We start from the raw sequence: 114,905 nt of genomic DNA on the forward strand, positions 1-114,905 counted from the left end.
CCGGGATGGTGCGAGGCGGACGACGGCTCGTCGGCGTGACCGGGATGGTGCGAGGCGGACGACGGCTCGTCGGCGTGACCGGGATGGTGCGAGGCGGACGACGGCTCGTCGGCGTGACCGGGATGGTGCGAGGCGGGCGACGGCTCGTCGGCGTGGCTGAGTTGGGCGCCCTGAAACGGGCGGATCGGGGTACTCGCGAGCGCACCGGACGGTCGGGGCGCCAGGGCGCCGGCCGATCGCAGGAACCGATACGGATGGGTGGTGATCTCCGTGACGAGCACGCAGCCGCACTACGCCGGACGCGACCACAGCGTGAACCGCTCCGGTCAGGAGCCGGTGAGTGAGCTGGTGCAGCGGGCCTCGCAGCAGTTGACGGAGTTGGTGCGCGGCGAACTGAGGCTGGCGCAGGCCGAGATGAAGGAGAAGGGCAAGCGCTACGGCAAGGGCGGCGGGCTGTTCGGCGGCGCCGGAGTCGTGGGCCTGCTCACTCTGCAGGCCCTGGTGGCCACGGTCATCGCGGCCCTGGCGGTGCCGCTGCCGGTGTGGGCTGCCGCCCTGATCGTCACCGCGGCGCTGGGCGTCATCGCCGCGGTCCTGGCCGTGACCGGGAAGAAGCAGGTCGGCCGGGCCGCGCCGCCCACGCCCGAGCAGACGATCGAGAACGTGAAGGCCGACCTGGCCGAGATCAAGGAGAGTGCGCACCGATGAGCAAGCCGACTCACGAGGAGCGGACCGCCACGGGCACGGAGGAACTGCGCGTACAGCTCGAGCACAGCCGGGAGGAGCTGGGGCAGACGGTGGGGGCGCTGGTGGCCAAAACCGACGTCAAGGCGCGCGCCCAGGAGAAGGCGGCAGAGGTGAAGGAACAGGCCGCGGCCAAGGCGGCCGAGGTGAAGGAACAGGCCGCGGCCAAGGCGGCCGAGGTGAAGGAACAGGCCGCGGCCAAGGCCATCGAGCTGAAGGCCAAGGCCGCCGGCGTCGCGCATCAGGTGCAGGACAAGCTGCCCGACACGGTCAGGGACAAGGCCGCCCTGGCTGTCGGCGAGGCCCGCGCGCAGGCGTCACGGGCCGGGCGGGTGTGGGAGGAGAAGGCGCCCGAGCCGTTGCGGCAGAAGGCGGCCCAGGGGGCTCGGGCGGCACGGGACAAGCGCACCGTGCTGCTGGTGGCCGCCGCCGGCGCCGTGACGCTGTGGCTGGCCCGACGCCGCACAAGCCGTGGCGGGGGCGCCCGCTCGTGATCGTCCGCGGTCGGCCCACGGGGGAGCCGGGTCGCTCAGGCCCTGTCGTCACCGGTGGGACGGGGATGCGTCGCGCGCCGGGTGGCGGTCGGGGCCGGGCGGCAGGAACACGACCCCGCGCCCCGAAGCCGCGCCCGGCGCGGTTCCCGGCTGCGGCTGCCCTCGGCTTCCCCGGCTGTCCAGGTCACCCGCCCAGGGGCAGCATGGAGATACCGGAAGCCTGATTCAGGCGTGGAGCGATGGCGGTACAGGGCGCCATACCGCGCCGGCAGGCGGAGGGAGGTCCCGATGTCAGCCGAACCCTTCCAGGTGGACGGCGACGAGTCCGGCCCCGGGCGCCCCCGGCGGACCGGCCTGCTGGACGTGCTCAGCGTCGCCGCGGTGGTGCTGGACGAGGATGGGCGCATTGTGTTCTGGAGCCCGCAGGCCCAGGAATTGTTCGGCTACACCCCGAAGGAGGCGCTCGGGCAGTTCGCGGCGCGGCTGCTGGTCCACCCGGAGCACTTCCAGACCGTGCTGAGTCTCTTCACCGAGGTCATGCAGACCGGCCGGAGCTGGGCCGGTGCCTTCCCCATCCGGCACAAGGACGGCGACACCCGGCTGATGGAGTTCCGCAACATGCGGTTGTGGAACGACCGCGGGGAGATCTACGCCCTGGGGATCGCCGCCGACCACACCATCCTCCAGCGTCTGGAGACCGACCTGGCGCTGTGCGAGCGGCTGGTCAACCAGTCCCCCATCGGCCTCGCCCTCATGGACCCCGACCTGTGCTACCTCCTGGTGAACCCCGCCCTGGAGCGCATCGACGGCATCCCCGCCGAGGAGCACATCGGCCGGCACCTGCGGGACACCGTGCCCTTCGCCGACGTCGACACCATCGAGTCCGCCCTGCACCAGGTGCTGGCCACCGGCACCCCGCTCCTGGACCAGTACCACGTGGGCCGTACCCCCGCCGACCCCGACCACGACCATGCCTGGTCCCTCTCCTTCTACCGCCTCGAGGACCCCGGCGGACGCGTGCTCGGCGCCGCCACCTCGGTCGTCGACGTCACCGAGCGGCACCGCGCGGCCACCGAGGCGGACCGGGCCCGGCGGCGCCTCGCCCTCATCGCCGACGCCTCCGCCCGCGTGGGCAACACCCTGGAGGTGGAGCAGACCGCCCGCGAGCTGGCCGAGGTCGCCGCGCCCGAGCTGGCCGACGTGGTCGCCGTGGACGTCCTGGACTCCGCCCTCGCCTTCCGCCGTACCGGCAAACTGGACAGCGGCCCGGAGCTGTTCCGCGCCCTGGCCCTCAAGGCGGCCCATCCCACCGTGGCCCTGCGCGCAGCCGACTCCCCCGGCGACCTCGCCGCCTACGACGGCGACCGGCTGGTCACCCTGTGCGTGCACACCGGTCGGCCGGTCCTGGTGCGCCACGTGGGCGAGCACGATCTGCAGCGCATCGCCCGCGACCCCGAGGGCACCACGCTGCTGGCGCGCGCCGGGGTCCACTCCTACCTCGCGGTGCCGCTGATCGCGCGCGGCGAGGTGCTCGGCGCCCTCGACCTCAAGCGCACCCGCAACCCGCTGCCGTTCGACGAGGACGACGTCATCCTGGCCACCGAGCTGGCCGGCCGGGCCGCCGTGGCCATCGACAACGCCCGCTGGTACCAGAGCGTCCGCAACACCGCCCTCACCCTGCAGCGCAGTCTGCTGCCCGACCACGCCCCGCACCACACCGGCCTGGACCTCGCCACCCGCTACCAGCCCGCCCAGACCACCAGCGAGGTCGGCGGCGACTGGTACGACGTCATCCCGCTGACCGGCGACAAGACCGCGCTGGTCGTCGGCGACGTCATGGGCAACGGCATCGACGCCGCCGCCACCATGGGCCGGCTGCGCACCGCGACCTGCGCCTACGCGGACCTCGACCTCGCCCCCGAGGTGGTGCTCCAGCACCTCGACAAGATCACCTGCGATCTGGAGCACTACATCGTCACCTGCCTGTACGCGGTGTACGACCCCCACCGGAAGCTGTGCAGCATCGCCAACGCGGGACACCTGCCGCCCGCGCTGGCCCGCGCCGGCCGTGCACCGGCCCTGCTGGACCTGCCCAGCGGGGCCCCGCTCGGCGTCGGCGGCATCCCCTTCGAGACCGCCACCACCGACCTGGGCCCCGGAGACCTGCTGGTCCTGTACACGGACGGCCTGGTCGAGACCCGCCACCACTCCATCGACGACCGCCTGAACATGCTGCTCGCCCTCCTCGACCAGCCCCAGCGGTCCCTGGAGGAGACCTGCGACGTCCTGCTGCACGGCCTGCGCCACCCCGACGACCACGACGACGTCGCCCTCCTCGTCGCCCGCGCCCAGTAGGGGCACCGCGGATCGGCCGAACGGTCGAGGGGGCCCGCTCACGCTCACCCCCTCGGGAACGCCGACCTCATGGCCGAGGCGGCCGCCCGGGGCCGCGGGCGAGGGTGGAGCCACTTCCTCCCCGCAGCCCTCAGGAGGCGGACTGAGACAGAGGCGGACTGAGACATGGGAAAGGGGCCCCGGCCGACACGGCCCCTTCCACGGTCGCGTCACGGTCGCCGGGGCTCCCGCACGACCGCCACCTCGCCCGGCTCGACCGTCACCGAGCCGGGCGCCGGCTTGCCCGTCAGCAGCTCCACCGCGTCCTCGGCGACGGTCACCCGCGCGCCGCGGCCCGTATGGTCGATGACGAACAGGTAGTCCGCGGACGGACCCCGCCGCCGGACGACCTCCACGCCCTCCGGGGCGATCCGCACCGGCTCCACGCCCGCCTCGCTGCGGATACGGGCCAGCAGGGAGTCGAGGGTGTGCGGGTCGGGCCGGGTCGCCAGGTACCAGGCGGTGCCCTCGCCGTGGGCGTGGCGCGTCACCGCGGGCACACCCTTCAAGGGGCCCTCCTCGTACGACGACACGGCCTCGGCACCCTCCAGGCGCAGCCGCTCCGACCACAGGGTCGCCGTCCCGCCGGCGCTCAGCGGCACCGACTCGTCCGGCAGCAGCGGGAACAGCTCGTCCGACCTGACGCCCAGCGCCTCACGGAAGGCCCCGGGGTAACCGCCCAGCCGGACATGGCAGTTCTCGTCCACCGCCCCGCTGTGGAAGCCCACCGCGAGGGTTCCGCCGCGCTCCGCGAACCCGGTGAGGTTCGCCGCGCCCGCGTCGTCGACCAGGTAGAGGCTGGGCGCCAGGACCAGGCGGTACGGCGACAGGTCCGCGTCGGGACGGACGAAGTCGACGGCGACGCCCGCGCGCCACATCGGCTCGTACCAGGCGCGGACCAGCTCCTCGAAGCGGACTTCGGCGCTGGGCTGGGAGGGGAGTTCCAGGGCCCAGCGGGCGTTGTAGTCCCAGACGATCGCGACCTCGGCGGTGCCGGTGCTGCCGCGCACCTCCGCGAGTGCCTTCAGGTCGGCGCCGAGGCGGACCACGTCCTGCCAGATCCGAGTGTCCGTGCCCGCGTGCGGCAGCATCGCCGAGTGCCACTGCTCGGCGCCCGCCTTCGAGGCCCGCCACTGGAAGTAGGCGAGGCCGTCGGCGCCGTGGGCGACGTGCGCGAGGGCGTTGCGGCGCAGCTCGCCAGGGCCCTTGGCGCGGTTGACGGGCTGCCAGTTCACGGCTCCCGTGGAGTGCTCCATCAGGAACCAGGGCCCGCCCGCCATCGAGCGCATCAGGTCACCGCTCATCGCGATGTCGATGTGCGACTCCGGGTCCGTCGAGCGGGGGTAGTGATCGTTCGAGACGACGTCCAGCTCCGGGGCCCAGCGCCAGTAGTCCAGCGCCTCGAAGCTGAAGTTCACCATGAAGTTGCTGGTGGCCGGGATCGAGGGGGCCGACGCGCGCAGCACGTCCCGCTCCGCCGTGTACAGCCCCAGCAGCTCGCCGGAGCAGAAGCGGCGCCAGTCCAGCCGGTGGGTCGGGTTGGGGACGGCGCCCGTCGCGCGCGGGGGCAGGATCTCGTCCCAGTCGTAGTACCACTGGCTCCAGAAGGCGGTGCCCCAGGCGTGGTTGAGCGCCGCCAGGTCGTCGCCGTACTTGGCGCGCAGCCAGCCCCTGAAGGACGCCGCGCTCGTGTCGCAGTAGCACTCGGCGTTGTGGCAGCCGTATTCGTTGTGGACGTGCCACATCGCGACGGCCGGGTGGTCGGCGTACCGCTCGGCCAGCTTGCCCGCGATGCGCAGAGCCGCCTCCCGGTAGGCGGGGCTGGACGGGCAGAAGGTCTGCCGGCTGCCGTAGGACAGGGTGCGGCCGTCGCGGTCGACGGGCAGCGCTTCGGGGTGAGCCCGGAAGAACCAGGCCGGCGGGGCCGCGGTGGGCGTGGCGAGGTCGGCGGCGATGCCGTTCTCGTGCAGCAGATCGAGGATCCGGTCCATGCGCGAGAAGTCGTACACGCCCTCGACGGGCTCCAGCAGCGCCCAGGAGAAGATGCCGACGCTGACCATCGTGACCCCGGCCTCGCGCATCAGGCGCATGTCCTCGGCCCAGACCTCCTCGGGCCACTGCTCGGGGTTGTAGTCGCCGCCGTAGGCGATGCCGGGTACGGACAAGGTGCGCTTCATCGGGCGCCTCCCGTGAGGAGACGGCGGGTCGTGGCCACGCCCCACGCGTCCAGGGACAGCAGACGGTCGCTGGAGGCCATCAGGCCCCCGGTGGTCTCGACATGGGCGGCCCAGCGTTCGCGGGTCTCCACGGCCGGGCGCGCCATCAGGCAGTCGGGGTCGTTGATCCAGAGGCGGCCGTGCTGCCACTGGCGCGCCCGGCCGGTGAACTCGGCGGCGTCCTGCCCGGGCTGGCTGAAGTCGTCCGCCTCAGGGCGGCGGTGCGGGGCCGTGTCGGGGCTGACCCGCATCGCGTCGAACAGGCCGATGGACGGCAGGATCGGCGCGCCGCAGCCCAGCAGGTACGCGTCCGGGCCGATGGCGTCGCGGATCAGGGCGATGCCCGCCCGGTAGGCCGTCAGCGGGTCGGCACCGGAGTGCCGTACGCCGTCCAGGGCGCCCGCGTAGAGGAAGTCGACCTTGAAGTAGTCGTAGCCCTCGCTGCGCAGGGTGGTGAAGACGTGCGTCAGGTACGCCGCCGCATCCGGGTGGGTGGTGTCCAGGGTGTACAGGTCGTGGCCCCAGTTGTGGCCCGCGTGCACGGGCGCACCCTCGGCGTCCCGGACCAGCCAGTCGGGGTGGGCCGTGGCCGGCTCGCGGTCCGGGGCGACCAGGAACGGCGCCGTCCAGAGGCCGGCCCTGCGTCCCCGCGCCCGGATCGTGTCGGCGATGCCGGCACGGGAGCGGAAGCGGCCGGAGAGGGTGAGCCAGTCACCGAGGGCGCTCTGGTGGCCGTCGTCGATCTGGACCACGTCGACGGGCAGGTCCAGGGTGTCCATCGCCCGCAGGTTCTCGTGGATGTCGTCCTCGGTGACCTCGGTGAAGTACTCGGCCGCGGTGGACAGGTCGGTCAGGCCGAGTTCGGCCAGCTCGTCGGCGTCCCCGCCCAGCGCCAGCGCGCGGTTGGCGGCCGTGAGGCTGCTGACCTCGTGGCCGAACTCGTCGTGGTCGGTGGCGGTGATGGAGCCGCCGGGTGTGGCGGACCAGGAGCACCACACGGTCGGCGCGGGGCGCGGCGGCGCCACGCCGAGACCGTCGGCCCACTCGGCGAGGACGGACCGGATGTCCGGGCCGGTCAGCTCACGGACCGGCCCGTCCGCGCTCACCTCGGCCCGGTCGCCGTGCACCTCCAGCCGGATGGAGGGCACGGTGCGGTACGGGTCGGTCGCCGCCCACAACCTGGCCGGCGTGCCGTCGCCCGGGTCGAGCGCCAGCAGCCCCTCGCCCTGGAAGGCGCCTGCGGGGACGGTGCGGCCGGGGCGGTAGCAGACGGTCGCCCAGTTGTCGTTCGCCGGGCGGTGCGGCTTCTCACCGAGGGCGTAGGCGCCGCTCGGGCTCCAGGACTGCCAGCCCTCCTCGTGGACCCGCGCACGGGCGACGTCCACGGGGACGGAGGCGAGCGGCGTGAAGGGGTGGTGCACAGCGCGTCTCTTCTCGGAAAAAGGGTCGGTCAGCCCTTGTTGGCGCCCAGGGTCAGGCCGCTGACGAACTGGCGCTGGAGCACGAAGTACACGATCAGCGTGGGGATCGCGGTGAGCAGGGCGCCGGCGGCGACCAGGTTGGGGTCGGTGAAGTACTGCCCGGACAGGTTGTTCAGCGCCGAGGTGATCGGCATGTTGTCGCCGGTGGAGATCAGCACGATGGCCCAGAAGAAGTCGTTGTAGATCCAGATGGACAGCAACGTCGCCAGGGCCGCCATCGCGGGCTTGCACAGCGGCAGCACGATCTGCCGGTACATCCGCCACACCGACGCGCCGTCGACCAGCGCGGCCTCGGTCAGCTCGTGCGGCAGCATCCGCATGTAGTTGCTCAGCACGAAGGCGCAGAAGCCGGACTGGAACGCCACGTGGATGAGGACCAGACCCAGCGCGGAGTCGTACAGCTTGCCGCTGACCGTGATGCCGGGCAGGTCGATCAGCAGGTACATGCGGTACAGCGGGGTGATGATGACCTGCTGCGGCAGCAGGTTGCCCGCCGTGAAGACCAGCAGCAGGAAGATGTTGAACCGGAAGTCGAAGCGGCTGACGTAGAACGCGACCATCGACGACAGCAGCAGCGTCAGCAGCACGGCCGGGACCGCGATGATCAGCGTGTTGCCGAAGTAGTGCATCATGTCGGACTGCTCGAACGCGTTCGTGAAGTTGTCGAGGCTGAGCTTGTCCGGCCAGGAGACGTAGCCCTTGGCGCTGGTTTCCGAGTACGGCCGCAGGGCCGCGAACACCGCCCACAGCAGCGGGGCGAGCCAGGCCAGCGCGGTGACGACGAGGAACACGTGCAGCAGGACCCTCGCCGGGCGAAGGGGGGTGCGCTGCTTGGCAGCGAGCGCGACGGTGGGGGTGCTCATGCGCGCCGCTCCTTCCGGAAGGTCGCGATCAGGTACGGGATGATGACCGCGAGGGAGATGACCAGCAGGACGACGGCGATCGCGGAGCCGTATCCGATCCGGCTGGACTCACCGATGATGTTGTTGGTGATCAGGATCGACAGCAGCTCGGTGCCCTGAGCGCCCTTGTTGAAGACGAACACCAGGTCGAAGGCGCGCAGGGCCTCGATGATGGTGACGACCAGGACGACGGTGTTGGTGGGCCGCAGCGTCGGGAATATGACGTTCTTGAACGTCTGCCACTCGTTCGCGCCGTCCAGCGCGGATGCCTCCCGCAGGGACGGGTCGACACCCTTCAGACCGGCCAGGTACAGGATCATCATGTAGCCGGTGTGCCGCCAGGACGCGGCGACCAGGACGGCCCACAGGTTGAGGTGCGGGTTGCCGATCCAGTCGATGTAGTGGCCGGGCTTGTTGGCCCCGATGAGGCTGTTGATCAGGCCGGTGTCGGGGTTGTAGACGAGCTGCCAGACGAACCCGGTGACCGCCAGCGACACCACGACCGGCAGGAAGAACGCGGTCTGGTAGATGCGGGTGAAGCGGATCTTCTTGTCCAGCTGCACGGCCAGGAAGAGCCCGAACGGGGTCGGGATCAGGATGAGCACGACGAACCAGATGATGTTGTGCTCGACGGCCGGCCAGAACTGCGGGTTGTCGGTGAACAGTTGCTTGAAGTTCTGCAGCCCGACCCACTTGATCGAGTCGAACCCGATGCCGTCCCAGGTGGTGAAGGCCAGCGCGACGGAGGCGAGGGCCGTGACCCACACCAGCGCGACGTGCAGGATCGTGGGAACGCCCGCCATCAGACCCAGGGTGACGCGGTCGCGGCGGGTGAGCAGGCGGTTGTGCCCCTGCGGGGCGCGCTTGGTCTTCTTCTGGGCGTGCGCGCCGCCCGGAGGCGGCACTTCGGCCGCCTCCGGGTTCTGGATGCCGGTTTCGATGCTCATGAGGACGCGAAGATCGTATTCTTCTGGCGCTCGATGGACGACAGGATGCTGTCCACGCCCTTGGGGTTACGGACGAAGTTCTGCAGCGCGGGCTGCATCACCGTGGAGGTGAAGTCCGGGCGGCTGTCGCGGTCCATGAACTGCGTCAGGTTCTTGGCGCCCGAGATCATCGTGTACGCCTTCTTCTGCAGCGCCGTGTACGAGGAGGTGTCGGCCTTGCTGGAGGCGGCCACCACGCTCGGGTCGGACTTGAGGTAGATCGCCTCGGCCTCCGGGGTGCCCAGGTACTCGAGCAGCTTCACGGCGCCCGCGTGGTTCTTCGGGCTCTTGCTGAGCATGAACCCGTCGGTCGGCGCCTCGACGGTCTCCTGGCCGTACGCGGAGTTGATCTCCGGGAAGGCGAAGAAGTCGAGGTCGTCCACGTCGGCCTTGTTGGTGAACTGCTGTGCCACGAAGGACCCCAGCAGGTACATGCCCGCCTTCTTCGACACCAGCGTCTGCGCGGCGTCCTGCCAGGTGCGGCCCACGGCGCCGTCCTGGTGGTAGGGCAGCAGCTCGGTCCAGTGGTCGAAGACGGCCTTCACCTTCGCGTCGGTCCACGACTCCTTGCCCGCCATCAGGGACTTGTGGAAGTCGTAGCCGTTGAGGCGGAAGTTGATCTGGTCGAAGGTGCCCATCGCGGGCCAGGCGTCCTTGTCACCGAAGGCGATCGGGACCAGGTTGTCCTTCTTCATCTGCTTGCACAGGACCACGAGTTCGTCCCACGTGGTGGGGACCTGGTAGCCGTGCTGCTGGAAGACGCTCTTGCGGTAGAAGATCGCCCACGGGTACGTGTACAGCGGCACGAAGTAGTACTTGCCGTCCGCGCCCTTGCTGAGCTGCTTCATCGCGTCGGGGAAGTTCCCGCCGATGGTCTGCCACACGTCGTCGATCGGCGAGGCGAGACCCTTGGCCGCGAAGAACTGCATGCGGTAGCCGGCGAACCAGGTGAACACGTCGTCCGGCGTGCCCTGCAGGTAGGAGTTGATCTGCTCCTGGAACGTGTTGTGGTCCTTGGTGTTCACCGCGACCTTGATGCCGTCCTTCTTCTGGAAGGCCGCGTAGATGTCGGCGAACGCCTTCTTCGGCACCGCGTCCGAGGAGTTGGAGCCCAGGGTGACGGTCTTCGAGTCACCACCCGAGCCACTGCTGCCGGCGCAGGCGCTCAGCAGCGGAACGGCCGCGCTCAGCGCCGCGGCGCCGCCTATCCCCCGCAGCAGGGTGCGGCGGCTCGGACCGGGAAGGGACAGACCGGAGGGTGAGTGATGCATTGACGGCTCCTGGGGGCAGTGGGTCCCGGCTGGCTCCGATCGAGGCGGGTCAGAAACGATCAGAATCCAACTCGACCAAACATCGTGGGCGTCATAAGACGCGAATGTCCGCTCACACGTCAAGAGCCGCCGGGGGCCGTTTTTGAAACGTGACCGACACGTCCTTGATCGGTAGCGCTTACACGGGGCCACCTCAAGGACGGCTTCTGGCAAAGAAAGTAAACAGGTTCAGACAGCACCTATGGGCGGGCCGCAGCGGAGCCGGTGGTTCCGCTAGCCGATCCGCACCGTCGTCGAGACCGTGACCTGGTCGATGTCGCTCGTGCGGACCGTCGCCCTCATCGTCCACCGGCCCGGCAGCGGGAGGTTGAGGGTGTCGGTGGCCCAGTAGCCGCCCCGGTCGGTGAGCCTGGCGTCGAGCGGGCCGACGTCGCGGCCCTCGAGCGTGAAGGTGAGCCGTAGTTCGGGGACCGTCGCGATGCCGCCGTCGGGCCCGAAGATCAGCGCCTGGACGCCGTTCTCACCCACGCGGCCGGGCGTCAGCTCGATCTGCACCTTGCCGTGCCCGCCAGGGGTGCCCACGTCGAAGGGGATCACCGTGGCGGAGCCGAGGGGCTGTTCGGCGGCGGCTGTCGACGCCGCCGCCCCCTCGGCCGCCCGGCCCGGCTGGGTCCCGGTGAGCAGGGTGGTGAGCGCGAGGACGACGAGCCCGAGGGAGATCTCGGCGAGCACGGAGCGGCGCAGAGCCCGGAGATGGGGCGCGGGAGCGCCGTCTCCCGGCGCGGGACCCGTCGGTGCGTCCTGAGGGTCCGTGTCCGTCCGTACGTCCAAGGCGCCCCGTACGCCCCGTACATGCGAGGCGCCCTGTACGCGCGCGGGATCCCGTACGTGCGCGGCGTCGGCATCCTGTACGTGCGCGGCGTCGGCACCCCGTACGTGTGCGGCGTCGGCACCCCGTACGTGCGCGGCGTAGGCGTCCTCCGAGGCGGCGCCCACCGTCTCCCGCACCCGCCCGGGCGGCGCCGGAACCTCCGCCGCCGCCGGAACCGCGAGCCGTGCCGTGAAGCGGCGGGAGCAGGCCGCCGCCGGGAGCAGCAGGGCGACCCCGGCCAGCTTGGCGACGAGCAGCCTGCCGTACGGCGTCGAGGTGAGCGCGTCGAGGGAGCCGAGGCCCCGCCAGGACTGGTAGGCACCGGTGGCGGCCAGGACGGCGACCGCGGCGAACGCCAGCCGCGAGAAGCGGGCGACCGCGGGGGCGGGCAGTTCCCCGGGCGTCCGTTGCACCACCGTCACCAGGGCCGCGAGCCCGCCCAGCCACACCGCCATCGCCAGCAGGTGCAGCACGGCCGAGGTCATCGCGAGCGGCACCTGGATCCCGGCGGACGCGTGCTCCGCCACCGCCCAGGTCAGGGCCAGCGCGAGCGACAGAAGGCTCACGATCGCGAACCGGAGCCGGCCGGAACCCGCCGGGCCACGCCCGTCGGCTCGTGCGCGCAGCACCCCGGCCCGCGCCGCGACCGGTGCCGCCACCGCCAGCAGCGCCACCCGCACGAGCAGCGCGAGGCCGGGGCGGCTCGTCGCCGTCTCCCGCAGCACCGTGAGGTCGAAGGCCGCCGCCGGGCCGCTGCCGCGCTCGTACGGCCCCCGGAGCGGCAGCAGGGCGAGCGTGGCCGCGAGCAGCGTCCACCAACCGCCAACGAGCAGGCCGCGCGGCGCCGCCACGCCGGTGACCATGGCGAACGCGGTGGCGCCGAGCAGCAGCGCGAGACCGCCGTAGGCGATGTAGCGGGCCGTGTTGTACAGCGCCGTGGAGGCGGCGTCCTGGGCCTCGTCGTCCGGCAGGGCGGCCGTGGTGGCCGAGCGCCGGCCGACGGAGAAGGTGAGCGCGCCGGACACCGGGTGGCTGTCGGCCGACACCACCCGCCAGGCCACGATGTACGTGCCCTGCTTCAGGTCCGGCAGCGTGACCCGTGCCGTGTCCGAGCGGCCGTCCGCGTGTTCCTGTTCGTCGGTGTGAACCCGGCGGTTCTCCGGATCGAACACCCGGATGGAGTTGTCCAGCAGGCCGACCGACTCGGTGAAGGTCAGGGTGACCGCCTTCGGTGCCGTCTTCAGCACACTGCCGTCCACCGGGTCGGCGCCCTTCAGCGCGGCGTGCGCGGAGGCCGAACCGGCCCCCGCGAGGAGCAGCAGGGGGGCGACGAGCAGGACCAGGGCGAGGTGCCGCAGCCGCCTCCCACGCCGGTCCGCGCCCCGACTCCCTCCGTCCACACGTCCTCCGTCCACGTCACGTCTCCCGTATCCGCCGGTTCCGGGTCTCGGTTACGTACGGACGCGGCGCGCCCTGTTCTCATCGGCGGGCGGTGCAATCCCGGCCGCCGAAGGCCGAGTCGCCCATCATCTCCGGGAGCAGTGTCACCAGGTGGGCCGGGCCGACACTCCGCCGTCCACCACCAGGTCGTGGCCCGTGATCCAGGAGGCGAGGGGCGAGGCCAGGAACACACAGGCGTCCCCGATGTCCTCCGGGCGCCCCAACCGGCCGGAGGGCGCCGCCCGTTGCCGGCGGCGCACCCCTTCCGGCCAGTCCTCCGCGAGGCCCGGACGGTCGACGAGGCCGGGGGAGACGGTGTTGACGCGGATGCCGAGCGGCCCGTACTCGAGGGCCGCCGAGCGCGCGTACATCACGACGGCCGCCTTGGAGGCGCAGTAGTGGACGTGCAACGGGGCCGGATGCGTGGCCTCGACGGAGGCGATGTGGGTGACGGTGCCGCCGCCCGCGCCGCGCATCACCTCCACGGCCGCCTGCGTGCACGCGAACACGCCCGTGTGGTTGGCGTCGACCACGGCCCGCCACTCGCCGGCCGTCATCCCGGCCGGCTCCTGCACCGGCTGCACCCCCGCGTTGTTGACCAGCGCCGTCAGCCGCCCGCCGCCCCACTCGGCGGCCTCGGCCACCAGGCGCCGGCACTCCTCCTCGACGGTCAGGTCCGCCCGGAGCACGACCGCCCGGCCCCCCCGCGTCCCGGATGCGGGCGGCCACCTCGCGCGCCGCCCCGACCGACGTACGGCAGTGGACGGCGACCGCGGCGCCCTCCTCGGCGAACCGCAGCGCGATCCCGCACCCGATGCCGCCGCCCGCCCCCGTCACCAGGGCCACCTGCCCTTCCAGCAGCCCGCTCACAGCCGGCACAGCTCCGCGATCCGGGCCGCCTCGGCCGGGTAGCGCGCGGTGAGTTCGGCCGCGTCGCCGTGCTCGTACGCCTCGTCCGTGAAGCCAGGCGCCATCGTGCACCCGAAGAGCGTCCACGACCCGCCCGCGGCGACCCGGCCGCCCATCCAGGTGCCCGCCTCCACGGTGAACTGCACGTGCTGGCCGCCGAGGACGTCCGGTCCGAGTACGGCCGTGCGGGCGCCGCCGTCCGGGGCGAGGAGCAGCAGTTCCAGCGGATCGCCGAGGTAGTAGTGCCAGACCTCGTCGGCCGGGAGGCGGTGCAGGGCCGAGTAGCCGTCGGGGGCGGCGGTCAGCAGGGCCACGATGGCGGTGCCCTCCGGCCGCCCGTCCGCCCGGGCCGGTCCCGTCCAGGTCCTGCGGAACAGCCCGCCCTCACGCGGGATGGGCTCCAGTCCGTAGTGGGCGATGAGATCGTCAGGGGTCACGGCAGCAGGCTAGGGTCCGGTACCTCACCGGCGTCGGCGCCCCGGCTGCGGTCCGCGCGCCGCCGGGCGACCATCGGGTCATGGACGTCACCCTTCACCTCGCCCAGGATCCCGAGGCCGACGGGCTCCTCGGGCGCAGTCCGCTCGCCGCGCTGATCGGAATGCTGCTGGACCAGCAGGTCCCGATGGAGTGGGCGTTCAAGGGACCGTGGACCATCGCGCGACGACTCGGCACCGACGACCTCGACGCGCACGACATCGCGGCCCGGGACCCGGAGGCCTTCGCGGAACTGCTGTCGCGCAAGCCCGCGGTGCACCGTTACCCAGGGTCGATGGCGCGGCGCATCCAGCAGCTGTGCCAGTACCTCGTCGAGCACTACGACGGGGACCCCGAGGCCCTGTGGGCCGACGCCGGCAGCGGGCGGGAACTGCTCGGGCGGCTCCAGGACCTGCCCGGCTTCGGCAAGCAGAAGGCGCAGATCTTCCTCGCGCTGCTCGGCAAGCAACTCGGCGTACGGCCCGAGGGGTGGCGGGAGGCCGCGGGCCCCTACGGAGAGGCCACGTCGTTCCGGTCCGTGGCCGACATCACCGGGCCCGAGTCCCTGGCGAAGGTCCGGGCGCACAAGCAGGAGATGAAGGCGGCGGCGAAGGCCGCGAAGGGCAATCGGTAGCAATCGGCAGGCGTCAGTCGGTTGGACCGTCCGGGGTGGCGGGGCGTCCGCACCGGTTCCCAGCATGGGTCATGACCGACGCACCGACCGGGCCCCCTGGTGGCCCGGAATACGACGACCGTCACGTCCACGCCGCGCGCGGCACGCACGCGACCAGACCGGCGTGGGACCTGCAGGAGCCGCCGTTCGAGGGGCCGTTGCACGTCCTCGCCCGCACCGCCTGGCAGGTCGTGCTGCTCACCGGCATCGCGTCGCTGATCCTCGGCGTCCTGGTCCTCCTCTGGCCGGGCCCGTCCCTGCTCGCTGCCGGGGTGCTCTTCGGCGTGTACCTGCTCGTCAGCGGTGTGTTCCAACTGGCCTCCGCCTTCGGGACGCACAAGACCACCTCGCTGCGCGTCCTGGCCTTCATCAGCGGCGCCCTGTCGATCCTGCTGGGCCTGTTCTGCTTCCGCAGCCGCCTGGAGTCGATCCTGCTGCTCGCACTGTGGATCGGGATCGGCTGGCTGATCCGCGGAATCACCCAGACCATGGCCGCCGCCCACGATCCGGCGGTGCCCGCGCGCGGCTGGCAGATCTTCCTCGGCGTCGTGACCTTCGTCGCCGGGATCGTGCTGATCGTCTCGCCGTTCCGGTCGATCGCCGTGCTGACCCTGGTCACCGGGTGGTGGCTGGTGGTGGTCGGCATCGTGGAGATCGTCACGGCGGTCCGGATCCGGGGCGGTACGCGGCGGATCCCGCGCACCGTGTGAAGATCGCATGGTGATCTCATGATGATCACATGGAGAACGTCAATCACACGCCCGGCTGGTACACCGTGCGAGCGGTTCTCGGGGCCGACACGATGAAGGACGTGCGTCCGACGGGGAGATGACCCCATGTGAGCCACGCACCGCACCCCCCACGCACCGCTCGACGGTATGCCTGGTTCAGGGTGCTCGTGGTGCTCGCCGGCCTCCTCGTGGCCGGCGCGTACACCGAGGCGGTGGAGGCCGACTCGGTCCCCGCGTCCGCGGTCCAGGCGTGCGACGCGGACTACGACGTCCTCGCGCCCGCGCCGCGGACCGCGACCCTCCAGGGGCCCCGCACCGTCACACCACTGCGACCGGGGCCGCAGGCCGCCCCCGCGCCGTCCGGCCCGGACGACCTGCCTCCTGTCCCCGTCCGGACGTCGCGCTCGGCCGCACTGCACGCCCTGCGCACCGTGGTCCTGCGCTGCTGACCGGTCCGGCCCACCCGGAACCGTCACACCATCGGCAACGCGAGGAACCCTTACATGCTCATCGACCCCTACGCGGTCCTGCACGCCCTGGTGCGTGCCGAGGCCCTGCGCAGCACGAACCCGAAACAGGAACCCGAGCCGGAGCCCGACGCGGTGGACCCGTCCACCCCGGCGATCCCGCCGGAGCGGGACCGCGAGCGGCGACCGTGGACACGTCCGCATCCGTGACCCATGACAGCGGCCGCCCCCGGCGGGGCGGCCGCGCCACTTCCCGCACACATACCGAACCCTCTCCCTTTTTGCCCCGTTTACCGCATCTTTTCCGAGGGCGCACTCCGTCGCCATGGCTGCGCCCGGAACGTGTCGACCGGTAGGCTTTCCGTGTGATCTTCAAGCGCATCGGAAACGGCCGGCCGTACCCCGACCACGGCCGGGAGAGCACCCGGCAGTGGGCGGACGTCGCGCCGCGCCCGGTCCGCCTCGATCAGCTGGTGACGACCAAGCAGCAGCTCGACCTGGAGACCCTGCTCGCCGAGGACTCGACGTTCTACGGCGACCTCTTCGCGCACGTCGTGAAGTGGCAGGGCGACCTGTACCTGGAGGACGGTCTGCACCGCGCGGTCCGCGCGGCTCTGCAGCAGCGCCAGGTGCTGCACGCACGGGTGCTCGAACTCGACTGATTCACCCGCGAGGCAGTCCCTGGGCGCCCGGTCCGCTTCCGCCGTTCGCGGGCCGTACGGGCGCCCTTTGACCCTTTCGGGTTGGACTCCGGGCGTCTGATGATCATCTAGTAGGCATTGCTGCCCGGGCGCACTACGCTGCGCCCATGAGCATGCTGACTCCCCCCGGCATGGGTGGCCAATACCGGATCACGGGGGGCAAGTACCCGCGGATGCGCCCGCCCCGGCGCCGCGGCAGGCTCGTGGTCGCCATCGTCGCCTCCGTGGCCGCCATCGGGCTGATCGGCTGGGGAACCCTGCAGCTCATCGACGTCTTCACCGGCGGCAGTGGCAGAACGTCGGCGTCCGGCCCCAAGGCGGGCTGTGCCGGCAAGGTGAGCGCGTCGCCCGCCGCCGCCCACGCCCTGCCCGAGCCGGGCCGGATCACGGTCAACGTCCTCAACGCCACGGAGCGCAGCGGCCTCGCCAAGGAGACCGCGGACGAGCTGAAGAAGCGCGGCTTCCACATCGGCACCGTGGGCAACGCGACGCAGCAGTACGACAAGAAGGTCAAGGGCGTCGGGATACTGCTCGGCCCGAAGGCCTCCCTGCACAGCGCGCTGCCGGTTCTCGCCACCCAGCTCGCGGGCGCCGCCCAGCGCACGGACGCCCGCACGGACGCGTCCGTCGACCTGGTCCTGGGCGACGACTTCAAGTCCCTGACGGCCAAGCCGGACGCGGACAAGGCCCTGGCGGCCCTGACGAACCCGACGCCGACGGCGTCGCCGGGCAGCACCGGCAAGAGGAGCTGCTGAGGTTCCTCCGGCACCGGCCACTGTCCCCGGTCCCACTCCGGTCCCCGGTCCCGTGCGGTGCGGCCGTGCTGCCTCGCACGGAGACCGCACGGCCGTCCGGGGCTGTCTCGCCCCTACGTCCCCTACTCGGCCGCCCCGTACAGCCGGTCCCCGGCGTCGCCGAGGCCCGGAACGATGTAGCCGTGCTCGTTCAGACGCTCGTCGACCGCGGCCGTCACCACCGTGACCGGCGTGCCCGCCAGTTCGCGTTCCATGATCTCGACGCCCTCCGGAGCGGCCAGCAGGACCACGGCCGTCACATCGTCCGCGCCGCGCTTGATCAGCTCCTGGATCGCCGCGACGAGCGTGCCACCGGTCGCGAGCATCGGGTCCAGCACGTACACCTGCCGCCCCGAGAGGTCCTCCGGCATGCGCGTCGCGTACGTGGAGGCCTGGAGGGTCTCCTCGTTGCGGATCATGCCCAGGAAGCCCACCTCGGCGGTCGGCAGCAGCCGCACCATGCCGTCCAGCATGCCGAGCCCGGCTCGCAGGATCGGCACCACCAGCGGGCGCGGACGGGACAGTTTGACGCCGGTGGTCGTGGCGACCGGCGTCTCGATCTCGATCGCCTCGGTGCGCACGTCCCGCGTCGCCTCGTAGGCGAGCAGAGTGACGAGTTCGTCGGCCAGCCGACGGAAGGTCGCGGAGTCGGTGCGCCGGTCGCGCAACGTGGTGAGCTTGTGGGCGACCAGGGGGTGGTCGACGACATGGAGACGCATGCCCCCACAGTAACCGGGCCACCGCGTCCGTCCGGACCTGGCATCGAACCCCCCATCAGAGGGAAAGTGGGAGGAACGGAACAGGGGTGGTGTGACGATGCCGGACCAGGAGTCCCCCAAGGAGCCGGAGGCACAGGAGTCGGACGCCGAGCGCAGGCGGCGCCGCGCCAGGTTCCTGCGTGAACTGGCGGAGGCACGCGAGCTGCGCGCCCGCGTCCAGCCCCGCCGTGCCAAGGCCGCACGGCTCCGTCACGCCATGCGTATGCGCACCTTCCGCTGGTGAGCGACGCGGCCGTCGCGGGAGTGGCCGTGCGGCCAGACGGGCAAAGGCCGCGTACGATCCGCAGGTGGCGGCAACGAGTGCGCTGGTGAGTGGACCGCTCTGCTCGGGTGCTCGCGATCAAAACAGCCAGACACAGGGAGCCGAAGACGTCCCCTGAACGCCTTGTTTCTGCCACGATTCCGAGTGGGTGGGGCTCGGAGCCCAGCTCTCTCCGCCCAGAACCTCCGCCGGGGGGACCCCCAACCGGCACGCCTATGACCAGTGGGAGAGTCACGGTGTACTTCGCCGCACTGCTCGCGCGCACCGAAGACGGGTGGGAAGCGAGCGACACAGAGCTCGACGATGTGGAGACGCTGTCCGACCTGGCCGACCTGGCCCGGGAAGCCTCGGCCGAGGACGACACGGTGCTCGTCCTGATCGAGCAGGAGGACGCGTGGTTCGGCGTCGTCCGCGTGGACGGCGAGGACGACCCTCGTATCTACGTCTCGGACGCCGCTGCCGCAGCCCGCAGTTCGTACGGCGAGATCCTGCTCACCGACGAACTGCTCGGAAGGGAGCCCGGCGACGACGGCCCGGACCTGGACTCCCTCGACCTCGACGGCACGGAGGACGGCGAGCCCGAGGACGCCGACGACGAGGACGCGCCCGGCACGGACGCCGCCGTGCCGCACGGCCCCGTGGGAGACAGCGAGATCCTCGACGACCTCGGCGTCTCCGAGAAGGAGCTGCGCGCCCTGGACGCCGAGGACGCGCTCAACGCGATCGCCGAGGCCCTGGGTGCCTCGGAGGTCCTGGAGACCGTCCGCTAGGTGTGCGGGTGACCGAGGACCGGGCGCCGGCCCCCGACCCGGTGCGCGACCGGTGGCGGGCCGCGATGCGTCTTGCCCTGGACGAGGCGGCGCGGGCCGTCGAGGGCGGTGACGTGCCCGTCGGTGCCGTCGTGCTGTCCCGGGACGGCTCGGTGCTGGCCACCGGTCACAACGAGCGCGAGGCGACGGGCGATCCGTCGGCCCACGCGGAGATCGTCGCGCTCCGCCGGGCCGCGGCGGCGCTCGGCGAGTGGCGGCTGCCCGGCTGCACGCTCGTCGTCACCCTGGAGCCCTGCACCATGTGTGCCGGCGCGGTGCAGCAGTCCCGGGTGGAGCGGCTGGTCTACGGTGCGCGCGACGAGAAGGCGGGCGCGGTCGGGTCGCTGTGGGACCTGGTGCGCGACCGGCGCCTGAACCACCGCCCGGAGGTGATCGCCGGCGTGCTCGCGGACGACTGCGCACGGCTGCTGACGGACTTCTTCCGGGTCCGCTGAACCCCGCCCCGAGCGATCCCCGGAACGGATTTCAGACCACGGCCCACCTTGGGGTAAGGTCTCCCTCGGTAGCGTGTCCGAGCGGCCGAAGGAGCTCGCCTCGAAAGCGAGTGTGGCGCAAGTCACCGAGGGTTCAAATCCCTCCGCTACCGCTGGAGAAGGGCCCCGCCTGTCAGTGGGGCCCTTCGTCGTGTGCGCCGGACGTGCGCAAGGAGTCCCGCACGCGCCGGATCCGCGCAGGGGACCGGACGTATCCGCGCGGCGCGAAGCCCCGGCGTGCCGCTCAGTGCGCCGGGGCTTCGGCTCCGCCCCCTGGAGCGGGGCGGCGGCCTCGGGGGAACAGGACGCCGTCCCCTCCGCTGAGGACACGGGCGTCGGGGCCGCCTCGCAGCTCGGGACCTCGCGGTGCGGGTCCCAGCCGGGTCCGGTCACCCGGTCCGGTCCTCCCTGCCCTCCGGGCCCCTGCCGGTCCGATGGGCTCCTCTCCATCCTCCGGCTTCACGCCGTCCCGGCAACCCGGCCGAACGGCCCCTTGCCCCGGGCCATTGGTCCCGAAGTCCCCGTACGGAAGGAACGGGTGAGGACGTGGTGCATACGTGATCTTTTGTGAAGCCCCGAACACCTGGCCGGGTTACACTCACCCGCGGCGAACCGGCCCCTCGGGGCGGAAGAGACGGGGGAGGCCACGGTGGCGGTACCGGGAAAGAAGATCGCGTTCTACGTGCTCGTGGTCTTCGTGCTCTATGTGATCATCACCGATCCGGCCAAGGCCGCCGACTACGTGCAGATAGGGTTCGAAGGCATCTCGAGCGCCGCCAAGGCCATCGGCCACTTCATGACCTGGATCGCCGACGGCGCAAAGTAAGCTCCCCCGAGGCCCCGCACGAACCGCCGGCCGCCGCCGTTGCCGTACCCCTGGGAGCATCCGTGATCCGCCACCTGGTCCTCTTCAAGCTCAACGAGGGCGTCCAGCGCGACGACCCGCGCGTCGTGGAGGGCGTCCGCGCCTTCGAGGCCCTCGGCGGCCTGATCGACGAGCTCCGCTTCTGGGAGCTGGGCTGGAACATCAGCGACCGCCCCGTCGCCCATGACTTCGCGATCAACTCGGCGGTGGACGACGCGGACGCCCTCAAGCGGTACCTGGAACACCCGGCGCACCAGGCGGGCGTCGCCCTGTGGCGCGAGTTCGCCACTTGGGTGATCGCCGACTACGAAATCTGAGCGACACCGCCCACCGATTCCGGGCGACACAACCGACGGAGCCCTCCACCGGAACAGTGGAGGGCTTTCCTGCGTCTTGTGCCCCAATCTCTGTCCCGGCCCCTCCCCCAACACGGAGTTATGCGGTGCTTGCACACAGTGTCCATTTCTTGTGATGCTATGACCGCTTTTGACGGTGAGTTGACAGATGTGTTGACGGATGAAGAGGTGGCGTTGACCGTGTCGGCCAGTACTGCGCCGCCCCAGGAGGACGAGGCCCCGTCCTCCGACCGGCATCAGGCATCCGCCACGGACTCCGCCCGCCCCGACGCGACCGAACCGGCCCCCGACACCGCCCCCGACCGCCCCCAGGAAGCCGCCAGACGCCGCGGCGCCGACACCCGGGCCCTCACCCAGATGCTCTTCGCCCAGCTCAAGGAGCTTCAGCCGGGCACCCCGGAGCACCACCGCGTGCGCGGCGCGCTCATCGAGGCGAACCTCCCCCTCGTCCGCTACGCCGCCGCCCGCTTCCGCTCCCGCAACGAGCCCATGGAGGACGTCGTCCAGGTCGGCACCATCGGCCTGATCAACGCCATCGACCGCTTCGACCCCGACCGCGGCGTGCAGTTCCCGACCTTCGCGATGCCCACCGTCGTCGGCGAGATCAAGCGCTACTTCCGCGACAACGTCCGCACCGTCCACGTCCCGCGCCGGCTGCACGAGCTGTGGGTGCAGGTCAACAGCGCCACCGAGGACCTGACGACGACGTACGGACGCTCGCCCACCACCGCCGAGATCGCCGAGCGGCTGCGCATCTCCGAGGACGAGGTGTTGTCCTGCATCGAGGCGGGCCGTTCGTACCACGCGACCTCCCTCGAGGCCGCCCAGGAGGGCGACGGACTCCCCGGCCTGCTCGACCGGCTCGGCTACGAGGACCCCGCCCTCGACGGCGTCGAGCACCGCGACCTCGTACGGCACCTGCTCGTCCAGCTGCCCGAGCGCGAGCAGCGGATCCTGCTGCTGCGCTACTACAGCAACCTCACCCAGTCCCAGATCAGCGCCGAACTGGGTGTCTCCCAGATGCATGTGTCAAGGCTCCTGGCGCGGAGCTTCGCCCGTCTGAGATCCGCAAACAGGATCGACGCATAACTCACGCGAGCGAATCACCCGCAAGCGCCCTTCCCGACGACTCTGCGCTGAAAAACCCTCAGAACCCTTCCAACCAGGGCGCATTCGCGTTTTACATATCGACATGTCACTACAGCGTGTTGCCGACATGTGACATTCTTCCGGGAGCGCGTTTGCCGCGGCCTCGCGACCGGTATTTCAGGGGAGGCTGCGTTCCTTACGACGGGAGCGTCCGCCGCTACCGTCCCGCGACCCAAAGGGGGTGGCATGTCCGCAGACCAGGGCAGCTCGAAGGTGCTCACGCTCATGCAGAGCGACTCCGCGCCCGACGTGCTCCAGGACCTTCAGGCCCCTCAGGACCTCCCGGGTGCCGAGACCCTTCCCGCCCAGGACCTCCCGGGCGCCGAGGCTCTTCCGGCCCCCGAGGCCCCGGACCTTCCGTCCACGGAGGGCATCGACACCCGCACCCTGTCCCGCTCCCTGTTCCTGCGGCTCGCCGCACTCGACGAGAACAGCCCGGAGCGTGCCTACGTCCGGGACACGCTCATCGAGCTCAACCTCCCGCTCGTCCGGTACGCGGCGGCCCGCTTCCGTAGCCGCAACGAACCGATGGAGGACATCGTCCAGGTCGGCACGATCGGCCTGATCAAGGCGATCGACCGCTTCGACTGCGAGCGGGGCGTGGAGTTCCCGACCTTCGCGATGCCGACGGTCGTGGGCGAGATCAAGCGGTTCTTCCGGGACACGTCCTGGTCGGTGCGGGTGCCGCGCCGCCTCCAGGAGCTGCGCCTGGCCCTCACCAAGGCCAGCGACGAGCTGTCGCAGAAGCTGGACCGCTCCCCGACGGTCACCGAACTGGCCTCCGCGCTGGGCGTGTCCGAGGAGGACGTGGTCGACGGCCTCGCGGTCGGCAACGCCTACACGGCGTCCTCGCTGGACTCCCCGACCCCCGAGGACGACGGCGGCGAGGGCTCGCTCGCGGACCGGCTCGGATACGAGGACTCGGCCCTGGAGGGCGTGGAGTACCGCGAGTCCCTCAAGCCGCTGCTGGCCAAGCTGCCGCCCCGCGAGCGGCGGATCATCATGCTCCGTTTCTTCGCGAACATGACGCAGTCGCAGATCGGCGAGGAGGTCGGCATCTCCCAGATGCACGTCTCCCGCCTCCTGACCCGCACGCTGGCACAGCTGCGGGACGGCCTGATCTCGGACTGAGCCACCGCGCGGGCGGCCCCCCAGTGGGGCAACGGCCCGTGCCGTCGGCAGCCCGGTCCTCATCGGTGGGTGCGCGATGTCGCGCACCGCTCTCCGGCCTGGCCGGCCTGCGCCGCAGCGACTCGTCGACGGCACAGGCCGACCGGTACCCGCTTGAGACGGCGGCCCGCTTCCGGAGCGGGTCGTCGGTACGGTGCGCAACATGCGTCCGCCCCGCTGGTTCAACGGGGCCTCGGCCGCAGTGGCCGGCGGCCGCGCCGCGAGCCCCCGACCAACGGGGCGAACCGCACCAGGTGGACGGGGCCGGCCCGCCTGCCACACCGAGCCTTCCGAATTGACGGCCCGTCAGTCACACTGGCGCGATGCTTCCAGCGACGTGGTTGCGGAGCCGTCAGGGGCTCGTGGTCGGGGCATCGGCGGTCGTCGTCTGCCTGGGCGGGATTCTGGCCGCGTGCACCGGCGGCGCGGACGGTGAGGCATACGTGGCGGTCGGCCCCGCGGGCGGCGGACCTCCGGCGTCCGGTACGGCGGTGGCGCCGACCGGAGACGTGACACTGGTCCACCTCGACGGACCGTCCGGGGCCAGGACCTCCGGGGCCAAGACCTCCGGGACCAGGACTCCAGGTATCCCGGACTCCCGCACGAGCGCCTCAACGACGGCCGGTGACGGCCCGGCCTCCAGCCCAACAGCCGTTGCGTGAAACGGCCGGTACGGCCACCGAGACCGGCACCGGTACCAAGTCGCCCGCGCCCGGCCCGGTTTCACCCTCCCCGACGCCGACCACCCCTCGCCCCACGCCGAGTGGCCCCGCAGTGCTCACCGCTAGTCGACCCGAGCGGCAGCCCACCGACCACCGCTGGTGCGAGAACGTGACCGTTCTCTTCCGCAACACCGGTGGCGCCCCGGTGCGTTCGGGCACGGTGACCCTCGGAACCCACATCATCGGGGCGCTCGGGACCGACTGGGCGACGATCGGGTCCACGGAGGCGCTGCCCGCACCTATCGCCTCCGGAGCGTCGGTGAAGGGGACCTGGACGGTGTGCGTCGACGCCTTGGGGGTCCCCCCCGCGCGAGCGAAGTCGAGCGTGGGGGAGGGTACCGCTCGGTATGCACATCGAGACGCGGGACGTCTCCGTCCGGTGGCCGTAAGCGGAGGTGCGGGAGCCGGCCTACTTCAGCGCCAGCCAGGCCACCGCGGCGACGATCACGACGGCCACGACGACGCCGACGATCAGGCCGATGCGGGGGCCGGCCGGAGCGGCCGCCTGCTGCCGGCCCTGAGGGGCCGCCTCGTCGACGAACGCGCGGAACATCTGCGTGCTGCCGGCGGGGTCGTAGTTGCCCTGGGGGCCCTGGGTGTTAGCCATGGCCCGGACCCTAGCGAATACGTGGGGGACTGCCCAAGTGAGGGTTCTGTGAGTGGCTCCGTCCGGGGGCCTGCCGCGAGGCCGTTCACAGCGATGCCACAGACGGGCACCCCATGCCACCTGCACATTTACTTTCGCCAATGCTTGCCTTTGCCAAGTCTTTAGCTCCCGGACCCCCGCTTCATTTGCCTGCAGCAACCAATCTCCTTATGGTTGCTCTAGGCAACGATAAGAAGGAGGTGCCATGGCCGAGCGAGCGCAGTACGAAGAGCTGGCGCGTCAGCTCAGCGCCTTCGGCGCCGTGAAGCGAGACCTCGGGCGCTGCCTGCCGCCCGACTGCCCCGGCGGTTCCGCCGCCGTGCTGACACTGCTCGGCCGCCACGGCGACATGCGCATGAGCAAGCTCGCGGAGCTGCTCGCCGTCGACATGTCGGTCACCAGCCGCCACGTCGCGCACGTCGCGGACCGGGGCTGGATCGAGCGCTGCCCGGACCCCGCCGACAAGCGCTCCCGCATCCTGCGTCTGACGGCGCCCGGCCGGGTCCAGCTCGACGAGCTGTCCCGGCGCACCGCCGCGCTGCTCGCCGACCGGCTGAGCGACTGGTCGGACGACGACGTCGGCCGCCTCATCCAGCTCATGGCACGGCTCAGGGAGAGCTTCGGCGACTGCCGTTCCACTCCGCGGCTCGCGCAGGCCGCACCCGCGACGGAATCCGTTGCCCACCAGACCACCCGTACACCCGCAAGCACGTAAGTAAAGGAAGCCCATGGCAACGACCACACCAGCCGGTGTGCGGGCTCACGCCAAGCACGGGGGAGGCTCCCCGGACGGCGCTCCGATGACGCACCGGCAGATCATGGAGGCCCTCTCCGGCCTTCTGCTCGGCATGTTCGTGGCGATCCTGTCGTCCACGATCGTCACCAACGCGCTGCCGCACATCATCGGCGACCTCGGCGGCGGCCAGTCCGCCTACACCTGGGTCGTCACCGCCTCGCTGCTGGCGATGACCGCGACCACCCCGCTGTGGGGCAAGCTCGCGGACCTGTACAGCAAGAAGGCGCTCGTCCAGATAGCCCTGATCGTCTACGTCCTGGGCTCGATGGCGGCCGGTCTGTCTCAGAACCCGGGCATGCTGATCGCCTGCCGTGTCGTGCAGGGCATCGGCGTCGGCGGTCTGTCCGCGCTGGCGCAGATCGTCATGGCCGCGATGATCTCCCCGCGTGAGCGCGGGCGTTACTCCGGCTACCTGGGCGCCACGTTCGCCATCGCCACCGTCGGCGGCCCGCTGCTCGGCGGTGTCATCACCGACACCTCGTGGCTGGGCTGGCGCTGGTGCTTCTACGTCGGCGTGCCCTTCGCGGTGATCGCGCTGATCGTGCTGCAGAAGACCCTGCACCTGCCCGTGGTCAAGCGGGAGGCCAAGGTCGACTGGGGCGGCGCGTTCTTCATCGCCGCCGCGGTCTCGCTGCTGCTGGTCTGGGTGACCTTCGCCGGTGACAAGTACGACTGGCTGTCCTGGCAGACGTACACCATGGTCGGCGGTTCCATCGTCCTCGGTGCGCTGTTCGTGCTGATCGAGACCAAGGCGAGCGAGCCGATCATCCCGCTGCGGCTGTTCCGCAACCGCACCATCACGCTGGCGTCGCTCGCCTCGCTCTTCGTGGGTGTCGCGATGTTCACCGGCACGGTGTTCTTCAGCCAGTACTTCCAGCTGGCCCGCGACAAGTCCCCGACGATGTCGGGTGTCCTGACGATCCCGATGATCGGTGGCCTGTTCGTCTCCTCCACCGTCTCCGGCCAGTTCATCACCCGCACAGGACGCTGGAAGGCGTGGCTGGTCAGCGGTGGTGTGCTGGTGACGGCCGGCCTGGGCCTGCTCGGCACCATCCGGTACGACACGGCCTACTGGAAGATGTCGATCTTCATGGCCCTGATGGGTCTCGGCATCGGCATGATGATGCAGAACCTGGTGCTGTGCACCCAGAACCAGGTGGCGCCGCGGGACCTGGGTTCGGCCAGCTCCACGGTCACCTTCTTCCGTTCCCTCGGCGGTGCGGTCGGCGTCTCCGCGCTCGGCGCGGTGCTCTCCCGCCGGATCACCCACTACATCTCCGACGGCATCAGCGCCCTGAGCCCCAAGTATCAGGCCGCCCTGGCCGGCTCGAGCTCGACCGACAGCATCCCGGACATGGGCAAGCTGCCGGCCCCGCTGCGCACGCTGCTGGAGAGCGCCTACGGCCACGGCATCGCCGACGTCTTCCTGATCGCCGGCTGCCTGGCGGCCGTCGCCTTCCTGATCACCCTGTTCATCAAGGAGGTCCCGTTGAAGACCAAGGGCGCGCTGGCGCAGGCCGCTGCCGACTCGGCGCCGCAGGAGGCCCCCGCGGCGACCACCCCGGCCGAGGCCTCCGCGCCGGCCGCGGCTGCCGCGCCGGCCGAGGAGAGGGTCCCGAGCTGGGCGGTGGCGAGCACCGAGACCACCGGCGAGGGCACGGGCACCCAGCGCCTCGCGGCCGTCGCCACGATCGCCCGGCCGGAGGCGGCCGGTGACGGCGGTGGCATCCCGGTCCGCGGCTTCGTCCGCGGCGGCGAGGGCGCGCCGGTCCCGCAGGCCGCCGTCACCCTGATCTCGCTGGGGGGACGGCAGCTGGGCCGGTCGGTCGCGCAGGCGGACGGTTCCTACGCGGTGCACGCTCCGGGCACCGGCTCCTACGTCCTGATCGCCTCCGCCGACGGCCACCAGCCGCAGGCCTCCACGATCGTCGTGCACGACGAGCCGGTGTCGTACGACGTCCTGCTCAGCGGCACCAGTGGCCTGAGCGGCGTCGTCCGCGCCGCCGAGACCGGGCTGCCGGTCAAGGACGCGATGGTCATCGTCACCGACGTGCGCGGCGACCTGCTGGCCACCGCGACCACCGGCGAGCAGGGCACCTTCTCCTTCGCGGAGCTCGTGCCGGGTGCCTTGACCGTGGCGGTGAACGCCGCCGGGCACCGCCCGCGGGCCCTGCCCGTCGAGGTCGGCGCCGCCGGAGTGACGCGGGTCGAGATCGACCTCGACTCCGGCTCCCAGGTGCAGGGCGTCGTACGGGCCCCGCACGGCCCCCTCGCGGACGCCCGGGTGACCCTGGTGGACGCGGCGGGCAACGTGGTCGGCACCGCCACCACCGGCGCGGACGGCGCGTACGCCTTCACCGACCTGAACAGCGGCGAGTACACCGTCATCGCGACGGGCTACCCGCCGGTGGCCACCGCGGTGACCGTCTCCGGCCGCGGTGTCGACGACCACGACATCGAACTCGCCCACCCGGGCGAGTAGTCCGGAGTCCGGCTCGTGGGGGCGCGCTGTGAGCGACAAGCGCCCCCGCGGGCCGGATTTTTTCGGCCGCCACGGGGATTTATCAAAGATTCAAGGGATTTAGAGGGGAACCACGCGATGGGACTGACCGCACGGATCCGTACGCGAGACGGATGGGCCGTGTCGCACGCGGTCGTCACCGTGACCGACATGACCGGGACGCAGGTCCTGCGCGCCGAGGCCGACGCGGAGGGCGCCGTCCGGGACGCGACCGAGCTGGCGCCCGGCGCCTACACCGTGATCGTCACGGCGGTCGGGTACGCGCCCGCCGCCTCCAGCGCGATCGTCACCGCGAGCGGGCGGGCCGAGGTCGGCACCGTGACGCTCGCCCGGCAGGGCGGCACCGAACTGCCGCCGCCCGGGCCGTGGACCATCGACCCGGCGCACTCCTCGGTGGGCGCGGTCGCGCAGCACCTGGGGATCTCCAGCGTGCACGGGCGGTTCACGGACTTCGCCGGGCGCATCGAGATCGCCCCGGACGAGGTGGAGAAGTCCCGCGTCGAGGCCGTCATCCGCGCCGAGTCCATCGACACGGGCAACGGCATGCGCGACACCCACCTGAGGTCGGCCGACTTCCTGGACGTCGAGAAGTACCCGGAGATCACCTACCGCTCGACCGGCCTGACGGCCGCGGGCGCGGACCGCTGGACGGTCCACGGCGAGCTGACCCTGCACGGGGTGGTCCGCCCGGTGGATCTGGGCCTCGCCTACCTCGGCATCGGCTCCGACCCGTGGGGCGGCACCCGTGCGGCCTTCCGCGCGACCACGGAACTGCGCCGCGAGGACTTCGCCATGAACTACAACCAGGTCGTCCAGGCGGGCATCGCCGCCATCGGCACCACGCTGAAGGTGGAGCTGGACATCCAGGCGGTGCAGGGCGAGTCGCTACCGTCCGCGTGACGGCGGACGGCCGTCGCCCGAGACCCGGGACACCAGATCGGTGGCCAGGTCGCGGAGCTTGGTGTTCGTGTCCTGGGAGATCCGGCGCAGGCGCTCCAGGGCGATCCGGGCACTGACCCGCTCCTGCGCCATCAGTATGCCGATCGCCTGGTCGATGACGCTGCGGGAGAGCAGGGCGGTGCGCACGTCGGTGGCGTCGGCGCGCTCGCGTTCCACGCGCAGGGCGACGTCGACGGCCTCGGTGGTCCGCGCCGCGAAGGCGCGGGCCCGGTCACGGACCGTGCCGAGCACCCCGGGCTCGATGCCGTAGAAGTTCAGCGCGGCGCCGGTGTCGCCCTCGACGGCGAGCGGCACCGCCAGCACGCAGCGCACCCCGACCGACAGCGCGTACTCCGTGTACGCGGGCCAGCGGGTCTCGGCGGCCAGGTCGGGGGCGTACTGCTCGGTCCCCGTCTCGGCGGCCGTGACGCAGGGGCCGGTGCCGTTCTCGTACTGGCGCAGATCCAGGCCGCTGGGCAGGGTTCCGCTGCCCGCCAGAGTCAGCAGGCGGTCGCCGCGGCGGACGGTGATGCTGCAGGCGTCGCAGCCGGGCACGGCCTCGACCGCGCGGTCGGTCAGGTCCCGCAACAGCGTGTCGAGACCGCCGCTGCGCACGATCGCCTGGTCGAGCGGGTAGGGCATCTCGGGTCTCATGTCATGCTTTTGTCCCCGTTTCGTCGATCAACTCCTGACCGTCATGTGGTGTGGTTCGCATCGACGATGCGGCGGGCGAGGTCCCGCAGCTTGACGTTCTCCCGCTGTGAGGCGCGGACCAGACTGTCGAACGCCTCCGTGGCGTCCATGTTCAGGCGCTCCATGAGGATGCCGGTGGCCTGGCCGATCAGGTCCCGGGTGTGCATCGCCTCGGTGAGCTGCTCGCGCACGGTCACCGAGTCCAGCGCGAGGCCGACGTGCGCGGTGAACAGCCGGCCGATCCGCGTTGCGGCGTCGTCGAAGGCGTGCGGCTTGCCGGCGTAGACGGTGAGCACCGTCAGGCGTCGCTTGTCGGCGCGCAGCCGCAGCGCGAGCGCCGAGCGCAGGCCCAGGCCGGCCAGCACGGAGCCGCCCGCGTCGCTCTCGCTGTCCGCCACGCGCACGACGGGCGCGTGCCACAGGTGGTCCCAGTACGGGGCGCGGTCGCTGCCCGGCCGGGAGTCGTGGGCGGTGCGGACGACCTCGTCGCTCCAGGCGAGCGTACGGAAGTGGTTGCCGCGCTCCGCCTCGGAGATGACCGCGTGTTCGGCGCCCGGCACCAGGCGCACGGCGAGGCCGACGGCGGTGCTCATGGTGCTGTGGGGGGTGACCGTGTCGTGCAGTTGCCGAGCCGCCGCGGTCAGCGTTTCGGCCAGCTCGAAGCCCCGCGGAAAATCAGGCAAATCGGAAAAGTCGGACGAAGGCACACGAACCTCTTCGGCGTGCACGGCCATACGGCCATGCGCAGGAGAGCTCCGCAGCACATTCCCGACTGCGAGCGCAGGACGGACAGAACTTTATCTCCTTCCCGCGGGGCGATTGACGCCCGGTTGACTCTCGTCGGTCCCTCTTTCGCAGCGGCGCACGACAGTGGTGGAATGAGGCGACAGGTCAGGAAGCGGCCTCCCTGAGCCCGGACGAACCTCTGCCAGGTGAGTGCCATGACCCATGTCCCGAGCCCGTGCCGGGTGCGCGATCTGCCCGGCCGCAGCCTGATCGTCCTGCCCCCGGAGATCGACCTGTCCAACTCCCCCGCGCTGTGCGCCGCCATCACGTCCTTCGCCGGGGCGCGCGCCACCCGGCTCAGCGTGCTGATCCTGGACTTCACCCGCACCGGCTTCATGGACTCCCAGGGCGCCCGCCTCGTCCAGGACGTACGGTGCCGGCTGCCCGCGGGGGTGGGGGTACGGGTGGTGGCGGCACCGCTCGGCGTCCCGAGCCGCGTCCTGGAGCTGACCGGGGTGCGGCGGGACGTGCCCGTGTACGACAGCCTGGCGGAGGCGTTGGAGTCCTGAAGCCGACGTGCGGTCGTAGGCACGACAGGGTCAGCCTCGGAACGGCCCGGTGCGTCTAGGCTGCGGGCATGGCACCGAACATCGCGACCAACACCGACGTATCACTGGACGAGTTGCTGGACTTCGTACGCCCCCGTCACCGCGCGATCCTGCTGACCCGCCGCGCCGACGGCAGCCCCCAGGGGTCGCCGCTGACCTGCGGCGTCGACGACTCGGGGCGGATCGTCGTCTCCACGTACCCGGAGCGCGCCAAGACCCGCAACGCCAAGCGGGACGAGCGGGTCAGCGTCATCGTGCTCAGCGACGACTGGAACGGGCCCTGGGTCCAGATCGACGGCACGGCCGAGGTCATCGACACGCCGGACTCCGTCGAACCGCTCGTCGAGTACTACCGCAACATCGCGGGCGAGCACCCGGACTGGGACGAGTACCGCGAGGCCATGGTCAAGCAGGGAAAGTCGATCATCCGGATCACCCCGGTGCGCTGGGGTCCTGTGGCGACGGGCGGCTTCCCGGCCCGCCTGGTCTCCTCCGAGGACTGACAGCCTGCGTACAGGCCCTTGGGGCAGGGGACACCCCTACCGCCGGGCGACCATCGCCTCGATCCCCGCGATGAGCGTCTCCAGCGCGAAGGCGAAGTCCCGCTCGCGCATCTCCTCCACCGTGTCGCCGCCGCGGGCCTGCATGAGGTCCGCGGACCGGTGCACGGCCTCGCTCAGACCGGGGCTCTCGGTCACCGCGCTCATGGCGTGGCGGACGTACTCGTCCTGGCTCAGCCCGGCCGCCGCGCAGCGCGCGATGAAGTGCCCCTCGATCGTGCCGAAGCCGTACACGAACTGGAAGACCGCCGAGATCGCGCCCATCCGGCCGTGCGCCGGCAGCCCGGTCAGCCTGATCACCCGCTGCACGGCGAGCGAGAAGGCGACCGCGTGCGGGCCGATGTTGAGGAAGGTCCCGGCGAGCGGGGACAGCCAGGGATGGCGCACCAACAGCGCCCGGTACTCGGCGGCGAGGCCCCGCAGTTGGTCGCGCCAGTCCTCTCCGGTGTCGCCGGCCGGCAGCCGCACCTCCCCGAAGGCCGCGTCCAGCGCCAGCTCCAGCAGGTCGTCCTTGGTGTCCACGTACCAGTACACGGACATCGCCGTCACGTTCAGCTCGGCGGCGAGCCGCCGCATGGAGAACCTGGCGAGCCCCTCGGCGTCCAGCAGCCGGACGGTCGCCTCGGTGATCCGCTCCCGGTCCAGCCCTGAGGGCTGCCCGCCCCCGCGCCCGCCACGGCGCGCCTTGCCCTCCAGCCAGACGCTGGTCCGCTGGGCTGCCTTCACCATGGCACACCTTTCCCGACATTCCGCTCCCAGGCGACCACCACCTCCCGAGTCTGCCCGCTCCGCCCGACGCAGCAACGCCGCCGCGTCTCACGGTGAGTTGCGTGAGACAGATGACGCAAAAGCGGTGGACCGGGCATCGGTGCCCGGCCCACCGCTCGGTGCGCGAACCGTCAGCTGCCGTTCGAGCCGCCGCTCGTCTTCTGCGTGAGGTCGTAGAAGGTGGCCGAACCGACCGTCACCTTCTTGAAGTTCTGCTGAACCCACGAACTGATCTGCGACGAGACGTTGGAGCCGCCGTTGCTGCCCCCGCCGCCGAAGCCGCCGCCCGAGATGAAGTAGTGGATCTTTCCTTCCGCCACGTACTTCTGGAACTGGGCCAGCGTCGGGGACGGGTCGCTGCCGTTGAAGCCGCCGATCGCCATCACCGCATCGCCGGTGGCGAGCTGGTAGCTCGCGGCGTTCTGCGAACCGATGGACGCGGCGACCCAGGTGTACTTGCTCGCGTCCTTCTCCAGCAGCGTCTTGGCCGCGGAGCTGACGTTCGCGCCGTTGAGCAGGCCGCCGATGCCGCCGCCACCCGTGCGCCCACCGCCGGGGAAGCCCTGCCGACCGTTCTGGCCCTGGGTGCTGCCGTTGCCCTGCTGCTGGTTCTGGCCCGGCATGCCGCCGCCCGGGAACCCGCCGGTGCCGTTGCCGCCGCCGGGGAAGCCCTGCCGGCCGTTCTGGCCCTGCGTGGTGCCGTTGCCCTGCTGCTGGTTCTGGCCCGGCATACCGCCGCCGAAGCCGCCGCGCATGCCGCCACCGCCCGGGCCGCCACGGCCGCCGCGGCCCATACTGCTCGCGCCCGCCGGACCGGCCGTGACGATCGACCCGATGTGGCCCTGGTTCACGGTGGTGAGGGTGTACGCGGTCGGACCCGCGAGCGCGGCCACGAAGCCGAGGCCCACCGCCGCGAGCGCGAGCTGCCGTCCGAGCCGGGCCACGAAGATGAGCCCCAGGGCGCTGACCAGACCACCGACGAGGACCAGCCACTTCAGCCAGGGCAGGTAGTCCGGGGTGCGGTTGAGGAGCACGTACCCCCAGGCCGCAGTCGCCGTGGCGGTGGCCGCGAGCGTGAGCGACGCCCACGTCCTCGACCGCTCCTCCCACAGGACCGTGACGCCCATGCCGACCAGGGCGGCGATGTAGGGGGCGAGGGCCACCGTGTAGTACTGGTGGAAGATGCCCGCCATGTAGCTGAAGATCACGGCGGTCATCAGCAGCGAGCCGCCCCAGGCGAGGAACGAGCCGCGGACCAGGTCCGTGCGCCCCGCCTTCCGGGTGAGCACCAGGCCCGCGACGAGCAGGATCAGCGCCGCCGGGAGCAGCCAGGAGATCTGGGAGCCGATCTCGGAGTTGAACATGCGGTCCCAGCCGGTCGCGCCCCACCGGCCACCGTTGCCGCCGGCACCGCCGCCGACGCTGCCGGTCTCGTCGCCGTTGATGCGGCCCAGGCCGTTGTAGCCGAAGGTCAGCTCCAGGAAGGAGTTGTTCTGCGAGCCGCCGATGTACGGGCGGGAGGCCGCCGGCCACAGCTCGACGATCGCGACCCACCAGCCGCCCGAGACGACCAGCGCGACGGTCGCGAGGCCCAGTTGCGCGAGTCGCTTCCTCAGCTTCACCGGAGCGCAGACGCCGTACACGAGCGCCAGCGCCGGAAGGATCAGGAAGGCCTGCAGGGTCTTCGTCAGGAAGGCGAAGCCGACCGCGACCCCCGCCCACACCAGCCACTTGGTGCGGCCGTCCTCCAGGCCCCGGACGACGAAGTAGACGGTGAGCGCCATCAGCAGGGCGAGCAGCGCGTCCGGGTTGTTGAACCGGAACATCAGCGCCGCGACCGGGGTGAGCGCGAGCACGGCGCCCGCGATCAGACCGGCCGCCGGGCTGAACCTGCGCCGGACGGCCGCGTAAACCACGGCGACCGTGAGGACGCCCATGACGACCTCGGGGACCAGGATCGCCCACGAGTTGAGGCCGAAGATCCTGACCGACAGGGCCATCGGCCACAGCGAGGCCGGGGGCTTGTCGACGGTGATGGCGTTGCCCGCGTCCAGCGAGCCGAAGAAGAACGCCTTCCAGGACTTGCTGCCGGCCTGGAGCGCCGCCGAGTAGAACGAGTTGGCGTACCCGGAGGCGCTCAGGTTGTACATGTACAGCAGCCCCGTGGCGAGCAGCAGGCCGAGGAACGCGGGGCGCGCCCAGCGGGGGTCCTCGGGCCGGCCGCGCCGGAGTCTGCGCGTGAGCGGCTGCTGGGGCTCACCGGCTCCGGGGGCGGGGGCCGGTGGCGTGGCGGGTGTCTGCGGGGGAGCGGTCGGGGGCGGTCCCCAGGCGTGGGGGGCCGCACCCCCCTGGTAGGTCGACTGTTCGTAGTGCGTGGTCATCGGAAGTCCCTCGGGTCGGTGTCCTGCGGGCGCACCGGCTGCAGCGGCATGGTTGCGTCCCCCCAGGGGGTGCGGTCCGCGTCGGCACCGGCGCGGAAGGGGGTGGTGTCGTACTCGCGGTCGTACTCGGGGTCGTACTCGGTGTCGTACGAGGAGTGCGGTGCCGCGTGGCGCTGGGGCAGCGGCGGGAGCGGCTGGTACGCGGGCGCCCCCGGGGTGTGACGCTGCTGGGGCACTTCGGCCTGGGGCGTCGGGGTGTCGTCGCGGCGGTCCGGGAACACCCAGGCCCTGAAGAGCAGGAACCGCAGCACGGTCGCCGCGAGGTTGGCGGCGATCAGCACCGCCAGCTCGGTGGAGTGCGCCGGATCGCTCGTCGCCGCGTTCAGGGCGGCGAGGGAGCCGCTGGTCAGGGCGAGGCCGATGCCGAAGACCACCAGGCCCTGCGCCTGATGGCGGACGGCGCCGCCCCTGCCGCGGACGCCGAAGGTGAGCCGGCGGTTGGCCGCCGTGTTGGCGATCGCCGAGACCAGCAGGGCGAGCGCGTTCGCGATCTGCGAGCCCGAGAACTGCCGGAAGACGCTGTAGAGCAGCAGATAGAACAGGGTGGACAGGCCGCCGACCACGCAGAAGCCGACGAGCTGGCGGGCCAGGCCCCCCGGCACGTCTCTGAGGTCGCGGTCGCGCGGATCGTCACCGAACGGCCGGGTCAGCCGGTCCAGCGGCAGCGACCCGGTGGCCAGCGCCTTGCCGATGCGCCACACGCCCTTGAGGTCATCGGTCGCGGTCTTCACGATGTTCACCGTGGAGTTCGGGTCGTCGACCCAGTCGACCGGCACTTCGTGGATGCGCAGCCCCGCCCGCTCGGCGAGCACCAGCATCTCGGTGTCGAAGAACCAGCCGGTGTCCTCCACCAGCGGCAGCAGCACCTGGGCCACATCACGGCGGATCGCCTTGAAGCCGCACTGCGCGTCCGAGAAACGGGCCTGCAACGAGCCGCGCAGGATGAGGTTGTAGGCACGGCTGATGAACTCCCGCTTCGGGCCGCGCACGACCCGGGAGCTGCGGGCGAGCCGGGAGCCGATCGCCAGGTCGGAGTGACCGGAGATCAGCGGCGCGACCAGCGGGAGGAGTGCGTTGAGGTCGGTGGACAGGTCCACGTCCATGTAGGCGAGGATCGGGGCGTCCGAGGCGGACCAGACGGTCCGCAGCGCCCGGCCGCGGCCCTTCTGCTCCAGCCGGAAGGACCTCACCTCGGGGATCCGCTCCTCCAGCCGCGCCGCCACCTGCGGGGTGGTGTCCGTGGACGCGTTGTCCGCGATCGTGATGCGGAACGCGTACGGGAACGTGCGCTTGAGGTGCTCGTGCAGTCTGAGCACACATGGCTGGAGGTCCTTCTCCTCGTTGTAGACGGGGATCACTACGTCCAGGACAGGCGTACCGGCTCCTGCGGCCGGGAGGTGCTCCCGCGCCGGCAGGGTGCCGGGAGAAGAGTCGATTCGCATGGAACCGACTCTTCTCAAGCGCCCTGTTGCACCCGTGTGGTGGCGCTGTGCTGTGCCTGTGAGTGCTGTTGCCAGGCCGTTTCGGGGGCCGGCGAGGGCACGCGCGGGGCCGGCGCCGGCAGATGCACGGTGAACACCGTGTGCCCGGGAACGCTGTCGACGGTGACGGCGCCGCCGTGCGCGGTCGCCACGGCCTGCACGATGGCGAGCCCGAGCCCGGTGGAACCGGTGGCCCGGGAGCGCGCCGAGTCACCGCGCGCGAACCGCTCGAAGACGTGCGGCAGCAGATCGGGCGGGATGCCCTGCCCGTCGTCCTGGACGTCCACGCACAGCCACGGTCCGCGCCGCTGCACGCGTGCGGTGACGGTCGTACCGGGCGGGGTGTGGGTCCGGGCGTTGGCGAGCAGGTTGACGAGCACCTGTTGCAGCCGTGCGGCATCCGCCGACACGAGCGCGGGCTCGTCGGGCAGTTCGAGCCGCCAGTTGTGGTCGGGGCCCGCGGCGCGCGCGTCGCTGATGGTGTCCACGACGAGCGGGACGAGGTCGGTCCGCTCGAACTGGAGCGGGCGGCCGGCGTCGAGCCGGGCGAGCAGCAGCAGGTCCTCGACGAGGAGGGTCATGCGCCCGGCCTCGGACTCGATCCGTCCGAGGGCGTGCCGGGTGTCGGGGCCCTGCTCCTCGCGGCCCCGTCTGGTCAGCTCGGCGTACCCGCGGATGGAGGCGAGCGGGGTGCGCAGCTCGTGACTGGCGTCCGCGACGAACTGCCGTACCCGCGTCTCGCTCTGCTGCCGTGCGTGCAGGGCGCCGTGGACGTGGTCGAGCATGCGGTTGAGGGCGGCCCCGACCTGCCCGACCTCGGTGTGCGGATCGGTCTCGGACTCCGGGACCCGCTCGTTGAGGGTCACCTCACCGGTGTGCAGCCTGAGTTCGGAGACGCGGGTGGCGGTCGCGGCGACCTTGCGCAGGGGCCGCAGGGCGATCCCCACGAGCACGGAACCGGCGATACCGGCGGCGACCAGGCCTGCGGCGGTGACGCTGACCTCGACGATGATGAGGGTGTTGATGGTGTTGGTGACGCCCCCGGTGGGCAGGGCGAAGTAGAAGCTCCCGTGGGCGCCGGTGACGTACTTGGCGCGGTAGTCCCCGAGCCCCGCGAGCGTGACGGTGTGCACCTTGCCGTCACGGGGGACGGAGCCGAGCGCGGAGGTCTGCGCCCGGGTCAAATCGACGGCCTTCATCCGCTCGAAGCCGGAGCTGCTGGAGGAGACCTCCCTCTTGATGACCGCCCTGGTGACGGCACCGGTGGAGTCCGTCTGGGCAGCGACGGTGTCGGGTTGCGCCGGTCCCCTGGTGATGAAGTCGTCCAACCTGTCCTGCGTCGTCGCGGTGCCGGAGGAGTTCCCCGACGCATCGCCGTTCAGGTTGCCCGGGCCGCCCGGGTGACCGTTCCCGAGGCCGGACAGGCTCCCCCGGGGCGGACCCGAGACTCCCTTGCCGACATCGGCCACCTGCCCGTCCAGCTCCCCGTACAGGTGCTGCCCCAGCGCGATGGTCGTCACGGTGCCGATCACGGCGCACACCACGGCGATCAGACTGACCGCCGAGACGACGAGCCGGGTCCGCAGCGTGCGCGGCTGTCGTCCTCGCCTCTGCGTCCGCGGCCGTCGTCGCCTGCTCATGACGCCGCGGGCTTGATCATGTAGCCGGCGCCGCGCCGGGTGTGGATCATCGGCTCCCGGCCCGCGTCGATCTTCCTGCGCAAGTACGAGATGTAGAGTTCCACGACGTTGGCCTGGCCGCCGAAGTCGTACGACCACACGCGGTCGAGGATCTGCGCCTTGCTGAGCACGCGCCGCGGGTTGCGCATCAGGAAACGCAACAGCTCGAACTCGGTGGCGGTGAGGTGGATGTTCTCCCCGCCCCGGAACACCTCGTGGCTGTCCTCGTCGAGCATGAGGTCCCCGACGACCAGCACGGAGTCGGAGCGGCGGTCGGCGGCACCGGACCGCCGTATCAGCCCGCGCAGCCGGGCCACGACCTCTTCCAGGCTGAACGGCTTGGTGACGTAGTCGTCGCCACCGGCCGTCAGTCCCGCGATCCGGTCCTCGACGGCGTCCTTGGCGGTGAGGAACAGAACCGGCACGTCGGGCAGTTCGCGCCGCAGTCGGCCGAGGACGGTCAGGCCGTCCATGTCCGGGAGCATCATGTCGAGCACGACGGCGTCGGGCCGAAAGTCACGCGCGGTCTGAATCGCGCCCTGTCCGTCACCCGCGCTGCGGATCTGCCAGCCTTCGTAACGAAGGGCCATGGACAGCAGTTCGGTGATCGACAGCTCGTCGTCCACCACCAGCACTCGGACGGGGCTCCCGTCCGGCCTCAGCAGTTCGGTGCGCCCCTGGGGCGAGGTCGTGGTCATGGTGGACACCTTGTCGGGGTCCTCTGAGAGCGCCCTTTCACGAATCTGTGATTTTCCTGAGAACCACACAGGCACCTCTCAGGGAACTTCTGGGAGGATCCCTTGACCCGGGATCAGAAGGCCAACGGCCAACGGCCAACGTACGACGGCCAGACGGCGACCCGTCCCGCTCACTCACGCGCCGGATCCCGCTCGAACGCATGGCTGCGCTCGACCTTGGCGACGTGCACGGTGTACGCCTCGTACCACTGGGCGCGCCCGCGCTTCTGGGCGGCGCGGTGCTCCAGGTCGCTCCGCCACTCCTCGATGGCGGCCAGGTCCCGGAAGTACCCGACCGTGATCGACAGTCCGCCCGGCGTCCGGGCATGGTCCATCCCGAGGAACCCGGGGACCTCTCGGACCAGCTCCTCCAACCGCTCGGAGGTCTCTCCGTACCCGTCGTCGTCCTCGGTCCGCACGGAGGTGAAGACGACGGCGTAGTAGGGGGGTTCATGGGCGGCGACAGGCGCAACGCGGTAATCGCTCATGTCGCCACGATCGGTCACGGCGGCATGGACGTCCAGCCCCTTTCCGAACGGGATCCGAACCGGGACCCGAACAGAACCCGAACCGGGACCCGAACAGGACCCGAGCTGGATCCGAGCGCGGACCAAGAGTGGGGCCGGCTGTCGGCCGACAAGGGAGCGGCTGTCAGAACAGCCCGTCCTGCACCCCCGTCTCCCCCACCTCCCGCACCGGCACGGTCACCTCGTCCCGCTCGGCGCCCGTCAGCTCCCACCCCGTCATCAGTCGCGTGTCCAGCACCAGGACCCCGCGCCCGGTGGCGAGGTGGAGATCAGGCCCGGCGGCCGCCAGAACCCCACCGCTCACCCCTCCGCCCGTCACGAGCTCGCTCACCACACCGTCCATCGGGGGCAGCCCCTCCAGCCCGAACGCCCCGCCGTGGTCGACGGCCAGGAACGGCGCCCGCTCCAGCGACTCCGGCCAGCCGTCGAGCGACACCGCTCGCGCGTGCAGCTCCGCCAGCTCCGCGACCCGCTCCCCGGCCGGCGGCAACGCGGCCCGCACCGCCCGCTTGTCGGCGTACGGGATCCGGTCGGGCACCCGGAGGGCGGCCCGCAGCAGCTCCTCCGCGCGCCGCGCCGCCATCAGCGGCCCGCACCCCAGCCAGCTGAAACAGACGGCACCCTGCTCCAGCAACCGCGCGGAGCCCCGCTCGGCCGCGGTGATCCCGACCTTGACCATGCCGGGCCCGAACCAGGCGAGATAGACGCGGTACGGCCGCGGATCGTCGGCGAAGGTGTCAGCGGCGACGGAATGGGCCCGGTCGAGGCGGGCGCACTCCTCGCAGCGCCCGCCCGTACTCCGCCCGGGCACAACGGCCCGCGCCGCACACCCATGCCCCCGTGCCCCCACACACCGGCGCACATCCCCCGCGACCACCGCGAAGGCCACCCGCTTCCCCCGCTCCAGCGCACTGCGCCGCCCCCCTTCCCACGCCAGCACGGGCCCGCCCTCACCCCACCGCAGCCCCGCGCATCTCCACACCTGAGTCATCACTGCCGAGAGTAGGCGCCACCACTGACAACGCGACCAGAAGGATCACGGCGCGTACGCGGCCCCCGATCGCCGCCCGTGCCGCATCGCCGCGTCCTACCGTCCCGGGCCCTCCGGACCCCCCGGCACCGCTTCCGTCCTCCGGGCAGCCACGAGAACGGCCAAAGTGGTGCGCGCCTCGCGCCTCACCACCTCACGACGCGCGAACGTCGCGGTCAAGGCGAGAACCGAGGCCGTCACCGCATAGAGGGCGACACCAACCGCAGACAGAAGCCCGACGATCACCGGGCACGCACCTTTCTCCCCCCGCTCGGGTAACCCGGCCCTCGGGACCGGGGTGCGTTCTGCGTTCCCAGCATACGAGGACTGTCAACGGCCCCTATTGCACCGGGACTTGGGGCTTGGGATGTCCGGCCGGGAGAAGCACCGGGCCTCGGAGTGATCCGGGCCCAGGTGATCGCTGAGCGTGGGCGTGAGAGCTGGACGAGGTGCTGCTGGGGGGAGGCCGAGGTTCGGCCGGGCCGAGCTACGACGCGGGATGCGTGACTACAGCACGTCATCAATCGATTACGCAAGGTGTTCGCTCAGGTCGACAGCGAGGTGGGGCTGCGAGAGCATGGACGGGACCGAAAGGCCGGTCCCCACTGGTGGGGCACGGCCGTCATCGGATACGGAGTCCATGCGCAGGAAGCCGTCCGGGAGTTCTCCCGGCCTCACGGCTCCGGACGGTGAGACCGCGCTGTTCGGGCGTGGAACCCCAGCACTCATTCGCGCCCGTCCCCGTGTGTTCGAACCTCCCACACCCGCACGTGGTTCCGTATGCCCCAAAGGGAAGGCAGAACAGTGAACTCACGTTCTCGTCTCGCAGCGTTGGCCCCCCTCGCCCTCTCCTCACTGGCACTCGGCTCGCTGTCCCTCATGGCCGCGCCCGCCCAGGCAGCGACGCCCAAGGCCACGTGTCATGTGACACAAGACGTCCAGAAACCCGAGCGGTTCAACGTCGTCGGGACGGGACTCACACCGGGAGCGGACGTCAGCATCAGCCAGGGAGGTGCCACAGCCTTCTTCAGGGCTTCGGCCGACGGCGGGCTCTCGGGCACGCTCACGGTTTCGCAGAAGGGCGGACCCGTCAGCATGCAGGAGGAGGGCGGACGCAAGCTCTCCTGCGGCTCGGTCAAGCAGGCCGAGGAGCAGCAGACCCAGGACCAGTTCGCCAAGGGCTACAAGGACGGCTTCAACCTCGCCAAGGCGACCTGCAAGGCTCAGGCACCGCAGGGCGTCACCGCAGTGGACCCCAACTACGAGAAGGGCTTCAACGCAGGGGCGGCCGCAGCGATCGCCAAGTTCTGCTAGCAGGCCCACGAGAGCCGGCCACACATCCGACGCCCGTCGGCGTCGCAGCCCCTGAGTGAGCCGGTGAGGAGTCGGCCGGTGGTGCGCCGGACACCGCGCGAGACGCGACGGGCGCACCACCGGCCCGACCTCAGGCTCGGCGAGCCGGACGAGGAATCGGGGGCGACGCGGAGTCGGACGCCGACGGCTGAGACCCGGTTCCGACTGCGCTGATGTCATCGGCTGACGTCAGAAGCCCTCTGGGATGATCCCAGAGGGCTTCTGCTCTCCCGTCCAGAACCTTCCCTCCAAGCGCGCGTTGCTCGGCGTCGGGTGACCTCATACGGCCCGGGGCCTTTTGCGTCCGGCTTCTACACCTCATCGGGGTAGGGCAGTCGTGTCACGTGACGCGCAGTCCTCCGTCGACGAACAAGTCCTGGGCGTTGACGCCGGTGTTGCGGAGGAGGAAGTCGGTGGCGTCAGCGACCTCCGCCATCGTCACCAAGCGACCAATGGGGGTACGCGGTACGTGGGGGTGGTCGGGCACGTCGCGCCACCTCGGACTGTCACCCACCACGCCCGGATGGATCGCGTTGACACGATGAGGCGCGATCTCCACGGCGAGAGTCTTCACCAGTCCGGTGACACCCGAGTTGATGGCGGTCACGATGGTGGAGCCGGGGTAGGGGCGCTCTTTGGCCAGGCCGCCGAAGAGGACGACCGACGCGCCGGGGGTGAACCGGTCGCGCAGGACGCGCACGGTCTCCGTATAACCAACCAGCTTGATGGTCACGGCCTCCACGGCCTTGGCGATGTCGAAGTCCGCGAGGGCGTTGAAACCCTCTGAGACGCCGGTGATGACCAGGTTGTCGACGTCCCCTACATCGACGAGCGCTCCGCCGATGGTCTCCGGCCGCGACAGGTCAACGGCCAGACCCCGGACCTTGTCGGCGATGTGGGCGGCCACGGTATCGGCGCGTTCCCTGGTGCGGCTGGTGATGATGACGTTGTCGCCGCGGTTGGCGTATCGCTGTGCCAGAACGCGTCCCAGCGCGCCGCTTCCTCCGACGATGATCGAGGTGGTCACGGTCCACGAGTCCCTTCAGGGGATATGCAGCCAATGAGATATCTTGTGCGGCCAGACGTTGGACGGTGCGGGCGCCACCGGACTGGTCACTCGCACGGCCCAGCAGCCGTCCCGCCGACGGTCGCCCCGTGCATACGGACGGGCGACATGACCAGGCAGCGACATTCCGTTCAGCTGGACAACGGCAGACCGTTGATGAGCACTTCAGCCCCCGGTGCTCGATGGGGCTGGGGTCGGCTGGTCAGTCGGGTGTCTGAGGTTGGGCAGGGTCGGCCATGGTCGCGGAGGTTGCTGTGCTTCGATCCCGGCGGGCGGTCACGGTCCGACCGCGTCGGCGAGCAGGTTTACCTGCTCCAGTCCGCCGCCGTGGGGGAAGAGGATGAGTTCGTCGCAGCCCGCCTCGGCGTAGGCAGCGGCCTCGCGAGCAAATGCTTCGGGTGTGGCGAGACCGGCATCGACGCTTTCGTGGGTGCAGGTGCCGGAGGTTTAGTGGTTCGCGAGGCGGTGGTGCAGGCGTTGTTCTGCGTTCGGGCCCAGCGAGAAGCGGCGGGCGCCGCGGCAGGCCTGGGCTGTGGCAGCCAGGCGCGGACCGTTGATCAGGGTTGTCCGGAGTCGCTGGAGCGTCCTCCGGTGGACTGGTTCCAGACACGTCGGTTGCTCATCTCGGAGATGTAGTCGACGTGTGCCTGCAGCGGCCAGGAGAGCTGCTTCCAGTCGCCGATGACGTACGTCATGTTGTAGGGGCCTTCGGCCGGGGTGGTCAGGTATGTGGGCGCCACCTGCTTGTAGTAGGCCTCGACGGCCTCGGGGAGTTTGTCGGCGCTGTCGGTGAGCAGTACTGGGGACATCCGCGCGGCTGCCGCGCACTCGTACAGCAGCGTGAGCGTGCCCGCTGCTGGGGACCAACCGGCTCGCACCTTCCAGTGGGGCCGACAGCTCGACATCCGCCCCGTGAAGGCGTTCGGTGACGGCTCGGACATCACCGAACAGGCCGTGGCTTCCTACGCGGCCAAGCACGCCACCAAAGCGGCGGAGAACACCGGCACCCTGGACCGCCGCATCGGCGAACTCGCCGAACTCGACCGCCACGGCGTCCCGACCACGCCCGGCGTCTGATCACCGCATGCCGTGACCTCGATGAGCTGTACCCCGACCGGCGTCTGTGGGCGTGGGATCACATGCTGGGATTCCGCTTAAACGCAAGAGGCCCCGGATCGCTCCGGGGCCCCTCACCTGTGCGCACTCGGCAGGATTCGAACCTGCAACCTTCTGATCCGTAGTCAGATGCTCTATCCGTTAAGCTACGAGTGCTTGTTCTGTTTTCGTCTCCGCTCCCGGCCCTTCCAGCCCGCTCGCGGCGACAGGAAGAACATTACATGACTGCCGCCGCCATGTGAAATCCGTTTGCCCTACCCCTTGTGACCTGCGGAAACGCCCTGCCGGGTGGATCCCGGGGCGGCTCCGGGGACGGGGCGGGGAGCGGGGCGGGAGCGGCTCCCGGCGCCTGCCCCGGAAACAGCGAAGCCCCGGTCGCGGGGACCGGGGCTTCGGTGATCGAGCGCGGAGGCGGAGGGATTTGAACCCTCGATGGGCTTTAAGGCCCAAACCGCATTAGCAGTGCGGCGCCATAGACCGGACTAGGCGACGCCTCCAGCACAACCGCTCACGCGCGAGCGCGAGTGGTGCGTGCAGATGATGACACAGCCAAGCGGGGTGTCACCAATCGGCTCCCACGGTACTAGGCGGAAAGCCCGCAGGGCAAAGCACTGGGCTGCAACGGGCCCCATTGGGTCGTATCGCCCACCACCAGTGCCCATGGACGTCGCCGATTCCCCGGACGTGACCCTTCGCGGCATTCGCCGGCACACTCCGCAACCGCTCCGCTCCGCTGCCGTTAGGCAGTGCATGGACCACTTCCGCCTTCGCCGCCGCCCTCTCCTCCTCGGGGCCCTCGCGCTTCTCCCTCTCACCGCCGCGGCCGGTCCCGCGCACGCGCACGGTCAGCGCCCGGCCCCTCACGGTGACCGGCTCCTCGTCACCGTCCGCCATACCGGGGGCGCCGACGGGGCCTACGTGCTGCGGTGCCATCCGGCAGGCGGCACCCACCCCGCCGCCGGCCGCGCGTGCGCCGTGCTCGAGCGGCGGACCGTCTGGGGGCGGGACCCCTTCGCCCCGGTGCCGCCGGACAGGCACTGCACCTTGCAGTACGGCGGGCCCGCCACCGCGCACGTCAGCGGAAGGTGGGCCGGGCGGCCGGTCGACGCGTGGTTCGACCGCGGGGACGGGTGCCGGATCGCCCGCTGGGACGCGCTGATGCCGCTCCTGCCGAACGTTCGTTCGTAGCGAGCGACGGTGCCGGACCCCCCGCGCACGGCTACCTGCGCGGTCACAGGTTCTGCGTCACTTCCGCGTGCGACCTCCCTCTCATCCGGCGCCGCGGGCGCCAGGACTGCCCGTAGACTCCCTCGCGTGACACGCTGCGGGCCGGTTGGCAAGATGGCCCTCGCGGTCAGCAAGGTGCGGTAACAGGGAGGAAGCGTCTCGTGAGCAGCAGGCCATCCCGAGGGGCTGCTCGCCTCGCTGCCATACTGGACGCGCTCCCCGACGCATTGGTGCTGGTCAACGCCAACGGCACGGTCGTCAATGCCAACACCATCGCCCTGGAGACCTTCGAGACACCCGGGACCGCGCTCGTCGGGCGCGGGCTGCTCGATCTGCTGCCGCAGTTCGACTCGCGGCTGATCCCCGGCTCCATGCGGCGCCCCGACTCCCTCGACCCGCGCGGACAGACCAAGCCCACCCGGATGATCGCCCGGCGCACGGACGGCAGCGAGTTCCCCGTCGAGGTCACGAGCGCCAACCTGGAGGACGGCCGGCAGGCCTACGACGGCTACGGCTACACCGGCGACGAACTGCTGATGCTGGTCGTCCGCGACCTGTCCGGCACCGTCGACACCGAGGCCGAACTCGCCCGCTCGCAGCGGCAGACCGAGATGATCCTGCGTGCCGCGGCCGAGGGCGTGGTGGGCACGGACACCGACGGGCGGATCGTGCTCGTCAACCCGGCCGCCGCCCAGATCCTCGGCTACCGGGCCAGCGACCTCGGCGGCAAGGAGCTGCACACCCTCGTCCTGCACTCCCGCGACGACGGCTCCCCCTTCCCGTACACGGAGTCGCCGCTGTACGACACCCTGCGCTCCGGGCGCAAGCACCGGGTGCGGGGGCAGGTGCTGTGGTCGAAGCCCGGGGACAAGGTGCCGGTCGACCTGACGACCTCGCCGGTGCGCGACGGCGACCAGATCGTCGGCGCCGTGATGACGTTCACCGACCGGCGGCCGTTCGACACGCTCGTCGCGGAGAAGGACGAGGCCGCCAAGCAGCACCGGGAGGAGCTGGAGCGCGTCGCCAAGGAGCACCGGGAGGAGCTGGAGCGGCTGCGCGAGGAGCATGCCGCCGAGCTCGCCGAGCTGCGGGAGCGGCACGCGGAGGAGATCGCGGCCGGCGAGGAGCGCTACGCCGCCCTCGGCGAGCGCGAGAAGGACCGCTACGAGGCGCTGACCGCCCGGCACGACCAACTGCTCGCGGTGCTCGGCCAGTCGCTGCGCGGCCCCCTCGACGAACTGCGCGGTGAGCTGTCCAAGCTCGCCGCTGACGACGCCGGTCAGCTGTGGCCGGAGGCCAACCAGGTGCTCCACCACCTCGCGGCCGGTTACTCGCGCATCACCACACTCATCGACAACGTCCTCGGCTACCAGCGGCTCGACGCCGGCGACGACGACCTCGTACGGACGGCCGTCATGCTCGACGCGGTGGTCGCCGCCGGTGTCGACGGCGCCGTCGAACTGATCGGGCCCGGCCGGGTCCAGTTCGCGGTGCACGCTCCGCCCATCGAGGCCGAGGTCGACCCGCAGCGGCTCGCGCAGGCGCTGGCGCATCTGATCGCGGACGTGGCGGGTGTCGACTCCACGGGCAACGCCCCGGTCTCCGCGGGCGGTTACATGGACAACACCGTCGTCGTGGCGGCCGCGCAGCGCGGCGAGGTCGTACGGATCGAGGTGCGCGGCCCGTACACCGGGGGAGACCCGGTGCACCAGCCGATCGTCGGCGGCATCGTGCGCGCGCACGGCGGTGTGCTGCAGACTCACGAGGTACCGGGCATGAGCGGCAGCGCGTACGTGCTCGAAGTGCCGCTCGGCGGCGGCGCGGGCGCGCTCGCGGCGGCCCCGGCGGAGCCCGCGGCCGAGACCCCGGCGGAGGGGCCCGGGACCGAGATCGCGCTGCCCGAGCAGGGTGAGCAGCAGGGCGGTCGGCGGCGCGCTCGCCGACCGTCCGTGGACGCGTTCCTGGAGAGCGAGGTCGGCGACTCCACGCCCGCCCCGTCCGACACGGCCGTGGCGCCCACCGGGCGGCGTCGGCGACGTGCGGCGCAGGAACCCGCCGTCGAAGCGGTGCCGGCGCAGGCGACCGGCGGCGACGGTGCCGAAGCCGCCGGCGGTACGGGACGCCGGCGCGGTCGGCCGAACCTCGCCGAGGGTGTGGCCGAGGGCTCGGTGGTGACCGCCGCCGAGCACGCCGCGGGAGCCCCCGCCGCGGCCACCGGACTCGGCGGAACCGTGCCGCCGCAGGGCGTGCCCGCGCCCTCGGGCCGCCGGGCCCGCCGGGACACCGAGCAGCAGGCGCTGCCGCCCGCGCTGCCCGCCACCTCCGGTACGCCGTCCCCCGGCGAAGCACCCGCGCCCACCGGACGCCGCCGGCGTGCCCTGGCTGCCGCGAACGAGCGTGCCGCCGCCGCGGAAGCCGCTCCCCGCACGGTGTTCGCGCTGCCGCCCGCCGAGGCGGACCGCACGCCGGAGCAGAGCACGGCCGCTGCCGTCCCCGCCGACGAGGGCCGCCATGACGCCGTGCCGCACGACGCCGCCGAAGAGCACACGCCGCCGCAGCCGCACCCGGTGTCCGCGCCCACAGGCCGCCGCCGCGCCCGCCCGGCCACCGAGCCCGGGCAGCCGCAGCCGGCCCCGGACGGCGCCTCCGCCACCGGGACACCGCCTCAGGGCGTGCCCGCGCAGATGACGCCCGGCGCCCCTGCCGAAGGCGCTCCCGGGCAGCGGGGCCCGCAGCCCGTTCCGGCGCAGGGAGCACCGACCGCTCCGGCCGCGCGGGGCGGACCGGCGCTGCCCGGCGGGCCGCTGCCGGCCCAGGCGGCGCCCGGTCAGCCGGTCCCGGCCCAGCCCGGCCCCGCCGTCCAGCCGGTGCGCATGGCCCCGGGCCGACCGGTGGTGGCCCCGGGGCAGCCCATGGCCCCGGCTCAGCCGGTCCCCGCCGCCATGCCCGCCCAGCCGGTCGCGGGCCAGCCGGGCCGGCCCCCCGTCGCACCCCGGCCCGCGGCGCAGCCACGGCCCCAGCCCGGCCCGCAGGCGACGCCGGCAGCTGCGCCCACGGCAGCCGCCCCGACCGCCGGCGCCCCGGTGCCTCCGCAGGCCGCCCACCAGCCGGCCCCCGGCATCCCGGTGCCCCCGCAGGCTTCCCGGCCCGCCCCGGGCACCGCCGTGCCCCCGCAGGTCTCCCAGCCCGCTCCCGGCACCCCGGTGCCCCCGCACCCGGCACAGCAGCAGCCCCAGCCCTGGCCCGGTTCCGGTGACACCGGCGTCGCCATGCCCGTACCGCAGGCGCCGGGGACCACCCCGTCCGCAGGCACGCCGCTGCCGCCGGAGCAGCAGCGCACGCCCCAGCCGCGCGCAGCCCAGCCGCTGCCCGCGGGGTCGGCCGCCCCCGCCGACTCCCACTCACAGGGCCGCGCGATCAGCGTGCGCACGCTCGGTCAGGGGGTGCCCTTCGCACGCCAGGCGACGCAGGCCGGGGTCCCGCCCCGCCCCACGGCGCCGACGCCTCCCCCGCACGCATCCAACGGTTCCGGCCGCCGCCGCAAGCTCGGCACGCCTCCCGAGCCGGCCGGTGAGCGCCCGGAGGCGACCGCCCGCCCGCACTCGCAGCCCGTCTCGGCTCCGATCCCGCCCCAGCCGTCCCTGGCCGGGCAGTCCCGCCTGGCCCCGGCCACCGAGGGCGCCGGACGGTCGTACGCCATAGGGGCCCCGGACGAGAACGCTGACGAAGGTCCCGAGCCGCTCGACGGTCCCGGCGGTGCCGTGGAGGTCGCCGACCAGCCTCAGCTGCAGCCGATGGACGACGAGCTGCCCCCGGAGCCGCTCGACAACCCGCGCCGGCTGCTCGTGTGGCCCGCGCCGGACGTCACGACCCAGCAGGCGCTCAGCGACCGCGGCTACCGGCCCGTCGTCGTCAACTCCCGTGAGGAGGTCGACGCGCAGATCGCCGCGTTCCCGGCGGCGCTCTTCGTCGACCCGCTCACGGGCCCGATCACGCGCACCGCGCTTCAGTCGCTGCGCCAGGCCGCGGTGGCCGCGGAGGTCCCCGTCATGGTCACGGCGGGGCTCGGGCAGGCGACACGGGAGGCGGCGTACGGCGCCGACCCGGCCGTCCTGCTGAAGGCGCTCGCCCCGCGCGACTCCGAGCAGCACCCGCCGCGCGTGCTGCTCATCGAGGAGCACGCGGAGATCGCCCTCGCGCTCACGGCCACGCTGGAGCGGCGCGGTATGCAGGTCGCGCGGGCCGCGTCGGACGCGGACGCGGTCACCCTGGCGGCGCAGATGCGGCCGAACCTGGTGGTGATGGACCTGATGCAGGTGCACCGCCGCCAGGCCGGGGTCGTCGACTGGCTGCGCGCGAACAACCTGCTCAACCGCACCCCCCTGGTCGTCTACACCGCCGCCGTGGACCCCGCCGACCTGCCGCGGCTGGTCTCGGGCGAGACGGTCCTGTTCCTGGCGGAACGCTCGACCAGCACCGAAGTGCAGGACCGGATCGTGGATCTGTTGGCACGCATCGGTACCAACTGAGGTCGCTCAGGCCATAGTCGGCACAGGGCGCTGTTTCACGTGAAACAGCGCCCTGACCACCGTACGTCCGACGTCAGATCCGCGTGACGTCCAGCTCACCCTCCGCGTACTGCCGCCGCAGTACCTTCTTGTCGAACTTGCCGACGCTCGTCTTGGGTACCGCCTCGATGATCGTCCAGCGCTCGGGCAGCTGCCACTTGGCAATCCCGCGCTCATCGGCGAGGAAGGAGCGGAGGACTGCGAAGTCGGCCGTGGCGCCCTCCTTCAGCACCACGGTGGCCAGCGGCCGTTCGCCCCACTTCTCGTCCGGGACCGCGACGACGGCGGCCTCGGCGACGTCCGGGTGGGCCATCAGGGCGTTCTCCAGGTCCACCGACGAGATCCACTCGCCGCCGGACTTGATGACGTCCTTGGCACGGTCGGTGAGGGTGAGGAAGCCCTCGGGGCTGATGGTGCCGACATCACCGGTCTTGAGCCAGCCGTCCTCGCTGAACTTGTCGGCGGGGCGCAGGGGTTCGGCGTCCGGACCGTTGTAGTAGGCCCCCGCGATCCACGGGCCGCGCACCTCCAGTTCGCCCGCGGACTCGCCGTCCCAGGGGAGCCGCCGGCCGCCGGGGCCGGTGAGGCGGGCCTCGACCCCGGCGGGGAAGCGGCCCTGGGTGAGCCGGTAGGTGAACTCCTCGTCCGTGCCGACGGCGTGGGCGGGCGGCCGGGCCACCGTACCCAGCGGAGACGTCTCGGTCATGCCCCAGGCGTGGCAGACCCGCATGCCGAGCTTGTCGAAGGCCTCCATGAGGGAGGGCGGGCAGGCGGAGCCGCCGATGGTGACCTGGGTGAGGGAGGAGACGTCACGGGGCCTGGAGCTGAGCTCGGCGAGCAGGCCCTGCCAGATGGTGGGGACGGCGGCGGCGTGCGTTGGCCGCTCCTTCTCGATCATCTCGGCGAGGGGAGCGGGTTGCAGGAAGCGGTCCGGCATCAGCATGTTGACGCCGGTCATGAAGGTGGCGTGCGGCAGGCCCCAGGCGTTGACGTGGAACTGCGGGACCACGACGAGCGAGGTGTCCCGGTCGGTCAGCCCCATCGACTGGGCCATGTTGACCTGCATGGAGTGCAGGTAGATCGAGCGGTGGGAGTAGACGACTCCCTTCGGGTCGCCGGTGGTGCCGGAGGTGTAGCACATGGCGGCGGCCTGGCGTTCGTCGATCTCGGGCCAGTCGAACGTCGTGGGCTTGCCCGCGATCAGCTCCTCGTACTCGTGCACCTGGGCGCGTGCACCGTCGAGGAGGGAACGGTCACCGGGGCCCGACACGACGACGTGCTCGACCGTCGGCAGCTTCGGGAGCAGCGGCGCGAGCAGCGGGAGCAGCGAGCCGTTGACGATGATCACGCGGTCGGCGGCGTGGTTGGCGATCCACACCAGCTGCTCGGCGGGCAGGCGGAGGTTGAGCGTGTGCAGGACCGCGCCCATGGAGGGGATCGCGAAGTAGGCCTCGACATGCTCGGCGTTGTTCCACATGAGGGTCGCGACGCGGTCGTCGTCCCGGACGCCGAGGTCGTCGCGGAGAGCGGCTGCGAGCTGCACGGCGCGGATGCCCGCCTCGGCGAAGCTGCGGCGCTGCGGCTCGCCCTCGCCGGTCCAGGTGGTGATCCGGGACGTCCCGTGCACCAGCGCTCCATGCTCAAGGATGCGCGTGACGGTCAGCGGTACGTCCTGCATGGTGCTCAGCACGGAGTCCTCCCGGGCGTCATTGCCTACGCGGCAGTAGGGGGTCGCGCTGATTCTGCGCACATACCGATCGGTATGTCACTAGGCACCGGGATGATCGATCAAGACTGGGCATGGGGCATCGGCCACCCGCCACCGGCGATCGGCCATCGAAGCCACCGGCCATCGAAGCCACCGGCCATCGAAGCCACCGGCCACCCGCCACCGGCCACCCGCCACCGGCCACCGGCCACCGGCCACCGGCCACCGGCGCTCAGCGCACCGGTGCGAGTTCGGGATCCTCGCGGAGCTTGCCCAGGGCGCGGGACACCGCCGACTTCACCGTGCCGATGGAGACACCGAGCACCTCGGCCGTCTGGGCCTCGCTCAGGTCCTCGTAGTAGCGCAGGACGACCATCGCCCGCTGGCGTGCGGGCAGTTTCATGATCGCGCGCCACATGGCGTCGTGCAGCGCCTGCTCCTCGGCCGGGTCCGCGGCGGGCAGGCCCTCCGGCTCGGGCAGCTCGTCGCAGACGAACTCGTCCACCTTGCGCTTGCGCCACTGCGAGGTCCGCGTGTTCAGCAGCGCGCGGCGCACGTATCCGTCGAGCGCGCGGTGGTCCTCGATCCGGTCCCAGGCGACGTACGTCTTGGTCAGCGCGGTCTGCAGCAGGTCCTCCGCGTCGCTGGCGTTGGCGGTGAGCGACCGGGCGGTGCGCAGCAGCACCGGCTGACGGGCCTTCACATACGACGAGAACGACGGGAACGGAAGGGTCTGCCTCGCCGGCGTGGCGGCATCCGAAGCGCTGGTGCAGACGGGTGAGGTCATGGCTCCACGCTAGGATCGCGCCCCTTGCGGCGGATCGGCCCCAGGTCCCGAAGACGCCTCCCCCTCAGGTTGTAGGCGGGGGGCTGCCCCCACCTCCTGAAGGTGGACGAGCAGGCACGAACGCCTGAGGGTTCACCCCTGAGGGATGACTACGGGAGGAGCAGGCGAGCCTCGCGCGTACGGCAACCGTACCGGGGCGAACGGCCCGCCCGGCCCGCGCCGCTACCCCGTGCCGAGCTTCGTGCGCTTTTGGTCCGAGACCGACTCGATGACCGCGTCGAACGTGACCTCGTCACCGGGCCGCAGCGGCCGCAGGTAGTCCTGTTCGCAGTCGGTGGCGACGCCGGAGGTGCAACCCGCCTCGTCGAGCAGGGCCAACAGCTCGTCGTACACCTGTGTGCGCCCCGCGAGGCCGGAGAGGCCGCTCATCGTCCACACCTGGAACTTGGTGGGCGGGGCGATGGCGTCCGGGCCGGTGTACGCGGGGTTGGCGTCACCCAGCGCCTCGCACCAGTGCCGGATCATCGGCGCGTTGACCGGGTCCTTGCCGACGCCCGCGGTGACGGCCGGCCCTCGTACGCCTTCAGCCGCGCGGCGAAGTCCTCCTCGAGCCGCATCGTTGCGGGCCTCCCGGATCTCATGGCGCCTGGGTCCAAGAGCTTCTGACTGCCTGTCAGGTCTCGGCGGGCCGTCAAGGCCGCCGCCGTCTTCTGCGACCGAACTCTTCAGGGCACCGATTGCGTGAAGGGAGCCTTCCGGGGCAGCCGGGACGCGACGGCCGGAGCGGAGGGGGTCGGATGTTCGACGGTTTCGAACTGACGCGGCGCGAGGGGGACGGGGCCAGGCTGCTGGTGCGGTACGGCGGCAGCGGTCCGGCCGTGCTGCTCCTGCACGGCCATCCGCGTACCCACGCGACCTGGCACCGGGTCGCTCCGCTGCTGGCCGCGGCCGGCCACACCCTGGTCTGCCCGGACCTGCGGGGCTACGGCCGGTCCTCCAAGCCCCCGACCGACCCGGAGCACCGTCCGTACTCCAAGCGCGCCATGGCCCGGGACTGCCTGGCGGTGATGCGGGGCCTCGGACACGAGCGTTTCACCGTCGTGGGCCACGACCGCGGCGCGTACGTGGCCACCCGCCTCGCCCTGGACCATCCGGAGGCGGTCTCCGCGCTGAGCGTGCTGGACGCGGTCCCCGTCGGGGAGGCGCTGGGACGCTGCGACGCGGCGTTCGCCGCGAGCTGGTGGCACTGGTTCTTCCTGGGACAGACCGACAAGCCCGCCGAGCGGGTCATCAACGCGGACCCCGACGCCTGGTACAGGGCCACTCGCGAGCAGATGGGCGCCGAGGCGTACGAGGACTACCACCGCGCCATCCACGATCCGGCCACCGTGCACGCCATGTGCGAGGACTACCGGGCCGGACTCGGCGTCGACCGGGAGCACGACGACGCCGACCGACGGGCCGGCCGGCGCGTCGCCTGCCCGCTGCAGGTGCTCTGGGCCACCCGCGACGACATGGTCGAACTCTATGGCGACGTGCTCGGCGTCTGGCGCGACTGGGCGGGCGACCGGCTGGAGGGCGGCCCGATCGACAGCGGGCACCACATGGCCGAGGAGGCGCCCGGGGCGCTCGTCACCGCGCTGCGCGCCTTTTGGCAGGCGCACCAGAACTGACCGCCCCGGAAGACCGCCCACCAGCTCACCGCCCCGGAAATCCGCCTACCGGCTCACCGCCCCTGGAGGCCGCCCGACCGCCTTCCGGAGACCGCCTGGAGAACTGCCGGAGAACCGCCCCTCCCCCTTCCCATTTTCGAACATAGGTACGAACATAGGGCCATGGCCACCACCGACCGGCAGGCCACCACCCTGGCCCTGGCCCACGCCCTGTCCGCCGCGGAGCGCGGGCTGGCGGTGATCCCGCTGTCCCGTACGAAACTGCCGGCCCTGCGTTCCCCGCACCGCGACGACCCCGACCCGACGGCACCCGTCTGCCACGGCGCATGCGGCCGTTTCGGACACGGGGTGTACGACGCCACGACCGACCCCCGCCGCATCCGCGAGCTGTTCGCCGCCGCGCCCTGGGCCACCGGCTACGGCATCGCCTGCGGTCTGCACCCCCACCACCTGATCGGCGTCGACCTCGACACCAAGTCCGGCACGGACTCCTCAGCGGCCCTGCGCGAACTCGCCCTGCGCCACCTGTTCACGATCCCTGCGACGGTGGTCGTGATCACCCCGAGCGGCGGCCGCCACCTGTGGCTGAGCGGCCCACCGGACGTCGTCGTACCGAACTCGGCGAGCCGCCTCGCCCCCGGTATCGACGTCCGGGGCGCCGGCGGCTACCTGGTCGGCCCCGGCTCGCGCACCGACCACGGCGTGTACAGCACGGCACCGGGCACCGCCCGGCTGCCGCCCGCACCCTGCCCATCCGCCCTGCTGCGCCTGCTCGTGCCCCCACCGCGCCCGCGCCACGCCACACCCTCGTCGGCGGGCCGGCACGGCCAGGGGCTGGTCCAGTTCGTCCTCGCGGCGCACGAGGGCCAGCGCAACACCCGCCTGTTCTGGGCCGCCTGCCGGGCCTACGAGAACGGCTTCGGCCCCGACCTGGCCCCCGCCCTCCTCGACGCGGCGATCCGCACGGGCCTCACCCCACGCGAGGCCCGCTCGACCCTGGCGTCGGCGGCACGGATGACGGCGCAGCGGCCCTGAGACGGTTCGAGGTGGTGGTCAAAGGTGCACCCCGATCGCCGCACGCCTGACGACAAGGGGAAGCCCCGCCCTCGCACTGTGCGAGGGCGGGGCTTCCAGCCGGGTCCAAGTCGCCGCTCACTGCCTGACGGTGAAGTACTGCCAGGCGCCCCAGGTGGTGAGGTTGGTGTTGTCCTTGCTGCTGTGGACATACTCCGCAGCCACGCGGAACCTGCTGTTCACGGCCTTGGTCAGGGACATCTGCTGGCGGCCGGTGCTGGTGGAACTCAGGGAGGAGCAGGGAGTGGTGGACTGTGTGTGCCAGGCGCCGCTGTAGTACCGCTGCACGCGGAAGACAACGCACTGGCCGGCCTTGTTGGGTGTGACGGCGACGGCGAGTTGCTCCTTGGCGGTGTGGTGGTACACGCGGTAGAGGGTGCTGCCGTAGTACGTGCTCGTGTAGTAACCGGACAGTTTCTCCGAGATCGCCACGTACGTGTGCACGCTGCCGGCGACGGTCTTCGGGGCGTACCGGTAGTCGCCGGCGAACTCCGCGACGAACGTGGTGTTGTGGGCGAGTTTGTAGTACGCCGTCACGTTGCCGTGGGAGTCCACCGTGCCCGACTTCACCAGGACCGTCTTGCCGCCGTACGGATGGGCGTAGATCGCCACCGTACGCAGGTTGTAGGTCGTACCCAGGTGGGCGGTGACCTTCGCGTACTGGCCGTACTTGTACGTCGAGTGGTCGGTGGCGATGGTCAGGGACGTGGCGGCCCGGGACACCTGGACGGTGGCGGTGCGGCTGCCCGCCGTGTGTGAGACATCGCCGCTGTAGGCCACCTTGTAGGTGTTGGCGCCGCCGATCTGCGGGGTGTCCGTGAACGTGAACGAACCGTCCGCGGCGACCTTCGCGTCGGCGAGTGCGGCGCCGGACGGGTGGGCGAGGTCGGTCTTCGTCACCTTGACGACCTGACCAGCGGTGAAGGGCGAGCCGGAGAGCTTGCCGGACACGGTCAGCGCGCGCGTGCGGGTGGCAGTGGCCGGAGCCGTCAGAGTGACCGATGTGGTCAGCCTGGACACCTGGACGAGGCCCGCGGTGCTCGCCGCCTCGTGGGTCTCGTCGCCCGCGTAGCTTGCGGCGTAGGTGTACGTGCCCGCCGCCGGCGGAGTGTCGCTGAAGGTGAAGGAGCCGTCCGCAGCCGTCGTCACATCGCGCAGTGCCGCTCCGTTCCGCGTGAGGTGCACGAGCTGACCCGGGGCAAGCGCCGCGGTCGACGTCAGCGTGCCGCCGGCGGTCAACTGCCGGCCCGGGACGCCCGTGCTCGGCGCCGTGAGGTTGAGCGAGGTCGCCGCCTTGGGCTGCGGTGCCGGGGGCGCCGCCTCGCTGACGACCAGGCCGCTCACCGTCTGCGTGTCGGCGCCATCTCCCGTGGCGCCGGAGAAGGCGACGAGTGCGCTGGACGTCAGCGTCGGTGTCGCGTCCAGTACCTGCGTCCCGTCGATCCAGACGTACACATGGCCGGCGTCCACCTGGACGTCCACCTGGTGCGTGCCCTGGCGCAGGGAGGTGCTGAGTTTGGCCACCGACTGGTAGTCGATCGCCGAGGAGCCGGCCGAACTGGAGCCGACACCCGCGAAGTTCTGTGTCTGGAGCGTGTTGTTCCAGCCGGTGTCGAGCGCGATCACCGCGCCCGGCCGCCCCGCGATACCGAGGCCGCCGCCGGCCGCGCCCAGTGCCGAGGCGGAGTTCTGGGCGGGGTCGAGGAGCGCGAGCGTCATGCCGTTTCCGCCGGTACCAGGACCGAACTTCGCGGTGAAGGTGGCCCGCAGGCCGTCGGTGCGCAGCGGCTTGGTGTACACCGCCGTGCCCGCCTTGTTGCTGGTGGCCGGGGTCAGCTGGACGCTGCCGTCGTCGGCGGCCACCGCCGAGCCGTTGGCCTGCCACAGCCCGTCCTTGGCCGACGTGGTCGTGGCGGTGCCGGTGCCGGTGCCCTTGACCGACACGTACATGGCACCCTGGGCGCTGCCGTTCGCGTCGACCCCGGTCCCGGTGACCTCGTAGGAGGCGCTCAGGTCCGCGGCCGAACGCGGAGTGAACGTCACGCTCTGCACGGCGGTCTGTTCGGGACCGATGACCAGGCCCTCGGACAGCTGCATCGGGCTGTTGAAGTCACCCGTCGGCGCCTTGGCCTTGGTCACCGTCACCGGGATGTTGCCGGTGTTGGTGATGGTGAAGGAGAGCGATTTCGAGCTGCCGATCGGGACCGAACCGAAGTCGAGCGAGCTCGTGGAGAACTCCAGGTGCCCCTGGCCCGTGATCGCGGTTCCGTTGACCGGCACGCTCAGAGTGTGCGCCTCGCCGCCACTGCTGCTGCTGATCACGAGCGCGTCGCTGTCGTCCTGGCCGCCGACCGGCGTGTAGGTGACCGAGAGCACGAACGAACCACCGGCCGGCACGACCGTGCCCGCGCTCGGCAGACCCGAGGCGACGAACGAGCCGGTGGGCGAGTCGATCGAGTCGATCGTCTCCGCCTCGGTACCGGTGTTGGTGATCTGCACGTTCAGCGTCGAGGTGCTGCCGGTGGGCACGTCCCCGAAGTCCACGGCTCCCGGCGCCGCCCCGAGACCGGGCCTGGTGCCGACGCCATGGAGTGCGAAGACCAGCTTCTGGCCGTCCGACAGATTCGCGGTGAGTGTGCCGTTGATGCCGCCGGTGGTCGTGGGAGTGAAGCTGATCGGCACATCCAGGGTGACATCCGTCGCCAGCGCCGTGGGCTGCTCGGCCGTGGGCACGGCGGACGGGTCGACCGAGAACGCGCCGGAGGCCCTGAGCCCGGTGATGCTGACGTCCTGCGTGGCTGTCAGCTTCATGGCGGCCGAGCTGCTGGTGCCCAGGCCGACCTGGCCGAAGTCGAGAGAGGCCGCGGTCAGGGCGGTCCTGGCCGGGCTGCCGAAACCGTAGAGCACGCCGTCCCGGGTGCCGACGTACACCTTGCCGTCGCCGGTGGTCGGAGTGCTGAACTTCGTCGCCGTGCCGATCGGGGCGGACCACAGCAACTGCAGCAGGCCGTTGCCGTCGGGGGTGGGGCTGTAGGCGCGCAGGGTGCCGTCGGCCCCGGAGGCGTTGCTCGCGGAGACCATCCACACCAGGGCACTGGAGTCGTCCGTGCCGTTGGATGTGACGACGGGAGAGCCGCTGGTGTAGCCGAAGGTGTCCTGGCTCTGGCCGGTGAGGGTGAGCGCGGGCGTGCCGCCGTTGCGCACGCCGTACTTGAGTGCCCGCAGCGGTCCGTAGTTGCCGACGACATAGACATAGCCGCCGTCGCCGCCCCAGAACGCGGGATGCCCCCACATCCCCTGGTAGGGGCCGGACACGCTCACCGCGGCGTCGCCGCCCGAGGCTCCCTGGCCCATGCCACCGAGGTTGTCGCGGTCGAGCAGGAACACCCGGCCGTCCTTGCCCTGCTGGACCAGCAGATGGGGGTGTTCGCTGGTGCCGAAGCCGTCCGGCAGCGCCATCGGGGCGCCGGAGGAGATGTCCTGGTCGTTCAGGTCCAGGGTCGAGGCGTCACTCGGGCTGAAGAAGTCGGCCGTGCTGAGGCTGTTGTCCGCGTTGACCTGGAGGCGGACGACGGACTCGGCCAGGGTTCCCTGCACGGTCCTGCCGGGCCCGGGAGCCGGGCTGATGCCGTTTCCGGTGCTGAAGAAGATCCGGCCGGAACCGTCGGAGACCAGGCCGCCGCCCGACTGCCAGATGCCGGCGCCGCCCATGCCGTTACCGGTGACCGTGGCCCACATCGAGGTGATGCTGTGTTCGGTGGTGCTGACGCCGACCACGTAGCCGCGGTACGGCCATGCGTCGCAGTGGCCGCCGAAGCCCGCGTAGACGACACCGTCCATCAGCAGCAGGCCGGGGCGCTGCTGCTCGTAGTAGGCGTCGAAGCCGGCGCTCGGGTCGTTGACGGGGCTCCCGCTGATGGTGACCGGCCACCCCGGGAGCTCGGTTCCGGAGGCCGGGTCCACCGCGTGCATCAGCCACTTCGGGTGGCGGTGAGTGGAGGTTCCGTCGTCGACCTTGGTGGTGAAGTAGAGGGCGTTGGTGGCCGGATCGTAGACGGGTGTCGCCGTCGCCCCCACGTTGGGCACCAGGTCACCGCAGCCGATCGCGGAGGCCGGCCACGCCGGTCCGTAGTTCTTGCTCCACTTGATCGCACCGGTGGTGCGGTCGAGGCCGTACACGGTGTTGCTCTCGGTGACCGCTATCACCTGATCGCCCAGCACCAGCGGCTGGGCGTATATCTGCCCGTCCAATTTGGTGGCGAAGAGCCGGCCGAAAGCGGAGGACTGGACGACCGCCGGGGAGAGCCCGGCTTCGTTCTGGTCCCAGTTGGTGCGCAAGTTGTCGACGCCCTGGGTGGTCTGGTCGGCCTGGGCCGACTGTACTGCCAGACCGATCGTCGTACCTATCAGTGCCGCCCCGGCCACGGCGGCGATGGCGGAGAGCCATCTGCGTCGCCGGTCGCGGTGGCGGCCGCGGCGTGCGGGCGCGAAAAACCCGGCCAAACCGGGACCTCCTCTGGTATTCGCGCCCGGAGTGGGCACAGGCGCGTGGGCACAAGCGCGGCGCAAAACGTGAAGACCAAGTGGCTGTTCTTACCATCGAATGATCGATTTCCACACCGCTTGTGCACACTTCGTTCTAAGATCGTCATACGTACGGCGCGGTTACGTCCGCACCGGCGAACTGTCCCCGTTCCCCCACGGCGACGAGCGGTTCGGCCTGCCGCTTCGCGACGACCCGGCGTTCGAGGTGTCGGCGTCCGCGTCGGCCTCCGCCTCCGCCGCCAGCTGGTCAAGCCGCCGGCCTGACGCCGGCGGACGCGCCGTGGTTCCGGTTCCCCCCGCGCGGGCGACTGCGACCACGGCGTTCGTACCCTCGTTCGACTGCACGGGTGGCCGGTTCGGTCCGGGTCCACCGCGAGTCAGGCCGTGGCCTCGACGAGCCGCTTCATGCCGGGCTGGTCGGTCACGCAGCCCACCAGGCCGAGCGCCCGGGCCAGCGCCAGGTCGCGCTCGTCGTTGACGGTCCAGGCCATCACGTCGATGCCGGCGGCGCCGCACTTCTCCACGATGGCCCGGTTCAGCTGGCGCAGCTCCACGCTCACCAGGGTGGAACCGACCTTCTGGGCGCGGCCGACGAAGGTGTCGCGATGCGCGCTGGGGCCCGCCACCAGCACGGTACGGGCCTGTGGCAGCAGGTTGTGGATCTCGATCAGCGCCACGTCGTGGAACGACAGCACCGAGACCCGGTCCAGCAGGTCGCGGTCGGTGAGCACCTTGGCCAGCGACCGGGCGGCGGCCACGTCCTTGATCTCCGCCTGGATCGGCAGCGTCGGCCCCACGGCGTCCAGCACCTCCCCGAACGTGGGGATGCACTCGCCGAGGCCGGCGTCGAGCTCCTTGAGCTTCCGCAGCTTCTGGCCGGCGATAGGACCCGAACCGTCCGTCGTGCGGTCCAGGGTCTCGTCGTGCATGACGACCAGCTCGCCGTCCTTGCTCAGGTGCAGGTCCAGTTCGATGCCGTCCAGCCCCTCGCGCTCGGCCCGCAGGAAGGAGCGCAGGGTGTTCTCCGGCTCGGCGGCCATGACACCGCGGTGGCCGATGGTGAAGAAAGACACTCGGTTGCCGTCCTTGGGTGTGGTGGTGCGGGGAAGCCGCACGAGTGCCGTCCCCCCGCGGGCGGCGGGCGACCCGCCCGTCGAAGCGCCCAAGCCTAATGGGCCCGTCCGGCCGCGCGTTCGGCCCGCCTGGACCGCGCCGCCGGCGCGCCCCGAGGCACAGAATCCAAGATCGCACCTCGGGACCGAGGAGCCGTGAATCCCGGCCGCTGGTCGGCCGCACGCGCTGGCCGGGTGGGATACCGCCGAATCAGGGTGAGACAGGGTGCATGCGGAAGGGGTGCCGCTCCGGAGAGTGGCACCCCTTCTGACCTGGAAGCCTCTGACCTGCGAAGCGGTGGGTGTGGGATTTGAACCCACGGTGGCTTGCGCCACGACGGTTTTCAAGACCGTTCCCTTAGGCCGCTCGGGCAACCCACCTCGCCCCGGTCCGCCTGGGGTCGGGGCGGGACCAGCCTACCGGTCCGGGGCGGTGCTCGTCCGTGCCACCTGGCTCACCGTGCGGCTCAGTTGTCACCGACGCGGGAGCCCAGGGTCACTTCCACCGTGTGGGTCCTGCCGCCACGCTGGTAGGTGATCGTCACCTTGTCGCCGGGCTTGTGGGTCCAGATCTCGCCGATCAGGGTCGGGCCACTGTCGATCACCATGTCGTCCAGCTTGGTGATCACATCGCCCGGCTTGAGGCCCGCCTTGTCGGCGGGGCCGCCCGACTCGACCGCGGCGGAGCCGTCCGTGCCCTGGTCGGTGATCTTCGCGCCGCCGGAGGAGTCGTCCAGCGAGACCGAGGCGCCGATCTTCGGGTAGACCGGCTTGCCCGTGGCGATCAGCTGCTGGGCGACGTACTTCGCCTGGTCGATCGGGATCGCGAAGCCCAGGCCGATCGAACCGGACTGGCCGCTGCTGCCGAACCCGCCGTTGCTCGTGGACTGGATCGCCGAATTGATGCCGATGACCGCACCCCGGGCGTCCAGAAGGGGACCGCCGGAGTTGCCCGGGTTGATCGAGGCGTCCGTCTGCAGGGCGCTCATGTAGGACGCCTTGCTGCCGGAGCTGCCGTCGCTGGAGGCCACCGGACGGTGCTTGGCGCTGATGATGCCCGAGGTCACCGTGTTCGACAGGCCGAAGGGCGCGCCGATGGCGATCGCCGCATCGCCGACCTCGACCTTGTCCGAATCGCCGAGGGCGAGCGGCTTGAGGTCTGACGGGGCGTTCTTGAGCTTGATGACGGCCACGTCGTAGCCCTGCGCGTGACCGATGACCTCGGCGTCGTACTTCTTGCCGTTCGGGAACGTCGCCGTGAGCTTGCCCCCGTCGACCGCGTCGGCGACCACGTGGTTGTTGGTGATGATGTGGCCCTGCTTGTCGAAGACGAAGCCCGTGCCGGTGCCGCCCTGGCCGTTGGTGGACTGGGCCTCGATGGTGACCGTGCTCGGCAGCGCCCTGGCGGCCACGGCGGCGACCGTGCCGTTGTCGTGCCGCACATCGCCGCCGCTGGTGGCCGCGGAGACCGTCGTGGAGCCGCTGGAGTCGTCGTCCTTGGCCAGCTGGTAACCGATGCCGCCACCGACACCGCCCGCGACCAGCGCGGCGACGAGGATGGCGGCGACCAGACCGCCCCGCCTGTTCTTGGGCTTCGGGGCGGGGTTCTCGTACGGGGCACCCCAGGGGTCGCCCGCACCGGCGCCGCCCGCGTACGCGGGGGTGGCCGGCGGAAGCGGCGGCCAGCCGGACTCGGGCGCGGAGGAGGCCACGGGGTGACCCGGCGGCACCGGCGGGAGCTGCGCGGTCGGCGCGCCCTCCGGCTGCGGCGCGCCCTCGGGCCTCGGCGGCTGCGGGGCGCCGTGCCCGAACGGCGCGCCCCCCGCGGGCGGAGTGCCCCCCGCGCCCGGGGTGTCTGCGGACGGCGCCTGCCGTTCGGGGGCCTCGCCCGGCGCGGAAGGGGGAGCGTCCACCGGCACGGGAGGTGCAGACGGGGCCGGGGGTACCGCAGTGCCCTCGTTCTCGGTGCTCACAGCTCTTCTCCTCGTTCCACGGCTGTCTTCTCGGTCGCACTCGGCCGCACTCGCACACCACACGGCGCCGAGCGCTCTCAGCTGTGCGTGTCCCTTTGTACGCCGTCCAGCTTTTCCCACCGGACGTCAGGGCACCATAAGCGGTGGCTGTGGGTCCGTGGCCATCCTTTATATCGGACCGGTGCGAACAAAAATCTGCATTCCCGACACCTCGCCGATTCCGTCACGTCGCCCTCGGGTCCCACGTGTACCCCTCGACGGTGGGACGATGACGCGGTGACCCACGCACGACAGCACCAGGTTCAGGTCGTCGCCCACCGCGGGGCCTCCGAGGACGCCCCCGAGCACACCCTCGCCGCATACAGGAAGGCGATCGAGGACGGTGCCGACGCCCTCGAGTGCGATGTCCGGCTGACCGCGGACGGACACCTCGTCTGCGTCCACGACCGGCGCGTCAACCGTACGTCCAACGGGCGCGGCGCGGTCTCCGCCCTGGAACTCGCCGAGCTCGCCGCGCTGGACTTCGGCTCGTGGAAGAGGAGCGACGAGGAGCCCGACTGGGAGCACCGGCCGCAGGACCCCGAGGACACCTCGGTGCTCACCCTGGAGCGGCTGCTGGAACTCGTCGCCGACGCCGGGCGGCCCATCGACCTGGCCGTCGAGACAAAGCACCCCACACGCTGGGCTGGGCAGGTCGAGGAGCGGCTGCTGCTCCTGCTGAAGCGGTTCGGCCTGGACGCCCCGGAGTCCCCGGAGAAGTCGCCGGTACGGATCATGAGCTTCTCGGCGCGGTCGCTGCACCGGGTGCGGACGGCCTCGCCCACGCTGCCGACGGTGTACCTGCTGCAGTTCCTCTCGCCCCGGCTGCGGGACGGGCGGTTGCCGGCCGGTGTCCGGATCGCGGGGCCCTCGATGCGGATCGTGCGCACTCACCCGGCGTACATCCAGCGGCTGAAGCGGGCCGGACACCAGGTGCACGTGTGGACGGTGAACGAGCCGGGGGACGTCGACCTCTGCCTGGAACTGGGCGTCGACGCCATCATCACCAACCGCCCGCGCGCCGTGCTGGACCGGCTCGGTCGCTGAGCGGGGTCGCCTCCGCCACGGAACGTTTCTCCCGCCGGGACCCTATATAGGGCGAAACCAGCCACGGCGATGACACCGGGTGCACCGGCGCGTTCGTTCCGTGTTCGACCGGGTCGAGTGCATCACTCGCCGTGTACGGACGGTTTCCGGCCCGGTCACGCGGGGCATTCACACCGTGGCGTGGGGCGAAGGAGGTCTCGGGGGTGGCGTTGGTGGTGGCACAGGAGGTGCCCACGTCGTCGAGCATGGCCGTACCCCATGGTCCTGCGGGCGTGGGGGAGGCAAGACACCGGATGCGTGATCAGTTGCGCACCGGTGGCATGTCGGAATCGGTCATCGACGATGCTGTATTGATCCTTTCGGAACTGCTCAGCAACGCGTGTCGGCACGGCAGACCACTCCGCGACAGCTTGACGGCAGACGGGGACGTGCGCGCCGCATGGCGTGTCGACACCTCCGGACGGCTCACGGTCGAGGTGACGGACGGGGGCGGCCCGACCCGTCCGGTTCCGGCGACCCCCTCGGTGACCGCGCACGGCGGCCGGGGGCTGAACATCATCAGGGCGTTGGCCAAGGACTGGGGCGTACGGGACGACGCCCACGGCGAGGTCACGGTCTGGGTCGTCGTCCAGGACGACACCGACTCGGCCCGCCGCAGCGAGGACTTCGCCTCACGCGTCACGGCACCGGCCGTGTCGCAGATACCGGGCCTGGACTTCGAGGACGCGTTCGACGACCTGGACTGAGGTGGTCGGGGACGCGTACGACGACCAGGACCGAGGTGGTCGGGGACGCGTACGACGACCAGGAGTGAACCGGTCCAGAGGGCGTTCGACGACCTTGAGTGAACCGGTCCGGGTCGCGCTCCACGACCCAGCACTGAACGGTCCAGGACACCTTCGACCATGACTCAGGCCGCCGGCGACCGGTCCACCGACGCCGCGCCGCCCGGCAGCCACGCCCACCCGGCACCGCCCCGCCCGGCACCGCACAGGCCGACCCCCGCCCAGCCCGAACCGGCAGACGCGCACAGGTACGGACCGCCGGCGAACCACCGCATGCCCCCTCCCCACCCCCCGATCCGCGTACCGCCAGGTGGACCCTCCGGTGCGTTGTCCACAGGATCCCGTCGGGCGTCGTACGAACGGCTAGGCTCGCGACCGTACGAAACGAGCCGTAACCGGGAGACACCCACGATGGCCAAGAAGCGACCCCAGACCCAGGCCAAGCGCCCGCAGCCCACGGACGGTGCCCGCGCCGATGGGGACGTCCCGGTCGTCGGCGGCCGGGAGCCCTGCCCCTGCGGCAGCGGCCGCCGCTACAAGGCCTGCCACGGCCGTGCCGCCGCGCACGCGGTGACCGAGCTGGTGCAGCGCCCGTTCGAAGGACTGCCCGACGAGTGCGACTGGGTCGCGCTGCGCGAGCTGGTGCCGGCGGCGACCGTCGAGCTGAAACTCCGGGAGGAACTCCCCGAGGGTGTCCCCTCGGTCACGCTCGCCACGGTGCTGCCGATGGCATGGCCGGCGCTGCGCCGCGACGACGGCTCGATCCTGCTCGGCCTGCAGAACGACACGGCGTCGGGCGACATCAGCCGCGACCTCGCCGACACCCTCCAGCGCGCCCTCACCGCCGAGCCGGGCACCCCGGTCCAGGGCCGCCGGCCGCCCGCCGACGGGCCGCGCCTGCAGGACCTGCTGGATCCCGAGGGCCCCTTCGAGCCCGTCGTGCACAGCGGCTTCGAGTTCTGGGTCCCGGACGCGGAGAACACGACGCCGGAGGTGGCCGCCTCCCTGGAGCGGGCCAACGCCGCGGCGATCCCCACCGTCCGGCTGACCGGCGTGGACGCCGCGTACTGGTGCCAGACCCCCGAGAAGAACCACCTGCGGTGGGTCATGCCGCATCCCGAGGAGCGGCTTCTGGACGCTCTCGCGCGGCTGCACGCGGCCGGCGGGTCGAGCCTCGGCGAGGGCACGCGCCTGGTCGGCTCCTTCCGGGCGCACGGGCTCACGGTGCCGGTCTGGGACCTGCCGAGCGACATGGGCGCGGAGGACGTGGAGAAGCCGGCGGCCGAGTTCGCCGAGCGTCTCGCGACCGCTCTGGCCTCCGACGCGCCGCTCACCGCGGACGAGCGCCGGGCCCGCGGCGGGCTGACCAACCGACAGGTGACCCTCAGCTGACGCGCAGTCCCGGCCCGGCCACCCGGTCGGGCCGGGGCGGACGCCGACCAGGGCCCGACCTCAGGTGACTCCTGTCACAAGTCCCCGCTGCGACCGGCCAATCCGTGTCCGAATAGCCGAGATCGAATTTGCGAACCGCCGATCTCTTGTTACCGTTCCAGTAGCCCGGTTGCTGGTGCATCCCCCGTCGCCAGCAACCGGGTCTTCCCATGTGCGGGTACGTGCGGCGCAACAGGCCGCGAGAGCAACTCCCGTACGGGAGCGGTTAGTTACTGCCATACGAGATCGGTGAGTCACTGCCGCACAGGATCAGTCAGTCACTGCCGCACGGGATCAGTCAGTCACGGCCGGACAGGACCGGCGAGTCACTGTCCGCTCGCGGCCACCTGGTCGCTTCCCGAGCGCAGCAGCAGTGGTCCGCCCCCGTCGCTCCGGGAGAACTCCGCGACCGCCGAGTAGGCGCCCATGTCGCCCGCGACACGCTGCCGTGGGGTGTCACAGACCGCCGGGTCGTCCGCGGCGTCCACCGCGCAGTGCATCTCCACGCTGCGCCCGCCCGGCGCCATGAAGCTCAGGACCCCGGACAGCCTCTCGCCGGTGGCGTTGCGGTAGTAGGTGCGCGCCCAGGTGTCCCGCCCCTGCGTCAGCACACACGTCTGCGCCTCGATGCCGTCCCCGGAGGAGAGTTGGGGGCCGCAGCGGGCGGCGGTGGCGAGGCCGAGGCCCAGCAACCGGGGGCGGGAGGGGACCGCCCGCTTCCCGTCCTCGTGCGCGGGCGGGCGGAGTGCGGCGTGGTCCGCCTCCCCGACCGGCCCGGCGGACGCCACGGCGAGCGGCAGCGCGATGACAGCCGCCACCACGCCCAGGAGCGCGAGCAGCCGCTTCCTGCCGGACTGGGGCCGATCGTCCGCCCGCGCGCCCGTCTGCATTCCCCGTTTCCCGTGTCCCCCAGGACGAATCAGCATGAGGCCGAAGATATCGGCCGATCACGGGCGCACGGTCCGTCGCGCGCCCGACACCCTCAGAACTCGGGCGCGCTCACACCCGTACGAGTGAGGACGTCCACGACCGCGTCCACCACGGCCTCGACATCGGGCACCCAGGGGGAGGCGGAGCCGGGCAGCGGCGCCCGCTCCCAGCGGATTCCACCGTGGCCGGTCTCGGACGGGGGCAGTGCCAGATAGCCGCCCTCGCCATGGAAGCGCAGCGAGCCGGGGACGAAGTCCTTGGCGTACAGCAACTCGCCGAGCTGCTCCATGGAGTACGGCTTCACGAGGATCGCCCAGCGGTGCGGCGCCGCCACGACCGGGCCGAGACGCATGCCCTTCCGGTCGAGCGCCGCCAGGGCGCGCGAGGCGGCGAGGGCGGGCAGGCTCACCGCGCAGGGCGCCTGACCCCCGGTGGCCAGCACGATCGGCGCGGACGGCCGGTTGGTCCACCACCAGCGCACCATGCGCTCGTCGGTGGTGGCCGCGAGCAGCCCGGGGTCGAACGGGTGCGCGCCGGGCACCGTGCACTCCGGGTCGGGACACCCGCAGCGGGCACGCCCCTGCGGGTCCGGTGCCACACCCGGGAGTACGGGCCACTGCCATTCGGTCGCGAAGGTCAGGGCCGCGCTGATCAACTCAGGCGTCCCGTCGCTCCGCCTGGACAGGAGCCTGCGTCGCCTTCCGAGGATCTCGCGCATGAGCGCTCGTTCCTTTCCGTTGCACGCCGGCAACACCGAGGGCCATCACGTCATGTGTCGATCATGTGTCGATCACTTCACTGTGCGTACCTGCTGGCGCATCACACCCCTGTCCTGGACAAGGGGAACCCCTATGGGCCGAGCCTTGGCTGCGTCCGCGTCCATACTGCGCCCACCACGAGCATGGGCGTGGCGTGGGGTGGCGACGCCTGGCGTTTCACCGTCCCGCTCTTACTCGCCGCCTCCACCACGGGAGGATGGGGCTCGGCCGTCGGTGGTTATGACGCCCGGTTGCGGTGCCAGGTTCCGGGTGGCCGCCAACCACCCCCGGCCTTCACCGAGTACGTACCCATCACGACCGTTGTGACGCTCCGTTGAACAAGGCCAGTCGACCGCAATACAACGGTCCTTGAGGCTATTTTAAGCCAACTTTGCTGTGCCGTAAGGGGGGAGAACCTGCATCCCGGACACCAGGAATCCCAGCAGGACAATGCTGGACATCCCCTCCTGAGTGCGTGTACATGTGGAGCCACCGCTAGCGGCGCAGATTGACATGGGGGTTTGCGATGCTATCGAGCGATACGCTCCGGCCCGAAGGCCGGACGACATGAACGCCCCTCACCCTCCGAAAGTGGCCGGAATCGATTCAACGGTTCCCCCGCCCACCCACACTGTCGCGCCGACGCCTGCCGCCACGGAAGCCCCCTCGGCCGCCCTCTCCGACTCCACCGGCCCGTCCGGCCCCGGAGCGCTCCTCCAGGACCGGCTCGCCGGCTGGGTCTCCGATCTGACGACGCTCCACGAACTGACCGAACGCCTGGCCCGCACCGGCTCCCTCGCCGAAGCGCTCCAGGAAACGCTGCGCGCCGGAGCCGCCCTGGTGGGTGCCCGGCGCGGTCTCGTCGTACTGGAACCGCGCGACGGGCTCGGCCCGGACACCACGATCGGCCTGGGCCTGGGCCGCGCCGACCTCGGGCACATCGAGACCGTGCCGCGCAGTTCCCTGTCGTACGGCAGGATCCTCGACGGGCTGCCGGGCGGGGAGCGCGGGATCGTCGAGCCCGACCTGTTCTCTGAGGACGGGCTCGACCCCCGCCACCGCGATGTGGCCGCCCGCCTCGGCTACGCCGCGAGCTACGCACTCCCCCTGTCCACCGAGGCCGCCGGCCGCCTCGGCGCCGCCGTCTGGCTCTACGACGAACCGGCCGAGCCGGTCGAACGCCAGCGCCACCTCGTCGGCCTGTACGCCCACTACGCCACCGAGCACCTGGCGCGCATGGTGGAGATCGAGCGCACGCGCGCGTGCATGGCGACGATCACCGAGGAGCTCCTGCCCGCCCGGCTGCCCCGCATCCCCGGCGTCCAGCTCGCCGCACGCCGCCGCACGAGCCCGCGCGGAGGCGGCGACTGGTACGACGCGCTGCCGCTGCCCGACGCCGCGCTCGGGCTCGCCGTCGGGTCCGTCACCGGTTCGGGGCCGGGCGCGGTCGCCGCGACGGGCCGGCTGCGGGCCTCCCTGCGCGCGTACGCCGTGATGGAGGGCGAGGACCCGGTGGCGGTCCTCTCCGATCTGGAGCTGCTGCTGAGACTCACCGAGCCCGCCCGTTCGGCCACCGCCCTGTTCGCGTACTGCGAGCCCGCGCTGCGCAAGCTGACGCTCGCCGGGGCGGGGCACAGCCCGCCGCTGGTGATCGGCCCCAGACGCACCGAGTTCGTGGAGACCTCGCTGTCGGCGCCCCTGGGCATGCTGGCCTGCTGGGAGGCACCGAGCATCGAACTGACCGCGGAGCCCGGCGAGACCGTGCTGCTCTACACCGACGGCCTGCTCGAGCGCACCGGCGACCCCATGGACCGCGCCTTCGCCCGGCTGCACGCGGCGGCCGCGAGTGTGCCGAGGCCGCTGCGCATCGACCCGGGTGCGGTCGCCGACCACATCCTGCGGACGGTGCTCCCGGACGGGCTCGGCGAGGCCGACAGCACGGAGGACGTGGTGCTGCTGGCGGCCCGCTTCGAGTGAGCCGCCGCCCACGCCGGGTGACGGTCTCTTCCTGCCCGGGACCCCTTCTGTACGACCGTACGATGGGGGTGGCCCAGTGCCGTATCCAAGGAGGATGACCGTGGCGGACGAGCTCACGTCTGAAACGCCGGAGACCCCGGAGCTTCAGGACGAGAACGAAGAGCCGATCAAGCAGCGCAAGAACGGCCTGTACCCGGGTGTGTCCGACGAGCTGGCCGAGAACATGAAGTCGGGCTGGGCCGACACCGGGCTGCGCGACCTGAAGCCGATCGCCCAGGCCGCCGAGACCGCCGCCCGCCGCGCCGCGCTGTCCGCGCGCTTCCCGGGCGAGCGTCTGGTGATCCCCGCGGGCAACCTGAAGACCCGCTCGAACGACACGGAGTACCCCTTCCGCGCCTCCGTCGAGTACGCGTATCTCACCGGCAACCAGACCGAGGACGGCGTCCTGGTCCTGGAGCCCACCTCCGACGGCCACCGCGCGACCCTCTGTCTGCTGCCCCGCTCCGACCGGGAGAACGGCGAGTTCTGGCTCTCCGGCCAGGGCGAGCTGTGGGTGGGCCGCCGCCACTCGCTCACCGAGGCGGAGAAGCTGTACGGCATCCCGGCCTCGGACGTGCGCGAGCTGCCCCAGAGGCTGAAGGAGGCCAGTGGCCCGGTCCGCGTGGTGCGCGGGTACGACGCGGGCATCGAGACCGCGCTGCACGACAAGGTCACCGCCGAGCGGGACGACGAGCTGCGGGTCTTCCTCTCCGAGATGCGCCTGGTCAAGGACGCGTTCGAGATCGGCGAACTGCAGAAGGCGGTCGACTCGACCGTGCGCGGTTTCGAGGACGTGGTGAAGGTCCTCGACAAGGCGGAGGCGACCTCCGAGCGTTACATCGAGGGCACGTTCTTCCTCCGTGCGCGTGTGGAGGGCAACGACGTGGGCTACGGCACCATCGCCGCGGCCGGACCGCACGCCTGCACGCTGCACTGGGTGCGCAACGACGGCCCGGTCCGCTCGGGAGACCTGCTCCTGCTGGACGCGGGCGTGGAGACGCACACGTACTACACCGCCGATGTCACGCGGACCCTGCCGGTCAACGGCCGCTTCAGCGAGATCCAGAAGAAGATCTACGACGCGGTGTACGAGGCCCAGGAGGCCGGTATCGCGGCGGTGAAGCCGGGCGCCAAGTACCGGGACTTCCACGACGCCGCGCAGCGCGTGCTCGCCGAGCGGCTCGTCGAGTGGGGCCTCGTCGAGGGCCCGGTGGAGCGGGTCCTGGAGCTGGGCCTGCAGCGCCGCTGGACCCTGCACGGCACGGGCCACATGCTCGGCATGGACGTCCACGACTGCGCGGCCGCGCGGACCGAGACCTATGTGGAGGGTGTCCTGGAGCCCGGCATGGTGCTCACGGTGGAGCCGGGCCTGTACTTCCAGGCGGACGATCTGACCGTCCCGGAGGAGTACCGCGGCATCGGCGTCCGCATCGAGGACGACATCCTGGTCACCGAGGACGGCAACCGGAACCTCTCGGCGGGCCTGCCGCGCCGCTCCGACGAGGTCGAGCAGTGGATGGCGTCCCTGAAGGGCTGACACGCGAACTTACACGCGAGCGTCGGGTGCGAAGGGCCGGGTACCGCTGCGGTGCCCGGCCCTTCGTATGAGGTCCGGGGTCCCTCGGCTCGGTTCCGCGAACGCGGCGGATGAGGCAGGGAACGGCCACAGAGGTGGTGAACTCCGGCCTTTCGGCGTCGAGTTCGTCGAGCATGCGCTCGTGCGGCGGCGGCAGGTCTCGGCCGTGAAGAACTCCACGCAACACGGTCCGGCAGGGCACTACACCGCCATCAGCGGAGAGTCGTTGCGCCACTTGAGGATCTTGTCGAAGCTCACCACCGCGCCGCCCCGGCCCGGCTTGTTGCCGATGTGCACATGGTCGGCGAGTTCCTCGATGAGACCCAGGCCACGACCGTGCTCGGCGTCCGCGCGCACCGGGCGGGTCACCGTACGAGGTCTGCCGGCGGGGAAACCCGGGCCCGAGTCGGCGACTTCGATGCGGCACTTCTCGCCGTCGAGGTAGGCCGTGACCCGGTACGCCTCCGACACACCGCCGTTCGCAGTGTCGCCCCCGTGCTCGACCGCGTTGGCGCAGGCCTCGCTCAGAGCGACGGAAAGGTCGTAGGAGATGTCCGGATCGACACCCGCGGTCTCCATCGTGCCCAGCAGGAGTCGTCGGGCGAGCGGCACGCTCGCAGCTTCGCGCCGCAGATGGAGTGACCACCAGATGCTCATGCTCCAGCCTCCTGGCCGCGGCTCGACATACCGTTACGTATTGCCACGCCTGCCGGGGGGCAATCGCCCGATTGTCGACTTCCCGCTCGTTCGGCGGATGCGCCGGGGCGGGGGTCGGGTGTATGCGGGGACAGCTCGAGGACGGGCCACCAGAACGTGATCTTCCCGGATCACTGTTCTGATTACCACATTTACGTCATCTTGCGGACCTGCCGTACGGCCCCGCCGAGCCCAGTGGGATGATGAGGCCGCCATGAGTGCCCCCCACCCGCGCACGGCGCGCACCGGATGCGATCTCCGGATTCTGCGGGCCGCGGTGTTCGCCGCGGTCTGCGTCGTGCTGGCCGCGGCCGGGCACGGGCTGGCCTCCTGCGCCACGGTCCCGCTGTGGACGCTGGGCGCCGGCCTGCTCGGCACGTTCGCCGTCGCCGCGCTGCTCGCCGGGCGGGAGCGCTCCCTGCCGGGCATCGCGGCGGTCCTCGCGGTGGGCCAGGTCGTGCTGCACACGCTGTTCGGGCTCGGACAGCACTCCGGCGCCATGGCGTCCAAGGCGATGTCCACGGCCGACGCCGCACTCGTGGCCCGGGCCGCGCACCTGATGTGCGGCGCCACCGCGGCTACGATCTCGCCCGCACACGCCCAGAAGATCCTCTCCGACGCGCGGCTCGCCACGGCGGCGGACACGGCCGCCGCACACCACCCGGCCGACGCTCTGTCGGCCGCCGGCTCGTGGTGGTCGGTCCTGCCGTCCCTGCCCATGCTGCTCGGGCACGTCCTCGCGGCCGTCGCCGCCGGGTGGGTGCTGCGCCGTGGGGACATGGCGCTGCTGCGGCTCATGCGACTGTCGGCGCACGGGGCCGCGGAGGGGGCGCTCGTACGATCCCTGCGCTCGTCGTTCGCCCTCGCGCGCGCCCTCCTGGCCGGGCTCCCCGGCGCGCCCGGCGCGGGGCCGCGCGCCCCGCGCACCGTCTTCCTGCTGCCGCCGAAGCCGCGGACGACCACGCTGCAGCACACGGTGGTCCGGCGCGGACCGCCCTCCTCCCGTCCGTTCGTACTCGCTGCCTGACGCGACCGCACCACTCCACCCGTCCGTACGGGAGAGGCTGCCGTCGCGCGGCACGCGCGCGTGCCCACACGAAGGAACCGGCCACGGCCGCGATCACCCTTGCGCACGCGTATCTCTCTTCGTCAACGGACTCTCACTCGAAGTGGAGTGGTCTCAAGCCATGAAGGACATCAAGGGTTCCCTGAAGGGCTCCCGCATCGCCGTCGCCGGTGCCGCCGCCGCATCGGCCGTACTCGTCCTGTCCGCGCCCGCCTTCGCGCACGTGACCGTGCAGCCGGAGGGTCAGGCCGCCAAGGGCGGTTACGCGGTCGTCGACTTCAAGGTCCCGAACGAGCGGGACGACGCCTCGACCACCAAGCTCGAGGTCAGCCTCCCGACCGACCACCCGCTGGCCTCGGTGATGCCCCAGCCGGTCGACGGCTGGAACGTGCAAGTCACCAAGTCCAAGCTCGCCAAGCCGCTCACGATGCACGGCCGGCAGATCAACGAGGCTGTGTCCAAGGTCACCTGGACCGCCACCGGCAAGGGCATCGAGCCGGGCTACTTCCAGAAGTTCCCGCTCTCGGTCGGCCAGCTACCCGAGGACACCGGCCAGCTCGTCTTCAAGGCCCTCCAGACGTACTCCGACAACGAGGTGGTGCGCTGGATCGAGCCGCAGAAGGAGGGTCAGGACGAGCCCGAGAACCCCGCCCCGGTGCTCGAGCTGGCCTCCGCCTCCTCCTCCGGCCACCACGGCTCCACGGCCGAGGACGCCTCCGACACCACTTCGCCCGCCAAGGACACCGCCGCCGGCACCTCCTCCGGCGGCACCGACACCACCGCCCGAGTCCTCGGGGTCGTCGGCATCGTCGTCGGCGCGGCGGGCGTGGCGTACGGCGTCCTGGCCGGCCGCCGGCGCACCACCGACGCCTGAGCTCCACCTCGCCTCCGGGCACGCGCAGGGGTCGTACGACAGCGCGGTGACGCGACACGTGCGGCCCCGGCACACCCCTAAGCACTGACATCTGGGACATTTCTCTATGCGCACCAAGCAGACGTTCGCAGCGGCGGCGCTCCTCGCCACCGCCGCGCTCACCCTCACCGCCTGCGGGTCCGGCGACAGCGGCGACAAGCCGGTCGCCGTCGTCTCCGCGGAGCCCGGCTCCGACAAGGCCGGAACGGTGCTGGACCAGCCGTTCGAGAAGCCGGACCTCGCCCTCACCGACACCCACGGCAAGAAGTACGACCTCCGTGCGCAGACCAAGGACAGGCCGACGCTGATCTACTTCGGCTACACCCACTGCCCCGACGTCTGCCCGCTGACGATGAACAACCTCGCCGTCGCCAAGAAGGAGGTGGACCGGAGCAAGCAGCTGACCCAGGCGCAGAAGGACTCGCTGCGCATCGTCTTCGTCACCACCGACCCGGAGCGCGACACCCCCTCGGCGCTCGGCACCTGGCTCAAGGGCATCGACCCGTCCATCGTGGGCCTGACCGGCGACTTCTCCACCATCCAGGCCGGCGCCCGCACCCTCGGCATCAGCATCGAGCCGCCGAAGAAGGAGAAGGACGGCAAGATCGTCTCCACCCACGGCACCCAGGTCATCGCGTTCTCGCCGAAAACCAACGGGGGCTACGTGGTCTACGGCCAGGACGCCACCGTCGACGACTACATCCGCGACATACCCAAGATCATCAAGGGGGAGAACCCGTGAGCCGCCGCCTCGGCGGCCCCGCCGCGATGCTGGCGGCGGGGATGGTCCTCGCCGGCTGCGGCGGGCTGGTGCTCGCCGGCTGCGGCGGCTCGGGCGGCTCCCCCGCCAAGCCGGAACTGAAGGTCACCGGCGCCTACATGCCCCAGCCCGTCACCGCCGACATGGCGGCCGGCTTCTTCGCCGTCACCAACTCCGGCGGCGCCGACACCCTCACCTCCGTCACCAGCGGTATCGCCGGCGACGTCACGCTGCACTCCACCAAGGGCGGCGCGATGGAGGAGGAGAATTCGTTCGCCGTGCCCGCGCACGGCGAGCTGGACTTCACCAGCGGTGGCAACCACCTCATGTTCGAAAAGCTCAGCCACAAGCCGAAACAGGGCGACAAGGTGTCCGTACAGCTCCACTTCGCGAAGTCCGGAACGGTCACCGTCGAGATGCCCGTGAAGCCGGCGACGTACAACCCGAAGACCGGCCACTGAGGGAGGCATCACCGTGACGCAGGCCATCGCTCCCGGCGGGCGCGCCGTCCCGAGCACCATCCATACGGCGTCCCGGCGCACGGTCCGCATCCGCGCGGCCCGCCTGCTGCTGACGCTGCTGCTCGCCGTCGCGGGCGGGCTGTTCACCGGGGCCGCGCCCGCCGCCGCGCACGCCGCGCTGCTCGGCAGCGACCCCGCGCAGGGAGTGGTGGTCGACAAGGCGCCCACCCAGGTCACGCTCACCTTCTCCGAGCAGGTCGCCTTCTCGGACAGCTCGCTGCGCGTCCTCGACCCCCGAGGGCAGCGCGTCGACACCGGGAAGCCGACCAACCTCAGCGGCACGACCTACGGCGTGCAGCTGCGGCCGGGGCTCCCGGGCGGCACCTATACCGTCACCTACCAGGTGGTGTCCGCCGACAGCCACCCCGTCTCCGGAGCCTTCACCTTCTCCGTCGGCGCCCCCTCCGCGACCACGGTCTCCGCCTCCGGTCCGACCGTGGGCGGCGGGGTCGTCGGCACCCTCTACGGGATCGGGCGGTACGTCTCCTACGCCGGGTACGTCGTGCTGATCGGCGGAGCGGCCTTCGTACTTGCCTGCTGGCAGCGGGGCGCCGGGGTGCGGGCCGTGCAGCGGCTCGTCGTCTCCGGGTGGGTGGCGCTGACCTCGGCCACGCTCGCGCTGCTGCTCCTGCGCGGCTCGTACACCGGCTCGGGCAAGGTCGCCGACATCTTCGACCTGTCCCTGATCGGGCAGGTGCTGCAGACCAAGGCGGGGGCGGCGCTGGTGTCGCGGCTGCTGCTGCTCGCGGCCGGGGCGCTGTTCATCGCGGTGCTGTTCGGGGCCTATGTGAGGCGGGACGCGGAGGAGGCGGCCGCCGAGGCGGATGCCGGGGAGAGCGCCCCCGGTGCGGATGCCGGGGAGGGCGCCGTCGACCCGTCCGCCGAGAGGCGGGACCTCACCTTCGGGCTCGCCATCGGCGGAACCGTGATCGCGGCGGGGCTCGCGGCGACCTGGGCGATGGCCGAACACGCCTCGACCGGCATCCAGACCGGCATCGCGATGCCCGTCGACGTCCTGCACCTGCTGGCGGTCGCCGCCTGGCTGGGCGGCCTCGCCACGCTGCTCGTCGCGCTGTACCGGGCGCCGTCGATCGGGACGACGGCCGTGCGGCGCTTCTCGCGCCTCGCGTTCGGCAGCGTCGTGACACTGGCCGCGACCGGGGTCTACCAGTCCTGGCGCCAGGTCGGCTCCTGGTCGGCGCTGACCGGGACGACGTACGGGCAGCTGCTGCTCGTCAAGGTCGGCCTGGTCGCCGTCCTCATCGGGATCGCGTGGATCTCGCGGCGGTGGACGGCGCGGCTGGCGGACGCTCCGGCCGACGTCGCGGAGGACACGGCCAAGAAGAGGCGGGCGACTGTCGCGGCGCAGACGTCGGCATCGGCATCGGCATCGGCATCGGCATCGGCATCGGCCGAGCAGATGTCGGCCAAGGCGAGCGGGTCGGAAGTCTCCCACTCGGAAGGCGCCACCCGTCCGGCCGGAGCGTCCGGCAAGGCGTCCGCAGGGTCCGGTGACTCCGAGCGTGCCGCCCAGCTCGCCCGGCAGCGGGCCGCCGTGGCCGCCGCTCGCGCCAAGCGGGTCCGGGACGCCGACCCCGTCCGTACCGGGCTGAGGCGCTCCGTCCTCGCCGAGGCGGCCGTCGCCGTCGTCCTGCTCGCCGTCACCACCGCGCTGACCACCACGGAACCCGGGCGCACGGAAGAGGCTGCCAAGGCGGTCACCGCCTCCTCCGCATCGCAGCCCTCCGAGTCCCTGTCCCTGAAGATCCCCTTCGACACGGGCGGCCAGGACGGCAAGGGCACCGTGCGGCTCACCCTCGACCCGGCCCGCGTCGGCGGCAACCTGCTGCACGTCTACGTGACGCGCCCGAACGGCAAGGCCTTCGACGTTCCGGAGGTGAAGGTCGCCTTCACGCTTCAGGCCAAGAACATCGGACCGCTGCCGATCGCGCCCGACCACGTCGCCACCGGCCACTGGTCGGCGAGCGGTGTCCAGATCCCCATGGCGGGCGACTGGAAGATCGAGGTGACCGTGCGGACCTCCGACATCGACCAAGTGACCGTGAACAAGAACGCGCAGATCGGCTGAACCCCACGATGGCTGACCCCCAGTCCACCGACACCACCACCCCCAGAGCGGCCATCACACGGCGACGGCTCCTCGGGACCGCGGGCGCCACCGGCCTCGCGCTCGGGGCCGCGGGCGGGGCCGCCGGATATGCCGCCGCGCCCGCCGAGAAGAACGCTCCGCTGTCCTCGCTGGGCGCGGACCGGGTGATGTTTCACGGGAAACATCAGCCCGGCATCACCGATGCCCTCCAGGCCCGCGGCCACCTCGTCGCCTTCGACCTGGTGGCGGGCGCCGGCCGCAAGGAGGCCGCCGCGCTGCTGCGCCGCTGGTCCACCACCGCCGAGCGGCTGATGGGGGGCGAACCGGCCGCGCACGACGACACCGACGTCGCCCGTGACGCCGGCCCCTCCTCCCTGACGATCACGTTCGGCTTCGGGCACAGCTTCTTCTCCCGCACCGGACTGGAGAATCAGCGCCCGGACGCCCTGGACCCGCTGCCCGACTTCTCCTCCGACCACCTCGACAAGTCCCGCAGCGAGGGCGACCTGTGGGTGCAGATCGGTGCCAACGACGCGCTCGTCGCCTTCCACGCCCTGCGCGCGATCCAGAAGGACGCGGGCGGCGCGGCCCGGCTGCGCTGGCAGATGAGCGGCTTCAACCGCTCGCCGGGCGCGACCGCGCGCCCCATGACCGTCCGCAACCTCATGGGGCAGGTCGACGGCACCCGCAACCCCAAGCCCAGCGACGCCGACTTCGACCAGCACATCTTCGTGCCCGCGTCCGGCGACCCGGCGTGGATGGCGTACGGCTCCTACGCGGTCGTACGCCGCATCCGCATGCTCCTCGACGACTGGGAGAAGCTCTCGCTCAAGGCCCAGGAGGAGGTCATAGGCCGCCGCAAGTCCGACGGGGCACCGCTCAGCGGCGGCTCCGAGACCACCGAGATGGACCTGGAGAAGGCCAGTGCCGACGGCAAGCTGGTCGTCCCGATCAACGCCCACGCACGGATCACCCGGCCCGACCAGAACGGGGGCGCGGCGATGCTCCGCCGACCGTTCTCCTACCACGACGGTTTCGACGCGGACGGGACACCGGACGCGGGCCTGCTCTTCATCTGCTGGCAGGCGGATCCGCTGCGCGGCTTCGTGACCGTGCAGCGCAAGCTCGACCGGGGGGACGCGCTGTCGCAGTACATCCGCCACGAGGCGAGCGGCCTGTTCGCGGTGCCGGGCGGCGCGGCGAAGGGGGAGTACGTGGGACAGCGGCTGCTGGAGGGGTAGGGCCTGTCTTCCTCGGATCTGGTCGGCTGGGGCAGGCCCTCGATGGGGTGCCATTTCCCCAGGTGCGAGCCGAGCGTCGGCACGGCGCATTAGGGTGAGGACATGCCAGCCAGCTATGCGTATCTCGGTCCCGAGGGCACCTTCACCGAGGTCGCCCTCCGTACGCTGCCCGAGTCCGCGACCCGTGAGCTCGTCCCGATGGTGTCCGTCCCGGCGGCGCTCGATGCCGTCCGCAGCGGCGAGGCCGAGGCCGCCTTCGTGCCGATCGAGAACTCGGTGGAGGGCGGCATCACCACCACGCTCGACGAACTGGTCGCGGGCGAGCCGCTGATGATCTACCGCGAGGTGCTCCTGTCGATCACCTTCGCGCTGCTCGTCCGCCCCGGCACGAAGCTCTCCGAGATCAAGACGGTCACCGCGCACCCGGCCGCCCAACCCCAGGTGCGCAACTGGCTGAAGACCAACCTCCCGGACGCCGTCTGGGAGTCGGCGGCGTCGAACGCGGACGGCGCCCGCCTGGTCCAGGAGGGCCGCTACGACGCGGCGTTCGCGGGTGAGTTCGCCGCCGCCCGCTACGGCCTTGAGGCGCTGGAGACCGGCATCCACGACGCGGAGAACGCGCAGACGCGGTTCGTGCTGGTCGGCCGGCCCGCCCGGCCGGCGGCACCGACGGGCGCGGACAAGACCTCCGTCGTGCTGTGGCAGCGTGACGACCACCCCGGTGGGCTGCGCGACCTGCTGGGCGAGTTCGCCGTGCGGGGCATCAACCTGATGCTGCTCCAGTCCCGCCCGACGGGAGCCGGCATCGGGAACTACTGCTTCTGCATCGACGCCGAGGGCCATATCTCGGACCGTCGGGTCGCCGAGGCGCTGATGGGGCTGAAGCGGATCTGTCTGCAGGTTCGGTTCCTCGGCTCGTACCCGCGTGCGGACATCGAGCCGGACGCCGTGCGGGCCCCGCTGCCGGGGACGTCGGACGACGAGTTCGTGTCGGCCGCGGACTGGGTGGCGCGCTGCCAGGACGGCCGGTTCTAGCGTCTCGTCCTACCTGCAGATTTTCGTTGTCCACAGAAGTTATCCACAGGCAGCCTTCTCGATCTGGGGACAAGTCGACAGCACGGCATCAGTGAGTCGACAAATCGCTCTACGGACCCCCCATCCGTCCACCATCGCGTACGCCACAGTTGTCCACCTGTTTCTTTCGATCAACCCGTTGGAGCGACCCCTTTCCACCCGAAAGTGCGGATGACGGCGGTTTGAACCAGGAATTCTCCGCTCCCCGCAGAGCTTTCGGAATGATCACCTCCGGTGTCCACAGATCTTCCACACAGCCTGTGGATAACCCTTCGGGGCCTGTGGACGCCTGTGGACGAGCGGACCAGAAATCCGGGTCAGCTCAAGGAAGTCGGGTCAACGGTCCCTTGACGAGCTGCCCCTTTCCGGCGACCGGCGCTCTTTTGTTGACACATGGGTAATTGCCCCATAACGGAACCATGCCCCGTGGATCGGAATACGCGGTCGTGTCCCGGAACTCCGCACCGGTAGCCTTGAGGGGTGATTGACCTTCGCCTGCTCCGTGAGGACCCCGACCGTGTTCGCGCCTCCCAGCGCGCCCGTGGTGAGGACGTCGCGCTCGTCGACGCCCTCCTCTCCGCCGACGAGCGGCGCAGGTCGTCCGGCGTCCGCTTCGATGAACTCCGCTCCGAGCAGAAGGCGCTCGGCAAGCTGATCCCCAAGGCCACCGGTGACGGCAAGGCCGAGCTGCTGAAGAAGGCGAGCCAGCTGGCCGCCGACGTCAAGGCCGCCGACGCCGAGCAGCACGAGGCCGACGAGGAGACCAAGCGGCTCCTGCTCCAGCTGGGCAACCTGGTCCACCCGGACGTCCCGGTCGGCGGCGAGGAGGACTTCGTCGTCCTGGAGACGCACGGCACCATCCGCGACTTCGCCGCCGAGGGCTTCGAGCCCAAGGACCACCTGGAGCTCGGCGAGGCGCTCGGCGCGATCGACGTGGAGCGCGGCGCGAAGGTCTCCGGCTCGCGCTTCTACTACCTGACGGGTGTCGGCGCCCTGCTGGAGCTGGCGCTCGTCAACGCGGCCATCGCGCAGGCCACGGAGGCCGGGTTCACCCCGATGCTGACGCCGGCCCTGGTCCGCCCGCGCGCCATGGAGGGCACGGGCTTCCTCGGCCAGGCCGCCGAGAACGTGTACCACCTGGAGAAGGACGACTTCTACCTGGTCGGCACCTCCGAGGTCCCGCTCGCGGCGTACCACATGGACGAGATCATCGACGCGGACAAACTGCCGCTGCGTTACGCGGGCTTCTCGCCGTGCTTCCGCCGCGAGGCCGGCACCTACGGCAAGGACACGCGGGGCATCTTCCGCGTGCACCAGTTCGACAAGGTCGAGATGTTCTCGTTCATCGACCCCGAGGACGCCGAGAACGAGCACAAGCGGCTCCTGGAGTGGGAGAAGCAGTGGCTGACCTCCCTCGAGCTGCCGTTCCAGGTCATCGACGTGGCGACCGGTGACCTCGGCGCGTCGGCGTCGCGGAAGTACGACTGCGAGGCCTGGATCCCGACCCAGGGCAAGTACCGCGAGCTGACCTCGGCCTCCAACTGCGACACCTTCCAGGCGCGCCGGCTGGCGGTCCGCATGCGGGACGGCAAGAAGGTGCAGCCGCTGGCGACGCTGAACGGCACGCTGTGCGCCGTACCGCGCACCATCGTGGCGATCCTGGAGAACCACCAGCTGGCCGACGGCTCGGTGCGGGTGCCCGAGGTCCTGCGCCCCTACCTGGGCGGCCGGGAGCTGCTGGAGCCCGTGGCCAAGTGAGCACGGGAGAACATGCCGGTTTTCCGTCCACCCTTCCCTACAAGCTGATCGCGACCGACCTCGACGGGACGCTCCTGCGCTCCGACGAGACGGTCTCGGAGCGCACACGTGAGGCGCTCGCCGCGGCCACCGCGGCGGGCGCCGCGCACATCGTCGTCACCGGGCGCGCGGTCCCCTGGACGCGCCCCGTCCTCGACGACCTCGGCTACCGGGGCCTCGCCGTGTGCGGCCAGGGAGCGCAGGTCTACGACGCGGGCGAGCACCGTCTGCTGACGTCGGTGACGCTGGACCGGCAGATAGCGGGTCTGGCCCTGGCCAAGATCGAGGCGGAGGTGGGCCCGCTGCTGCTGGCGGCGAGCCGGGACGGCCTGGAGGGGGAGGTCCTGGTCGGCCCCGGCTACCGGGTGCATGACGGGCCGCTGCCGTACCAGCCGATCAAGGACGCGGCGGACCTGTGGTCGGCGCCGCTGAACAAGGTCTACCTCCAGCACCCGACCCTGAGCGACGACGAACTCGCCGAGGCGGCGCAGCAGGCCGCCGGCGGTCTCGTCGGGGTGACCATGGCGGGCGAGGGCATCGTGGAGATCCTCCCCCTCGGCCTGAGCAAGGCGACGGGCCTGTCCCTGGCGGCACGCCGCCTCGGTGTGAAGGCCGCGGAGACGATCGCCTTCGGCGACATGCCCAACGACATACCGATGTTCGCGTGGGCGGCCCACGGTGTGGCCATGGCCAACGCGCACACGGAGCTGAAGGAGGTCGCGGACGAGATGACGCTGACCAACGACGAGGACGGCATCGCGGTGGTGCTGGAGCGGTTGCTGGGCTAGGGCCTGCCTTCCGGATCAGCTCTGCGTCGCGGGGGCCCTGGTCGAGGGTCCGGGAAGCCGGACTGCGCGACTTTTATTCAGTGGCGCCCGATTCGGCGAACGGGCACAGTAGTCATGTTCGCGACGCCGGATCAGATCGGCGCCACGTTCTGGGAGAGGAGCTGGGCGATGTCCATGCACGACAGTACGCCGAGCTCCCTGCAGGGCAGCCCGCGGCGGGCTCCGGAGTAGTTGCCTCTCCGTCGAGCCCGCCCCGCACGGGGAGCTGCCCGGGGCGGCCGCTTCGAGCGCGCGAGCACCCTCGCGTGGGCCGCCCACCCGGAGGATTGGCCGAGTGGAAAGGCACCGGCTTGCTAAGTCGTGGTCGGGGTCAACCCCCGCGCGCGTTCGATCCGCGCATCCTCCGCAGAACCTGACCGCTACCGGCGCCGCCACCTGCGGCGCCGCGCCTTGCTGAAGAACCAGCCGGCGGGCGGCTCGTCCGAGCGCCACGGCTGGGGGGCGGGCGCCTCGTTGCGCCAGCGCGCTGCCAGCATCCGGGCGCGCGCGGACGGTTCCCTGGTCGACGCGGACCGTATGAAGTCCTCGTCGAACTCGACGCCGTCCCAGGTCTCCCCGGCCTCGTCCGCAGTCATCCCCGGTCCTTTCCGCTGCTGTGCGTCCCCTTTGCCCAGTGTGCCGAGGCAGGTGTGAAACCCCTGTCAAAAAAGGCTTCGAAAAGAGAAAGAAGACCGGGGCCCCGTCGAGGCCCCGGCTCCAGCCCCGCAGGGACTGTCACTCCTCGCCCGCCAGCGTCAGCGTCCGCAGCTTCTGCCCCGCGTACCAGGTGGCGGCCACGGTCACCACGACCAGCAGGACCGTGGCGGCGGGCAGCCCCACGTCCGAGGTGACCAGGGAGCTGTCGGAGACCTTGTGCGCCACGGCCAGCGACCACTGCTGGACGCTGAGCGTGCGCGCCCCGGAGACCAGCGAGCCGAAGAGCGCCTCCCAGACCAGCGCGTAGACCAGGCCGAACACCACCGCGTGCCGGCTCACCGTGCCGAGCAGCAGGAACAGCGCGGCGTAGGCGATGGAGGAGACGAGCGCCGCCACGGTGTAGGCGACCGCGATCTGCTGGCCGTTGCCGTTGAGGATCAGGCCCGCGATGAACGTGGGCAGCGCGGAGAACGCCATGGTGACGGCGATCGCGACGATCAGCTTGGTGAAGATGATCGTGGACCGCTTCACCGGCTTGGCCAGCAGGTACACCACCGAGCCGTCGTCGATCTCGGGCCCGATCGCGCCGGTGCCCGCGATGACGCCGATGATCGGGACCATGGTGGCCAGGGCGAACCCGCCGAGGACGTCGTGGGCGACCTGGTCGTCGGCGCCGGTCAGCGCCCGGACGACCGCGGAGATCACGATCAGCAGGACGGGCAGCGCGCCGAGAATGAGGGCCCGGCGGCGGCCGAGCAGGCCGCGGTAGGTGAGGCGGGCGACTGTGGGGTCGTACATTTCGGCCTCCTACGCCGCGACCAGATACGAGAAGACGGACTCGAGGGACTCGTCGGACGGCGAGACCGTGAGCAGCCGGATGCCGTGCTCGCGCGCGACCTTCGGCAGCAGCGTCGTGAACCGGCCGAAGTCGATCGCCTGGATGCGCAGGGCGCCCTCGGTGAGATCGACCTCGATACCGGAGGTCGACGGGTCGGCGATCAGTGCGGCGGCGAGTGCCCGGTCGTCGCTGGAACGCACCAGGTAGCGGTGCGGGCGGTCGGTCATCAGGCGGCGGATCTTACGGAAGTCGCCGCTCGCCGCGTGCCGTCCGGCGACGATCACCTCGATGTGCGAGGCCAACTGCTCGACCTCTTCGAGGATGTGGGAGGAGAACAGCACGGTGCGGCCCTCGGCTCCCATACGCCGCAGCAGCTCCATGAGTTGCATGCGCTGGCGCGGGTCCATGCCGTTGAACGGCTCGTCGAGCAGCAGCAGCGACGGGTCGTGCACGAGCGCGGAAGCCATCTTCACGCGCTGCCGCATGCCCTTGGAGTACGTGGAGATCTTCCGGTCCTGCGCGTACTCCATCTCGACCGTGGCAAGGGCCCGTTGGGCGGCCTTGGCGCCGAGTCCGTGCAACTCGGCGTTGGCGACGACGAATTCGCGGCCCGTGAGGAAGTCGTACATCGCCTCCCGCTCGGGGACGATGCCGATGTGCCGGTAGATCTCCTCGTTGCGCCACACCGGCCGGCCGTCGAGGGTGACGGAGCCGGTGGAGGGGGCGAGGAAGCCGCCCATCATGTTGATGAGGGTGGACTTCCCAGCGCCGTTCGGGCCCAGCAGGCCGGTGACTCCGGGGCCGATGGTCATCGTGACGTCGTTGACGGCGACCACGTTGCCGAACCAGCGGGAGACGTGGTCGATGGTGAGCGTGGTCACAGTCCGACCTTTCGGTAGCGGCGCGTCAGCAGGCCGTAGCTGCCGGCGATGAGTCCGAGGACGACGAGGAGGAAGACGACCCCCTGCGCGGTCGAGGGTCCGTGCCCGCCGGGGAAGGACGAGTTCGCGCCGAGGAAGGCGGTCTGCACCCCGTCGATGAGGGTGATGGGCGAGAACAGGCCCATCCACACCAGGGCCGTGGAGTTGCCCGAGTGGACGTCCGCTATCGCCTGGATGGTCGAGACGGCTCCGTAGGAGATGGTCAGGACGGCGATGACGGCGGCGATACCGAAGCCGCGCCGGGGCGTCGCCGCCGCGATGACGAGACTGATCCCGGAGAACAGCAGGGCGAGCAGGGCCACGGAGACCAGCCCTTCGGCGAATCCCTTGGTCTGGTGGGCGAAGTCCAGCTTGGCGAGCAGTGCGCCCACGTAGAGGACGAGCAGGGGCGCGGCCGTCAGGATGAACATCGCCGAGGCCAGCGCCGCGTACTTGGCGCGCACGTAGTCGGCGGTCTCGATGGGGCGGGAGAAGTACAGCGGAACGGTCTTGAAGCGCAGGTCGCGCGAGACCGACTGGGGTGCCTGCGAGGCGACGTAGAGGCCGATGACGGCCTGCATGATGATCGCGTAGCGCGTGTACTGGACGGGGAGGTCCTTGGCGTTGGTGGCGACCGCGACCGCGACCATGATCAGCGCGGGGGCGCACATCACGACGAACAGCAGCATGGGCAGCACCTTGGACTTCACCGAGCGGCCGAGGCCGTAGGCGCCGCGCAGGGACTGCGAGTACAGCGAGCGGCGGGCGTAGGCGCGGCCCAGGCGCGGGCCGTCGTACGAGCGGTAGCCGATGTTGTGGATCCGGGTCTGTTCGGCCTCGTGGGCCAGGGGCTGCTCAACCGCCATGACGGACCGGCTCCTTCCGCTCGGCGTCGCTGTCCTTGAAGACCTCCGCGATGTGGTGCCTGCGCTGCTCCATACGGACGAGGCCGAGACCGAGGTCGGCGACGACGTCCCGGACGAGGTCGTACGTCGGCTCGCCCTCCGCGGTCAGCAGCAGGATGTGGCCGGAGCCCGGCAGGCCGCTGCCGTCCTGCGTGGTCACCCCGCGCGCGTGGAGCGCGTCGCGCACCGCGCGGGTGCCGTCCGGGTGCTCGTCGGAGTCGGTCACCTCGATCGCGAGGGTCGTGGTGGTCTGGGTGAAGTCCCGGGTGGAGCTGGACCGCAGCAGCTTGCCGCCGTCGATGATGACGACGTGGTCGCAGGTGCGCTCGAGCTCGCCCAGCAGGTGCGAGGTGACCAGGACCGAGATGCCGAAGTCGGTGTGCACGCGGCGGATCAGGCCGAGCATCTCGTCGCGGCCGACCGGGTCGAGACCGTTGGTCGGCTCGTCCAGGAACACCAGCTGCGGGTCGTGGACCAGGGCCTGGGCGAGCTTGACGCGCTGCTTCATGCCGGTGGAGTAGCCGCCGATGGGGCGGTAGCGCTCCTCGTACAGGCCGACGTGGCGCAGGGTGTCCGCGGTGCGCTCGCGGGCGGCGGCCGGGGGCAGGCCGGACATGCGGGCCATGTGCACGACGAACTCGGTGGCCGACACATCGGGCGGCAGGCAGTCGTGCTCGGGCATGTATCCGACGCGCTCGCGGATGGCGCCGCCCTTGGTGGCGACGTCGAGGCCGAGCACCTCGGCGCGGCCCTCGGTGGCGGGGGACAGACCCAGCAGGATCTTGATCAGAGTGGACTTGCCGGCTCCGTTCGCTCCGACGAGTCCGGTCACGCCGGGTCCCACGTCCACGGAGAGCCGGTCAAGCGCGGTCACCCTCGGGAACCGCTTGCTCAGGCTTTCGGTCGCGATCACAGTCACGACATCGACGGTAGTGACGCGGACCACTGCCGTCGTCAGACCGCAGAGCTGTCTGGGGGTCCGACTCCAGTATTACGGGCCCGTAAGGGTCACCCTCAGGTCGAACGGCGACGAGCGCGGGACGGGTGGCGCATTGTCCACATCACGGCGGTTTTCCACAGACCGCGGGGCCGCTGTTGACGCCACCTCTAACAACTGCCAAATTCGCCGGTGTGACGTGACACACCAGGTGCGAGTGAGGGAAGAGGGGACGAGTGGCTCTCACGGGGGCGCGCGAGCGCCGGGTGCGGACGGGTGGGATCGAGCTGTGCGTGGCCGAGCTGGGCGATCCGGCGCGGCCCACGGTGGTGCTCGTGCACGGCTACCCGGACAGCAAGGAGGTCTGGTCCGAGGTGGCGCCCCGCCTCGCCGACCGCTTCCACGTCGTGCTCTACGACGTCCGCGGCCACGGCCGGTCGACGGCGCCGACTCCGCTGCGCGGCGGTTTCACGCTGGAGAAGCTGACGGACGACTTCCTGGCGGTCGCCGACGCGGTCAGTCCCGGCCGTCCTGTGCACCTGGTGGGGCACGACTGGGGCTCGGTGCAGGGCTGGGAGTTCGTCACCGCCGGGCGCACCGAGGGCCGGCTCGCGTCGTTCACATCGATGTCGGGGCCGTCCCTCGACCACCTCGGGCAGTGGATCAAGCGGCGGGTCCGCCGGCCGACCCCGCGCCGCGTCGGCCAGCTGCTGGGCCAGGGCACCAGGTCCTGGTACGTCTACCTGCTGCACGCCCCCGCGCTGCCGGAGCTGGCCTGGCGCGGACCGCTCGGCAGACGCTGGCCCGGCATCCTGCGGCGCGCCGAGCGGCTGCCCGGCGGCGACTACCCGACCCCGTCGCTCCCCACGGACGCCGCCAACGGCGCCTGGCTGTACCGGGACAACGTACGGCCCAGGCTGCGCCACCCGCGCCCCGACGCATACGCGCACGCGCCCGTACAGCTCATCACGCCACTGGGGGACGCGTTCCTGTCGGAGCACCTCTACGACGAACTGGACCGCTGGGCACCGCGGTTGATCCGCCGCACACTGCCGGGCAAGCACTGGATCCCGCGCACCCGGCCCGACCAAGTGACGGCCTGGATCGCGGAGTTCGTTACCGCCGTGGAGAACGGCCGTTCGGCGCCCGTCGGGAGCGGGCGGTACGCGGAGCGGTTCGGCGGGCAGCTCGTACTGGTGACGGGTGCGGGCAGCGGCATCGGACGGGCCACGGCGGTCGCGTTCGCCAAGGCCGGAGCACGCGTGGTGGCGGTCGACCGAAACGGCGAAGGCGCAGCCCGGACGGCTGAGTTGGCCCGGCGGAGCGGTGCTCCGGAGGCGTGGGCGAAAACGGTCGACGTCTCCGACGAGCAGGCGATGGAGAAGCTCGCCGAGAAGGTCGCCGCCGCATACGGGGTGGTGGACGTCCTGGTGAACAACGCCGGGATCGGCCTGTCCGGCTCCTTCTTCGACACCACCGCCGAGGACTGGCGCACGGTCCTCGACGTCAACTTGTGGGGTGTCATTCACGGTTGCCGGTTGTTCGGCAAGCAGATGGCCGAGCGAAGTCAGGGCGGCCACATCGTCAACGTCGCGTCGGCGGCCGCGTACCAGCCGTCGAAGGTGCTACCGGCCTACAGCACGTCCAAGGCGGCCGTACTGATGCTCAGCGAGTGCCTGCGCGCGGAGTTGGCCGGGTGCGGCATCGGAGTGTCCGCGATCTGTCCCGGCTTCGTCCACACGGACATCACGTCGACGGCGCGGTTCGTGGGCGTGGACGCGGAGGAGGAGAGGCGACGGCAGAAGAGGACCAACCTGCTGTACGGGCTGCGTGGTTACCGACCGGAGAGGGTTGCCGACGCGGTTCTGCGGGCGGTGGTCCGCAACCAGGCGGTCGTACCGGTCACCCCGGAAGCACGGAGCGCGCGACTGCTGTCCCGCATCGCGCCGGGGGTGTTGCGCGCGATCGCAAGGATCGATCCGCCACTGTGACCAACTGCCAAGGGAGTTGGCGAACCACCGTCTTTCACGGTGCGGTTGGGCAAGTGGGCTGCATATCAGACTTACTTGGCGAACACCGCCAAGATGCCGAGCAGTTGTCCACAGAGTCGTCAATTTCCTTGTGGATAACCTGGGTTGGTTGTGGATCAAACATCAGGAGCAAAATCAAGTGCGTGATCCCCGTCTCTCCGCAGGCTGGAAAGATCACGTACCTCTACCACGGGACCGTGGCCCGCAACCTGGACGCGATCCGTGCCGAGGCCTGAGGCCCGTGAGCCGACACGGTGTGCACCTCTCCCCGGACCGCGAGACCGCCACCCGCGCCGGCGCCCGCCGCGCCGCCCGGTGGTGCTGACCGTGGACGCCGGCGCCATGCACCGCGACGGCCATGTCTTCCACGTCAGCGAGAACGGGGTGTGGCTCACCAAGGCCATACCGCCGCAATACCTGCGTTTCCCAGAAAAACACTGACTCGTGGCTGCGATTCCCGGGCTTTCCGGTCAATCTCGGCCACGACGACTCCCCGGCTCCCTTACGCTCGAGGCATGAGTCTGCGTCTGAGCACCGTGATCCTGCCGTACGTCCGCTGGCACGAGGGCGGGCGTTCCGCCTGGGAGCGTGCGGAGCAGCTCGGGTTCCACACCGCGTTCACCTACGACCACCTGTCGTGGCGGTCCTTTCGGGACGGCCCCTGGTTCGGAGCCGTGCCGACGCTGACGGCCGCGGCCGCCGTCACCGATCGGATGCGCCTCGGCACCCTGGTGACCTCGCCGAACTTCCGGCACCCGGTCACCCTCGCCAAGGAGCTGATCTCCCTGGACGACATCTCCGGCGGCCGGATCACGCTGGGCATCGGGGCGGGCGGCACCGGCTTCGACGCCACCGCGCTCGGCCAGAAGCCGTGGACCCCGCGCGAGCGCGCCGACCGGTTCGGCGAGTTCGTCCCGCTGCTCGACCGGCTGCTCACCGAGGACTCCGTCACCTACCAGGGGACGCACTACTCCGCGCTCAAAGCGCGCAACATCCCGGGCTGCGTGCAGCGCCCCCGACTGCCCTTCGCGGTCGCCGCGACCGGCCCGCGCGGCCTGAAGCTCGCCGCCCGCCACGGTCAGGCCTGGGTGACGACCGGCGACCCGAAGCTGTACGAGACCGGCACCCCGGAGGAGTCGCGGCAGGCTCTGCGCGCGCAGACCGAGAAGCTGGCCGACGCCTGCGCCGCGGTCGGCCGTGACGTGGCGGAACTCGACAAGGTCCTGCTCACCGGCTTCACCCCGGACCGCGGCCGTCCGCTTCAGTCCCTGGACGCGTTCGTCGACTTCGCCGGCCGGCACGCGGAGCTGGGCTTCACCGACATCGTGATCCACTGGCCCATCCCCGACTCCGACTTCGCGGCGGACCAGAAGGTCTTCGAGCAGATCGCCCTGGAGGCCCCGGCACAGCTGGGTTGAGCATGACGCGACGTGACGGCGCTGGTGAGAAGTGTCACCACTCAGGTGTGCGAGGTCTCGCACGGCCGTGCGGGCATATGCGCCAGAATGGGCCGGTGACCTCAGCGACCCGACAGTCCGAGACCCCGGCCTCCACCCTCCCGCCCCGGCTGATCGCGACCGACCTCGACGGCACTCTGCTGCGCGACGACAAGTCGGTCTCCGAGCGGACCGTCGCCGCGCTGGCCGCCGCCGAGGAGGCCGGCATCGAGGTGTTCTTCGTCACGGGCCGGCCCGCCCGCTGGATGGACGTCGTCAGCGACCACGTCCACGGTCACGGACTGGCGATCTGCGGCAACGGCGCGGCCGTGGTCGACCTGCACGGCGGCCCCGGCGCCCATCGCTTCGTCAAGGTCCGCGAGCTGGCCCGCGAGAACGCGCTCGACGCCGTACGGCTGCTGCGGGACGCCGCACCCGGCACGGTGTACGCCGTCGAGCAGACATACGGCTTCCACCAGGAGCCGGCGTACCCGAAGCTGCACATGGAGATCCCGGACCTGCTCGCACCCGCCGAGGAACTGCTGGCCCCGGACGCCCCCGGCGCCCGCGAGCCGGTGCTCAAGATCCTCGCCTACCACCCGCAGCTGGACCCGGACGCCTTCCTCACCCTGGCCCGTCTCGCCGTCGGCGACCGCGCCACCATCACCCGGTCCAGCCCCAGCGCCCTGCTGGAGATCAGCGGCCCGGGCGTCTCCAAGGCGAGCACCCTCGCGCTGTGCTGCGCCGAGCGCGGCATCTCCCACGAGGAGGTCGTCGCCTTCGGTGACATGCCGAACGACGTGGAGATGCTCACCTGGGCGGGGCAGTCCTACGCGATGGGCAACGCCCACCCGGACGTGGTCGCCGCCGCGTCGGGGCGGACCGTCGCCAACAACGACGACGGCGTGGCCGTGGTGATCGAGCGGATCCTCGCGGAGCGGTCGTAGGTCGCCCGCGGTCGCAGATCGCCGCGGTCGTACATCCCCGGCGGTCGTAGATCGCCAGGACCGTCCGTCGGGCGGCGATTTCTCGCGTACGGCTCTCAGAGGCGCACGCCCCGTGCCGTCAGCCACGGCACCGGATCGATGCCCGACCCCCACTCCGGAGTGACCCGGACCTCGAAGTGCAGGTGCGGACCGGTCGAGTTGCCCGTCGTGCCGGACTGGGCGATCCACTGGCCGGTGGCCACCGGTTCTCCCTGGTCGACGGTGACGGCGGCGAGATGGGCGTACTGGGTGAAGTAGCCGCCCGGGTGCTGGATGACGACCTCGATCCCGAAGGCGCCGCCGCACGCCACCCGCACCACCTTCCCGGCGCCGACCGCCCGCACCGGTGTGCCGATGGGGACCGCGAAGTCCTGGCCGGTGTGCCGGTGCGCCCAGTGGTGGCCTCCGCTGCCGAACGGAGCGGACACTCTGTACGACTCCACGGGCGCCCCCCAGGCGCGGTGGGTCCTCTGCCGCGGCCGGCCCAGATGGACGGCGCCCCGGCACGATCCCGTGGCGGCGGTCGCGTCGGCCTGCCTCTGCAGGACCTGCCGTGCCTCCTCCAGCTTCGCCTGGAGGGTCCGTCTTCTGTCCGCCAGTTCGGCTTTCCGCTTCTGCAGCCGCCGTGACTGCGCCGACGCCTCGGCCAGGTCGGCGGCGAGGCGGTCCTCCACCCTGCGGATACCGACGACCGCGTTCGCGGCGGCGCGATCCCCTCGGGTGAGCGAGTGCTGACTTCGCATCAACTTCAGCGCGGCGTCGGGCAGGAGTGTCTGTGGCACAAATGGGGGAGCCACGCTCTGGTGGTACTGGGCGCGCGCGATCAGGCCCGGATTCTTGCGGAGGGCCGCGCCCAGCCGACGCTCCCGTATGAGGAGTCTCTCGTCACGCCGCGCTCGGGCACGCTGCTTCTCGGCTTCGCGGAGCCCGGTCTCGTACTGCCGCGCCACCACGGCGGCTTCGTCGCGCAGCCGCGCCACCCGCATGGCGGCGGAGGAATCTGCACCGTCGCCCACCGTCGCGCCCCCGGCCACAGCGGACCAGGCCGGAAGCGTCGTGAACGCGGACAGCACAACCGAAACGAGCAAGGCTCGTCGACAGGATGAATGCATGTCAACGATCGTGGCCCGTGTCGCGGGCCCAGTCCTGTTGACGTCCTACGGCTGGAGGAACGGGCGACCACGGATGGCCCAGCGGCGTCCCTCATCCGGCTCCCAGCAGGTCCCCCTGGGCCTCCCGCTCGAGCATCTCCCGCAACGGCCCCTCCACCGCCGCCAGCTCGCCATGGCCACCCCGCTGGACCACCCGGCCCTCCGCGAGGACGATCACCTCGTCGATCCCTTCAAGTCCGGCCAGCCGGTGGGTGATCAGCAGGGTGGTACGGCCCTCGGTGGCAGCGAGCAGGTCCGCGGTGAGCGCGTCCGCCGTCGGCAGGTCGAGGTGTTCCGCGGGCTCGTCGAGGATCAGGACGGGAAAGTCGGCGAGCAGGGCGCGGGCCAGGGCCAGCCGCTGCCGCTGACCGCCGGACAACCGGGCGCCGTGCTCGCCGATCAGGGTGTCCAGGCCGTCGGGCAGCCCCTCCGCCCAGTCGAGGAGCCGGGCCCGCGCGAGCACGTCCCGCAGTTCCGTCTCGCTCGCGTCCTTCCGCGCGAGCAGCAGGTTCTCCCGCACCGAGCTGTCGAAGAGGTGGGCGTCCTGCGCGCAGAGTCCGACCAGGCGCCGTACGTCGTCGCCGTCGAGCGCGTAGGCGTCCGTGCCGCCCAGCGTGTACGAGCCGGCGTCCGCGTCCAGGAACCGCAGCAGGACCTGCGCGAGGGTCGTCTTGCCCGCGCCCGAGGCGCCGACCACGGCGACCCGGCGGCCCTGTTCGAGGGTGAGGTCGAAGCCGCTGAGCGCGTCCCGCCGCTGCCCGTCGTACCGGGCGGTGAGCCCCTCCAGGACGAGCGGGAAGGGCGAGGGGGGAGCCGGCTGCCGCTGCTCGGGTTCGCGTACGGGCTCCGGGGCGTCCAGTACCTCGTGGACGCGCTCGGCGCTCCGGCGCACCCGCTGGCGGTGCTGCACGGCGAGCGGAAGCCCCAGAACCGCCTCGAACGCGGCCAAGGGCGTGAGCACCAGGACCGCCATGAGCACACCGCCGAGCCGCCCCTCGGCGACGGCCTGTGCGCCCACGAGGGCGGAGGCCGCGACGGTCAGGCCGGTGACCAGCGCGGTGAGCCCGTCGCCGAGCGCCGTCGCGGTGGCGGCGCGGGAGGCGATGCGGGTCAGCACGGCGTCGGCCTGCCGCGTCTGAGCGTTCCGCGCCGGCAGCGCACCGGCGACCGTCAACTCGGCCGTTCCGGTCAGCAGATCGGCCACCCGGCTCGCCAGTACACCCCGGGCGGGCGCCAGGCTCCGTTCCGCCCGGCGTGCCACGGCCCCCGTCACCAGGGGCACACCCACCCCGGCCGCGAACAGCCCGACGGCGAGGACGGCACCGGCCTCGGGCAGCAGCCAGGCGGTGAAGCAGACCGAACCGGCCGACACGACGAACGCGGCCCCCGCGGGCAGCAGCCAGCGCAGCCAGTAGTCCTGCAGCGCGTCCACATCGGCGACCAGCCGGGACAGCAGGTCGCCCCGCCGGGTCGTGCGCAGCCCCGCCGGGGCCAGCCGCTCAAGGCGCCGGTAGACGGCGACGCGGGTGTCGGCCAGCATGCGCAGGACGGCATCGTGGGACACCAGCCGCTCCGCGTACCGGAACACGGCCCGTCCGATCCCGAACGTCCGCGTGGCCGTCACGGCCACCATCAGATACAGCACCGGCGGCTGCTGGGAGGCCCGCGAGATCAGCCAACCGGAGGTGGCCATCAGCCCCACCGCACTGCCGAGCGCGAGACTCCCGAGCACCAGGGCGAGGGCGAGCCGCCCACGGCGGGGTCCGGCCATGGCACGGACGCGGGCGAGCACGCCACCGCGCCTCACCGGGGGCGGGACGGGGGCCGGCTCGCCTTGGGCAGGTGGCGTGCTCGCCGTCTCCCGTCGCGGCAGCGGCTCGGGGCCGGCCTGCGCGAGGAGGCCCGACGTGGCGTACTGCTCCGCCTCCAGCCGCACCACCCGGTCCGCCAGCCCCAGCAGTGCCGGCCGGTGCACCACCAGAAGGACCGTCCGGCCGACGGTGAGACGGCGCACCGCTTCCACGATCTCCGCCTCGGTCGCCCCGTCCAGGGACGCCGTCGGCTCGTCCAGCAGCAACACCGGCCGGTCTGCGAGGAACGCCCGCGCCAGGGCGAGCCGTTGCCGCTGCCCGGCGGAGAGACCCGCACCGTCCTCGCCGAGCACCGTGCGGATCCCCTCGGGCAGCGCGTCCACGAACGTAAGCGCCCCGGCGTCGGCCAGCGCCCTCCGTACCGCCGTGTCGTCCGCGTCCGGTCGCGCCAGCCGTACGTTGTCGGCGATCGTGCCCGCGTACAGATGAGGCCGCTGCGGCACCCACGCGATACGTGAGCGCCACTCCTCCACATCGGCCGAGGCGAGATCGACTCCCCCGACCCGCACGCGCCCCTCGGTGGGCGGCACGAATCCGAGCAGGACGTTCAGCAGGGTCGACTTGCCCGCTCCACTCGGTCCCACGAGGGCCACCGTTTCACCGGGCGCGACCGTGAGCGACACGTCGGACACCGCGGCGGACGACCGCCCGGGATAGCGGACGGTCACGTCCTCGAAGAGGATCGGCCCGTCCGGGACGCGCCGCTCACCGGAGGCCGGTACCGGAGTCTGCAGAACCGCGAAGATCTCCTCGGCTGCGGAAAGCCCCTCCGCCGCCGCGTGGTACTGCGTCCCCACCTGCCGCAACGGCAGATATGCCTCCGGGGCCAGCACCAGAATGACCAGCCCGATGTACAGGTCCATGTCGCCGTGGACGAGTCGCATACCGATCTCGACGGCGACGAGCGCTACCGAGATCGTGGCCAGGAGCTCCAGCGCGAAGGACGACAGGAAGGCGATGCGCAGCGTCCGCATGGTCGCCTGCCGGTACTCGCCGGTGATCCGCTTGATCGACTCGGCCTGAGCCTTGGCCCGGCCGAACACCTTGAGCGTCGGCAGTCCGGCGACCACGTCGAGGAAGTGCCCGGACAGCCGCGACAACAACCGCCACTGACGGTCCATCTGGGACTGTGTCGCCCAGCCGATCAACATCATGAAGAGAGGGATCAGGGGCAGCGTGCCGGCGATGATCGCCGCCGACACCCAGTCCTCGGTGACGATCCGCGCCAGCACCGCCACCGGCACCACCACCGCGAGCCCCAACTGCGGCAGATAGCGCGAGAAGTAGTCGTCAAGGGCATCGACTCCCCGCGTGGCCAGAGCGACCAGCGAACCGGTCCGCTGCCCGCTGAGCCACCCGGGACCGAGGGCTCCGGCTCGCTCCAGCAACCTCGCCCGCAGTTCCGACTTCACCGCCGCGCTCGCGCGGTGGGCGGAGAGTTCGGTGAGCCAGGACACCAGGGCGCGTCCGACCGCCACGGCCACCAGAAGCAACAGAGGGGTGCTGAGTTCGGTGATCGCACGGTGGTGCTGGAAGGCGCCGACCACCACCTCGGCGATCAGCATCGCCTGAGCGATGACCAGGGCTGTACCCAAGGCCCCCAGGCCGATGACCGCCCCGAGGAAGAAGCGTGTGGCCCGCGCGTAGCGGAGCAGTCGTGGATCGATCGGTTTCACGTGAAACATGCCCTTCGGTCCGGGCGGGATGTTTCACGTGAAACACCCCGCCCCACCAGATTCAGTGCACGGCACCGGCGGACGTGTCGGCGGCGATGTGCTGGGTGCCGATGCGCTTGCGGAACACCCAGTAGGTCCAGCCCTGATAGAGAAGGACGATCGGCGTGGCGATCCCGGCGCACCACGTCATGATCTTCAGGGTGTAGGGGCTCGATGAGGCGTTGCTCACCGTCAGGCTCCAGTCCGCGTTCAGCGTGGACGGCATGACGTTCGGGAAGAGGGTCAGGAACAGCATGGTGACCGCGGCCACGATGGTGACGCCGGAGAACGCGAACGACCATCCCTCGCGCCCTGCCTGGTTGGCCACGAGCGCTGCGACGAGCGCGGCCACCGCCACGACCAGGGCGACCAGGCTCTTGCCGTCCCCTTGGTCGATCTGGGCCCAGGCGAGGAAGAGAAGCGCCAGCCCGGCGGTGACCAACCCGACGCCCAGGGCCAGCTTCCGAGCCCGCCGCCGGATGTCCCCGACGGTCTTCAGTGCGGTGAACACCGTCCCGTGGAAGGTGAACAGGGCCAGGGTGACCAGGCCGCCGAGGAGCGCGAACGGATTGAGCAGATCCCAGACGTTGCCCACGTACTCCAGGTGCTGGTCGATCTTCACACCCCGCACGATGTTGGCGAAGGCCACGCCCCACAGGAACGCCGGGATCAGCGAGGTCCAGAAGATCGCGTTCTCCCAGTTCCGCTGCCAGTTCTCCTCGGGCCGCTTCGCCCGGTACTCGAAGGCGACCCCGCGCACGATCAGACAGACCAGGATGACCAGCAGCGGCAGGTAGAAGCCGGAGAAGAGCGTGGCGTACCAGTCCGGGAAGGCGGCGAACGTGGCGCCGCCCGCGCTGAGCAGCCATACCTCGTTGCCGTCCCAGACCGGGCCGATCGTGTTGATCAGTACCCGCCGCTCGGGTCGGTTGCGGGCCAGCAGCTTGGTGAGGATGCCGACCCCGAAGTCGAAGCCCTCCAGGAAGAAGTAGCCGATCCAGAGGACCGCGATGAGGACGAACCAGACGTCGTGAAGTTGCATGGTGAGCGCTCCCTCGGCCTAGTACGAGAAGGCCATCGGCTTGTCGGCGTCCCTGGAGTCGCCGCCGAGCCTGGTGGGCGGGTTGAGATCGGACTCGGTGAGCTCGGGCGGTCCGGCCTTGACGTACTTCGTCAGCAGCTTCACCTCGACGACGGCAAGGATCGCGTAGAGCACGGTGAACACGGTCATCGACGTGATGACCTCGCCCTGGGAGACACCGGGGGAGACGGCATCACGGGTGCGCAGCACGCCGTAGACGACCCACGGCTGACGGCCCATCTCGGTGAAGATCCAGCCCCAGGAGTTGGCGATGAGCGGGAAGGCGAGGGTCCAGATCGCGATGCGCCAGTACCAGGTGGTGAGCGTCGGGCCGAGTGCCTTGTTCCTGAACAGGACCAGATGCGGCACCTCGTCCTCACCGACCCGCAGATGCTGCGGCAGCAGGAACTTCTTGCGGGTCAGCCAGAGCCCGGCCAGGCCGATGGCGAAGGACGCCATGCCGAAGCCGATCATCCAGCGGAAGCCCCAGAAGGTGACGGGGATGATGGGGCGGTAGTCGCCGGGGCCGTACTTCTGCTGTTCGGCCTTGTCGGTGTCGTTGATGCCGGGGACGTACGAGGTGAAGTCGTCGTCGGCCAGGAAGGACAGCAGGCCGGGAACGGACAGTTCGACGGAGTTGTGGCCCTCGCTGACGTCGCCGTAGGCGAAGATCGAGAACGGCGCCGAGTCCTGCCCGTCCCACAGGGCCTCGGCGGCAGCCATCTTCATCGGCTGCTGCTTGAACATGACCTTGCCGAGGACGTCACCGCTGACCGCGGTGAGCAGGCCGGCGATGACCACGGTGACCAGTCCGAGCCGCAGCGAGCTCTTCATCACGGGGATGTGCTTCTTGCGGAGCAGGTGGTAGGCGGCGATACCGACCATGAAGGCGCCGCCGGTGAGGAAGGACGCGGACAGGGTGTGGAAGACCTGGGCGAGCGCGGTGTTCTGGGTCAGGACGTGCCAGAAGTCGGTGAGTTCGGCGCGGCCCTTCGCCTTGTTGATCCGGTAGCCGACGGGGTGCTGCATCCAGGAGTTGGCCGCAAGGATGAAGTACGCCGACAGGATCGTGCCGATGGAGACCATCCATATGCAGGCCAGGTGGAGCTTCTTCGGCAGTTTGTCCCAACCGAAGATCCACAGCCCGATGAAGGTGGACTCGAAGAAGAAGGCGATGAGGGCCTCGAACGCGAGCGGGGCACCGAAGACGTCGCCCACGAAGCGGGAGTAGGCGGACCAGTTCATGCCGAACTGGAACTCCTGGACGATGCCGGTCACGACACCCATCGCGATGTTGATCAGGAAGAGCTTGCCCCAGAACTTCGTCGCCCTGAGGTACCTCTCCTTCTCCGTCCGTACCCACGCGGTCTGCAGGCCGGCCGTCAGCGCGGCGAGCGAGATCGTGAGCGGGACGAACAGGAAGTGGTAGACGGTGGTGATGCCGAACTGCCATCGCGCCAGGGTCTCCGGCGCCAAAGCTATGTCCACGTCGTCCTTCTCCTTACGTCGCCGTGGTCACGCGGCAGTTTGCCCCGCTTGCCCCACTCATCATGGGAACAATCGGGCCCGCTTGTGAACGCGTTCACATTCACAAGCAATTATGGCGCATGGTGGTCGCAAGGCGGAGGGGTGGGGGGTCCCTAAGCGGGAACTGCTCGGCATGGCACAATCCCGAGCCCTCCCGGGTCCCGCGCGAGTGGCGCGGGACCCGGGAGGGCTCGGCCGGGCTGATCCGAAAGACAGGGTCTACAGCTCCTTGTGGAAGCCTTCCGCGACCTTCATGAAGATGTCGTTCGCCTCGGCCTCGCCGATCGTCACGCGCACCCCCTCGCCCGGGAAGGGCCGCACGACCACACCGGCCTGCTCACAGGCGGCGGCGAAGTCCACCGTGCGCTCCCCCAGCCGCAGCCATACGAAGTTCGCCTGGGTATCGGGCACCGTCCAGCCCTGGGTGCGCAGCGCGTCCACCACGCGCGTGCGCTCGCACACCAGCGAGCCGACCCGGCCGAGCAGCTCGTCCTCCGCGCGCAGCGAGGCGATCGCCGCCTCCTGCGCCAGCTGGCTGACACCGAACGGCACCGCCGTCTTGCGCAGCGCCGCGGCCACCGGCTCATGCGCGACCGCGAAGCCGACGCGCAGCCCGGCGAGGCCGTACGCCTTGGAGAAGGTGCGCAGAACGCACACGTTCGGCCGCTTGCGGTACAGCTGGATGCCGTCCGGCACCTGGACGTCGCGGACGAATTCGCGGTACGCCTCGTCGAGCACCACCAGCACATCGCCCGGCACACGGTCCAGGAAGCGCTCCAGCTCCGCCCGGCGCACGACGGTGCCCGTCGGGTTGTTCGGGTTGCAGACGAAGATCAGCCGGGTCCGGTCGGTGATCGCGTCGGCCATCGCGTCCAAGTCGTGCACGTCGCCCTCGGCCAGCGGCACCTGCACCGGTGTGGCACCACTGATCCGAGTGATGATCGGGTACGCCTCGAAGGACCGCCAGGCGTAGATCACCTCGTCGCCCGGGCCGCTCGTGGCCTGCAGCAGCTGTTGTGCCACACCGACCGAGCCCGTCCCGGTCGCGAGGTGCGACTGGGGCACCCCGAAGCGCTCCGACAGCTCGCTCATCAGGCCCGTGCACGCCATGTCCGGGTAGCGGTTGAAGGACGCGGCCGCCGTGGTCACCGTCTCCAAGACGCCCGGCAGCGGGGGGTACGGATTCTCGTTCGAGGACAGCTTGTAGGCCACCGGGCCGCCGGCCGCGGCAGGCTTGCCGGGCTTGTAGGTGGGGATATCCTCCAGCTCGGCACGCAGCCTCGGGCTCGTCTCGCTCACCGCAGTCCTCCTCGCGCACACCACCGGCTCGTGACCGCCACCGGCGTCCAATGCTTCTCACCTTATGAGGATTCAGGGCCGCTGCGAATGGGCTGTGGACAACCGCTCCGTCCCGTGCGGATCACGGCACGGACAGGTCGGCGGTCGGGCGGGCGGCCGTACGGATCCGGGCGGGCAGCCGAACGGATCCGGGCGGGCAGACGGATGCGGGCGGTCGGCCGTACGAACCCGGACGGATGGCCGTACCAACTCGGACAGAACGCCGTACGAACCCGCGCGCATCACCGCACGAAGGCGCGCGAATCCGGGGGCGCGTCGCCCCCTGTCGCACGCGCCCGTGGCTCACGCCGTGGCGCGCATCCCCCGTGAAGGTGAGTTGAGACCTCTTCGCAATATGGCCGGCTCGACAGGCCCATGCGTGCCGTCAAGCCACCTATTGACTTTGGATCGTTCAAGTACCTTGCATTCCCAGGCACTTGGCGATTTTTGATCATGCAGAAACGTGCCTGTCAACGGGTGCATATGCGTCCGCACTACCCCACCACATGAGCCCTACTATCGGCTCGCCATGACAGCAGCAGGGAAGCACCAGGTGAGCCGGGCGGAGACCTCCCGCCGAGGCAGCCGGCCGGGCCGGGCGGGCATCAGAGACGTGGCCGCCGCCGCCGGGGTCTCCATCACGACCGTCTCCGACGCCCTCAACGGCAAGGGCCGGCTGCCGGACGCCACCCGACGCCACGTCCGCGAGGTCGCCGACCGGCTGGGCTACCGCCCCTCGGCCGCGGCCCGCACCCTCCGTACCGGCAAGTCGGGCCTCATCGGCCTGACCGTGACGACGTACGGGGATGAACCTTTCACCTTCACCGAATTCGCGTACTTCGCGGAGATGGCCAGGGCCGCCACCTCCGCCGCGCTCGCCCGGGGATACGCCCTGGTCATCCTGCCCGCCACCTCGCGCCACGACGTGTGGTCGAACGTCGCCCTGGACGGCACGGTCGTCATCGACCCCTCCGACCAGGACCCCGTGGTCACCGAGCTGGTCCGACAGGGGTTACCGGTCGTCTCCGACGGCCGCCCGGCCGGCTCCCTCCCGGTCACCGCCTGGGTCGACAACGACCACGAGGCCGCCGTCCTCGGCATCCTCGACCATCTGGCGGAGGCGGGCGCCCGCCGCATCGGGCTGCTGACCGGCACCACGACGGACACGTACACGCACCTGTCCACGACCGCGTACCTCAACTGGTGCGAGCGCGTCGGACAGGACCCGGTCTACGAGGCCTACCCGGCGCACGACCCGTGCGCGGGCGCCGTCGCCGCCGACCGGCTGCTGGCCCGCCCGGACCGCCCCGACGCGGTCTACGGGCTCTTCGACCCGAACGGCACCGACCTGCTCGCCGCAGCCCGCCGCTACGGCCTGCGCGTCCCCGACGACCTGCTGCTCGTGTGCTGCAGCGAGTCCGCCGTGTACGCCAACACCGAGCCTCCCGTCACCACGCTCTCCCTCAAACCGCGCCGGATCGGCACCGCGGTGGTCCAGCTCCTCATCGACGCCATCGAGGGTGTCCAGCCGGAGCAGCCGGTCGAGCAGGTGATACCGACCGAACTGATCGTGCGTACGTCGTCCGAGCGACGCCCGCCCCGCACCACGGTCAGCCCGCCCCGGTCGCCCGGGCAGAGATAAGCCCGCACGGGGCCCGCGTGTGACGCACCAGTCGCCCGCGGGCGCCCGACGACCGGGACACCGGCGGGAAACCCCCGCCCATTTAGGGCGAATGCCGCGGTGAACTGGAGGGCTTCCCCGATTCACCACCCCTGGGTCATCACATGGCGCGATCCGCATTCCTATGATGGGCCCACGACACCGCGGGCCGCTGCGACCAGGCAGTCCGATGCGGTGCAGATGCGGCGCGATGGTGGAGGGGTCGATGACTCAGGGGGCCGGTCAGGGACCCGAGGTGGAGCGGACGGCGACGTTGCGCGACTTCCGGGTGCCCGCGTACGTCCACGAGGCCGGTCCGTACGCGCAGAGCACGCCCCACGACCAGGTCACCGGACCCGCCGCCGCCCCGGAGACCTACCCCCACGGCTACTCCGACGCCTACACGCCCACCGAACGGGACCTCCCGGTCGTCAACCGCGGTGACACGCTCCAGGCGGACGTCGCTCCCACGTCCGCGCCCGCCCCGCAGTCCGCGGAGGGTCCCGGTCCGCTGTTCGTCGTCGGGGACGTGCACGGCTATCTCGAGCAGCTCGTGGCAGCGCTCCAGGAGAAGGGCCTCATCGACGCCCAGGGGAGCTGGTGCGCGGGCACGGCGCGGCTGTGGTTCCTCGGCGACTTCACCGACCGCGGGCCCGACGGAATCGGCGTCATCGACCTGGTGATGCGGCTGTCCGCGGAGGCGGCCGCGGCCGGCGGCTACTGCAAGGCGCTCATGGGCAACCACGAGCTGCTGCTGCTCGGCGCCAAGCGGTTCGGCGACACGCCGGTCAACTCCGGCGCGGGCACCGCCACCTTCCAGGCGGCCTGGCTGCTCAACGGCGGCCAGAAGACCGACATGGACCGCCTGCAGGACCACCACCTGCAGTGGATGGCCCGCCTCGACGCCGTCGAGGAGGTCGACGGGCACCTGCTGGTCCACTCGGACACCACCGCCTACCTCGACTACGGCGACTCCATCGAGGCGGTCAACGACACCATCCGCGAGACGCTCACCCGCAACGACGCGGACGAGGTGTGGGACCTCTTCCGCAAGTTCACCAAGCGCTTCTCCTTCCGCGACGAGGGCGGCGCCGACGCCGTACGGTCCCTGCTGGACACCTACGGCGGCAGGCGCATCGTCCACGGCCACAGCCCCATTCCCTACCTCCTCGGAGAAGTCGGCTCGGAGGAGGCCGAGGACGGCACGGGTCCGGTGGTCGAGGGGCCGCACATCTACGCGGACGGACTGGCGATCGCGATGGACGGCGGCGTGACCATGGCCGGAAAGCTGCTGGTCCAGCAACTGCCCGTGGATATCTGACCGTTCCCCGGACAAACATCCCCCCGACGGAGGGCCGCGCAGAGTAGCGCAGGCCGGGGCCATTTTCTGGAAACCCCCTGTCACCGCGCGCCGTCGCCGCTCTACCATCGGCTTATCCGTAGCAGGCTCCCCTCCGTTTCTGCCCGACGGCTCGTCAGCATGCCGAGTCCCAAGCCCTACGGAGCATCGGGGGATGCACATGAACAGCGTTCCGCAGCACCTGCTGAGCGAGGACCGCCAGGACTACGAGCGGATCCTCGATGAGGCGCTGCGCTCCGCACCACACCGCCCGGATCTGGCCGCTGTGGGTCAGCGGCTGAACCCCGAACAGTTGCGCACCATGGCGCTGAACGCCACCGCCCTCATCACCGCGGCGGCGGCCACCGAGTACCAGCACTACGTCATGGTCCGCGAGGAACTGCGCCGGCCGGCGCCGTCCACCCCGATCGTCCAGGACAGCGCCCCCGGTTCCCCGGAGGCGGACCTGGACGCCCTCGGGCTCGCGGCCACCGTGGGAGAGGCCGCCGCGAGCGCCGGGACCGGTGCCGTCATCGCGGTCCTCGCCCCCTTCCTCGCGGGTGCCGCCGCCGCGATCTTCCTGCTCGTGGGGTACATCCTCAAGATGGTCAATCCCGATCAGGCGTTCGCCCGGACGCTCCTGACCACCGGGTGGGTCTTCGGCGCGGTGACCGCGGCGTCGATCCTGGTCGCCGCGATCGGCCTGCTGCTCACCGCGCTGCGCAACAGTTCCTCGGCACAAGAGGCGGACGCGTCGGGCACGTTGACGACGGAGGTGTCCCGGGCCAGGGCCGCCTGGCACGAGGCGCTGCTGGAGCGCGGCATCCTGCCGTTCCTCCGTGAGGCGCTCAGCGACCCGGGGACGGCCGCGATGACCCGGAAGGCGCCGGAGGCGGCCGGCGGCCGCATCCCGCACCTCGGCTACGACCGTCCGGGGTTCAGCAGCCCCGACAGCGGCCCGGCCGCCGGCCCGCGCCCCAGCTTCACCAGCCCCGACTTCACCAGCCCGGACTTCGGGGGGCCGGAGCACAAGCCGGAGTGACGAGCCCCGTCCGACGACCGGCCAGGTCCACACGAGTCCCCAGCCGGACCGCCCCCCATCGGACCGTCACCCGAAGAGTGGGCCCGGACTGCTCCACCCAAGCCGGGCCCGCACTTCTCACTCGGCGCGGGCCGTTCCGCGCCCTGAACGGCGTCGGCCCCGGCGAGGGCGAGGACAAAACGCTGCCCGGAACAGCCTCTGTGGCGTCCCGGGTCAGCGCCCCGCTCGGCCCCGTGTCAGTCCGCGATCGGCAGGTACACCCGGTTCCCCGCCTCCGCGAACTCCTTCGACTTCTGGAGCATCCCCTCAGCGATCTCCTCGGCCGTCGCGCCCTCGGCCATATCACCGCCGAACCGCTCTGTGATGGTCTGGCTGATCTTCATCGAGCAGAACTTCGGACCGCACATCGAGCAGAAGTGGGCGGTCTTGGCCGGCTCCGCCGGGAGCGTCTCGTCGTGGAAGTCGCGGGCCGTGTCCGGGTCGAGGGCCAGGTTGAACTGGTCCTCCCAGCGGAACTCGAAGCGCGCGTCGGACAGCGCGTCGTCCCACGCCTGCGCACCCGGATGACCCTTGGCGAGGTCGGCCGCATGGGCGGCGATCTTGTAGGTGATCACACCGGTCTTGACGTCGTCGCGGTTGGGCAGGCCCAAGTGCTCCTTGGGGGTGACGTAGCAGAGCATGGCCGTGCCCCACCAGGCGATCATCGCGGCGCCGATGCCGGAGGTGATGTGGTCGTACGCCGGCGCGATGTCCGTCGTCAGCGGCCCGAGCGTATAGAACGGAGCTTCATCGCAGATCTCCTGCTGAAGGTCGATGTTCTCCTTGATCTTGTGCATCGGGACGTGTCCCGGGCCCTCGATCATGGTCTGTACGTTGAAACGCCTGGCGATGCGACCGAGTTCCCCGAGCGTGCGCAGTTCCGCGAACTGTGCCTCGTCGTTGGCGTCCGCGATGGAGCCGGGCCTGAGGCCGTCGCCCAGCGAGTACGTGACGTCATAGGCCGCGAGGATTTCGCACAATTCTTCGAAATGCTCATACAGGAACGACTCCTTGTGGTGGGCGAGGCACCACGCCGCCATGATCGAGCCGCCACGCGAGACGATGCCGGTCTTGCGCTTCGCGGTCAGCGGTACGTACGGCAGACGCACCCCCGCGTGCACCGTCATGTAGTCCACGCCCTGCTCGGCCTGCTCGATGACCGTGTCCTTGTAGATCTCCCAGGTCAGTTCCTCGGCCTTCCCGTCGACCTTCTCGAGGGCCTGATAGAGCGGCACCGTGCCGATCGGCACGGGGGAGTTGCGCAGCACCCACTCGCGCGTGGTGTGGATGTTGCGGCCGGTGGACAGGTCCATGACCGTGTCGGCGCCCCAGCGGGTCGCCCAGGTCATCTTCTCGACCTCCTCCTCGATGGAGGAGGTCACGGCGGAGTTGCCGATGTTGGCGTTGACCTTCACCAGGAACCGCTTGCCGATGATCATCGGCTCGCTCTCGGGGTGGTTGACGTTGGCCGGGAGGACCGCACGGCCTGCCGCGATCTCCTCGCGCACCACCTCCGGGGACACGTTCTCCCGGAGGGCGACGAACTCCATCTCGGGCGTGATCTCCCCCCGCCGTGCGTACGCCAGTTGCGTGACCGCCTTGCCGTCACGGCTGCGGCGCGGCTGACGCGGCCGCCCCGGGAACACCGCGTCGAGGTTGCGCAGTCCGCCCCGCGGCGAGGTGTGCTTGATGCCGTCGTCCTCGGGGCGGACGGGACGGCCCGCGTACTCCTCGGTGTCGCCACGGGCGGTGATCCAGTTCTCCCGCAATGGGGTCAGGCCCCTGCGGACGTCGGTCTGGACGAGTGGATCGGTGTACGGGCCAGAGGTGTCGTACAGCGTGACCGACTGCCCGTTGGTGAGGTGCACCCGACGGACCGGCACCCGCAGGTCGGGGCGTGAGCCCTCGATGTACGCCTTGTGCCAGCCGATGGACTGTCCGCCCTCCTGGGACTGTTCGCCCTGAACGGAGGAAGGCGTGCGTACGTCCTTGTTGGTCATGAGACCTACTCCCTACGCCGGCATTACCCGGTAACAGGTTCAGCGGTCGACGCAGCGGTTTCCGCCCGCCGATGTTCCACGTGAAACATCGCGTCTGCGGAGGTCAGCGCCCTCTCAGCCCGGTGCTCCGAGCTCCCGCGTGTGCAAAGGTCCTCCTACGCTAGCGTCTCTTTGCGCGAGCTGAACAGTGGGCCTCACGCCTTCTTGCGATGATGCCTCGGTGACCACGACACAGCATCCGCCCCCGTACCCGCCGCCCGACCCACCTCATGGCCACGGCCACGGCCACAGTCCGGGCGACGCACATGGCCATGGACCGAGCGGCGAGCACGGGCAGGGAGCACGCGGCGGGCACGGGCATGGACCGAGCGGGCACGGTCACTCGCACAGCCACAGCCATGGCCCGGCGGCCCCCGTGTCGCGGCACCTGCGCAGAGTCATCGCCGCGATCCTCATCCCCTTCACGGCAGCCGTGGTGGTCGGCCTCGTCGTGCTGTGGCCCGGCGGAGTGCCGTCACACAAGCGCACCGGCGTGGGATTCGACCGGCAGACCCAGCAGGCCACGGTCACCAGGGTGGTGGAGGTGGACTGCAAGTCCGTGAACGCCTCGGGTGACACCCCGACCGGCGACACCTCCACGGCCGAGGGCTCCTCGGCCCAGCAGCAGTCGGCCGGCACGTGCAAGAAGGCGACGGTGCGCGTCGACACGGGCATGGACCAGGGCCGGACGTTCACGGAGATCGTCCAGCCGGACCAGTCACGGCAGTTGCATCAGGGCGAGAAGGTCGTGGTCGCGTACGAACCGTCCGCCCCCAGGGACCTGCAGTACTCGGTGGCGGATGTGAACCGCAAGGTCCCCATGGCGCTGCTGGCCGGCATCTTCGCCATCGCCGTGGTGGTCGTCGGCCGGATGCGCGGTGTGATGGCGCTCATCGCCCTGGCCGTCAGCTTCCTGGTGCTGAGCCTGTTCATCCTGCCGGCGATCCTGCAGGGCTCGAACCCGCTGCTCGTGGCCGTGGTCGGGTCCAGCGCCATCATGCTGATCGCCCTCTACATGTGCCACGGGCTCTCGGCACGCACCTCGGTGGCGGTGCTCGGCACGCTCGTCTCCCTGTCCCTGATCGGTGTGCTGGGCTCCCTGTTCATCGGCTGGGCCGCGCTGACCGGCAACACCGACGACAACACCGGCCTGATCCACGGCCTGTACCCGGGTATCGACATGAGCGGCCTGCTGCTGGCAGGCGTCATCATCGGCTCGCTCGGCGTCCTCGACGATGTGACGGTGACGCAGACGTCGGCGGTCTGGGAGCTCCACGAAGCGAACCCGTCGATGGGCTGGCGTGGTCTGTACCGTGCGGGCATCCGTATCGGCCGCGACCACATCGCGTCGGTCGTCAACACGCTCGTCCTGGCGTACGCGGGTGCCGCTCTGCCGCTGTTGCTGCTGTTCTCGATTGCGCAGAGCAGCGTGGTCACCGTTGCCGACAGCGAGCTGGTCGCGGAGGAGATCGTGCGCACGCTCGTCGGTTCGATCGGCCTGGTCGCCTCGGTGCCGGTGACCACGGCACTGGCCGCCCTGGTGGTCTCCGCCGACCGCTCCGACCGGTCCGCCGCTCCGGCCGCCGTACCGGCCCGCGGTGGGCGCGGGCGGCGCCGCAGGCACTGAGGCACCCAAGCCGCGGGGAGACACCGCAGAAGCGTTACGGCACCCACCGCACCCCGCACGGCTCCGCGAGGAACCGTTACAGCACCGAAAGCGTCCTCAGCCCGCGCTCTGCTCCTCGGCGAGGATCCGGTCCAGCGCCTCGTCGAGATGTGCGTCGAAGTCGGCGAGGGAGCCCTCCTGGCCGAGCGGCACCAGCTTGTCCGTACGGTCCAGGAACGCGACCAGCGGCACCGCCCCGGACCGGAACAACGCCCGGTCCGCACCCACCTGGAGCCGGATCAGCACATCGCCGAAGGTATCCGGCTCGGCGGGCGCGATGTGCACATCTCCGTCGCCGCACGGCCGGCCCACTCCGTCGACCAGCAGCTCGCGACCGAACGCCCAGGTCACGGGCGCGTCCCCGGGCAAGTGGAAGGTCAGCCGCACGGCATAGGGATCACAGGTCTCGTAACACAGCTCCACCGGAATGCGGAACGAGAGCTCCTCCGAGACGAGAAAGCTCATCATCACCTCTGCCTGTACCGACTCGCGCATCGTCTACCCCGTCAGTAGCCGTGGACTGGCCAGGAAGCATCCCCTGACACCTGCTGGAAGTTTGCTGAACGTACATGGCAGATCACAAGGAGTGAGTTTTCAGATGCTGATAGAGAGGGCGAGTGTCCCGAGCATCCGTCCGATCTCCTCCTGAAGTCGGCGTGCCACCGGCAGCAGCCGATCGGCCTCACAGGACGGCAAGGAGATCGCCATTGTCGCGGCCGTCGACCCCACGGTCAGGGGAATCGCGGCACAGACCGTCCCGAGCGCGTACTCCTGGCGCTCGATCACGGGTTCTGTCCGCTGCAGGCGCTCCAGTCGCCGGAGGAACACACGCTCGTCATGGACGGTGTACGGCGTGATCGCCCGAACGGGGTAGCGGTCGAGGTGGTCTCGGCGGGCCTCATCGTCGAGCTGGGAAAGCAGGCACTGGCCGATCGCATGGGCGTGCCCGGTCTCCCGGAAGTCGGCCCACTCCTCCACCGCCGGGTGGCCGGGCGTGTCGGCGACGCCCAGGACGTCGATCTCGCCCTCGCGGTAGACCGCGTAGTAGACGGGGACACCGATGGAATCACGCCATTGTGCGAGCGCGTCGTCCACCATGCCGCGACGTTTCTGCTGGGCTGCGCGGGCGCTCAGCCGCTCGGCCGCCTCGCCGAGGAAGAACAGGCCCTTCTCACGGCGCAGATAGCCCTCGTGAGTCAGGGTGCGCAGCAGGTGGTAGGCCGTGGGGAGCGCCAGGCCCACCTCTCGGGCCAGTTGTTTGGCGGTGGCTCCGTACGGGCGTCCGGCAACGGCCTCGAGCAGACGCATCGCGCGCTGCACGGATCCGATGAGGGTGGTGGAGGTCGGTTGTGCGGGCGGCAGTCGGGGGTGTGCCTCCGCCGGTGAGGTCCGTCGCTGTGCGGGCGGAGCGGTTGAGTCTGCGGATGCGGTACCAACCGTGGCCAAAGATCACTCCCGGAGCGCGAAGGCGGCCTCCCGTGCGGGGACACGAGAGGGGATGCGCCGCGCGCGGGGGCCGCCGCGCGCGAGTTCCGGACTTTAACGGTCCGTCACCGCGGTCCGACGGCGTCGCCGGGAAAACTTCCCTCCCCCGAGGGAACGTCCTGTTCCCTGTTACCGCTACCTGTTCCCTGTTACCGCTGGGCCCCCGCCACCACGGAGCGCCTCCCCCGTGAAGCGCCCTTCGCCTTGGCGCGCTCCGGACGACTCACCAGTCTCCGCGGGATGTGGAGCTCGACATGAACTTCCGTACCACGTAGATGAGTCCGCCGACCAGCGCGACGAAGAGCAGCACCTTGAAGAGCAGCCCGATCACGAAGCCGACGACGGACGCGATCACGCCGCCGAAGACGACGAGAGCGATGACCGGCACCGCGATCCACTTCACCCACCACGGCAAACCCGCGAAGATCTCTCGCATCGCCCTTGTCCTTGTCTCTCGGCATCTGTGTGCGTCTTCGGGCCCGCATCCCGTCCGGCGACGGCGCTTGTGGGTCCTTCGATGTCCTGCGCTCGATGCTAGGGCCGCCGAGGGGAGCGGCGGGCGCCTCGCATCCCTTGTCCTCCCCTGATTCCTCCCCTGAGGGAACCCCTAGACGCGCCTCAGCTCTCGGGCGGAGAGAACACCACCAGCACCCTCAGGTCCTCGGTGATGTGGTGGAACTTGTGGGGGACTCCCGCGGGCACATAGACGACGCTGCCCCGCCCGACCTGGGTCGTCTCCATGCCGACGGTGATCGAGGCGCGTCCGCTGACGACGAAGTACACCTCGTCCTGCTGGTGCGGCTTCTGCGGGTCCAGGTCGCCCGCGTCGAGCGCGTACAGGCCGACCGACATGTTCCGCTCCCGCAGGAACTGCAGGTACGCACCCTCGTTGGCGGCGCGCTCCGCCTCCAGTTCGTCCAGCCGGAATGCCTTCATCGCCCTTGTCCGCCCTTGCTCGGTGCTCGCCTGTGATCCGGTCTGCCACGATCAGACACATGAAGAATTTCGTAGTCAAGACGATCGCCAACGCAGGGGCCCTCGCCGTCGCCGTGTGGCTCCTGGACAAGATCACCCTCACGGGTTCGAACACCGGCCGGAAGATAGGCACGCTCATCGTCGTGGCGCTGCTGTTCGGCCTGGTGAACTTCCTGGTCAAGCCGATTGTGAAGGTGCTGACCTTCCCGCTGTTCATCCTGACGCTCGGGCTGATCACCCTGGTCGTCAACGCGCTGATGCTGCTGCTCACCTCGTGGCTGGCGGGCAAGCTGGACCTGAGCTTCCATGTCGAGGGCTTCTGGACCGCCGTCCTGGGCGGCCTGATCATCTCGATCGTCTCCTGGGCCCTGCACGTCGTGCTGCCCGACGACAAGGACTGAGGGAGCCGCATGACCTACCGCGTCTGTTTCGTCTGCACCGGCAACATCTGCCGTTCCCCGATGGCCGAGTCCGTCTTCCGCGCCCGCATCGAGGAGGCCGGTCTCGACGACCGGGTCGAGGTCGACAGCGCCGGCACGGGCGGCTGGCACGAGGGAGACGGAGCCGATCCGCGCACCGTGGCCGTCCTGGAGGAGAACGGCTACGGCAGCGATCACGTCGCACGGCAGTTCCAGCCCTCCTGGTTCTCCCGCCGGGATCTGGTGATCGCCCTGGACTCCGGGCACCTGAAGGCCCTGCGGCGCCTCGCGCCCACCCCCGAGGACGCGGCGAAGGTGCGGCTCCTGCGCTCCTACGACCCGGCCGCCGACGGCGATCTCGATGTACCGGACCCGTACTACGGGGGCATGGACGGCTTCGAGGAGTGCCTTGAGATGGTGGAGGCGGCGAGCCTCGGCCTGCTCGCCGCGGTACGCGAGAAGGTGGAGGGACGGGCAGCATGAGTTCAGGGGATGCCGGCACGGCCGGCGGTGGGTACGGCGACGGCACGCGCGCGGTCCGCGCGGGGCTGCCCGAGCCGGTCAAGCACGAGCCGACCCTGCCGGGTCCCGTCTTCGCCGCGCACTACCACCTGCCCGGCGAGCCGACCGGTCCGTACGCCTACGGGCGGGACGAGAACCCCACCTGGAGCCGTCTGGAGCGCGCGATCGGCGAGCTCGAGGCGCCCGGTGAGGACGGCGTGGAGACCCTCACCTTCGCCTCCGGCATGGCCGCGATCTCGGCCGTCCTGTTCTCCCAGCTGCGCGCGGGCGACACCGTGGTGCTGCCCGCGGACGGCTACCAGGTGCTGCCGCTGGTGCGGGAGCAGCTCACGGCGTACGGCATCGAGGTGCGTACCGCGCCGACCGCCGGCGACGCCCAGCTCGGCGTCCTCGACGGCGCGAGGCTGCTGTGGATCGAGACCCCCTCCAACCCGGGACTCGACGTCTGCGACGTGCGACGGCTCGTCGAGGCGGCCCATGCGCAGGGCACCCTCGTCGCCGTGGACAACACCCTGGCGACCCCGCTCGGCCAGCGGCCCCTGGAGCTGGGCGCCGACTTCTCCGTGGCCAGCGGCACGAAGATGCTCACCGGGCACGGCGACCTGCTGCTCGGATACGTGGCGTCCCGGAACGCCGGGCTGATGACCTCGGTGCGGCGCTGGCGCAAGATCGTCGGCGCCATCCCGGGTCCCATGGAGGCCTGGCTGGCGCACCGGTCGCTGGCCACGCTCCACCTGCGCGCCGACCGGCAGACTGCCAACGCGCTCGCCGTCGCCGAAGCGCTGCGCGGCCGACCCGAGGTGACCGGGCTGCGGTATCCAGGCCTGCCCGATGACCCGTCCCACAAGGTCGCCGCGCAGCAGATGCGGCGCTTCGGGTGTGTGGTGTCGTTCGCGTTGCCCACACGCGCGCGTGCCGAGCGTTTTCTGGACGCGCTGCGCCTCGTCGACGACGCGACGAGCTTCGGAGGGGTGCGGTCCACCGCCGAGCGGCGTGGACGCTGGGGCGGTGACGCGGTACCGGAAGGCTTCATCCGGCTGTCGGTCGGCGCCGAGGATCCCGAGGACCTGGTGACCGATGTGCTCCGTGCGCTGGAGGAGTCGGCACACTGACCACGTGCCGGCCGCCGGTCACCGCCTGGGCTACGCACATCGGGGGAGCCGGTCCGCCGACCAAGGATGCCCTTCTACGTACGACGGACGGTCCGAGCCTCCCCCCTCATGGCTCGGACCGTCCCGGTTCCGCGCGCAAAGAACCGCGCGAACAAGGCTAGTTGACTCTGTGTCAGTGTCCAATCACAGTAGCGACAGAGAGCTATCGACTTATTTATAGTTGGGCGCGTCCGAGGGTGCGGGGAGCGGAGGGAGCACCATGGATCTGGCCCTGCTGCGCACCTTCGTGACCGTGCACCGGGCCGGCTCGTTCACCCGCGCCGCGGCGCTGCTCGGCCTCTCGCAGCCGGCGGTCACCTCCCAGATCCGCACGCTGGAGCGGCAGCTGGGCCACCCCCTGTTCCTCCGGCAGGCTCGCGGGGTGACGCCCACGACCATCGGCGACGAACTCGCGCACAAGGCCGCGCCCCATCTCGACGCCCTGATGGAGATCGCCGAGACCGGGCTCGACGAGCAGGTGTCGCTGCGCACCCTGCATCTCGCCGGGCCGCCGGAGTTCACCGCGGAGCGCGCCCTGCCCGCGCTGGCGGAACTGACCGGCGACGACGGCCAAGGGCTCGCCCTGCGCGTCTCCTTCGGGACCGTGGACGAGACGCTGGAAGGGCTCGCCGCCGGACACCACGATCTGGCCATCACCACGGCCAGGCCGCGTGGCGCGCTGCTCACGGCGACTCCGCTGTGCGACGAGGAACATGCCCTGGTCGCCGCCCCGCGCTGGGCGTCCCGCATCGGACCCGGCAGGCTGCGCCGCAAGGGCGCCTACGCGCTGAAGAATCTTCCGGTGGTCGAGGTGCACGAGTCGCTGCCGTTCGTCTCCCGGTACTGGGCCTCCGTTTTCGACTCCCGACCGGCTGCCGCCGGCACGGTCATCGTCCCCGATCTGCGCGCCGTGCTCGGCTGCGCCGCCACCGGTGCCGGGCTCGCCGTGCTGCCGCGCTATCTGTGCGCCTCCGCACTGGAGCGGGGTGAGGTGGTGGCGCTGCACGAACCCGCGGTTCCGCCGCTGCGGACCTGCTTCCTCGTGGCCCGCACCGGAACGCTCGCCATGCCGTCCATAGGCCGGGCCCATGAGTGGCTGCTGCGGGCCGCGGTCGACTGGGGCTGAGTGGCCACGTCCGTGACGACGGTGCAGGGCGACGGTGACCGGGTCCGGCGAGGGCTGCGGACGCCCGCCACGTGCATCACCCGCTGTTCACCCCGGATGGGGTGCGATGTGGGGCGGGTGATGTTTCACGTGGAACATGGTGGGCCACATTTCTCCCATGACCGTTCGCCCCGTGGTCAAGCGCACCGCCCGCGCCATCCTGCTGGATGGTGACGATCTGATCCTGATCAAGCGGACCAAGCCCGGCGTGGATCCCTACTGGGTCACTCCGGGTGGCGGGGTCGAGCCGTCCGACACGACCGTCATCGACGCGCTGCACAGGGAAGTCGACGAGGAACTCGGTGCCAAGATCACCGATGTCGTGCCCTGCTTCGTGGACACGGTGGAGCACATCGGCGAAGGTGGCGGCCCTACCGGCGTGAAGGTTCAGCACTTCTTCGTCTGCCGTCTGGAGTCGATGGACGAGCGCCTTCGGCACGGTCCCGAGGTCGAGGAGCCGGCCGGGGAGTACGAGGTCGTGCGGGTGCCGTTCACCCGCGTGGGCATCGCCTCGGTCCATCTCGTCCCGCTGTCGCTTCGGCACTACCTGGACGGGAACATCGAGGGCGTACGGGCCATGCACGCGCCAGACCTGGGCTGAGAGCCCGGGCTGACGTTTCACGTGAAACGTCTGGCGCTGGGCTGTGCGGTTGGGTGAGCCATGGCCAAAAGCATGTGTGTTACACCTCAAACCAGTGGACGCCGGTGGCCCATGTCAGACAGCCTGACCAGCGTGTCGACACCTGCCCTCGCTGCTCTGCCCATCCGCCGTCTGACCCCCCGCGACCTCCATGCCTGCGCCGACTTGTCCGAGGACCGGGGCTGGCCCCGCGAGGAACACAAGTGGGGCCTGCTCCTGGCCGCCGGGAAGGGATACGGCATCGACGATCCCGAGGGTGGTCTCGTCACCGCGTGTGTCGTCACCGAGTACGGGCACAGCTACCGTCCCGATCTCTGCGCCGTCGGCATGGTGCTCGTCGCCGAGCGACACGCGCGCCAGGGCGTCGGCCGCCGGCTGATGCGGCATGTGGTCGCGGAATCGGACACCGCCCCGCTCACGCTGTACGCGACCCCCTACGGCCGCCCCCTGTACGAGGAGCTGGGCTTCAAGGTCATCGGGAGCTCCGAGATGGTGCATGGGCACTTCACGGCCGGCGGCCCATCCCCCGCCGTCTCCACCCGTCCGGCCACCGGGGAGGATCTCGCCACCCTCGTCCGACTCGACGAGGAGGTGTTCGGCACCGACCGCACGCACATGATCACGCGGTTGCCCGCCTTCGCCGACCAGTTGCGGGTCGCAGAGGAGAAGGGGCGGATCATCGGGTACGCGGCTGCCTGGCCCAACATGGACACCCATGTCGTGGGTCCCCTCATCGCCCGCGACACCGAGACGGCGAAGGCACTCGTCGCATCCCTGGCCGCACACACCGACCGCCCGCTGCGCACAGATGTCGATGTACGGCACGAGGGCCTGCTGGCCTGGTTGAAGGAGCGGGGTCTCGCCTCGGCGGGCGTCAACGCGGTCATGACGTACGGCATCCCGGACCTGCCCGGCGACTGGACCCGGCGCTTCGCCCCGCTGACGGTGGCGGCGGGCTGAGCAGAGCAGCACGGCGCGACGCGTGCTCCCGGGTGCCGGGGGCACCGTCGCGTTCGCAGAGCCACTCAGTGGCGCACGGCGGTGCGCCGTTCGCTGGGCACGGCGCCCGCCACGACCGCGTTCGAGGCCGTCTCCCGGCGCTCCAGCGCGGCGGAGAGGAACGCCAGCAGCAGGGCGGACACGGCGAGGACGGCGCCGACCCAGTTGGGGGCGGTGTAGCCGAGTCCGGCAGCGATGACCAGGCCACCGAGCCAGGCCGACAGGGCGTTGCCGAGGTTGAAGGCGCCGATGTTTGCGGCGGAGGCGAGGGTAGGAG

At 71.1% G+C, this 114,905-nt stretch carries 100 protein-coding genes, 5 tRNA genes, 4 pseudogenes and 1 riboswitch (1 of these 110 running past the window's edge); of the genes and pseudogenes, 58 read left to right on the top strand and 51 right to left on the bottom strand.

The features are described from left to right. Positions 1-281, bottom strand: a pseudogene (locus AB0N14_RS09905) (hypothetical protein); the annotation flags it as partial. Positions 282-336: 55 nt separating this feature from the next. Here AB0N14_RS09905 and AB0N14_RS09910 point away from each other — a divergent pair. The 3 genes from AB0N14_RS09910 (at position 337) to AB0N14_RS09920 (ending at position 3,593) form a co-directional block, all read left to right on the top strand. Further along, a complete protein-coding gene (locus AB0N14_RS09910; RefSeq protein WP_366025392.1) occupies positions 337-708 on the top strand; it encodes a phage holin family protein in 372 nt (123 codons plus the stop codon). After that, a complete protein-coding gene (locus AB0N14_RS09915; RefSeq protein ID WP_366025175.1) occupies positions 705-1,238 on the top strand; it encodes a DUF3618 domain-containing protein in 534 nt (177 codons plus the stop codon). Before AB0N14_RS09910 ends, AB0N14_RS09915 begins: the two co-directional genes overlap by 4 nt. Before the next feature lie 288 nt (positions 1,239-1,526). Beyond that, positions 1,527-3,593 carry a SpoIIE family protein phosphatase gene (locus tag AB0N14_RS09920; RefSeq protein WP_366025176.1) on the top strand — a complete coding sequence of 689 codons (2,067 nt, stop codon included), beginning with the start codon at positions 1,527-1,529 and terminating at the stop codon, positions 3,591-3,593. A 209-nt stretch (positions 3,594-3,802) separates the two neighbouring features. On the opposite strand, the gene AB0N14_RS09925 is transcribed toward AB0N14_RS09920, so the two are convergent. The 8 genes and pseudogenes from AB0N14_RS09925 to AB0N14_RS09960 all read right to left on the bottom strand — a co-directional run bounded on the left by AB0N14_RS09925 (position 3,803) and on the right by AB0N14_RS09960 (position 14,145). After that, a complete protein-coding gene (locus tag AB0N14_RS09925; protein ID WP_366025177.1) occupies positions 3,803-5,809 on the bottom strand; it encodes a beta-galactosidase in 2,007 nt (668 codons plus the stop codon). Continuing rightward, entirely contained in the window at positions 5,806-7,269 is a 1,464-nt protein-coding gene (locus AB0N14_RS09930) for a glycoside hydrolase family 36 protein (protein WP_366025178.1), read from the bottom strand. The genes AB0N14_RS09925 and AB0N14_RS09930 overlap by 4 nt, the downstream gene beginning before the upstream one ends. A 29-nt stretch (positions 7,270-7,298) precedes the next feature. Next, entirely contained in the window at positions 7,299-8,192 is an 894-nt protein-coding gene (locus AB0N14_RS09935) for a carbohydrate ABC transporter permease (RefSeq protein ID WP_366025179.1), read from the bottom strand. Next, on the bottom strand, positions 8,189-9,178 hold the full coding sequence (locus tag AB0N14_RS09940) for a sugar ABC transporter permease (protein WP_366025180.1): 990 nt from the start codon (positions 9,176-9,178) through the stop codon (positions 8,189-8,191). Before AB0N14_RS09940 ends, AB0N14_RS09935 begins: the two co-directional genes overlap by 4 nt. Then, positions 9,175-10,488: an ABC transporter substrate-binding protein gene (locus AB0N14_RS09945; RefSeq protein WP_366025181.1), complete on the bottom strand. Its 1,314-nt coding sequence runs from the start codon at positions 10,486-10,488 to the stop codon at positions 9,175-9,177. The genes AB0N14_RS09940 and AB0N14_RS09945 overlap by 4 nt, the downstream gene beginning before the upstream one ends. Before the next feature lie 273 nt (positions 10,489-10,761). After that, a complete protein-coding gene (locus AB0N14_RS09950; RefSeq protein WP_366025182.1) occupies positions 10,762-12,759 on the bottom strand; it encodes a copper resistance protein CopC in 1,998 nt (665 codons plus the stop codon). Positions 12,760-12,903: 144 nt separating this feature from the next. After that, positions 12,904-13,678 (bottom strand): annotated as a pseudogene (locus tag AB0N14_RS09955) (glucose 1-dehydrogenase). Then, positions 13,666-14,145, bottom strand: coding sequence for a cupin domain-containing protein (locus AB0N14_RS09960; RefSeq protein ID WP_366025183.1), 480 nt, complete (start codon positions 14,143-14,145; stop codon positions 13,666-13,668). Before AB0N14_RS09960 ends, AB0N14_RS09955 begins: the two are co-directional and overlap by 13 nt. A gap of 80 nt (positions 14,146-14,225) precedes the next feature. On the opposite strand from AB0N14_RS09960, the gene AB0N14_RS09965 reads away from it, so the two are divergent. The 6 genes from AB0N14_RS09965 to AB0N14_RS09990 all read left to right on the top strand — a co-directional run bounded on the left by AB0N14_RS09965 (position 14,226) and on the right by AB0N14_RS09990 (position 17,509). Beyond that, complete coding sequence (locus AB0N14_RS09965; protein ID WP_366025184.1) at positions 14,226-14,816, top strand: HhH-GPD-type base excision DNA repair protein; 591 nt, start codon at positions 14,226-14,228, stop codon at positions 14,814-14,816. Between the two features lie 71 nt (positions 14,817-14,887). Beyond that, positions 14,888-15,565 carry an HdeD family acid-resistance protein gene (locus AB0N14_RS09970; protein ID WP_366025185.1) on the top strand — a complete coding sequence of 226 codons (678 nt, stop codon included), beginning with the start codon at positions 14,888-14,890 and terminating at the stop codon, positions 15,563-15,565. Positions 15,566-15,693: 128 nt separating this feature from the next. Next, positions 15,694-16,035 carry a hypothetical protein gene (locus AB0N14_RS09975; protein ID WP_366025186.1) on the top strand — a complete coding sequence of 114 codons (342 nt, stop codon included), beginning with the start codon at positions 15,694-15,696 and terminating at the stop codon, positions 16,033-16,035. A 54-nt stretch (positions 16,036-16,089) separates the two neighbouring features. Beyond that, positions 16,090-16,263 carry a hypothetical protein gene (locus AB0N14_RS09980; RefSeq protein ID WP_366025187.1) on the top strand — a complete coding sequence of 58 codons (174 nt, stop codon included), beginning with the start codon at positions 16,090-16,092 and terminating at the stop codon, positions 16,261-16,263. Between the two features lie 155 nt (positions 16,264-16,418). Continuing rightward, a complete protein-coding gene (locus AB0N14_RS09985) occupies positions 16,419-16,715 on the top strand; it encodes a type II toxin-antitoxin system VapB family antitoxin (RefSeq protein WP_004943146.1) in 297 nt (98 codons plus the stop codon). 146 nt (positions 16,716-16,861) lie between these two features. After that, positions 16,862-17,509, top strand: a complete 648-nt coding sequence (locus tag AB0N14_RS09990; protein ID WP_366025188.1) for a LytR C-terminal domain-containing protein — start codon at positions 16,862-16,864, stop codon at positions 17,507-17,509. A gap of 122 nt (positions 17,510-17,631) precedes the next feature. On the opposite strand, the gene upp is transcribed toward AB0N14_RS09990, so the two are convergent. Then, complete coding sequence (gene upp, locus AB0N14_RS09995) at positions 17,632-18,267, bottom strand: uracil phosphoribosyltransferase (RefSeq protein ID WP_366025189.1); 636 nt, start codon at positions 18,265-18,267, stop codon at positions 17,632-17,634. Between the two features lie 97 nt (positions 18,268-18,364). Between upp and AB0N14_RS10000 the strand changes: the two genes are divergently transcribed. The 9 genes from AB0N14_RS10000 to AB0N14_RS10040 all read left to right on the top strand — a co-directional run bounded on the left by AB0N14_RS10000 (position 18,365) and on the right by AB0N14_RS10040 (position 24,094). After that, the gene (locus AB0N14_RS10000) at positions 18,365-18,550 is read left to right on the top strand and encodes a hypothetical protein (protein ID WP_103844242.1); all 186 of its coding nucleotides are present in this window, start codon (positions 18,365-18,367) and stop codon (positions 18,548-18,550) included. 275 nt (positions 18,551-18,825) lie between these two features. Further along, positions 18,826-19,359 (top strand): hypothetical protein, encoded by a 534-nt coding sequence (locus AB0N14_RS10005; protein ID WP_366025393.1) that lies wholly within the window; start codon positions 18,826-18,828, stop codon positions 19,357-19,359. A gap of 65 nt (positions 19,360-19,424) precedes the next feature. Then, complete coding sequence (tadA, locus tag AB0N14_RS10010) at positions 19,425-19,853, top strand: tRNA adenosine(34) deaminase TadA (protein WP_366025394.1); 429 nt, start codon at positions 19,425-19,427, stop codon at positions 19,851-19,853. A 67-nt stretch (positions 19,854-19,920) separates the two neighbouring features. After that, positions 19,921-20,005, top strand: a tRNA-Ser gene (locus AB0N14_RS10015). A gap of 536 nt (positions 20,006-20,541) precedes the next feature. Then, on the top strand, positions 20,542-20,718 hold the full coding sequence (locus tag AB0N14_RS10020; RefSeq protein WP_181139268.1) for a hypothetical protein: 177 nt from the start codon (positions 20,542-20,544) through the stop codon (positions 20,716-20,718). A gap of 62 nt (positions 20,719-20,780) precedes the next feature. Continuing rightward, complete coding sequence (locus AB0N14_RS10025; RefSeq protein WP_263230818.1) at positions 20,781-21,074, top strand: Dabb family protein; 294 nt, start codon at positions 20,781-20,783, stop codon at positions 21,072-21,074. Between the two features lie 159 nt (positions 21,075-21,233). After that, complete coding sequence (locus tag AB0N14_RS10030; RefSeq protein WP_366025190.1) at positions 21,234-22,202, top strand: RNA polymerase sigma factor SigF; 969 nt, start codon at positions 21,234-21,236, stop codon at positions 22,200-22,202. Positions 22,203-22,448: 246 nt separating this feature from the next. Further along, positions 22,449-23,393: an RNA polymerase sigma factor SigF gene (locus tag AB0N14_RS10035; RefSeq protein WP_263230820.1), complete on the top strand. Its 945-nt coding sequence runs from the start codon at positions 22,449-22,451 to the stop codon at positions 23,391-23,393. A gap of 362 nt (positions 23,394-23,755) precedes the next feature. Further along, on the top strand, positions 23,756-24,094 hold the full coding sequence (locus AB0N14_RS10040) for a hypothetical protein (RefSeq protein WP_366025191.1): 339 nt from the start codon (positions 23,756-23,758) through the stop codon (positions 24,092-24,094). Positions 24,095-24,563: 469 nt separating this feature from the next. On the opposite strand, the gene AB0N14_RS10045 is transcribed toward AB0N14_RS10040, so the two are convergent. Further along, the gene (locus AB0N14_RS10045; protein ID WP_366025192.1) at positions 24,564-24,761 is read right to left on the bottom strand and encodes a hypothetical protein; all 198 of its coding nucleotides are present in this window, start codon (positions 24,759-24,761) and stop codon (positions 24,564-24,566) included. A gap of 244 nt (positions 24,762-25,005) precedes the next feature. Between AB0N14_RS10045 and AB0N14_RS10050 the strand changes: the two genes are divergently transcribed. From AB0N14_RS10050 to AB0N14_RS10060, 3 genes are all read left to right on the top strand, one after another. After that, positions 25,006-25,515, top strand: a complete 510-nt coding sequence (locus AB0N14_RS10050; protein WP_366025193.1) for a MarR family transcriptional regulator — start codon at positions 25,006-25,008, stop codon at positions 25,513-25,515. Positions 25,516-25,528: 13 nt separating this feature from the next. Beyond that, positions 25,529-28,078 carry an MFS transporter gene (locus AB0N14_RS10055; RefSeq protein ID WP_366025194.1) on the top strand — a complete coding sequence of 850 codons (2,550 nt, stop codon included), beginning with the start codon at positions 25,529-25,531 and terminating at the stop codon, positions 28,076-28,078. 117 nt (positions 28,079-28,195) lie between these two features. Further along, positions 28,196-29,017: a YceI family protein gene (locus AB0N14_RS10060; protein ID WP_366025195.1), complete on the top strand. Its 822-nt coding sequence runs from the start codon at positions 28,196-28,198 to the stop codon at positions 29,015-29,017. Here the strand turns inward: AB0N14_RS10060 and AB0N14_RS10065 are convergent. Beyond that, complete coding sequence (locus AB0N14_RS10065) at positions 29,003-29,710, bottom strand: GAF and ANTAR domain-containing protein (RefSeq protein ID WP_366025196.1); 708 nt, start codon at positions 29,708-29,710, stop codon at positions 29,003-29,005. The genes AB0N14_RS10060 and AB0N14_RS10065 overlap by 15 nt on opposite strands. Before the next feature lie 41 nt (positions 29,711-29,751). Continuing rightward, positions 29,752-30,432, bottom strand: coding sequence for a GAF and ANTAR domain-containing protein (locus AB0N14_RS10070; RefSeq protein WP_366025197.1), 681 nt, complete (start codon positions 30,430-30,432; stop codon positions 29,752-29,754). A 258-nt stretch (positions 30,433-30,690) separates the two neighbouring features. Between AB0N14_RS10070 and AB0N14_RS10075 the strand changes: the two genes are divergently transcribed. After that, positions 30,691-31,044, top strand: a complete 354-nt coding sequence (locus AB0N14_RS10075; RefSeq protein WP_366025198.1) for an STAS domain-containing protein — start codon at positions 30,691-30,693, stop codon at positions 31,042-31,044. A gap of 68 nt (positions 31,045-31,112) precedes the next feature. Then, positions 31,113-31,586 carry a PPOX class F420-dependent oxidoreductase gene (locus tag AB0N14_RS10080; RefSeq protein WP_103845549.1) on the top strand — a complete coding sequence of 158 codons (474 nt, stop codon included), beginning with the start codon at positions 31,113-31,115 and terminating at the stop codon, positions 31,584-31,586. A 36-nt stretch (positions 31,587-31,622) separates the two neighbouring features. On the opposite strand, the gene AB0N14_RS10085 is transcribed toward AB0N14_RS10080, so the two are convergent. The 7 genes from AB0N14_RS10085 to AB0N14_RS10115 form a co-directional block, all read right to left on the bottom strand. Further along, positions 31,623-32,372 carry a TetR/AcrR family transcriptional regulator gene (locus AB0N14_RS10085; protein WP_366025199.1) on the bottom strand — a complete coding sequence of 250 codons (750 nt, stop codon included), beginning with the start codon at positions 32,370-32,372 and terminating at the stop codon, positions 31,623-31,625. 170 nt (positions 32,373-32,542) lie between these two features. Then, positions 32,543-34,792: a glycosyltransferase family 39 protein gene (locus AB0N14_RS10090; RefSeq protein ID WP_366025200.1), complete on the bottom strand. Its 2,250-nt coding sequence runs from the start codon at positions 34,790-34,792 to the stop codon at positions 32,543-32,545. Further along, positions 34,789-36,294, bottom strand: a complete 1,506-nt coding sequence (locus tag AB0N14_RS10095; RefSeq protein WP_366025201.1) for a bifunctional glycosyltransferase family 2/GtrA family protein — start codon at positions 36,292-36,294, stop codon at positions 34,789-34,791. Before AB0N14_RS10095 ends, AB0N14_RS10090 begins: the two co-directional genes overlap by 4 nt. 14 nt (positions 36,295-36,308) lie before the next feature. Continuing rightward, positions 36,309-37,973, bottom strand: a complete 1,665-nt coding sequence (locus AB0N14_RS10100; protein WP_366025202.1) for a HAMP domain-containing sensor histidine kinase — start codon at positions 37,971-37,973, stop codon at positions 36,309-36,311. After that, positions 37,970-38,710, bottom strand: coding sequence for a response regulator transcription factor (locus tag AB0N14_RS10105; RefSeq protein ID WP_366025203.1), 741 nt, complete (start codon positions 38,708-38,710; stop codon positions 37,970-37,972). The genes AB0N14_RS10100 and AB0N14_RS10105 overlap by 4 nt, the downstream gene beginning before the upstream one ends. Before the next feature lie 170 nt (positions 38,711-38,880). After that, positions 38,881-39,237 carry an antibiotic biosynthesis monooxygenase gene (locus tag AB0N14_RS10110; protein ID WP_366025204.1) on the bottom strand — a complete coding sequence of 119 codons (357 nt, stop codon included), beginning with the start codon at positions 39,235-39,237 and terminating at the stop codon, positions 38,881-38,883. A 163-nt stretch (positions 39,238-39,400) separates the two neighbouring features. Continuing rightward, positions 39,401-40,267 (bottom strand): DUF2797 domain-containing protein, encoded by an 867-nt coding sequence (locus AB0N14_RS10115; RefSeq protein ID WP_366025206.1) that lies wholly within the window; start codon positions 40,265-40,267, stop codon positions 39,401-39,403. Positions 40,268-41,137: 870 nt separating this feature from the next. Between AB0N14_RS10115 and AB0N14_RS10120 the strand changes: the two genes are divergently transcribed. Then, the gene (locus AB0N14_RS10120; RefSeq protein ID WP_366025207.1) at positions 41,138-41,620 is read left to right on the top strand and encodes a hypothetical protein; all 483 of its coding nucleotides are present in this window, start codon (positions 41,138-41,140) and stop codon (positions 41,618-41,620) included. A gap of 379 nt (positions 41,621-41,999) precedes the next feature. On the opposite strand, the gene AB0N14_RS10125 is transcribed toward AB0N14_RS10120, so the two are convergent. Next, positions 42,000-42,686: an SDR family oxidoreductase gene (locus AB0N14_RS10125; RefSeq protein WP_366025208.1), complete on the bottom strand. Its 687-nt coding sequence runs from the start codon at positions 42,684-42,686 to the stop codon at positions 42,000-42,002. A gap of 596 nt (positions 42,687-43,282) precedes the next feature. Continuing rightward, positions 43,283-43,534, bottom strand: coding sequence for a hypothetical protein (locus tag AB0N14_RS10130; RefSeq protein WP_366025405.1), 252 nt, complete (start codon positions 43,532-43,534; stop codon positions 43,283-43,285). Here AB0N14_RS10130 and AB0N14_RS10135 point away from each other — a divergent pair. Beyond that, positions 43,533-43,879 (top strand): annotated as a pseudogene (locus AB0N14_RS10135) (replication initiator); the annotation flags it as partial. The gene AB0N14_RS10130 and the pseudogene AB0N14_RS10135 sit on opposite strands and share 2 nt — an antisense overlap. 45 nt (positions 43,880-43,924) lie before the next feature. On the opposite strand, the gene AB0N14_RS10140 reads toward AB0N14_RS10135, so the two are convergent. Further along, positions 43,925-43,997: transfer RNA gene (locus AB0N14_RS10140), tRNA-Arg, on the bottom strand. 250 nt (positions 43,998-44,247) lie between these two features. Beyond that, a tRNA-Ser gene (locus AB0N14_RS10145) sits at positions 44,248-44,338 on the bottom strand. A 253-nt stretch (positions 44,339-44,591) separates the two neighbouring features. Between AB0N14_RS10145 and AB0N14_RS10150 the strand changes: the two genes are divergently transcribed. Both AB0N14_RS10150 and AB0N14_RS10155 read left to right on the top strand, forming a co-directional pair. Further along, positions 44,592-45,029, top strand: a complete 438-nt coding sequence (locus AB0N14_RS10150; RefSeq protein WP_366025209.1) for an SSI family serine proteinase inhibitor — start codon at positions 44,592-44,594, stop codon at positions 45,027-45,029. A gap of 200 nt (positions 45,030-45,229) precedes the next feature. Continuing rightward, on the top strand, positions 45,230-49,597 hold the full coding sequence (locus AB0N14_RS10155; protein ID WP_366025210.1) for a PAS domain-containing protein: 4,368 nt from the start codon (positions 45,230-45,232) through the stop codon (positions 49,595-49,597). A gap of 73 nt (positions 49,598-49,670) precedes the next feature. Here the strand turns inward: AB0N14_RS10155 and AB0N14_RS10160 are convergent, their stop codons facing one another. From AB0N14_RS10160 to AB0N14_RS10170, 3 genes are all read right to left on the bottom strand, one after another. After that, a complete protein-coding gene (locus tag AB0N14_RS10160) occupies positions 49,671-51,326 on the bottom strand; it encodes a long-chain fatty acid--CoA ligase (RefSeq protein ID WP_366025211.1) in 1,656 nt (551 codons plus the stop codon). 250 nt (positions 51,327-51,576) lie between these two features. Then, on the bottom strand, positions 51,577-52,131 hold the full coding sequence (locus AB0N14_RS10165) for a SigE family RNA polymerase sigma factor (RefSeq protein ID WP_263230842.1): 555 nt from the start codon (positions 52,129-52,131) through the stop codon (positions 51,577-51,579). Positions 52,132-52,353: 222 nt separating this feature from the next. Beyond that, on the bottom strand, positions 52,354-52,656 hold the full coding sequence (locus AB0N14_RS10170) for a MaoC family dehydratase N-terminal domain-containing protein (RefSeq protein ID WP_366025212.1): 303 nt from the start codon (positions 52,654-52,656) through the stop codon (positions 52,354-52,356). 272 nt (positions 52,657-52,928) lie between these two features. On the opposite strand from AB0N14_RS10170, the gene AB0N14_RS10175 reads away from it, so the two are divergent. Together AB0N14_RS10175 and AB0N14_RS10180 are read left to right on the top strand one after the other, a co-directional pair. Next, positions 52,929-53,804: an alpha/beta hydrolase gene (locus tag AB0N14_RS10175; protein WP_366025214.1), complete on the top strand. Its 876-nt coding sequence runs from the start codon at positions 52,929-52,931 to the stop codon at positions 53,802-53,804. A 162-nt stretch (positions 53,805-53,966) separates the two neighbouring features. Continuing rightward, on the top strand, positions 53,967-54,839 hold the full coding sequence (locus AB0N14_RS10180) for a bifunctional DNA primase/polymerase (protein ID WP_366025215.1): 873 nt from the start codon (positions 53,967-53,969) through the stop codon (positions 54,837-54,839). A 117-nt stretch (positions 54,840-54,956) separates the two neighbouring features. Here AB0N14_RS10180 and AB0N14_RS10185 read toward each other — a convergent pair whose 3' ends face one another. The 4 genes from AB0N14_RS10185 to AB0N14_RS10200 form a co-directional block, all read right to left on the bottom strand. Then, complete coding sequence (locus AB0N14_RS10185; RefSeq protein WP_366025216.1) at positions 54,957-59,381, bottom strand: choice-of-anchor D domain-containing protein; 4,425 nt, start codon at positions 59,379-59,381, stop codon at positions 54,957-54,959. A gap of 419 nt (positions 59,382-59,800) precedes the next feature. Next, a complete protein-coding gene (locus AB0N14_RS10190; RefSeq protein ID WP_366025217.1) occupies positions 59,801-60,496 on the bottom strand; it encodes a glycerophosphodiester phosphodiesterase family protein in 696 nt (231 codons plus the stop codon). Between the two features lie 335 nt (positions 60,497-60,831). Beyond that, positions 60,832-60,916, bottom strand: a tRNA-Ser gene (locus AB0N14_RS10195). A gap of 86 nt (positions 60,917-61,002) precedes the next feature. Beyond that, on the bottom strand, positions 61,003-62,508 hold the full coding sequence (locus tag AB0N14_RS10200) for a trypsin-like peptidase domain-containing protein (protein ID WP_366025218.1): 1,506 nt from the start codon (positions 62,506-62,508) through the stop codon (positions 61,003-61,005). Between the two features lie 276 nt (positions 62,509-62,784). Here AB0N14_RS10200 and AB0N14_RS10205 point away from each other — a divergent pair, with 276 nt between their 5' ends. Together AB0N14_RS10205 and AB0N14_RS10210 are read left to right on the top strand one after the other, a co-directional pair. Next, positions 62,785-63,594: a glycerophosphodiester phosphodiesterase gene (locus AB0N14_RS10205; protein ID WP_366025219.1), complete on the top strand. Its 810-nt coding sequence runs from the start codon at positions 62,785-62,787 to the stop codon at positions 63,592-63,594. Between the two features lie 203 nt (positions 63,595-63,797). Next, on the top strand, positions 63,798-64,340 hold the full coding sequence (locus tag AB0N14_RS10210; protein ID WP_366025220.1) for an ATP-binding protein: 543 nt from the start codon (positions 63,798-63,800) through the stop codon (positions 64,338-64,340). 164 nt (positions 64,341-64,504) lie between these two features. Here AB0N14_RS10210 and AB0N14_RS10215 read toward each other — a convergent pair whose 3' ends face one another. Then, on the bottom strand, positions 64,505-64,654 hold the full coding sequence (locus AB0N14_RS10215) for a hypothetical protein (protein WP_366025221.1): 150 nt from the start codon (positions 64,652-64,654) through the stop codon (positions 64,505-64,507). Positions 64,655-64,790: 136 nt separating this feature from the next. Here AB0N14_RS10215 and AB0N14_RS10220 point away from each other — a divergent pair, with 136 nt between their 5' ends. After that, a complete protein-coding gene (locus AB0N14_RS10220; RefSeq protein ID WP_366025222.1) occupies positions 64,791-65,771 on the top strand; it encodes a DUF5926 family protein in 981 nt (326 codons plus the stop codon). A gap of 365 nt (positions 65,772-66,136) precedes the next feature. On the opposite strand, the gene AB0N14_RS10225 is transcribed toward AB0N14_RS10220, so the two are convergent. Together AB0N14_RS10225 and AB0N14_RS10230 are read right to left on the bottom strand one after the other, a co-directional pair. Next, positions 66,137-66,700, bottom strand: coding sequence for a hypothetical protein (locus tag AB0N14_RS10225; protein WP_366025395.1), 564 nt, complete (start codon positions 66,698-66,700; stop codon positions 66,137-66,139). Positions 66,701-66,792: 92 nt separating this feature from the next. Next, complete coding sequence (locus AB0N14_RS10230) at positions 66,793-67,458, bottom strand: bifunctional DNA primase/polymerase (protein WP_366025223.1); 666 nt, start codon at positions 67,456-67,458, stop codon at positions 66,793-66,795. Between the two features lie 553 nt (positions 67,459-68,011). Here AB0N14_RS10230 and AB0N14_RS10235 point away from each other — a divergent pair. Both AB0N14_RS10235 and AB0N14_RS10240 read left to right on the top strand, forming a co-directional pair. Then, a complete protein-coding gene (locus AB0N14_RS10235; protein ID WP_366025224.1) occupies positions 68,012-69,475 on the top strand; it encodes a SpoIIE family protein phosphatase in 1,464 nt (487 codons plus the stop codon). 94 nt (positions 69,476-69,569) lie between these two features. Then, positions 69,570-71,051 carry an aminopeptidase P family protein gene (locus AB0N14_RS10240; protein ID WP_366025226.1) on the top strand — a complete coding sequence of 494 codons (1,482 nt, stop codon included), beginning with the start codon at positions 69,570-69,572 and terminating at the stop codon, positions 71,049-71,051. A 240-nt stretch (positions 71,052-71,291) separates the two neighbouring features. On the opposite strand, the gene AB0N14_RS10245 is transcribed toward AB0N14_RS10240, so the two are convergent. Then, entirely contained in the window at positions 71,292-71,747 is a 456-nt protein-coding gene (locus tag AB0N14_RS10245; protein WP_366025227.1) for an ATP-binding protein, read from the bottom strand. A 253-nt stretch (positions 71,748-72,000) separates the two neighbouring features. Here AB0N14_RS10245 and AB0N14_RS10250 point away from each other — a divergent pair, with 253 nt between their 5' ends. The 10 genes from AB0N14_RS10250 to AB0N14_RS10295 all read left to right on the top strand — a co-directional run bounded on the left by AB0N14_RS10250 (position 72,001) and on the right by AB0N14_RS10295 (position 82,462). Next, a complete protein-coding gene (locus tag AB0N14_RS10250; protein WP_366025228.1) occupies positions 72,001-72,813 on the top strand; it encodes a hypothetical protein in 813 nt (270 codons plus the stop codon). Positions 72,814-72,994: 181 nt separating this feature from the next. After that, positions 72,995-73,726, top strand: coding sequence for a YcnI family protein (locus tag AB0N14_RS10255; RefSeq protein ID WP_366025396.1), 732 nt, complete (start codon positions 72,995-72,997; stop codon positions 73,724-73,726). A 106-nt stretch (positions 73,727-73,832) separates the two neighbouring features. Then, positions 73,833-74,507, top strand: a complete 675-nt coding sequence (locus AB0N14_RS10260) for an SCO family protein (RefSeq protein WP_366025229.1) — start codon at positions 73,833-73,835, stop codon at positions 74,505-74,507. Between the two features lie 41 nt (positions 74,508-74,548). Continuing rightward, entirely contained in the window at positions 74,549-74,986 is a 438-nt protein-coding gene (locus AB0N14_RS10265; protein ID WP_366025397.1) for a copper chaperone PCu(A)C, read from the top strand. A 58-nt stretch (positions 74,987-75,044) separates the two neighbouring features. After that, positions 75,045-77,135, top strand: a complete 2,091-nt coding sequence (locus tag AB0N14_RS10270; RefSeq protein ID WP_366025398.1) for a copper resistance protein CopC — start codon at positions 75,045-75,047, stop codon at positions 77,133-77,135. An 8-nt stretch (positions 77,136-77,143) separates the two neighbouring features. Then, the gene (gene efeB / locus AB0N14_RS10275) at positions 77,144-78,397 is read left to right on the top strand and encodes an iron uptake transporter deferrochelatase/peroxidase subunit (protein ID WP_366025230.1); all 1,254 of its coding nucleotides are present in this window, start codon (positions 77,144-77,146) and stop codon (positions 78,395-78,397) included. Between the two features lie 102 nt (positions 78,398-78,499). After that, positions 78,500-79,432, top strand: a complete 933-nt coding sequence (pheA, locus tag AB0N14_RS10280; RefSeq protein WP_366025231.1) for a prephenate dehydratase — start codon at positions 78,500-78,502, stop codon at positions 79,430-79,432. A 519-nt stretch (positions 79,433-79,951) separates the two neighbouring features. After that, the gene (gene serS, locus AB0N14_RS10285) at positions 79,952-81,229 is read left to right on the top strand and encodes a serine--tRNA ligase (protein ID WP_366025232.1); all 1,278 of its coding nucleotides are present in this window, start codon (positions 79,952-79,954) and stop codon (positions 81,227-81,229) included. Continuing rightward, the gene (locus AB0N14_RS10290; protein WP_366025233.1) at positions 81,226-82,056 is read left to right on the top strand and encodes an HAD family hydrolase; all 831 of its coding nucleotides are present in this window, start codon (positions 81,226-81,228) and stop codon (positions 82,054-82,056) included. The genes serS and AB0N14_RS10290 overlap by 4 nt, the downstream gene beginning before the upstream one ends. Before the next feature lie 320 nt (positions 82,057-82,376). Further along, positions 82,377-82,462 (top strand) — tRNA-Ser (locus AB0N14_RS10295). Between the two features lie 13 nt (positions 82,463-82,475). On the opposite strand, the gene AB0N14_RS10300 is transcribed toward AB0N14_RS10295, so the two are convergent. The 5 genes from AB0N14_RS10300 to AB0N14_RS10320 all read right to left on the bottom strand — a co-directional run bounded on the left by AB0N14_RS10300 (position 82,476) and on the right by AB0N14_RS10320 (position 86,328). Beyond that, a complete protein-coding gene (locus AB0N14_RS10300) occupies positions 82,476-82,691 on the bottom strand; it encodes a hypothetical protein (protein WP_103837239.1) in 216 nt (71 codons plus the stop codon). Positions 82,692-82,830: 139 nt separating this feature from the next. Then, positions 82,831-83,550, bottom strand: coding sequence for an ABC transporter permease (locus AB0N14_RS10305; RefSeq protein ID WP_366025234.1), 720 nt, complete (start codon positions 83,548-83,550; stop codon positions 82,831-82,833). Positions 83,551-83,559: 9 nt separating this feature from the next. Then, positions 83,560-84,471 carry an ABC transporter ATP-binding protein gene (locus AB0N14_RS10310; protein WP_366025235.1) on the bottom strand — a complete coding sequence of 304 codons (912 nt, stop codon included), beginning with the start codon at positions 84,469-84,471 and terminating at the stop codon, positions 83,560-83,562. Further along, the gene (locus tag AB0N14_RS10315) at positions 84,468-85,376 is read right to left on the bottom strand and encodes an ABC transporter permease (RefSeq protein WP_366025236.1); all 909 of its coding nucleotides are present in this window, start codon (positions 85,374-85,376) and stop codon (positions 84,468-84,470) included. Before AB0N14_RS10315 ends, AB0N14_RS10310 begins: the two co-directional genes overlap by 4 nt. Continuing rightward, entirely contained in the window at positions 85,366-86,328 is a 963-nt protein-coding gene (locus AB0N14_RS10320) for an ABC transporter ATP-binding protein (protein WP_366025399.1), read from the bottom strand. Before AB0N14_RS10320 ends, AB0N14_RS10315 begins: the two co-directional genes overlap by 11 nt. 260 nt (positions 86,329-86,588) lie before the next feature. Here AB0N14_RS10320 and AB0N14_RS10325 point away from each other — a divergent pair, with 260 nt between their 5' ends. The 4 genes and pseudogenes from AB0N14_RS10325 to AB0N14_RS10340 all read left to right on the top strand — a co-directional run bounded on the left by AB0N14_RS10325 (position 86,589) and on the right by AB0N14_RS10340 (position 90,765). Continuing rightward, complete coding sequence (locus AB0N14_RS10325) at positions 86,589-88,343, top strand: SDR family oxidoreductase (protein ID WP_366025237.1); 1,755 nt, start codon at positions 86,589-86,591, stop codon at positions 88,341-88,343. 218 nt (positions 88,344-88,561) lie between these two features. Further along, positions 88,562-88,823: pseudogene (locus tag AB0N14_RS10330) on the top strand (RNA 2'-phosphotransferase); the annotation flags it as partial. Positions 88,824-88,897: 74 nt separating this feature from the next. Next, positions 88,898-89,800: an LLM class flavin-dependent oxidoreductase gene (locus tag AB0N14_RS10335; protein ID WP_366025238.1), complete on the top strand. Its 903-nt coding sequence runs from the start codon at positions 88,898-88,900 to the stop codon at positions 89,798-89,800. A gap of 77 nt (positions 89,801-89,877) precedes the next feature. After that, on the top strand, positions 89,878-90,765 hold the full coding sequence (locus AB0N14_RS10340; RefSeq protein WP_366025239.1) for an HAD hydrolase family protein: 888 nt from the start codon (positions 89,878-89,880) through the stop codon (positions 90,763-90,765). Between the two features lie 95 nt (positions 90,766-90,860). Here the strand turns inward: AB0N14_RS10340 and AB0N14_RS10345 are convergent, their stop codons facing one another. The 5 genes from AB0N14_RS10345 to hisC form a co-directional block, all read right to left on the bottom strand. Beyond that, the gene (locus tag AB0N14_RS10345) at positions 90,861-91,892 is read right to left on the bottom strand and encodes a peptidoglycan DD-metalloendopeptidase family protein (protein ID WP_366025240.1); all 1,032 of its coding nucleotides are present in this window, start codon (positions 91,890-91,892) and stop codon (positions 90,861-90,863) included. Positions 91,893-92,007: 115 nt separating this feature from the next. Then, positions 92,008-95,511 carry a thiol reductant ABC exporter subunit CydD gene (cydD, locus tag AB0N14_RS10350; RefSeq protein WP_366025241.1) on the bottom strand — a complete coding sequence of 1,168 codons (3,504 nt, stop codon included), beginning with the start codon at positions 95,509-95,511 and terminating at the stop codon, positions 92,008-92,010. 52 nt (positions 95,512-95,563) lie between these two features. After that, positions 95,564-96,583 (bottom strand): cytochrome d ubiquinol oxidase subunit II, encoded by a 1,020-nt coding sequence (gene cydB, locus AB0N14_RS10355; protein ID WP_366025242.1) that lies wholly within the window; start codon positions 96,581-96,583, stop codon positions 95,564-95,566. 18 nt (positions 96,584-96,601) lie between these two features. Next, the gene (locus AB0N14_RS10360; protein ID WP_366025243.1) at positions 96,602-98,110 is read right to left on the bottom strand and encodes a cytochrome ubiquinol oxidase subunit I; all 1,509 of its coding nucleotides are present in this window, start codon (positions 98,108-98,110) and stop codon (positions 96,602-96,604) included. 258 nt (positions 98,111-98,368) lie between these two features. Continuing rightward, positions 98,369-99,448 (bottom strand): histidinol-phosphate transaminase, encoded by a 1,080-nt coding sequence (gene hisC / locus AB0N14_RS10365; protein ID WP_366025244.1) that lies wholly within the window; start codon positions 99,446-99,448, stop codon positions 98,369-98,371. Between the two features lie 568 nt (positions 99,449-100,016). Between hisC and AB0N14_RS10370 the strand changes: the two genes are divergently transcribed. The 3 genes from AB0N14_RS10370 (at position 100,017) to AB0N14_RS10380 (ending at position 103,528) form a co-directional block, all read left to right on the top strand. Then, complete coding sequence (locus AB0N14_RS10370) at positions 100,017-101,129, top strand: LacI family DNA-binding transcriptional regulator (RefSeq protein ID WP_366025245.1); 1,113 nt, start codon at positions 100,017-100,019, stop codon at positions 101,127-101,129. Between the two features lie 244 nt (positions 101,130-101,373). Beyond that, a complete protein-coding gene (locus AB0N14_RS10375) occupies positions 101,374-102,468 on the top strand; it encodes a metallophosphoesterase (protein WP_366025246.1) in 1,095 nt (364 codons plus the stop codon). 193 nt (positions 102,469-102,661) lie between these two features. Next, the gene (locus tag AB0N14_RS10380; RefSeq protein ID WP_366025247.1) at positions 102,662-103,528 is read left to right on the top strand and encodes a hypothetical protein; all 867 of its coding nucleotides are present in this window, start codon (positions 102,662-102,664) and stop codon (positions 103,526-103,528) included. A 236-nt stretch (positions 103,529-103,764) separates the two neighbouring features. On the opposite strand, the gene thiC is transcribed toward AB0N14_RS10380, so the two are convergent. Continuing rightward, entirely contained in the window at positions 103,765-105,567 is a 1,803-nt protein-coding gene (gene thiC / locus AB0N14_RS10385) for a phosphomethylpyrimidine synthase ThiC (protein ID WP_366025248.1), read from the bottom strand. Further along, a riboswitch (TPP riboswitch) is annotated at positions 105,560-105,716 on the bottom strand. It overlaps the preceding gene by 8 nt. Positions 105,717-105,787: 71 nt before the next feature. Here thiC and AB0N14_RS10390 point away from each other — a divergent pair. Continuing rightward, the gene (locus tag AB0N14_RS10390) at positions 105,788-107,233 is read left to right on the top strand and encodes a YibE/F family protein (protein ID WP_366025249.1); all 1,446 of its coding nucleotides are present in this window, start codon (positions 105,788-105,790) and stop codon (positions 107,231-107,233) included. 96 nt (positions 107,234-107,329) lie between these two features. On the opposite strand, the gene AB0N14_RS10395 is transcribed toward AB0N14_RS10390, so the two are convergent. The 4 genes from AB0N14_RS10395 to AB0N14_RS10410 all read right to left on the bottom strand — a co-directional run bounded on the left by AB0N14_RS10395 (position 107,330) and on the right by AB0N14_RS10410 (position 109,693). Next, positions 107,330-107,767, bottom strand: a complete 438-nt coding sequence (locus AB0N14_RS10395; protein ID WP_059127372.1) for an SsgA family sporulation/cell division regulator — start codon at positions 107,765-107,767, stop codon at positions 107,330-107,332. A 99-nt stretch (positions 107,768-107,866) separates the two neighbouring features. Then, positions 107,867-108,592, bottom strand: a complete 726-nt coding sequence (locus AB0N14_RS10400; RefSeq protein WP_366025250.1) for a helix-turn-helix domain-containing protein — start codon at positions 108,590-108,592, stop codon at positions 107,867-107,869. A gap of 388 nt (positions 108,593-108,980) precedes the next feature. Then, on the bottom strand, positions 108,981-109,193 hold the full coding sequence (locus AB0N14_RS10405) for a DUF5326 family protein (RefSeq protein ID WP_366025251.1): 213 nt from the start codon (positions 109,191-109,193) through the stop codon (positions 108,981-108,983). A gap of 182 nt (positions 109,194-109,375) precedes the next feature. Then, positions 109,376-109,693, bottom strand: coding sequence for a cupin domain-containing protein (locus tag AB0N14_RS10410; RefSeq protein WP_366025252.1), 318 nt, complete (start codon positions 109,691-109,693; stop codon positions 109,376-109,378). 59 nt (positions 109,694-109,752) lie between these two features. Between AB0N14_RS10410 and AB0N14_RS10415 the strand changes: the two genes are divergently transcribed. The 6 genes from AB0N14_RS10415 (at position 109,753) to AB0N14_RS10440 (ending at position 114,589) form a co-directional block, all read left to right on the top strand. Then, a complete protein-coding gene (locus tag AB0N14_RS10415) occupies positions 109,753-110,133 on the top strand; it encodes a phage holin family protein (RefSeq protein WP_366025253.1) in 381 nt (126 codons plus the stop codon). Positions 110,134-110,142: 9 nt separating this feature from the next. Beyond that, entirely contained in the window at positions 110,143-110,634 is a 492-nt protein-coding gene (locus AB0N14_RS10420; RefSeq protein ID WP_366025254.1) for a low molecular weight protein-tyrosine-phosphatase, read from the top strand. Beyond that, positions 110,631-111,785 (top strand): cystathionine gamma-lyase, encoded by a 1,155-nt coding sequence (locus tag AB0N14_RS10425; RefSeq protein WP_366025255.1) that lies wholly within the window; start codon positions 110,631-110,633, stop codon positions 111,783-111,785. Before AB0N14_RS10420 ends, AB0N14_RS10425 begins: the two co-directional genes overlap by 4 nt. 259 nt (positions 111,786-112,044) lie before the next feature. After that, complete coding sequence (locus AB0N14_RS10430) at positions 112,045-112,950, top strand: LysR family transcriptional regulator (RefSeq protein WP_366025256.1); 906 nt, start codon at positions 112,045-112,047, stop codon at positions 112,948-112,950. Positions 112,951-113,107: 157 nt separating this feature from the next. Beyond that, the gene (locus AB0N14_RS10435) at positions 113,108-113,590 is read left to right on the top strand and encodes an NUDIX hydrolase (protein ID WP_200421664.1); all 483 of its coding nucleotides are present in this window, start codon (positions 113,108-113,110) and stop codon (positions 113,588-113,590) included. A gap of 132 nt (positions 113,591-113,722) precedes the next feature. Continuing rightward, positions 113,723-114,589 carry a GNAT family N-acetyltransferase gene (locus AB0N14_RS10440; RefSeq protein ID WP_366025257.1) on the top strand — a complete coding sequence of 289 codons (867 nt, stop codon included), beginning with the start codon at positions 113,723-113,725 and terminating at the stop codon, positions 114,587-114,589. Positions 114,590-114,654: 65 nt separating this feature from the next. Here AB0N14_RS10440 and AB0N14_RS10445 read toward each other — a convergent pair whose 3' ends face one another. Next, on the bottom strand, positions 114,655-114,905 hold the 3' end of the coding sequence (locus tag AB0N14_RS10445) for an MFS transporter (protein WP_366025258.1). It continues 958 nt past the right edge of the window; only the last 251 of its 1,209 coding nucleotides appear in the window; the start codon falls outside the window, past its right edge — the gene reads right to left on this strand; its stop codon occupies positions 114,655-114,657.

The sequence above is a fragment of the Streptomyces sp. NPDC051104 genome, from assembly GCF_040682835.1.
GTDB lineage: Bacteria > Actinomycetota > Actinomycetes > Streptomycetales > Streptomycetaceae > Streptomyces > Streptomyces cynarae.

Coding starts and splice junctions, on each gene's coding strand:
- AB0N14_RS09915 (WP_366025175.1), top strand. CDS start 705: ATGAGCAAGCCGACTCACGAGGAGCGGACCGCCACGGGCACGGAGGAA.
- AB0N14_RS09920 (WP_366025176.1), top strand. CDS start 1,527: ATGTCAGCCGAACCCTTCCAGGTGGACGGCGACGAGTCCGGCCCCGGG.
- AB0N14_RS09925 (WP_366025177.1), bottom strand. CDS start 5,809: ATGAAGCGCACCTTGTCCGTACCCGGCATCGCCTACGGCGGCGACTAC.
- AB0N14_RS09935 (WP_366025179.1), bottom strand. CDS start 8,192: ATGAGCACCCCCACCGTCGCGCTCGCTGCCAAGCAGCGCACCCCCCTT.
- AB0N14_RS09940 (WP_366025180.1), bottom strand. CDS start 9,178: ATGAGCATCGAAACCGGCATCCAGAACCCGGAGGCGGCCGAAGTGCCG.
- AB0N14_RS09945 (WP_366025181.1), bottom strand. CDS start 10,488: ATGCATCACTCACCCTCCGGTCTGTCCCTTCCCGGTCCGAGCCGCCGC.
- AB0N14_RS09965 (WP_366025184.1), top strand. CDS start 14,226: ATGGACGTCACCCTTCACCTCGCCCAGGATCCCGAGGCCGACGGGCTC.
- AB0N14_RS09970 (WP_366025185.1), top strand. CDS start 14,888: ATGACCGACGCACCGACCGGGCCCCCTGGTGGCCCGGAATACGACGAC.
- AB0N14_RS09980 (WP_366025187.1), top strand. CDS start 16,090: ATGCTCATCGACCCCTACGCGGTCCTGCACGCCCTGGTGCGTGCCGAG.
- AB0N14_RS09990 (WP_366025188.1), top strand. CDS start 16,862: ATGAGCATGCTGACTCCCCCCGGCATGGGTGGCCAATACCGGATCACG.
- upp (WP_366025189.1), bottom strand. CDS start 18,267: ATGCGTCTCCATGTCGTCGACCACCCCCTGGTCGCCCACAAGCTCACC.
- AB0N14_RS10000 (WP_103844242.1), top strand. CDS start 18,365: ATGCCGGACCAGGAGTCCCCCAAGGAGCCGGAGGCACAGGAGTCGGAC.
- tadA (WP_366025394.1), top strand. CDS start 19,425: ATGCGTCTTGCCCTGGACGAGGCGGCGCGGGCCGTCGAGGGCGGTGAC.
- AB0N14_RS10030 (WP_366025190.1), top strand. CDS start 21,234: ATGACCGCTTTTGACGGTGAGTTGACAGATGTGTTGACGGATGAAGAG.
- AB0N14_RS10035 (WP_263230820.1), top strand. CDS start 22,449: ATGTCCGCAGACCAGGGCAGCTCGAAGGTGCTCACGCTCATGCAGAGC.
- AB0N14_RS10040 (WP_366025191.1), top strand. CDS start 23,756: ATGCTTCCAGCGACGTGGTTGCGGAGCCGTCAGGGGCTCGTGGTCGGG.
- AB0N14_RS10045 (WP_366025192.1), bottom strand. CDS start 24,761: ATGGCTAACACCCAGGGCCCCCAGGGCAACTACGACCCCGCCGGCAGC.
- AB0N14_RS10050 (WP_366025193.1), top strand. CDS start 25,006: ATGGCCGAGCGAGCGCAGTACGAAGAGCTGGCGCGTCAGCTCAGCGCC.
- AB0N14_RS10055 (WP_366025194.1), top strand. CDS start 25,529: ATGGCAACGACCACACCAGCCGGTGTGCGGGCTCACGCCAAGCACGGG.
- AB0N14_RS10060 (WP_366025195.1), top strand. CDS start 28,196: ATGGGACTGACCGCACGGATCCGTACGCGAGACGGATGGGCCGTGTCG.
- AB0N14_RS10065 (WP_366025196.1), bottom strand. CDS start 29,710: ATGAGACCCGAGATGCCCTACCCGCTCGACCAGGCGATCGTGCGCAGC.
- AB0N14_RS10075 (WP_366025198.1), top strand. CDS start 30,691: ATGACCCATGTCCCGAGCCCGTGCCGGGTGCGCGATCTGCCCGGCCGC.
- AB0N14_RS10080 (WP_103845549.1), top strand. CDS start 31,113: ATGGCACCGAACATCGCGACCAACACCGACGTATCACTGGACGAGTTG.
- AB0N14_RS10085 (WP_366025199.1), bottom strand. CDS start 32,372: ATGGTGAAGGCAGCCCAGCGGACCAGCGTCTGGCTGGAGGGCAAGGCG.
- AB0N14_RS10090 (WP_366025200.1), bottom strand. CDS start 34,792: ATGACCACGCACTACGAACAGTCGACCTACCAGGGGGGTGCGGCCCCC.
- AB0N14_RS10095 (WP_366025201.1), bottom strand. CDS start 36,294: ATGCGAATCGACTCTTCTCCCGGCACCCTGCCGGCGCGGGAGCACCTC.
- AB0N14_RS10100 (WP_366025202.1), bottom strand. CDS start 37,973: ATGAGCAGGCGACGACGGCCGCGGACGCAGAGGCGAGGACGACAGCCG.
- AB0N14_RS10105 (WP_366025203.1), bottom strand. CDS start 38,710: ATGACCACGACCTCGCCCCAGGGGCGCACCGAACTGCTGAGGCCGGAC.
- AB0N14_RS10110 (WP_366025204.1), bottom strand. CDS start 39,237: ATGAGCGATTACCGCGTTGCGCCTGTCGCCGCCCATGAACCCCCCTAC.
- AB0N14_RS10115 (WP_366025206.1), bottom strand. CDS start 40,267: ATGACTCAGGTGTGGAGATGCGCGGGGCTGCGGTGGGGTGAGGGCGGG.
- AB0N14_RS10130 (WP_366025405.1), bottom strand. CDS start 43,534: ATGTCCCCAGTACTGCTCACCGACAGCGCCGACAAACTCCCCGAGGCC.
- AB0N14_RS10150 (WP_366025209.1), top strand. CDS start 44,592: ATGGACCACTTCCGCCTTCGCCGCCGCCCTCTCCTCCTCGGGGCCCTC.
- AB0N14_RS10165 (WP_263230842.1), bottom strand. CDS start 52,131: ATGACCTCACCCGTCTGCACCAGCGCTTCGGATGCCGCCACGCCGGCG.
- AB0N14_RS10170 (WP_366025212.1), bottom strand. CDS start 52,656: ATGATCCGGCACTGGTGCGAGGCGCTGGGTGACGCCAACCCCGCGTAC.
- AB0N14_RS10175 (WP_366025214.1), top strand. CDS start 52,929: ATGTTCGACGGTTTCGAACTGACGCGGCGCGAGGGGGACGGGGCCAGG.
- AB0N14_RS10180 (WP_366025215.1), top strand. CDS start 53,967: ATGGCCACCACCGACCGGCAGGCCACCACCCTGGCCCTGGCCCACGCC.
- AB0N14_RS10215 (WP_366025221.1), bottom strand. CDS start 64,654: ATGCGGTGGTTCGCCGGCGGTCCGTACCTGTGCGCGTCTGCCGGTTCG.
- AB0N14_RS10220 (WP_366025222.1), top strand. CDS start 64,791: ATGGCCAAGAAGCGACCCCAGACCCAGGCCAAGCGCCCGCAGCCCACG.
- AB0N14_RS10225 (WP_366025395.1), bottom strand. CDS start 66,700: ATGCAGACGGGCGCGCGGGCGGACGATCGGCCCCAGTCCGGCAGGAAG.
- AB0N14_RS10230 (WP_366025223.1), bottom strand. CDS start 67,458: ATGCGCGAGATCCTCGGAAGGCGACGCAGGCTCCTGTCCAGGCGGAGC.
- AB0N14_RS10235 (WP_366025224.1), top strand. CDS start 68,012: ATGGGGGTTTGCGATGCTATCGAGCGATACGCTCCGGCCCGAAGGCCG.
- AB0N14_RS10240 (WP_366025226.1), top strand. CDS start 69,570: ATGACCGTGGCGGACGAGCTCACGTCTGAAACGCCGGAGACCCCGGAG.
- AB0N14_RS10245 (WP_366025227.1), bottom strand. CDS start 71,747: ATGAGCATCTGGTGGTCACTCCATCTGCGGCGCGAAGCTGCGAGCGTG.
- AB0N14_RS10250 (WP_366025228.1), top strand. CDS start 72,001: ATGAGTGCCCCCCACCCGCGCACGGCGCGCACCGGATGCGATCTCCGG.
- AB0N14_RS10260 (WP_366025229.1), top strand. CDS start 73,833: ATGCGCACCAAGCAGACGTTCGCAGCGGCGGCGCTCCTCGCCACCGCC.
- AB0N14_RS10265 (WP_366025397.1), top strand. CDS start 74,549: ATGGTCCTCGCCGGCTGCGGCGGGCTGGTGCTCGCCGGCTGCGGCGGC.
- efeB (WP_366025230.1), top strand. CDS start 77,144: ATGGCTGACCCCCAGTCCACCGACACCACCACCCCCAGAGCGGCCATC.
- pheA (WP_366025231.1), top strand. CDS start 78,500: ATGCCAGCCAGCTATGCGTATCTCGGTCCCGAGGGCACCTTCACCGAG.
- AB0N14_RS10300 (WP_103837239.1), bottom strand. CDS start 82,691: ATGACTGCGGACGAGGCCGGGGAGACCTGGGACGGCGTCGAGTTCGAC.
- AB0N14_RS10305 (WP_366025234.1), bottom strand. CDS start 83,550: ATGTACGACCCCACAGTCGCCCGCCTCACCTACCGCGGCCTGCTCGGC.
- AB0N14_RS10315 (WP_366025236.1), bottom strand. CDS start 85,376: ATGGCGGTTGAGCAGCCCCTGGCCCACGAGGCCGAACAGACCCGGATC.
- AB0N14_RS10335 (WP_366025238.1), top strand. CDS start 88,898: ATGAGTCTGCGTCTGAGCACCGTGATCCTGCCGTACGTCCGCTGGCAC.
- AB0N14_RS10340 (WP_366025239.1), top strand. CDS start 89,878: ATGCGCCAGAATGGGCCGGTGACCTCAGCGACCCGACAGTCCGAGACC.
- cydD (WP_366025241.1), bottom strand. CDS start 95,511: ATGTTTCACGTGAAACCGATCGATCCACGACTGCTCCGCTACGCGCGG.
- cydB (WP_366025242.1), bottom strand. CDS start 96,583: ATGCAACTTCACGACGTCTGGTTCGTCCTCATCGCGGTCCTCTGGATC.
- AB0N14_RS10370 (WP_366025245.1), top strand. CDS start 100,017: ATGACAGCAGCAGGGAAGCACCAGGTGAGCCGGGCGGAGACCTCCCGC.
- AB0N14_RS10375 (WP_366025246.1), top strand. CDS start 101,374: ATGACTCAGGGGGCCGGTCAGGGACCCGAGGTGGAGCGGACGGCGACG.
- AB0N14_RS10380 (WP_366025247.1), top strand. CDS start 102,662: ATGCACATGAACAGCGTTCCGCAGCACCTGCTGAGCGAGGACCGCCAG.
- thiC (WP_366025248.1), bottom strand. CDS start 105,567: ATGACCAACAAGGACGTACGCACGCCTTCCTCCGTTCAGGGCGAACAG.
- AB0N14_RS10395 (WP_059127372.1), bottom strand. CDS start 107,767: ATGCGCGAGTCGGTACAGGCAGAGGTGATGATGAGCTTTCTCGTCTCG.
- AB0N14_RS10405 (WP_366025251.1), bottom strand. CDS start 109,193: ATGCGAGAGATCTTCGCGGGTTTGCCGTGGTGGGTGAAGTGGATCGCG.
- AB0N14_RS10410 (WP_366025252.1), bottom strand. CDS start 109,693: ATGAAGGCATTCCGGCTGGACGAACTGGAGGCGGAGCGCGCCGCCAAC.
- AB0N14_RS10415 (WP_366025253.1), top strand. CDS start 109,753: ATGAAGAATTTCGTAGTCAAGACGATCGCCAACGCAGGGGCCCTCGCC.
- AB0N14_RS10420 (WP_366025254.1), top strand. CDS start 110,143: ATGACCTACCGCGTCTGTTTCGTCTGCACCGGCAACATCTGCCGTTCC.
- AB0N14_RS10425 (WP_366025255.1), top strand. CDS start 110,631: ATGAGTTCAGGGGATGCCGGCACGGCCGGCGGTGGGTACGGCGACGGC.
- AB0N14_RS10430 (WP_366025256.1), top strand. CDS start 112,045: ATGGATCTGGCCCTGCTGCGCACCTTCGTGACCGTGCACCGGGCCGGC.
- AB0N14_RS10435 (WP_200421664.1), top strand. CDS start 113,108: ATGACCGTTCGCCCCGTGGTCAAGCGCACCGCCCGCGCCATCCTGCTG.